107 protein-coding genes, 1 tRNA gene and 1 pseudogene (2 of these 109 cut by a window edge) are annotated in these 115,343 nt (G+C 45.9%); 66 read left to right on the plus strand and 43 right to left on the minus strand.

What is annotated here, in order from left to right:
- The 3 genes and pseudogenes from nirB to Q0882_RS06560 all read right to left on the minus strand — a co-directional run.
- Window positions 1–1,275, minus strand: partial view of a nitrite reductase large subunit NirB gene (nirB, locus tag Q0882_RS06550; protein ID WP_299179627.1) — the 5' portion only. Its footprint begins 1,233 nt before the window's first position; 1,275 of the gene's 2,508 nt are visible here — the first part of the coding sequence; its start codon is at window positions 1,273–1,275; its stop codon lies off the left edge, out of view.
- Window positions 1,276–1,392: 117 nt separating this feature from the next.
- Window positions 1,393–2,511, minus strand: a pseudogene (locus Q0882_RS06555) (FAD-dependent oxidoreductase); the annotation flags it as partial.
- A gap of 618 nt (window positions 2,512–3,129) precedes the next feature.
- Window positions 3,130–3,504, minus strand: coding sequence for a nuclear transport factor 2 family protein (locus Q0882_RS06560; protein WP_299179260.1), 375 nt, complete (start codon window positions 3,502–3,504; stop codon window positions 3,130–3,132).
- 108 nt (window positions 3,505–3,612) lie between these two features.
- Between Q0882_RS06560 and Q0882_RS06565 the strand changes: the two genes are divergently transcribed.
- Window positions 3,613–4,488, plus strand: a complete 876-nt coding sequence (locus Q0882_RS06565; protein ID WP_299179261.1) for a LysR family transcriptional regulator — start codon at window positions 3,613–3,615, stop codon at window positions 4,486–4,488.
- A 214-nt stretch (window positions 4,489–4,702) separates the two neighbouring features.
- Here the strand turns inward: Q0882_RS06565 and Q0882_RS06570 are convergent, their stop codons facing one another.
- The 6 genes from Q0882_RS06570 to Q0882_RS06595 form a co-directional block, all read right to left on the minus strand.
- Complete coding sequence (locus Q0882_RS06570) at window positions 4,703–5,596, minus strand: ABC transporter ATP-binding protein (protein WP_299179262.1); 894 nt, start codon at window positions 5,594–5,596, stop codon at window positions 4,703–4,705.
- Between the two features lie 31 nt (window positions 5,597–5,627).
- On the minus strand, window positions 5,628–6,614 hold the full coding sequence (locus Q0882_RS06575) for an ABC transporter permease (RefSeq protein ID WP_299179263.1): 987 nt from the start codon (window positions 6,612–6,614) through the stop codon (window positions 5,628–5,630).
- Between the two features lie 64 nt (window positions 6,615–6,678).
- On the minus strand, window positions 6,679–8,058 hold the full coding sequence (locus Q0882_RS06580) for a CmpA/NrtA family ABC transporter substrate-binding protein (protein ID WP_299179264.1): 1,380 nt from the start codon (window positions 8,056–8,058) through the stop codon (window positions 6,679–6,681).
- 387 nt (window positions 8,059–8,445) lie between these two features.
- Window positions 8,446–10,893: a diguanylate cyclase gene (locus tag Q0882_RS06585; RefSeq protein ID WP_299179265.1), complete on the minus strand. Its 2,448-nt coding sequence runs from the start codon at window positions 10,891–10,893 to the stop codon at window positions 8,446–8,448.
- A gap of 255 nt (window positions 10,894–11,148) precedes the next feature.
- Window positions 11,149–12,174, minus strand: a complete 1,026-nt coding sequence (locus tag Q0882_RS06590) for a CmpA/NrtA family ABC transporter substrate-binding protein (protein ID WP_299179266.1) — start codon at window positions 12,172–12,174, stop codon at window positions 11,149–11,151.
- A gap of 15 nt (window positions 12,175–12,189) precedes the next feature.
- On the minus strand, window positions 12,190–12,798 hold the full coding sequence (locus Q0882_RS06595; protein WP_299179267.1) for an ANTAR domain-containing response regulator: 609 nt from the start codon (window positions 12,796–12,798) through the stop codon (window positions 12,190–12,192).
- Window positions 12,799–13,027: 229 nt separating this feature from the next.
- On the opposite strand from Q0882_RS06595, the gene Q0882_RS06600 reads away from it, so the two are divergent.
- From Q0882_RS06600 to Q0882_RS06620, 5 genes are all read left to right on the plus strand, one after another.
- Entirely contained in the window at window positions 13,028–15,664 is a 2,637-nt protein-coding gene (locus Q0882_RS06600) for a nitrate reductase (RefSeq protein ID WP_299179268.1), read from the plus strand.
- Window positions 15,665–15,812: 148 nt separating this feature from the next.
- On the plus strand, window positions 15,813–16,217 hold the full coding sequence (locus tag Q0882_RS06605; RefSeq protein ID WP_299179269.1) for a YbaN family protein: 405 nt from the start codon (window positions 15,813–15,815) through the stop codon (window positions 16,215–16,217).
- A gap of 287 nt (window positions 16,218–16,504) precedes the next feature.
- Window positions 16,505–17,752 (plus strand): HDOD domain-containing protein, encoded by a 1,248-nt coding sequence (locus tag Q0882_RS06610; RefSeq protein ID WP_299179270.1) that lies wholly within the window; start codon window positions 16,505–16,507, stop codon window positions 17,750–17,752.
- A gap of 180 nt (window positions 17,753–17,932) precedes the next feature.
- Window positions 17,933–18,916: a 23S rRNA (adenine(1618)-N(6))-methyltransferase RlmF gene (rlmF, locus tag Q0882_RS06615; protein WP_299179271.1), complete on the plus strand. Its 984-nt coding sequence runs from the start codon at window positions 17,933–17,935 to the stop codon at window positions 18,914–18,916.
- Window positions 18,917–18,978: 62 nt separating this feature from the next.
- Entirely contained in the window at window positions 18,979–19,887 is a 909-nt protein-coding gene (locus Q0882_RS06620; RefSeq protein WP_299179272.1) for an MBL fold metallo-hydrolase, read from the plus strand.
- A gap of 44 nt (window positions 19,888–19,931) precedes the next feature.
- Here Q0882_RS06620 and Q0882_RS06625 read toward each other — a convergent pair whose 3' ends face one another.
- Together Q0882_RS06625 and Q0882_RS06630 are read right to left on the minus strand one after the other, a co-directional pair.
- A complete protein-coding gene (locus tag Q0882_RS06625; RefSeq protein ID WP_299179273.1) occupies window positions 19,932–20,525 on the minus strand; it encodes an indolepyruvate oxidoreductase subunit beta in 594 nt (197 codons plus the stop codon).
- Entirely contained in the window at window positions 20,522–22,396 is a 1,875-nt protein-coding gene (locus tag Q0882_RS06630; RefSeq protein ID WP_299179274.1) for a thiamine pyrophosphate-dependent enzyme, read from the minus strand. Before Q0882_RS06630 ends, Q0882_RS06625 begins: the two co-directional genes overlap by 4 nt.
- A 348-nt stretch (window positions 22,397–22,744) precedes the next feature.
- Between Q0882_RS06630 and Q0882_RS06635 the strand changes: the two genes are divergently transcribed.
- Window positions 22,745–23,062 carry a hypothetical protein gene (locus Q0882_RS06635; RefSeq protein ID WP_299179276.1) on the plus strand — a complete coding sequence of 106 codons (318 nt, stop codon included), beginning with the start codon at window positions 22,745–22,747 and terminating at the stop codon, window positions 23,060–23,062.
- A gap of 327 nt (window positions 23,063–23,389) precedes the next feature.
- The gene (locus tag Q0882_RS06640) at window positions 23,390–24,580 is read left to right on the plus strand and encodes a diaminopropionate ammonia-lyase (RefSeq protein WP_299179277.1); all 1,191 of its coding nucleotides are present in this window, start codon (window positions 23,390–23,392) and stop codon (window positions 24,578–24,580) included.
- 60 nt (window positions 24,581–24,640) lie between these two features.
- On the opposite strand, the gene Q0882_RS06645 is transcribed toward Q0882_RS06640, so the two are convergent.
- Window positions 24,641–25,132 carry an Lrp/AsnC family transcriptional regulator gene (locus Q0882_RS06645; RefSeq protein ID WP_299179278.1) on the minus strand — a complete coding sequence of 164 codons (492 nt, stop codon included), beginning with the start codon at window positions 25,130–25,132 and terminating at the stop codon, window positions 24,641–24,643.
- A gap of 224 nt (window positions 25,133–25,356) precedes the next feature.
- On the opposite strand from Q0882_RS06645, the gene Q0882_RS06650 reads away from it, so the two are divergent.
- The 7 genes from Q0882_RS06650 (at window position 25,357) to Q0882_RS06680 (ending at window position 32,659) form a co-directional block, all read left to right on the plus strand.
- A complete protein-coding gene (locus Q0882_RS06650; RefSeq protein WP_299179279.1) occupies window positions 25,357–26,154 on the plus strand; it encodes an aspartate/glutamate racemase family protein in 798 nt (265 codons plus the stop codon).
- A gap of 17 nt (window positions 26,155–26,171) precedes the next feature.
- Entirely contained in the window at window positions 26,172–27,335 is a 1,164-nt protein-coding gene (locus Q0882_RS06655; RefSeq protein ID WP_299179280.1) for a M20 aminoacylase family protein, read from the plus strand.
- A gap of 47 nt (window positions 27,336–27,382) precedes the next feature.
- Window positions 27,383–28,417 (plus strand): TRAP transporter substrate-binding protein DctP, encoded by a 1,035-nt coding sequence (gene dctP / locus Q0882_RS06660; protein WP_299179281.1) that lies wholly within the window; start codon window positions 27,383–27,385, stop codon window positions 28,415–28,417.
- A 104-nt stretch (window positions 28,418–28,521) separates the two neighbouring features.
- Complete coding sequence (locus tag Q0882_RS06665) at window positions 28,522–29,037, plus strand: TRAP transporter small permease (RefSeq protein ID WP_299179282.1); 516 nt, start codon at window positions 28,522–28,524, stop codon at window positions 29,035–29,037.
- 25 nt (window positions 29,038–29,062) lie between these two features.
- Window positions 29,063–30,409 (plus strand): TRAP transporter large permease, encoded by a 1,347-nt coding sequence (locus tag Q0882_RS06670; RefSeq protein WP_299179283.1) that lies wholly within the window; start codon window positions 29,063–29,065, stop codon window positions 30,407–30,409.
- A 49-nt stretch (window positions 30,410–30,458) separates the two neighbouring features.
- A complete protein-coding gene (locus tag Q0882_RS06675) occupies window positions 30,459–31,640 on the plus strand; it encodes a Xaa-Pro peptidase family protein (RefSeq protein ID WP_299179284.1) in 1,182 nt (393 codons plus the stop codon).
- A gap of 101 nt (window positions 31,641–31,741) precedes the next feature.
- Window positions 31,742–32,659, plus strand: coding sequence for a DMT family transporter (locus Q0882_RS06680; protein WP_299179285.1), 918 nt, complete (start codon window positions 31,742–31,744; stop codon window positions 32,657–32,659).
- A gap of 48 nt (window positions 32,660–32,707) precedes the next feature.
- Here Q0882_RS06680 and Q0882_RS06685 read toward each other — a convergent pair whose 3' ends face one another.
- The gene (locus Q0882_RS06685) at window positions 32,708–33,199 is read right to left on the minus strand and encodes a MarR family transcriptional regulator (protein WP_366915916.1); all 492 of its coding nucleotides are present in this window, start codon (window positions 33,197–33,199) and stop codon (window positions 32,708–32,710) included.
- Window positions 33,200–33,434: 235 nt separating this feature from the next.
- Between Q0882_RS06685 and ectA the strand changes: the two genes are divergently transcribed.
- The 8 genes from ectA to Q0882_RS06725 all read left to right on the plus strand — a co-directional run bounded on the left by ectA (window position 33,435) and on the right by Q0882_RS06725 (window position 39,952).
- Window positions 33,435–33,935, plus strand: a complete 501-nt coding sequence (gene ectA, locus Q0882_RS06690) for a diaminobutyrate acetyltransferase (protein WP_299179287.1) — start codon at window positions 33,435–33,437, stop codon at window positions 33,933–33,935.
- A gap of 55 nt (window positions 33,936–33,990) precedes the next feature.
- Window positions 33,991–35,301: a diaminobutyrate--2-oxoglutarate transaminase gene (ectB, locus tag Q0882_RS06695; protein ID WP_299179289.1), complete on the plus strand. Its 1,311-nt coding sequence runs from the start codon at window positions 33,991–33,993 to the stop codon at window positions 35,299–35,301.
- A 13-nt stretch (window positions 35,302–35,314) separates the two neighbouring features.
- Window positions 35,315–35,707, plus strand: coding sequence for an ectoine synthase (locus Q0882_RS06700; protein WP_299179290.1), 393 nt, complete (start codon window positions 35,315–35,317; stop codon window positions 35,705–35,707).
- Between the two features lie 1,076 nt (window positions 35,708–36,783).
- Complete coding sequence (locus Q0882_RS06705; protein ID WP_299179292.1) at window positions 36,784–37,293, plus strand: hypothetical protein; 510 nt, start codon at window positions 36,784–36,786, stop codon at window positions 37,291–37,293.
- 15 nt (window positions 37,294–37,308) lie between these two features.
- Window positions 37,309–37,818 carry a hypothetical protein gene (locus Q0882_RS06710; protein WP_299179293.1) on the plus strand — a complete coding sequence of 170 codons (510 nt, stop codon included), beginning with the start codon at window positions 37,309–37,311 and terminating at the stop codon, window positions 37,816–37,818.
- The gene (locus Q0882_RS06715; protein WP_299179294.1) at window positions 37,815–38,585 is read left to right on the plus strand and encodes a metallophosphoesterase; all 771 of its coding nucleotides are present in this window, start codon (window positions 37,815–37,817) and stop codon (window positions 38,583–38,585) included. Before Q0882_RS06710 ends, Q0882_RS06715 begins: the two co-directional genes overlap by 4 nt.
- Before the next feature lie 60 nt (window positions 38,586–38,645).
- A complete protein-coding gene (locus tag Q0882_RS06720) occupies window positions 38,646–38,966 on the plus strand; it encodes a HipA N-terminal domain-containing protein (protein ID WP_299179295.1) in 321 nt (106 codons plus the stop codon).
- Window positions 38,963–39,952, plus strand: coding sequence for a type II toxin-antitoxin system HipA family toxin (locus tag Q0882_RS06725; protein ID WP_299179296.1), 990 nt, complete (start codon window positions 38,963–38,965; stop codon window positions 39,950–39,952). Before Q0882_RS06720 ends, Q0882_RS06725 begins: the two co-directional genes overlap by 4 nt.
- Before the next feature lie 224 nt (window positions 39,953–40,176).
- On the opposite strand, the gene Q0882_RS06730 is transcribed toward Q0882_RS06725, so the two are convergent.
- Window positions 40,177–41,070, minus strand: coding sequence for a hypothetical protein (locus Q0882_RS06730; protein ID WP_299179297.1), 894 nt, complete (start codon window positions 41,068–41,070; stop codon window positions 40,177–40,179).
- A complete protein-coding gene (locus Q0882_RS06735) occupies window positions 41,058–41,285 on the minus strand; it encodes a hypothetical protein (protein WP_299179298.1) in 228 nt (75 codons plus the stop codon). The genes Q0882_RS06730 and Q0882_RS06735 overlap by 13 nt, the downstream gene beginning before the upstream one ends.
- A gap of 494 nt (window positions 41,286–41,779) precedes the next feature.
- On the opposite strand from Q0882_RS06735, the gene Q0882_RS06740 reads away from it, so the two are divergent.
- Complete coding sequence (locus Q0882_RS06740) at window positions 41,780–42,076, plus strand: hypothetical protein (RefSeq protein ID WP_299179299.1); 297 nt, start codon at window positions 41,780–41,782, stop codon at window positions 42,074–42,076.
- A gap of 234 nt (window positions 42,077–42,310) precedes the next feature.
- Here the strand turns inward: Q0882_RS06740 and Q0882_RS06745 are convergent, their stop codons facing one another.
- A complete protein-coding gene (locus Q0882_RS06745; RefSeq protein ID WP_299179300.1) occupies window positions 42,311–42,913 on the minus strand; it encodes a 3'-5' exonuclease in 603 nt (200 codons plus the stop codon).
- A gap of 428 nt (window positions 42,914–43,341) precedes the next feature.
- Here Q0882_RS06745 and Q0882_RS06750 point away from each other — a divergent pair, with 428 nt between their 5' ends.
- The 16 genes from Q0882_RS06750 to Q0882_RS06825 all read left to right on the plus strand — a co-directional run bounded on the left by Q0882_RS06750 (window position 43,342) and on the right by Q0882_RS06825 (window position 60,558).
- Window positions 43,342–44,079 (plus strand): hypothetical protein, encoded by a 738-nt coding sequence (locus tag Q0882_RS06750; protein ID WP_299179301.1) that lies wholly within the window; start codon window positions 43,342–43,344, stop codon window positions 44,077–44,079.
- Window positions 44,080–44,911: 832 nt separating this feature from the next.
- Window positions 44,912–47,158, plus strand: coding sequence for a heavy metal translocating P-type ATPase (locus tag Q0882_RS06755; protein ID WP_299179302.1), 2,247 nt, complete (start codon window positions 44,912–44,914; stop codon window positions 47,156–47,158).
- Between the two features lie 17 nt (window positions 47,159–47,175).
- Window positions 47,176–47,544 carry a cupredoxin domain-containing protein gene (locus Q0882_RS06760; RefSeq protein ID WP_299179303.1) on the plus strand — a complete coding sequence of 123 codons (369 nt, stop codon included), beginning with the start codon at window positions 47,176–47,178 and terminating at the stop codon, window positions 47,542–47,544.
- Window positions 47,537–47,893 (plus strand): DUF2933 domain-containing protein, encoded by a 357-nt coding sequence (locus Q0882_RS06765; protein WP_299179304.1) that lies wholly within the window; start codon window positions 47,537–47,539, stop codon window positions 47,891–47,893. Before Q0882_RS06760 ends, Q0882_RS06765 begins: the two co-directional genes overlap by 8 nt.
- A complete protein-coding gene (locus Q0882_RS06770) occupies window positions 47,883–48,518 on the plus strand; it encodes an isoprenylcysteine carboxylmethyltransferase family protein (RefSeq protein WP_299179305.1) in 636 nt (211 codons plus the stop codon). The genes Q0882_RS06765 and Q0882_RS06770 overlap by 11 nt, the downstream gene beginning before the upstream one ends.
- Window positions 48,515–48,856: a cation transporter gene (locus tag Q0882_RS06775; RefSeq protein ID WP_299179306.1), complete on the plus strand. Its 342-nt coding sequence runs from the start codon at window positions 48,515–48,517 to the stop codon at window positions 48,854–48,856. Before Q0882_RS06770 ends, Q0882_RS06775 begins: the two co-directional genes overlap by 4 nt.
- A gap of 14 nt (window positions 48,857–48,870) precedes the next feature.
- Window positions 48,871–49,425: a carboxymuconolactone decarboxylase family protein gene (locus Q0882_RS06780; protein ID WP_299179307.1), complete on the plus strand. Its 555-nt coding sequence runs from the start codon at window positions 48,871–48,873 to the stop codon at window positions 49,423–49,425.
- A 165-nt stretch (window positions 49,426–49,590) separates the two neighbouring features.
- Window positions 49,591–50,004: a hypothetical protein gene (locus Q0882_RS06785; protein ID WP_299179308.1), complete on the plus strand. Its 414-nt coding sequence runs from the start codon at window positions 49,591–49,593 to the stop codon at window positions 50,002–50,004.
- Window positions 50,005–50,069: 65 nt separating this feature from the next.
- Window positions 50,070–50,417 carry a P-II family nitrogen regulator gene (locus Q0882_RS06790; protein ID WP_299179309.1) on the plus strand — a complete coding sequence of 116 codons (348 nt, stop codon included), beginning with the start codon at window positions 50,070–50,072 and terminating at the stop codon, window positions 50,415–50,417.
- A gap of 378 nt (window positions 50,418–50,795) precedes the next feature.
- A complete protein-coding gene (locus Q0882_RS06795; RefSeq protein ID WP_299179310.1) occupies window positions 50,796–51,383 on the plus strand; it encodes a cytochrome c in 588 nt (195 codons plus the stop codon).
- Window positions 51,383–52,267 carry a cytochrome c gene (locus Q0882_RS06800; RefSeq protein ID WP_299179311.1) on the plus strand — a complete coding sequence of 295 codons (885 nt, stop codon included), beginning with the start codon at window positions 51,383–51,385 and terminating at the stop codon, window positions 52,265–52,267. Before Q0882_RS06795 ends, Q0882_RS06800 begins: the two co-directional genes overlap by 1 nt.
- A gap of 353 nt (window positions 52,268–52,620) precedes the next feature.
- Entirely contained in the window at window positions 52,621–53,835 is a 1,215-nt protein-coding gene (locus tag Q0882_RS06805) for a TolC family protein (protein WP_299179312.1), read from the plus strand.
- 30 nt (window positions 53,836–53,865) lie between these two features.
- Entirely contained in the window at window positions 53,866–55,332 is a 1,467-nt protein-coding gene (locus Q0882_RS06810; protein ID WP_299179313.1) for an efflux RND transporter periplasmic adaptor subunit, read from the plus strand.
- 9 nt (window positions 55,333–55,341) lie between these two features.
- Window positions 55,342–58,527: a CusA/CzcA family heavy metal efflux RND transporter gene (locus tag Q0882_RS06815; protein ID WP_299179314.1), complete on the plus strand. Its 3,186-nt coding sequence runs from the start codon at window positions 55,342–55,344 to the stop codon at window positions 58,525–58,527.
- Window positions 58,528–58,588: 61 nt separating this feature from the next.
- Complete coding sequence (locus Q0882_RS06820; RefSeq protein ID WP_299179315.1) at window positions 58,589–59,257, plus strand: response regulator transcription factor; 669 nt, start codon at window positions 58,589–58,591, stop codon at window positions 59,255–59,257.
- Complete coding sequence (locus Q0882_RS06825) at window positions 59,254–60,558, plus strand: sensor histidine kinase (protein WP_299179316.1); 1,305 nt, start codon at window positions 59,254–59,256, stop codon at window positions 60,556–60,558. Before Q0882_RS06820 ends, Q0882_RS06825 begins: the two co-directional genes overlap by 4 nt.
- Window positions 60,559–60,720: 162 nt before the next feature.
- Here Q0882_RS06825 and Q0882_RS06830 read toward each other — a convergent pair whose 3' ends face one another.
- Window positions 60,721–61,335, minus strand: a complete 615-nt coding sequence (locus Q0882_RS06830) for a cation transporter (protein WP_299179317.1) — start codon at window positions 61,333–61,335, stop codon at window positions 60,721–60,723.
- Between the two features lie 82 nt (window positions 61,336–61,417).
- Here Q0882_RS06830 and Q0882_RS06835 point away from each other — a divergent pair, with 82 nt between their 5' ends.
- The gene (locus tag Q0882_RS06835) at window positions 61,418–61,852 is read left to right on the plus strand and encodes a helix-turn-helix domain-containing protein (RefSeq protein ID WP_299179318.1); all 435 of its coding nucleotides are present in this window, start codon (window positions 61,418–61,420) and stop codon (window positions 61,850–61,852) included.
- Window positions 61,853–62,052: 200 nt separating this feature from the next.
- Here Q0882_RS06835 and Q0882_RS06840 read toward each other — a convergent pair whose 3' ends face one another.
- The 6 genes from Q0882_RS06840 to Q0882_RS06865 all read right to left on the minus strand — a co-directional run bounded on the left by Q0882_RS06840 (window position 62,053) and on the right by Q0882_RS06865 (window position 67,128).
- Complete coding sequence (locus Q0882_RS06840) at window positions 62,053–63,018, minus strand: IS5 family transposase (protein ID WP_299179319.1); 966 nt, start codon at window positions 63,016–63,018, stop codon at window positions 62,053–62,055.
- Between the two features lie 207 nt (window positions 63,019–63,225).
- Complete coding sequence (locus tag Q0882_RS06845; RefSeq protein ID WP_299179320.1) at window positions 63,226–63,933, minus strand: copper resistance protein B; 708 nt, start codon at window positions 63,931–63,933, stop codon at window positions 63,226–63,228.
- A gap of 13 nt (window positions 63,934–63,946) precedes the next feature.
- Window positions 63,947–65,830, minus strand: a complete 1,884-nt coding sequence (locus Q0882_RS06850) for a copper resistance system multicopper oxidase (RefSeq protein ID WP_299179321.1) — start codon at window positions 65,828–65,830, stop codon at window positions 63,947–63,949.
- A 10-nt stretch (window positions 65,831–65,840) separates the two neighbouring features.
- Entirely contained in the window at window positions 65,841–66,347 is a 507-nt protein-coding gene (locus Q0882_RS06855; protein ID WP_299179323.1) for a cupredoxin family protein, read from the minus strand.
- 96 nt (window positions 66,348–66,443) lie between these two features.
- Window positions 66,444–66,788, minus strand: a complete 345-nt coding sequence (locus Q0882_RS06860; protein ID WP_299179324.1) for a hypothetical protein — start codon at window positions 66,786–66,788, stop codon at window positions 66,444–66,446.
- Window positions 66,789–66,816: 28 nt separating this feature from the next.
- Window positions 66,817–67,128, minus strand: a complete 312-nt coding sequence (locus Q0882_RS06865) for a hypothetical protein (RefSeq protein ID WP_299179325.1) — start codon at window positions 67,126–67,128, stop codon at window positions 66,817–66,819.
- 140 nt (window positions 67,129–67,268) lie between these two features.
- Between Q0882_RS06865 and Q0882_RS06870 the strand changes: the two genes are divergently transcribed.
- From Q0882_RS06870 to Q0882_RS06890, 5 genes are all read left to right on the plus strand, one after another.
- The gene (locus Q0882_RS06870; RefSeq protein ID WP_299179326.1) at window positions 67,269–67,601 is read left to right on the plus strand and encodes a hypothetical protein; all 333 of its coding nucleotides are present in this window, start codon (window positions 67,269–67,271) and stop codon (window positions 67,599–67,601) included.
- 90 nt (window positions 67,602–67,691) lie between these two features.
- Window positions 67,692–68,102 carry a Cu(I)-responsive transcriptional regulator gene (gene cueR / locus Q0882_RS06875; RefSeq protein WP_299179327.1) on the plus strand — a complete coding sequence of 137 codons (411 nt, stop codon included), beginning with the start codon at window positions 67,692–67,694 and terminating at the stop codon, window positions 68,100–68,102.
- Window positions 68,102–68,593 (plus strand): DUF411 domain-containing protein, encoded by a 492-nt coding sequence (locus Q0882_RS06880; RefSeq protein WP_299179328.1) that lies wholly within the window; start codon window positions 68,102–68,104, stop codon window positions 68,591–68,593. Before cueR ends, Q0882_RS06880 begins: the two co-directional genes overlap by 1 nt.
- Window positions 68,594–68,607: 14 nt before the next feature.
- Window positions 68,608–68,826: an SHOCT domain-containing protein gene (locus Q0882_RS06885; protein ID WP_299179329.1), complete on the plus strand. Its 219-nt coding sequence runs from the start codon at window positions 68,608–68,610 to the stop codon at window positions 68,824–68,826.
- Window positions 68,823–69,248, plus strand: a complete 426-nt coding sequence (locus tag Q0882_RS06890; RefSeq protein ID WP_299179330.1) for a cytochrome c — start codon at window positions 68,823–68,825, stop codon at window positions 69,246–69,248. The genes Q0882_RS06885 and Q0882_RS06890 overlap by 4 nt, the downstream gene beginning before the upstream one ends.
- A gap of 192 nt (window positions 69,249–69,440) precedes the next feature.
- Here Q0882_RS06890 and Q0882_RS06895 read toward each other — a convergent pair whose 3' ends face one another.
- From Q0882_RS06895 to Q0882_RS06915, 5 genes are all read right to left on the minus strand, one after another.
- The gene (locus Q0882_RS06895; protein WP_299179331.1) at window positions 69,441–70,946 is read right to left on the minus strand and encodes a TnsD family Tn7-like transposition protein; all 1,506 of its coding nucleotides are present in this window, start codon (window positions 70,944–70,946) and stop codon (window positions 69,441–69,443) included.
- Between the two features lie 9 nt (window positions 70,947–70,955).
- A complete protein-coding gene (locus Q0882_RS06900; protein WP_299179332.1) occupies window positions 70,956–71,948 on the minus strand; it encodes a hypothetical protein in 993 nt (330 codons plus the stop codon).
- Window positions 71,945–73,375 (minus strand): AAA family ATPase, encoded by a 1,431-nt coding sequence (locus Q0882_RS06905; RefSeq protein WP_299179333.1) that lies wholly within the window; start codon window positions 73,373–73,375, stop codon window positions 71,945–71,947. The genes Q0882_RS06900 and Q0882_RS06905 overlap by 4 nt, the downstream gene beginning before the upstream one ends.
- Window positions 73,376–73,395: 20 nt before the next feature.
- Window positions 73,396–75,600, minus strand: coding sequence for a hypothetical protein (locus Q0882_RS06910; protein ID WP_299179334.1), 2,205 nt, complete (start codon window positions 75,598–75,600; stop codon window positions 73,396–73,398).
- Window positions 75,601–75,789: 189 nt separating this feature from the next.
- Entirely contained in the window at window positions 75,790–76,713 is a 924-nt protein-coding gene (locus tag Q0882_RS06915) for a hypothetical protein (RefSeq protein ID WP_299179335.1), read from the minus strand.
- A 502-nt stretch (window positions 76,714–77,215) separates the two neighbouring features.
- Here Q0882_RS06915 and Q0882_RS06920 point away from each other — a divergent pair.
- The 3 genes from Q0882_RS06920 to dsr1 all read left to right on the plus strand — a co-directional run bounded on the left by Q0882_RS06920 (window position 77,216) and on the right by dsr1 (window position 81,951).
- Window positions 77,216–77,644, plus strand: coding sequence for a recombinase family protein (locus Q0882_RS06920; RefSeq protein ID WP_299179336.1), 429 nt, complete (start codon window positions 77,216–77,218; stop codon window positions 77,642–77,644).
- A complete protein-coding gene (locus Q0882_RS16745) occupies window positions 77,559–77,903 on the plus strand; it encodes a recombinase family protein (protein WP_366915917.1) in 345 nt (114 codons plus the stop codon). Before Q0882_RS06920 ends, Q0882_RS16745 begins: the two co-directional genes overlap by 86 nt.
- 229 nt (window positions 77,904–78,132) lie before the next feature.
- Window positions 78,133–81,951, plus strand: a complete 3,819-nt coding sequence (dsr1, locus tag Q0882_RS06925; RefSeq protein WP_299179337.1) for an anti-phage defense-associated sirtuin Dsr1 — start codon at window positions 78,133–78,135, stop codon at window positions 81,949–81,951.
- Between the two features lie 217 nt (window positions 81,952–82,168).
- On the opposite strand, the gene gcvP is transcribed toward dsr1, so the two are convergent.
- A complete protein-coding gene (gcvP, locus tag Q0882_RS06930) occupies window positions 82,169–85,069 on the minus strand; it encodes an aminomethyl-transferring glycine dehydrogenase (RefSeq protein ID WP_299179338.1) in 2,901 nt (966 codons plus the stop codon).
- A gap of 260 nt (window positions 85,070–85,329) precedes the next feature.
- On the opposite strand from gcvP, the gene Q0882_RS06935 reads away from it, so the two are divergent.
- The 3 genes from Q0882_RS06935 (at window position 85,330) to Q0882_RS06945 (ending at window position 88,633) form a co-directional block, all read left to right on the plus strand.
- Complete coding sequence (locus Q0882_RS06935; protein WP_299179339.1) at window positions 85,330–85,929, plus strand: 2-hydroxychromene-2-carboxylate isomerase; 600 nt, start codon at window positions 85,330–85,332, stop codon at window positions 85,927–85,929.
- 1 nt (window position 85,930) lies between these two features.
- Window positions 85,931–86,530 carry a glutathione S-transferase family protein gene (locus Q0882_RS06940; protein ID WP_299179341.1) on the plus strand — a complete coding sequence of 200 codons (600 nt, stop codon included), beginning with the start codon at window positions 85,931–85,933 and terminating at the stop codon, window positions 86,528–86,530.
- A gap of 102 nt (window positions 86,531–86,632) precedes the next feature.
- Complete coding sequence (locus tag Q0882_RS06945) at window positions 86,633–88,633, plus strand: TonB-dependent copper receptor (RefSeq protein ID WP_299179342.1); 2,001 nt, start codon at window positions 86,633–86,635, stop codon at window positions 88,631–88,633.
- A gap of 28 nt (window positions 88,634–88,661) precedes the next feature.
- Here Q0882_RS06945 and Q0882_RS06950 read toward each other — a convergent pair whose 3' ends face one another.
- The 10 genes from Q0882_RS06950 to Q0882_RS06995 form a co-directional block, all read right to left on the minus strand.
- Window positions 88,662–90,320, minus strand: a complete 1,659-nt coding sequence (locus Q0882_RS06950) for a diguanylate cyclase (RefSeq protein ID WP_299179343.1) — start codon at window positions 90,318–90,320, stop codon at window positions 88,662–88,664.
- Window positions 90,321–90,429: 109 nt separating this feature from the next.
- Window positions 90,430–91,485 carry a lipid A deacylase LpxR family protein gene (locus Q0882_RS06955; protein ID WP_366915918.1) on the minus strand — a complete coding sequence of 352 codons (1,056 nt, stop codon included), beginning with the start codon at window positions 91,483–91,485 and terminating at the stop codon, window positions 90,430–90,432.
- On the minus strand, window positions 91,482–92,012 hold the full coding sequence (locus Q0882_RS06960) for a hypothetical protein (RefSeq protein WP_299179344.1): 531 nt from the start codon (window positions 92,010–92,012) through the stop codon (window positions 91,482–91,484). The genes Q0882_RS06955 and Q0882_RS06960 overlap by 4 nt, the downstream gene beginning before the upstream one ends.
- Window positions 92,013–92,039: 27 nt before the next feature.
- Window positions 92,040–92,378 (minus strand): YdbL family protein, encoded by a 339-nt coding sequence (locus Q0882_RS06965; RefSeq protein ID WP_299179345.1) that lies wholly within the window; start codon window positions 92,376–92,378, stop codon window positions 92,040–92,042.
- A 12-nt stretch (window positions 92,379–92,390) separates the two neighbouring features.
- The gene (locus tag Q0882_RS06970; protein ID WP_366915919.1) at window positions 92,391–92,591 is read right to left on the minus strand and encodes a YnbE family lipoprotein; all 201 of its coding nucleotides are present in this window, start codon (window positions 92,589–92,591) and stop codon (window positions 92,391–92,393) included.
- 33 nt (window positions 92,592–92,624) lie between these two features.
- Window positions 92,625–94,958 carry a YdbH domain-containing protein gene (locus Q0882_RS06975; protein ID WP_299179346.1) on the minus strand — a complete coding sequence of 778 codons (2,334 nt, stop codon included), beginning with the start codon at window positions 94,956–94,958 and terminating at the stop codon, window positions 92,625–92,627.
- Between the two features lie 29 nt (window positions 94,959–94,987).
- Window positions 94,988–95,389, minus strand: coding sequence for a hypothetical protein (locus tag Q0882_RS06980; RefSeq protein ID WP_299179347.1), 402 nt, complete (start codon window positions 95,387–95,389; stop codon window positions 94,988–94,990).
- Window positions 95,389–96,027, minus strand: coding sequence for an O-methyltransferase (locus tag Q0882_RS06985; protein ID WP_299179348.1), 639 nt, complete (start codon window positions 96,025–96,027; stop codon window positions 95,389–95,391). The genes Q0882_RS06980 and Q0882_RS06985 overlap by 1 nt, the downstream gene beginning before the upstream one ends.
- A gap of 36 nt (window positions 96,028–96,063) precedes the next feature.
- The gene (locus Q0882_RS06990; protein WP_299179349.1) at window positions 96,064–96,393 is read right to left on the minus strand and encodes a hypothetical protein; all 330 of its coding nucleotides are present in this window, start codon (window positions 96,391–96,393) and stop codon (window positions 96,064–96,066) included.
- 114 nt (window positions 96,394–96,507) lie between these two features.
- The gene (locus Q0882_RS06995; RefSeq protein WP_299179351.1) at window positions 96,508–97,554 is read right to left on the minus strand and encodes a potassium channel protein; all 1,047 of its coding nucleotides are present in this window, start codon (window positions 97,552–97,554) and stop codon (window positions 96,508–96,510) included.
- 355 nt (window positions 97,555–97,909) lie between these two features.
- On the opposite strand from Q0882_RS06995, the gene Q0882_RS07000 reads away from it, so the two are divergent.
- The 5 genes from Q0882_RS07000 to ftsZ all read left to right on the plus strand — a co-directional run bounded on the left by Q0882_RS07000 (window position 97,910) and on the right by ftsZ (window position 103,402).
- On the plus strand, window positions 97,910–98,269 hold the full coding sequence (locus Q0882_RS07000; RefSeq protein WP_299179353.1) for a hypothetical protein: 360 nt from the start codon (window positions 97,910–97,912) through the stop codon (window positions 98,267–98,269).
- 6 nt (window positions 98,270–98,275) lie between these two features.
- Complete coding sequence (gene rmuC / locus Q0882_RS07005; RefSeq protein ID WP_299179355.1) at window positions 98,276–99,730, plus strand: DNA recombination protein RmuC; 1,455 nt, start codon at window positions 98,276–98,278, stop codon at window positions 99,728–99,730.
- The gene (locus Q0882_RS07010; protein WP_299179356.1) at window positions 99,730–100,365 is read left to right on the plus strand and encodes a gamma-glutamylcyclotransferase; all 636 of its coding nucleotides are present in this window, start codon (window positions 99,730–99,732) and stop codon (window positions 100,363–100,365) included. The genes rmuC and Q0882_RS07010 overlap by 1 nt, the downstream gene beginning before the upstream one ends.
- A 498-nt stretch (window positions 100,366–100,863) precedes the next feature.
- Complete coding sequence (ftsA, locus tag Q0882_RS07015; RefSeq protein WP_299179357.1) at window positions 100,864–102,102, plus strand: cell division protein FtsA; 1,239 nt, start codon at window positions 100,864–100,866, stop codon at window positions 102,100–102,102.
- Between the two features lie 79 nt (window positions 102,103–102,181).
- Window positions 102,182–103,402 carry a cell division protein FtsZ gene (gene ftsZ / locus Q0882_RS07020; protein WP_299179359.1) on the plus strand — a complete coding sequence of 407 codons (1,221 nt, stop codon included), beginning with the start codon at window positions 102,182–102,184 and terminating at the stop codon, window positions 103,400–103,402.
- Between the two features lie 59 nt (window positions 103,403–103,461).
- Here ftsZ and Q0882_RS07025 read toward each other — a convergent pair whose 3' ends face one another.
- Window positions 103,462–104,718 (minus strand): GGDEF domain-containing protein, encoded by a 1,257-nt coding sequence (locus tag Q0882_RS07025; RefSeq protein WP_299179361.1) that lies wholly within the window; start codon window positions 104,716–104,718, stop codon window positions 103,462–103,464.
- Window positions 104,719–104,945: 227 nt separating this feature from the next.
- On the opposite strand from Q0882_RS07025, the gene Q0882_RS07030 reads away from it, so the two are divergent.
- The 4 genes from Q0882_RS07030 to Q0882_RS07045 all read left to right on the plus strand — a co-directional run bounded on the left by Q0882_RS07030 (window position 104,946) and on the right by Q0882_RS07045 (window position 107,623).
- Window positions 104,946–105,033, plus strand: a tRNA-Ser gene (locus Q0882_RS07030).
- Window positions 105,034–105,182: 149 nt separating this feature from the next.
- A complete protein-coding gene (locus Q0882_RS07035) occupies window positions 105,183–105,758 on the plus strand; it encodes a phosphoribosyltransferase (RefSeq protein ID WP_299179362.1) in 576 nt (191 codons plus the stop codon).
- 117 nt (window positions 105,759–105,875) lie between these two features.
- Window positions 105,876–106,463 carry a DNA-3-methyladenine glycosylase I gene (locus Q0882_RS07040; RefSeq protein ID WP_299179363.1) on the plus strand — a complete coding sequence of 196 codons (588 nt, stop codon included), beginning with the start codon at window positions 105,876–105,878 and terminating at the stop codon, window positions 106,461–106,463.
- 155 nt (window positions 106,464–106,618) lie between these two features.
- A complete protein-coding gene (locus Q0882_RS07045) occupies window positions 106,619–107,623 on the plus strand; it encodes a class I SAM-dependent methyltransferase (protein ID WP_299179364.1) in 1,005 nt (334 codons plus the stop codon).
- On the opposite strand, the gene Q0882_RS07050 is transcribed toward Q0882_RS07045, so the two are convergent.
- A complete protein-coding gene (locus Q0882_RS07050) occupies window positions 107,620–107,931 on the minus strand; it encodes an MGMT family protein (protein ID WP_299179366.1) in 312 nt (103 codons plus the stop codon). The two genes, Q0882_RS07045 and Q0882_RS07050, sit on opposite strands and share 4 nt — an antisense overlap.
- Window positions 107,932–108,035: 104 nt before the next feature.
- Between Q0882_RS07050 and Q0882_RS07055 the strand changes: the two genes are divergently transcribed.
- From Q0882_RS07055 to Q0882_RS07065, 3 genes are all read left to right on the plus strand, one after another.
- Window positions 108,036–109,502: a YdiU family protein gene (locus Q0882_RS07055; protein WP_299179368.1), complete on the plus strand. Its 1,467-nt coding sequence runs from the start codon at window positions 108,036–108,038 to the stop codon at window positions 109,500–109,502.
- A 223-nt stretch (window positions 109,503–109,725) separates the two neighbouring features.
- Window positions 109,726–109,929 (plus strand): cold-shock protein, encoded by a 204-nt coding sequence (locus Q0882_RS07060; protein WP_299179370.1) that lies wholly within the window; start codon window positions 109,726–109,728, stop codon window positions 109,927–109,929.
- A gap of 292 nt (window positions 109,930–110,221) precedes the next feature.
- Window positions 110,222–110,566: a hypothetical protein gene (locus tag Q0882_RS07065; protein WP_299179372.1), complete on the plus strand. Its 345-nt coding sequence runs from the start codon at window positions 110,222–110,224 to the stop codon at window positions 110,564–110,566.
- 32 nt (window positions 110,567–110,598) lie between these two features.
- On the opposite strand, the gene Q0882_RS07070 is transcribed toward Q0882_RS07065, so the two are convergent.
- Window positions 110,599–110,919 carry a DUF3301 domain-containing protein gene (locus Q0882_RS07070; protein ID WP_299179374.1) on the minus strand — a complete coding sequence of 107 codons (321 nt, stop codon included), beginning with the start codon at window positions 110,917–110,919 and terminating at the stop codon, window positions 110,599–110,601.
- Window positions 110,920–111,011: 92 nt separating this feature from the next.
- Here Q0882_RS07070 and Q0882_RS07075 point away from each other — a divergent pair, with 92 nt between their 5' ends.
- On the plus strand, window positions 111,012–111,725 hold the full coding sequence (locus Q0882_RS07075) for a DUF599 family protein (protein WP_299179376.1): 714 nt from the start codon (window positions 111,012–111,014) through the stop codon (window positions 111,723–111,725).
- Between the two features lie 137 nt (window positions 111,726–111,862).
- A complete protein-coding gene (gene htpG / locus Q0882_RS07080; RefSeq protein ID WP_299179378.1) occupies window positions 111,863–113,785 on the plus strand; it encodes a molecular chaperone HtpG in 1,923 nt (640 codons plus the stop codon).
- 43 nt (window positions 113,786–113,828) lie between these two features.
- Here htpG and Q0882_RS07085 read toward each other — a convergent pair whose 3' ends face one another.
- On the minus strand, window positions 113,829–115,343 hold the 3' portion of the coding sequence (locus Q0882_RS07085; protein ID WP_299179637.1) for an EAL domain-containing protein. Its footprint extends 102 nt past the window's final position; 1,515 of the gene's 1,617 nt are visible here — the last part of the coding sequence; the start codon falls outside the window, past its right edge; the stop codon is at window positions 113,829–113,831.

The raw sequence follows: 115,343 nt of genomic DNA on the forward strand, positions 1-115,343 counted from the left end.
GGTGGCTTCGTCCGGGAGGGCATCTGGTCCGAGTGCAGGTGCTGCCGCCCCATCCAGCGAGGGCAATATCAGGCTTTGAGGTTTATCCGGTAGTTCGATGCCGTTGAGTGCATATTGCAGCAGGGTGTCATATTTGCTGTTATCGCCCACCAACACTGCGCCGAGTAATGTGCTACGGTCTTCAGAGACCACAATGCGGTAATAAACCTGCTCATCCTCATCCAGATAGCGGTAACTAATACTGCCGGGGGTTTTACCGTGCGCATCACCGATAGAGCCGACATCAACACCCAGCAGTTTCAGTTTGGTACTCATATCGGCACCCGTGAAGGCTTGCTCTGTACCCCCAATGGCAGCGGCTGCAGTTTTGGCCATGGTGTACCCAGGAGCCACCAAACCAAAAATCTGATTGTTCCAAAGAGCGCATTCACCAATCGCATAGATATTCTTGTCAGAAGTTCGGCACTGATCATCTACTGTGATGCCACCCCGCTCACCGACAGCCAGATCACAACCCCGGGCCAGAGTATCCTGAGGACGAATTCCTGCGGAGAAGAGGATGAGATCGGTTTCCAGATAAGAACCATCACTAAAATTCATCCGATAGCGGTGAGTCTCACCGGCAACGATCTCTGTCGTGGCTTTATTGCAGTGCACATCAACGTCAAGTGATTCGATCTTAGATTTAAGCAGAGCCCCACCATCCTGATCGAGCTGAACCGGCATAAGACGCGGTGCAAATTCCACGACATGAGCTTTTAGCCCTAAGGATTTCAGTGCGTTTGCCGCTTCAAGCCCGAGCAGACCGCCGCCGATAACCACGCCCACGTCTGAGCTCTCTGCGCAGATCTGAATTTTATCCAGATCTTCAAGGGTGCGATAAACAAAGCAGGCCTCACCGTCATTTCCCGGAATGGGGGGGACAAATGGGTATGATCCGGTCGCGAGCACAAGTGTATCGTAGGGGTATACTCCTTGCTCGGTGATGACCTGCTTTGTATCGCGATCGATCTGCGTGGCACCTTCACTCAGGTGAAGTTGCACGCCATGTTGTTCATAAAAGTTGTCTTCAATCAGGCACAGATCTTGATAGCTTGATCCACCAAAGTACTCAGATAGATGTACCCGATCGTATGCACCGCGAGATTCCTCAGCTAATACATGGATTTCATAGTCGCCAGCAGCTTCGCTGGCGACGAAGTTTTCAATAAAGTGGTGGCCCACCATGCCGTTCCCGACAACAACTAACTGACGTTTGCTGGAATTAGTAGTCATAGATGCTATACCCATATTTTGTGTCTGAATGTGCTGAGCGCAGAACGGGCTGCCAAACAACAGCTGTTGTCTGCAGGCACTCAAATCGTTATGTGCTTTAAGTTGTTCGAAATACCACTGGCCTTCACGGACATCACCGTAGAGCACTGCACCGACTAGGCGGTTATCCTTTAACCAGAGTTTTCTGTATTCGTTGAGTTTGATATCGCGATAAATCAGGGTGTCTGTTTCTTCGGTATCGCGTAGATCTCCACAGGAGAAGAGCTCAATTCCGCTGATTTTTAGCTGTGTTGCAACGGCTTCTTCCTGATAACGAAGGGGATGGCCGAGCAGGTTGGAGATCAAAGTCTCAGCCTGCTGCCAGATCGGTGCAACCAGACCGTAGGTGAAGGCGTCAAACTGACAGCACTCACCGAATGCGAAGATATCTGGATCTGACGTTTGCATCCGGTCATTGACCAGAATTCCACGTTCTACTGCCAGTCCGGCCTCTTGCGCCAATGCGGTATTGGGCAGAACACCGATGGCTGTGATCACAATATCTGCTGGTAATGTTTCGCCGGATCTCAGCAAAACTGAGGCTACACGCTGTTGGCCCTCAATAGCTTCCGTCTCTGCGTTCAGACGGAACTGTATGCCCCTGGATTTCAGGGAACCGAGCAGGAGATCTGCTGCAGACTGATCCAACTGCTTATTCAGCAGGAATTCACCCCGGTGAACGACGGTGACATCCATCCCCAGTAGCCGTAGACCTTCTGCGGCTTCTAGGCCTAAAAAGCCCCCTCCGATCACAACCGCGTGCGAGTGTTTAGCTGCCAACTGCTGCATCTGTTCGACATCTCTGAGCGTACGGAAACTCATCACGCCCGTTAGGGTTCTACCCGGAACAGGGATCGGAAGAGGATGGGAGCCGGTCGCAATAATCAGCGTGTCGTAATAAATATGTTTATGTTGCTGGCTGATCACCTGCTTATGCGTACGGTCAATCTGGATGACTGGATCGTTACAGTAGAGAGCAATCCCCTGTTCGGCGTACCATTCAGGTCTCAGGGTGACCACTTTATCCCGCTTGAGCTCATTCCCAAGCAGGGGAGATAGAAGAACCCGGTTGTAACTACCCCCTGGCTCTTCACCAAACACCGTTATGTCAAACAGATCTGGAGCACGCTCGGTGAGCTGCTGTAACAGGCGACCTGTTGCCATACCGTTTCCAATGATGACCAGACGATGTTTCATGTTGATCCCAATATCCCAAAAATAAAAAAGGCGTTCTCATCTCGCACCTAGGGTGCTGATGTAGAACGCCTTTGTTCTCAGAGCTTGCTGTCATCAGGTACCACAACTGGACACCAGATACTTTCAATAAAGCACAGCCTGTGCCATTTAGAATAAATCTTTTTATTTCAGTTGGTTATCGTATTTTCGCTGGTGGGGGTACATTAATTATTGTGAAACTGGGCTTGATTTAGATGCACTGCACAAATCAGTGATCCATTATGGTGCTTATTAATGAGGAATCGGCGAGGCGTGATCAGTCCTAATGCTCTGAAGTCAGGTAGCAAACCGATTGCGAATCAATGTTTATATTGCAATAAATAGTCGTTGATACGTTTCGAAAAATTTTCGGGACTTTATATGAGTAACGGATTGAGTCGCTCTGTTGTGTATTAGATTGTGTTGGTGATTCAGGATCGCATTTTTATCAGGGCCAACAGGCAGAAATGAAGACTTTCCTTTAGGGGAAATATTGGGTAGTGAGAGCCTTTCCAGGCCGAATAGTATGAATGCAATGGCTTGTGTTGGGGCAGGTATAATCAATCACTGACCTGAGATCATCATTCCTGCCCTCCGTAGTTATCTTTCACCCAGCACTTCAAATATATCATTGACTAAACGAGCTTTACCGTCGCTATCTATAATCCAGTGCTCACTATGAACAACACCAAATGCGGTATTCATCGTCCACTTAGACGTAAGTAAATAACCACCATTTTCAGCTTTTTCCCAATGGACATCTGAATAGGCTACATCGGAAAATCCTTTATCAATTATATCCTGCCAGAAATTTTGGATCTCTTCTCGGCCTTTGAATATGCCGAATGGACGGGCTTCCATGACTGCGTCTATTGTATATTGCGCTGCACAGCCAGCGGCATCTTGGTTGTTAAATGCCTTTTTCCAAGCATTGATTCCATCTTTGCATAGCTCAAGTTCAATATTCTTAGTCACGTTTCACCCTCTTCTTAGTGGAATATATTGGGCAAGACTAACAGGGCGTATTGATCTTAAAAAACAGTTATATTGGAATTCTTTGTTTGGTTTTTACGGACAATTTTTATGAATAATTTACGCCATATGTCTGTTTTTGCCCATATTGTTGAACAGGGTTCAATTACGGCAGCAGCTGAACACCTTCAACTATCTAAGTCAGTTGTTAGTCAACACCTCAAGGGACTTGAAGCGGAGTTGGGGGTTGCGCTTTTAATAAGGACGACACGCAAACAATCGCTTACTGTTGCAGGTAAATCTTTCTATAAGCATTGTCGAGATATTAATAATTTAGTTAATACTGCGTGCCAGCAAGTAAGGGATACTCTAGAAGAGCCTCAGGGAAGAGTCAGAATTACAGCCCCGGATGCGCTTATGGGGACGCTAATAGTGCCTGCAATAGCCAGGGTTATTAAACAGTATCCCAAACTGATAATTGAGTTAATCAGTACAGATAAGCAGCTATCAATAGTTTCGGATGATATCGATTTGGCGATTAGGGTCGGGGAATCAGAAATCAGCTCCCTAAAGCAGAGACGAATCGGTGAATTCCGAGATCTATTATGTGCGGAAAGCGAAGTTGTGACCCGCGGAGTTGATGAGAATACTCTTTATATCGCCAACACCTGGCAGGGTATGGTATTCCAGCACCTATTAAGCGATAAGAAAACAGGCCAGACATTAGAGTTTGTACCTGGCCGCCTGTGTCATGTGGATTCTTTCAATACGGCTATTGCATTAATCACTGAAGGTGCAGGTATTGGTTTAATTCCGGAATTTTTAGTAGGGCAGATACAACCGACTGTACGTGAAGTCTTTCCAGAATATCAATTGCCCCCCACCCCTGTTTATGCATTACACCCCTATAGTCAGCTCATGCCGTTAAGCGTCTTTGAGTGCTTGGCAGCTATAGAGGAACAATTTCAAACAGTGATGCAAAAATGAGTCAATAGTTACAAGATACCTTCAGTGGCCTGCTCAATTAATATCTGCCTGAAAATGGCAGATATCCTGCTTATCCGGTAGTTAGTCAAAGCATATAAATATGGCATGTTAAAAGGTAAAACTCACTTTGAGCAGTAGAGCATAAAAAACTCAACCTTCTGAACCCCAGTGTTTGGGTAGAAGGTTGAGCAGTGAGGTGTCAGTACTGAGTGGGTCAGGCGGCTTTAACTTTTTGTTCCGGCTTGGGTTCAGGTTGGGTTGTATCCGGAGCGACTTTCAGCTCTGCCGTAGTCTGTTTAACCTCCGGGCTGGCTTCCGTTTTACGCTGTTTCTCATAGAGGAAGGTCAACACCTGATGGCGGTAGTGGTTGTACTGTGGGTTATCTGCCAGAGCCAGTCGATCCCTTGGGCGAGGTAGGTCGATATGGAGTATATCTCCGACCGTAGCGGCGGGTCCGTTGGTCATCATCACGATGCGATCGGAAAGCAGGACCGCTTCATCTACATCATGGGTGATCATGATGACGGTATTGTTCAGATCCTTCTGGATCTCCATTAGTGAGTCCTGAAGGTGTGCGCGGGTGAGAGCATCCAGAGCACCGAAGGGTTCATCCATCAGCATCACCGTAGGCTCCATGGCAAGCGCGCGGGCGATACCAACCCGCTGCTTCATACCCCCGGATATCTCATCGGGGCGTTTATCCATCGCATGATCCATGTGAACCAAAGATAGGTTATGCTCTATCCATTCCCGCATTTCGGCCCTGCTTTTAGAGCGACCAAAAACCTGTTTTACCGCCAGCTCCACATTTTCATAGGCGGTCAGCCAGGGAAGCAGTGAGTGGTTCTGAAAGACGACAGCGCGCTCAGGGCCGGGTTCATTGACCTCTTTACCATCCAGTAAACAGCCCCCTTTAGTAGCTTGATAGAGCCCCGCCACAATGTTTAATACAGTGGATTTACCACAGCCGGAGTGGCCGATGAGGGAGACAAACTCACCCTTATTGAATGTTAAATTAACATCCTGCAGTGCTTTGAACGGCCCATTAGGGGTGGGGAAGTCGATATCAACTTGTGTGAGTTCCAGATGCTTAGGTGGCTGTGACATAGTGCTTACTCCTAAATGATTGGGGCCTTGATTAACGCAGGACTGCCGATTTATCCCATGATACTTTTCGCTGTAAAAACAGCATGCAGCGATCCAGCAAGAAACCGATCAAACCGATCACCAAGACAGCAACCATGATGCGACCTAATGAGCTGGAACTGCCATTCTGGAACTCATCCCAGACAAACTTACCTAAGCCTGGATTCTGGGCCAGCATCTCTGCGGCGATGAGGACCATCCATGCGATCCCCAGAGAGAGACGTAACCCGGTAAAGATCATAGGAATAGCGGAAGGCAGGACGATCTTGATGACGTGGGTAAACCAGTTAAGACGCAGCACTTGAGAAACATTCTGCAGATCTTTACTGATACCTGAGACGCCTACGGCCGTGTTGAGCAGTGTTGGCCACAGGCTGCACAGAGACACGGTGATCAGTGATGTGACGAAAGATTTTGCAAACATCGGATCTTTGCTGACATAAACAGCGCTGACCACCATTGTTACTAAGGGCAACCAGGCGAGAGGCGAAACCGGTTTAAAGAGCTGGATCAGTGGGTTAAATGCAGCATAAAGGGTACTGTTCAGACCGATCACAATGCCCGCCGGTATCGCAATCATCGAGGCCAGAATAAACCCAGTCATGACGGTGATCAGGCTGGTTCCGATCTGATCAAAGAAGGTAGGTTTACCCGTGTAGGGGCGGACCTTAATAACAGCATCAGGGGTCTTTTCCAGCTTTTTAGCATTTCGTTTCTCCTGGCGTTCGTAAAACGCCAGCTCTTTATCCCGCTCTCGATTGTGTTCATCGACCAGATTCAGGCTCTGCTCATAGACAGCGGCAGGGCCCGGAAAAACGCCCAGTGAGGTGTGGATACTTTTTGCTCCGATCTCCCAGATCAGGAGAAAGGCCAGAAGCCCTATCAGTGGGATTAGCAATGATTTTAACAGCCGTGACAGATGGCCGAATGGATTTTCAAAAAAGGCACTCAGGCCGTTGTTGATCGATATGTTACTCATGGTGTTTCTCTCCTGGTCTGAAATTAACCCCCTCCCATGGGCGGGAGGGGAGGGTTCTCTCAGATCAGATCTGTTGCTCTGGTTTCAGGCCGATCGAGAATTTTTTCAGATACTCGTTCGGTTGTTTTCCGTCGTAGGTAATCCCATCGATGAAGTGGGTTTGTGGAGCACGGAAGCCATCTTCGTTAGAGAAATCCGGGAACATCTCTGCCGTCATCTTGCCCTCTTCGATCAGCTCCTGAGCGGCTACAGCGTAGATATCCGGGCGGTAAACTTTTTTTGCAATGTCCATAAACCACTGATCTGATTTAGGCTCTGCAATCTGGCCCCAACGACGCATCTGTGTCAGGTACCAGATCGCATCAGAGTAGTAGGGATAGGTAGCGTTGTAGCGGAAAAAGACATTGAAATCCGGTACTTCACGTTTATCACCTTTCTCGTACTCAAAGGTTCCGGTCATTGAGTTGGCGATAACATCATAATCGGCACCTACATATTCAGATCGAGAGAGGATCTCAACCGCTTCAGGCCGATTGGCATTCTGGTTATCGTCCAGCCACTTGGCAGCGCGGATCATCGCTTTGACCACTTTAAGGTGAGTGTTGGGATTCTCATCAGCCCAACTCTTTGAAACACCAAAAACTTTCTCGGGATTGTTTTTCCAGATCTCATAATCTGTTACAACCGGAACACCTATCCCTTTAAAGACCGCCTGCTGGTTCCAGGGCTCGCCTACGCAGTAACCGTAGATCGTGCCTGCTTCCATAGTGGCTGGCATCTGAGGTGGAGGGGTCACTGAGAGTAGTGCATCCGCTTCGATGGTACCGGAGGTATCACCTTTATGTGGTGCATAGTATCCTGGGTTAATTCCTCCGGCAGCGAGCCAGTAACGAAGCTCGTAGTTATGGGTTGATACTGGGAACACCATGCCCATGTTGAACGGTTTTCCCTCATCTTTATACTTTTCTACCACAGGCTTCAGCGCATCTGCCTTAATTGGGTGGAGCGGTTTGCCATCACTGCCTTTGGGAACATATGGTTTCATCTGTTCCCAGATATCGTTGGATACGGTAATTGCATTACCGTTCAGATCCATGCTGAATGCCGTGATAATGTGAGACTGAGTACCAAAGCCAATGGTTGCGCCAAGCGGTTGGCCCGCCAGCATGTGTGCGCCATCCAGTTCACCATCGATCACCCGATCCAAAAGGACCTTCCAGTTTGCCTGTGCTTCTAAAGTAACGTAGAGCCCTTCGTCCTCGAAAAAACCTTTTTCATAGGCGATCGCCAGGGGAGCCATATCGGTCAGTTTAATAAATCCAAACTTGAGATCTTCCTTTTCAGGCTCTCCAATCGCGGCCCATGTTGGGGCTGTGATGAGGGATGCCGTTAAAACTGCACCGCTAATAACTTTGCTAAGTAGAGTCTTTTTCTTCTTAAGCATGGAATGCTCCTCCAGATCTAAAAAACAAAAAGGCGCCGAACGTGTTTGCTAGCTGCAAACAGTCAGGGCGCCTTTGCCGGAAACTAAGGTTGTAGATGACAACCCGTAAGCTTTTTACTGACCCTTAAAAGGTCAGTTTGATGACTTGGCTTTTGCAGAGCTTATGCCAGTTTTTAAAAACTAAGTTAAATCAATAGGTTGGTTGTTTTTGAACTAGGGCGTAATTGAATTGTTGTTTTTGTGCGCTGCAAAATAGTGCAGTTTATCTTGGGGGCTGCTCGATTTTGGTGTGAATGCTGTATGACCAGTCTCTGCTGTTATATGCGAGTTGACTTGGAGGAGGTGGGGGCGAAAAACGCCTGTGGTAATGAAAGTAAAGTCAAAACCTTATGGGCTGATCTCCAATTCAAGTGGGGTGTTGCTGACCTGGTTGCGTCCACTTTGTTTGGCGTAGTAAAGACAGCGATCTGCTCTTGAGAGGAGCTCACTGGCACGGGTGATCTCCGAACCGAGTTTAAGGCTGGTAATCCCTATGGAGACAGTGACCTGAATGGGGCTATTTTGATCGGTGATTTTTAGCGATTCAATGGTTGCGCGAAGACGTTCTGTCATTCTCATTGCTTCAACTTCCAAAGTATCCGGTAATAGGATACCGAACTCCTCTCCGCCTAACCGGCCTACCATGTCGCTTTCTCTGATCATGGAGTCCATGACAGAGGCGATTTGTCTTAAAACTGAGTCGCCCGCATGATGTCCATATTGATCGTTAATTTTTTTAAAATGATCGAGGTCCAGCATACAGATAGATAACTGGCGGTTATAACGTTTAGCCCTGGAAAATTCTGCCTCCAGTGTAGATAGGAACATGCGCCTATTTGGCAGCGAGGTTAGTTCATCGGTCGTCGCCATGCGCTTTAGCTCAGCCTCTGTTTGCTGTTCCTCGATAAGTAGGCTGATAAAATCTGCAGTTCTGGATATTAGGCTGAGATCTCTATCGATCGGAGTACAGGCTTGAGCATGATAGATGGCAAAGGTTCCTAAAATACGACCTTTCTTACCAAAAATAGGCTCTGACCAGCAACTTCCGAGGTCGTACTGTGCCGCCAGTTCTTTAAACGCAGCCCAATATGGGTGCTGCTGGATATCTTCGACAATCACTCTCTCTCCACGGAAGGCGGCAGTACCACATGAACCGATCCCCTCTCCGATCTCAATGCCGTCAATGGTTTGGTTATACTCATCCGGAAGTGAGGGAGCGGAGCAGCCAAGGAGATGTTTGCCTGACTTATCCAATAGCAAAATGGAACATTTTGCACCAGGGTTCAGGGATTCTACCCCTAGCAGAACCTCATCCAGAGTCTCATTGAGTGAAGTGCCCTCAAGGTTTGACTGCATCGCTTTGGTTCTGATTTTCTCCAGCGAAGAGAAGTAGTGTTTCTGAGTGATATCCTCCCCGGAACTGAGCATGCCGGAGGGGATACCATTGCTATCGAACTGGATTCTATTATGCCAGGCGATCAGAAGCCTATTGCCCTGCTTGTCCAAAACCGGGTTTTCGCTATAAAGCATCTCTTCACTGACCTGTCCTGAGTCGATACAGTCTAAGTATTTTGCATAGCGGTCGGTGGGGTCTGGCATAAAGTTCGGGCTATACCATAAGCTGTTGATAACCTCCTCTTCGGTATAACCCAGTATTTCACATCCTTTACGGTTGAGCATTGTGAGACGGCCCTGCTGATCAAGTACCATCATGATGGTCTCTACAGTATCAAGATAGCTCTGGGCTCTGTCCCTTTCCTTGGTGATTTGATGATGTGCTTGAGATAGACGAAACAGAAATCCCGCTAGGAAAAAGGTAAAGCTTAAGCCTGCAATCAAAACCCAGATTGCCCTGTTGGAGATATTTAACAATAACGGGTGGTCAGGGGCGATTGATAGATCAAGCTGCCACTCCCTACCTAGAGAGTCAAAACGAACCTGCTCGGTCAGCCAGTCTGTCTGGATCTCATCCTGGTGGCTGCTACTTATATCGAAAACCTGTCCAGACGTTACATCCCGCAACCTTGTGGCGATACCTTTGTCGCCCAGAGCAAGATTGTCGAGAATGGTCTGAGGTTTAACTAATGCAAAAATATAGCCGCGGATCTGTTGTTTTCTCTCGATCAGATCGGTCGGGATCGGACTGATGTTGAATACCGGCCGGAAAAAGATAACAGAAGTGCTACCTGTGTTGTCCTGAATTAATTTAAAAGGGGCTGATGAGAGAAAATTTATATTTTCATTAAGGGTCCGGTTGATTACATCGCTATTCATCTGCCGGGAATTAGCGTCAAACCCGATAATTGAACGGTTCTGCGACATCGGTTCCGTCAGCTGGACTGGATAGTACTCCTGTTTGACAGAGGAGCGGGTAATTGAGTTAGTTGCTGGTTCAAGCTCCGTTATACCCGTCATGATCCCCCGAGCTGCAATCTCGTTCTCAAATGCAGAACGTTGTCCATGAGGGACTCTTGGCACCCAGTGTAATGCCCAGAACTCAGGGTGACGTTTCAGTATGGGGTGGGTGAAGGAGGCGTATGCTTCGGGGGAGGGGGATGCGGTATTCGATATAAAGCTCCCCAGCGCATCCAGGATCTCTACGGTTGTAGCTATTCGGGTTTCCAGCAGGGACTGACGCTCCGTAATCAGCTTACTGACGGAGGTCTGCTGATGTTGAGCTTCCAGTTTCGCACTGTATAAGTATCCAAATACACTGAGTAGGGAACCGATCACACCAATGATGAGGATATTTAAATACTTTCTTATCAGTGAGAACCGACCTACAAAGTTAACCATTGTGTACCAAAGCCAAAATATCGGAGAGGATTATTTATATCTGATGGCCTTAGAACTGCTATCCCTCATTAGCTTTAGTATTACATTATTTAGCTAATGCCGATCCCCCTTTTTACGGATAGCCCCACTTCCTGTTCCCTGTTTGTGGTTACTATTGGCTGATTAATAGTCTCTTAGATAAGATCAACTTTTACAAGCGATGACGTAGTTTTAAATCACTCAAGACCGGTAAGAACAGATTAGCTTCAGACTGATTTAGCCACACCAGCGCTGAAATAGATCTTTTCGGAAAACTTGTTCGCTGACCTGCTCATAGTCGAGCTTTGAGGGATCCTCTATCTGTTGGCAGGCTTCCATCTGTTCTAGAAGGAAAATCCCCTGTTGCCGGTCTGGGTGGTTCAAGTCACCACCTGCATAGTGTTGTTCCATTGAATAGGGGGAGGTGAACCCCTTGAGTGCTTCAGCCGCTTTATCCAGATAAGGTGGCAGGGAGAGTAGGTTAAGCAGCTCATCATGGTTTTCTGGGTCTTCGGACCACTGGCAGGCGGAATAAACAGCTTTGATCAGTGCTTTATGGGTATGAGGATAAGCCTTCGCCCAGGCTTGGGTTACACCAAGAACTTTCTCCATATGGGATCCCCATATCTGATGCCCGGTGGTTAGGAGTCCGCCACTCTGTTGAATCAGAGCGAGGCTGTTCCAGGGCTCACCAACACAATATCCATCGATCACACCGTTTGAAAGGTTATCGAGCATTTTGCTGGGTGGAACTGCGACCAGTTGAATATCTTCCAAAGTGTCAATCTTCAGCTGCTGAAGCCAGTAACGTAGCAGGTAGTGGTGATTTGAATAGGGATAAACGGTGGCGATGATCGGTTTATAGTTCAACTCGTGTAAGAGTGCTTTAAAACTCTCTCCGATCTGATTCAGGTCACTCCAGTCATCGACTCTCTCAGACAGGCCGAAATAAAGCTCTTGTGACAGAGTAATAGCGGTTCCGTTTTGGCTCAGGGTGAGTGCCGTGACCATGGGGGTCGTCTTACCATTTAGGCCTAACGTCGCAGCCAGAGGCATAGGGGCCAGCATATGAGCACCGTCATACAACCCGTAGCTGACTTTATCAAGAATGGAAGCCCAGGATGATTCCTTTTGCAGGATTACATTGAGTCCGTACTGTTTAAAAAAACCTTTCTCTCTGGCCACTATCAATGGAGCACAATCTAGCAAAGGCATGAATCCCAGTTTCAGCGTTTTCTTTTCGATGGAGGGTAAGCGTGGCATGACTGCTCCTTATTTCTACTGTCGTTTGAGGCCGTTAGTCAGGTTAAGAACTTCTACGACGCTAGTGGCAACGTCGGGTAGCTTCTGTCCCCGATCCATCGCAAGCTTTCGTAGGGTTTGATAAGCCTGGTTCTCATCGCATCCCTGATGTGACATCAACATCCCTTTTGCTTTTTCAATGATCTTCCGATCAGATAGCTGAGTTTTGGTCTTCTCCAGCTCCTCTCTGAGGGAGGCGTGGGCTTCAAAGTGGGCTACAGCAGTGGCCATGATTGCCTTAACCCGGTCGGCCTGGAGTCCATCAGCGATATAAGCGCTAACACCTGCGTTGATTGCATCCACCATTGTGCGCTGGTCATTCTGCTGTTCCGCAAAAAATACGATTGGGCGAGGATTGTTCTGGCTCATTGTCGCCATACTTTCCAGGGTATCCCTGTCGGGGGAGTCCATATCTATAATGACAATGTCAGGGTGCGTCTCTGCTACATGTTGATTCAGTTCTGAGGTGTCTGGAAGGTGGCAGATCACATGGTGTCCCAGTTTATGCAGCGCTTCTTTGAGCGCTTTAATACGATCAGGCTCGTCATCAATTAACAGGACGTTCAAACTGTTTGTATAACTCATCAATCATTTCCGATATTTGGTGGCCTGCTGGTTGAACAGCAATAAGTGTTCCAATCATCGGATTTTATTAACTGGCATACAGTTTGCTGAAAAGCGCTCTATAGTGAGATTAAAATCTGATTACGGGCGCAACGAGGCGTATTTATCTGGTTTGAAGGATAATGGCTTTGGAGTGCCTGATAACCAACTAGATACAGCCCAAGCCTGTAATCCTGGTGTGGAGTTGAGGATGCATATAAAGACAACCTGTCCTTACTGTGGTGTGGGCTGTGGAGTTGAGGCTGATGTTGAGTGTCAGCGTGTCAGAAAGGTCTGTGGAGACAAAAATCATCCCTCAAATTATGGACGACTTTGTGTCAAAGGCGCTTCACTGGATGAGGTGTTGGGGGTGGGAGGACGTCTTCTCTACCCGAGTATCAAAGGGGAAAAGGCCAGTTGGGAATGTGCACTGGATCAGGTCGCTACAGGCATCAGTCGCACAATTTATGAACATGGTCCTGAATCTGTCGCTTTCTATCTTTCGGGGCAGTTGTTGACGGAAGATTACTATGTGGCAAACAAATTAATGAAGGGGTTTATCGGCAGTGCCAATGTCGATACGAATTCTCGACTCTGTATGGCTTCGGCTGTCGCCGGATACAAGCGAGCATTTGGAACTGATTCTGTTCCCTGCTGTTATGACGATCTTGAGTGTGCAGAACTGCTGATTCTGGTAGGTAGTAATGCAGCTTGGAATCATCCTGTGCTTTTCCAGCGGATGCAATCGGCTAAGAAAAAGAACCCAGCCCTTAAAGTGGTCGTGATAGATCCTCGCGAAACAGCAACCTGCGATCTGGCAGATCTGCATCTGAAGCTGAAACCGGGCACCGATAGTGAGCTTTTTTCCGGACTTCTGGCCTATATTAGTGCATCAGGCGCGGCAGATGCTGCCTATATTGAGCAATATACAGAGGGTTTTGAAGCAGCGCTGACAGAGGCGGAGTCTCAATTTAAAAGTTTTAACGATATCGCTGCCTATTGTGATCTGGATGCCGAACTCCTCAAGCGTTTTTATCGCCTTTTCTGTGATCTTAAGCGAGTGGTGACCTTCTACTCACAGGGAGTGAATCAGTCATATAGTGGGACAGATAACTCTAATGCGATCATTAACTGTCATCTGGCAACAGGAAAAATGGGTTATGAGGGGGCGGGACCATTCTCAATTACGGGTCAACCTAATGCGATGGGAGGACGTGAGGTGGGAGGGCTGGCAAATCAGCTTGCTGCCCATATGGATTTTACGTCGCCTGAATCGATCGAGTGTGTCGAGCGGTTCTGGGACGCTCCGAATATAGCCAGATCAGAGGGGCTAAAAGCGGTAGAGCTGTTTCAGGCGGTCGAGGCGGGTAAGGTCAAAGCGATCTGGATCATGGGGACAAATCCCGCGGTTAGTTTGCCCGACTGTGATCAGGTGATTCGGGCATTGGAAAGCTGTCCTCTTGTCATTGTTTCTGATTGTATGGCTCAGACCGAAACGCTTAAGTATGCGGATATCGCTTTACCAGCAACTGGCTGGAGTGAGAAAAACGGCACTGTGACAAATGCGGAACGGAGAATCTCCAGACAGCGTGGACTGCTTCCTCCTTCCGGTGAGGCGCAACATGATTGGTGGATTATCAGTGAGGTCGCTAAGCGGCTAGGGTATGAGGACGCATTTGATTATCAGCATCCGGCTGATATTTTTTCTGAACATGCAGCGCTCTCTGGCTTCGAAAACAACTGTTCTCGGGCGTTTGATATAAGCCTTTTTGCAGGGATAGAACAGGCATCCTATGATGCATTGAAGCCTGTCCAGTGGCCTGTGAATGAAGACTTCCCCTACGGGACGGCCCGTATGTTTACAGATAACCTGTTTTATACCCCCTCTAAAAAGGCCCGTTTTGTACCGCTTAAATCGCAAAAGCCGATTCAGCAGGTCAATATTGATCTGCCTTTTATTCTCAATACCGGACGGATAAGAGACCAGTGGCATACGATGGCGATGACCGGGCGTGCTGCGCGACTTTTTCAACACCGTGATGAGCCATTTGTAGAGATCAATCCAAAGGATGCCAGAGAATATGAACTTCAGATGGGGGATCTGGTTAAGTTGACCCACCCTCAGGGGGAGTATATTGGACGAGCTCGAGTGACCGAGACGGTTCGCTCTGGAGAGCTGTTTGTTCCGATGCATTGGAGCAGTGTCTTCACGACTAAGGGGCGGATGGGGGTCTTACTGGAAGCTGTGACTGATCCTCTCTCCGGGCAGCCCGAATCTAAGCATGGCCGGGTCGCACTGAACCCTCTAAAACCGTTATGGCAGGGTTGGTTACTCTGTGACGGTGACTTTCAGCCAACCCTCCCTGTGGAGTATTGGGCCAAAGTGCCTAAAAACGATCTGGATTTCTTTTATATGGCTGATGAACAGGAGATTGATGACTTTCGCCTATGGTGCCGTCAATACCTGGGGGAAGTGGATATCTGGTTGGAAGATCGTCACAGTGCCGCCTTCAGAGCAGCGGGCCTTGAGGGCGAACAGTTAAAGTGGGCGTTCTTTGTGATGCCATATGGTCAGATCCCATCGACACGCTGGCTGGAAGAGATGTTTGCACAGACAGAGCTTTCCATAGAGCAGCGACGATTTATTCTGAGTGTTACGGGTTGTGAAATTGAAGATCCGGGTGAGATGATCTGCAGCTGTTATCAGGTTGGGCGTAATGCGATTGAAGATGCTGTATCTCAGGGATGCCATAGTGCGGAATCGTTAGGCAGCAAACTTAAGTGTGGAACCAACTGTGGTTCGTGTATTCCTGAGCTTAATGCAGTGTTATCAGCTATGCTGAAATAATCAAAACCAGAAAAAGGCCCGCAGCAGTGCAGAGCCTTTCAGAGTAGAGAAGATTATAGGCATCGTGTGATGCCTTTTTTTTTCCTGCTATCTTATAGGGTATGATGTAACTGAGATCGCAAAAGACTCTGATCCTAAGGAGCCCTTCTTGAGAAAGACCGTTGTCAGAACTCTCTATCTTATCTCCGGTATGTTCTGCGTGGTATTGGGCGCAATTGGTGTTATTTTGCCTTTGCTTCCAACGACCCCTTTTCTGCTGGTGGCCGCGTTCTGTTTCTCACGCAGTTCTGAGAGGTTACATCAGGCGCTATTGCATAATCGCTATTTTGGCAAAATTATCCAGGATTGGGAGCGTGAGGGAGTGATCCCTTTTAAAGCGAAGTTGCTCTCTACCATAATGATGTTGCTGATGGTCAGTTATCCACTCCTTTATAAATCCTTCCATCTGGGCTTGAAGCTTTTGGTGGTTGCTACCATAATTTTTGCGATGGTTTATGTTTGGTCAAGGCCATCCCAGGTGACGTTGAAGACCCCTGAATCCAGCCGTTCCTAACCATTTTCCCCCTTCCTTACTATCTTTTTTAGATGAAAGTTTCTAATGATGATTTTCTTAAAATTTTATGAAAAACAGTCGTTATGGGCGTTAAGCCTTTAAAAAGAGGGGGGGAGACGGTTTTTTAAACAGGTAATAGGATGATTAATGTCAAACTAATTAAAATTTTACTAAAAACGGTCTTTTAAAAAATGAGTTAAAAGCTACGATTCAACCATAAGTATATGCTAATGAATGAAGTCACGTATTGATTAGCGATGATTAATCCAACCACAGGTAGTAAGGTCATGAGCACCGTTACAAAAAACTCAGCGCATAACTTCAGGGTCGCAATGCTCGATCAGCAGGGAAGCTATGCTCATTGGAGTAATGATGCGCGTGCTTCAGGTCTGAATTGGGACTTTGTGCGTTATGACACATTGGAACACCTGAAAAATCAACTCGAAGAGCAGGTGTTTGATGCAGTTATCGTCCCCTGTTCAATGAGAGCGATGGTTGATATCGACCTCATGAGTAAAGTGGCAAAGGTACAACCGGGTGCAGTTCGTATCTTTTTAGGTACGGAATACTGGAATGCCAGTATGAAGGCGCGCGCTGCTGAAGTCGCACACAGAATATTTCCAGGTGATACACAAATCCAGGAACTGAAAGATACGCTGGAATATCAGATCAAGCTGATCAGATTACTGAACCGCTCCTCTTTGCAAAGCTATATTACTAACGTGGGATGTTTGCCCTCTCCACCGCGCATCTATCGTATGCTCACAGATGCACTTACCTCAGAAGTAGCTGATATGTCAGCTGTAAGCGAAATTGTCGAGCAGGATCCCGCAATCGTTGCACAGGTGATGAAGCAGGTTAACTCTTCGTTTTTTGGATTTGAACGTGAGATTTCTAATCTGAAAGAAGCGGTATCCATATTAGGGTTGCGTAATATCCGCAGTATGGCGCTCAGCAATCAGCTCAATAAACAGTTCAGTGAAGATAAGCACTGGGATATGTTCTCTTTTGAAAAAATTCATCAGAGGTCATTATCCGTCGGTCGTTTGGCTCAGGCTATTGCTCGTCGTGCTGGAGCCAGCAAAGCTGTGCAGGATCAGTCTTTTCTGGCTGGACTGCTACATGATATCGGTATCCTGATTATGGCTTCTCATGATCCGGTGCAGTATAAAAAATTGCTGAACTATTCAGCGAAGAAGCAAAAGCCAATCTACTTGGTAGAGAAAGCTGCTTTTGGATTCTTCCATGGGGAAGTGGCCGGCGCCATGTTAGCCCTGTGGAATCTGCCGCCACAGGTGGTGGAAGCGGTGATGTTGCATCATGTTCCACATCTTTCTGTGAGTACAGAGTTTACTCCACTGACAGCTGTTCATGTCGCTGATGCAATGTTGCCATCTATTGATGTACAAGGTGAATGCGATCTCGCAAGCAGCTTGTCATTAAGATATCTGGATCAAGTGGGGGTCATGGAAGAGGTCCCACAATGGCGTTTAGTCGCTAACGAATACCGTGTACGTATGGTATCGAATATATAAATAGAGAGGATCTCTGCATAATCGCTGGAAAGTTTGCCGGGCCCTACTAGGGAGCATACGTTTGGGGTCTGTGATCTATTGGGCCCGGCCACCTTTTTCTCACGATGACGAACCTTCTGTTCATACGCCATCTCCTATTTCTTGTTACAATCCCGCATTTAATCGGCTGCCGGAACTGCTTTGGATACTAAACTGCCTCGCCACAGTGGCAAGAAAGGGACGCTACATCCGCGAAACCCTCATTCACAATCGTACGATTTTGAACAACTATGTACCGCGCTTCCTGAGCTTGAGATATATGTGCACCTGTCAAAATCTGGGCGGAAGTCGATCGATTTTTCAAACCCTGATGCGGTCAAAGCTCTGAATCAGGCTCTCCTCAAAGCGTTTTATCAGGTGCGTTACTGGGATATACCACAAGGGTATCTCTGTCCGCCGATACCCGGTCGAGCCGATTACATTCACTATATTGCAGACCTGCTCTCATCTTCCAATAGTGGCAGTGTACCTGTGGGGAAAAAAATTACCGGGCTTGATATAGGCACGGGAGCTAACTGTATCTATCCCATCTTGGGTAGCCAGAGCTATGGTTGGAGATTTATAGGCAGTGATGTTGATCCTGTCTCTATTGCCAGCGCAGAACAGATAGTTAAAGCAAACCCCGTATTAAAGGGCGCCCTGAACTGCCGTCAGCAAAACAACGCGAAGCACGTTTTTAATGGGATTATCAGGCCAGAAGAACGGTTTGATTTTACCCTTTGCAATCCTCCCTTTCATTCCTCTCAGCAGGAAGCAAATAAAGGGAGCAGGCGAAAAGTTAGAAATTTGAGCCGTGCCAAAAACGTGAATGAGCCTGAAAAGCTAAGTCTGAATTTTGCTGGTCAGGGCGCTGAACTCTGGTGTGAAGGGGGCGAACGCGCCTTTGTCAGGATGATGATTATGGAAAGTCAGAATTTTGCGGATCAGTGTTTATGGTTTACCTGCCTGGTCTCAAAAAAAGAGAATCTGGCACCTATCTATAAAACGCTAAAGCAGGTCAGGGCGAAAAAGGTGAAAACCATTGAGATGTCGCAGGGTCAGAAAGTCAGTCGCTTTGTGGCCTGGACGTTTCACAATGAAGCCGAGCGCCTGCAATGGATTCAGCAATATTGGAACAGGCCCTAACGTCCTTGCCGGTTTGATTATTGAAGACTACATTGGATACTAGCTTAATAAAGGAGTTGAAGATGTCGGATCTCATTAATAGATCTGTAGGTTTTCTGTGTAGTTTACTGTTGTTGATACCCATATCAGGGTACTCAGAAAACCATCACCAGGCAGATAAAGAGTTTAAGGTTACCCAACTGACAGACCGCATTTCGATGCTGCAGGGGCGTGGGGGTAACATCGGCGTTCTATCAGGTGAGCAGGGCATCCTGATGATTGACGATGACTATAAGGTGATGTCATCAGCGCTGCAAAAAGCACTCTCCCCATTTGGAGGTGAAGAGAAACTGACCTATATCGTCAATACCCATTGGCACGGTGATCATACTCAGGGCAACCTTCATTTTGGTCATTCAACACCGATTATCGCTCATGATAATGTCAGGGCCCGGCTGCTGACTGCTCAGGAGATAAAACTCTTCAATATGAAAAGTGAGCCCTATCCTGAATATGCCTTACCTTCCATCACCTATGAAAAATCACTGACTCTGCATATTAATGCTGAAGAGGTAGAGATACTTCATCTTGCCAATGGGCATACGGATGGTGATTCCGTCGTATTTTTTAAAAAAGCTAATGTGGTGCATTTAGGGGATCACTTCTTTAATGGATTTTTCCCATTTATAGATGTTGATCATGGTGGTGATGTACTTCAGATGGCCAAAAATATTGACCATGTATTGATGCGGATCGATGAGAAAACGGTCATCATTCCCGGACATGGTCCTTTAGGGGATAAGCAAGATCTGCTGGCCTTTAAACAGATGCTGGAAGGCACGGCTGCGGAAGTTAAAAAGATGCGTGTCGCAGGTATGAGCGTAGAGCAGATGCAGGCACAGGGCTTAACGGCGCAGTGGGATGAATGGGCAGACGGGTTCCTTTCACCACAGGTCTGGATTGGGATTATCAACAGCAGCTTGGATAAGTAGTTCATCAAAAAATAAGGGCTCCCGTTGGAGCCCTTATTGTGACATTAGTTAAATGCACGTCTTCCTATAGCGAAGGCTTCCCGATTTAATTCCACAATGGATTCCCCTTTTACTTTAAATCGTGCCAGGAGGTGCTGCTCAAGCGTCTCAGCCGGGAAGGGGAGGTGATCAGCGATTGCACCAAGCATAATGCTGTTAATAAGTCGCCGGTCGCCGAGATCGATAGCAGCATGCCCCGCATCATACTGATGAGCATCTATCCCTTTCTCCAGTAACTGGGCAAAGGGTTCTTCGGGATAATCGAACAACCCAATCGATACAACCGGAGGGAGTTGAGCGTAGCTGTTCACCATCATCAGACCCTCTGATCTCAGATAGGTGCTCCAGCGGAGTGCCTCTGCCGGTTCAAATGCCAGTATCAGATCGGCTTCTCCGGGAACGATAGAGGGTGATAAAACCTTGGGGCCAAAACGTACATGGGAGGTGACTACTCCGCCTCGCTGAGCCATACCGGCCACTTCGGTTTTTTTTACGTCATATCCGAGGTCAAGGGCTGTGGTAGCGAGAATATCTGCAGCTGTCATTACACCCTGACCACCGATTCCGCAAACCAGAATATTGGTTACATCTTGCTTCACTTTACTTCCACCGCGTTAGTTAGCTGATCACAACTGATATTGCGTGCTGGGATAATGGCATCCGGGGCGCAAGGCTTAGTACAGAGATCGCATCCGGTGCATGCGGCTGTGTCGATCTGTACAAAGGCCAGCTCCTTCTCTTTTCCGTTTGGCTTAATGACTGTTTCCCGACGAGTCACTGTGATTGCAGGGCAGCCGACATCAAGGCAGTTACCGCATCCGGTGCATTTATCATCATCTACTTTTAGAGGGGGAAGTTTGCTATAGCGTTCTGTTAGTACGCAGGGCTGATTGGTAATGATGACTGAGGGTTCTTTTATTTTGACCTCTTCACGTAACGCTTTGAACAGGGTAGGCATCTCGTAGGGATTCACTTCGCGAATGCGCTCAGGTTTGACTCCCAGCGCTTCACAGAGTTTACGGAAATCCACCTGTGAGGTTTCCTGACCCTGGAGGTTTATCCCGGATGATGGCGCATTTTGCCCGCCCGTCATACCAACTGCACGGTTGTCCAGAAGCAGAATGGTGACGTTACCTTTGTTATAGGTGATATCCAGTAGCCCTTGCATGCCCATGTGGAGGAAGGTTGAGTCGCCAATGACTGCCAGGACATTTTTATTCTGATCGGATTCACCGCGGCCTTTATCGATACCCTGAGCAACACTGAGGCTGGCCCCCATGCTGATACAGGTATCAAGCGCGTTCCAAGGGTGTCCCGCACCCAGTGTGTAGCAGCCTATGTCGCCAGCGATGATGGTGTTTTTGATATGTGATAGACAGTAGTAGATGCCCAGGTGAGGGCAGGCGACACACATAGTGGGTGGTCGTGGGAAGATATTTTGTGCAGGGATGATGTTGTTATATTCCCCTGCCTTGCCCAGCAGATTGTTGATCGCAGGTTGAATAACCGGAGGTGAGAGTTCGCCGATTTTGGGAACAATATCTTTACCGTAAACTTCGATATTAGCGGCGCGTAGTTCGGTTTCGAGTAACGGCTCAACCTCTTCAATTACCACCAATTTTTCAACAGTTTGACTAAACGCGCGAATCTTCTCGATCGGGGCTGGGTGGCTAAATCCGAGTTTAAGAACCGGGGCATCCGGGAATGCTTCTTTTACATGGAAGTAAGCGGCCCCTGATGTGATGAAACCCACTTCAGTATCGGTACCACTTTCGATGATGTTCAGATCGTTCTCTTCACTACACGCTTTGAGCGCAAGGTCCCGAGCCATCATCTTGGGAATTCGGCCCTTGGCGTTGCCGGGGACCATTACCAGACGGGAAGGGTCTTTAACGAAACCGCGGGTCTCATGAGATTCCGCCTCTTTATTAACCACAACCCCTTTTACATGGCAGATTCGCGTGGTCAATCTGACTATCACTGGAACTTCATACTGTTCAGAGAGGGCAAAGGCTGCCCGGGTAAAATCGTAGGCTTCCTGAGCATCACTGGGTTCAAGGACCGGCAGATGAGCAAAGCGTCCCCAGTAGCGAGAGTCCTGCTCGTTTTGAGACGAGGAGAGGCCCACATCGTCAGCAACAACGATCACCAGTCCACCGACTGCACCGATGAGTGTCTGAGTCATGAACGCATCTGAGGCGACATTCATACCCACATGCTTCATCGCGCAGAGGGCTCGACTACCTGCCATTGAGGCACCAATAGCCACCTCAAGAGAGACTTTCTCATTGATGGACCATTCAGAATAGATCTCCGGGAATCCCGCAACGTACTCAAGAATTTCAGTAGATGGTGTGCCGGGGTATGCCGCAGCAACTTTTACATTAGCGTCACGTGCGGCTTGTGCGACCGCCATGTTGCCCGAGATAAACTGCCGGGTTTCGGGCAGCACAGACTCTGCAATACTCAATTTAGAACCCTCTCTGCGCATTGTGATAAATAAAATGCGCTATTTATTGTATTTATGAATCACTTTGTAAGAATTCTATAGATGGCTCTTAAAGCTTACGCCGACATAGATCAAGTTTTGCCAAGGGACTGAGAGTCATTGGTTAAGAACGTGCTGAACTTTGGTCGTATATGCGGATATTTTGGTGAGAATATGCTGTTTCTTATTACCTGCTACTCTAAGGAAAGGTAGATGGGGAGGGTATTTGGATCCCTGACTTCGCAAAATTGGAGAGTGTGAGTACACGCTAAAGCTCATCTTTGACGGGATAGATAAGTGAATGGTTATGGGAAATAGAGTAACTCGTATATGAAAACTTGCCCGTACTGTCATTGTGAAATTCGGGTAAATGAGCTTCCTCACCAGGGGTGGACGAGCAGTCATAGGCTCTGTCCTGAATGTGGAGGCGCATTTACTGTTGATCGTAAAACTAAACAGCGACAATCTGTGTGCCTGGTTGTGGCATCGTTCTCGCTGGTATTTACCCTGTTGCTCTACTTCGGAGACCTGTACTGGTTAATTCCGTCTGTTTTCACCTATCTGGTTTTGGCATGGCAAATTTATCAGGGAAACCGAAAGTTGATCTTTGTGCCATACCGTCCTGACCCTTCTCGAAACAAAGAGTGAGGTTCGTATATACAGAAGAAACACTCAGGATTGAGGTCAGTGGGCTATATGACGATAAACCCTCATTAAAGTAACGAATAAGCGTAAATCCCTTATCGCCTGATAAAAATTGGAGGAAATACCGCAAGCCGTTCTCGTAAACTTTTCATAATCAAAACCTCGGATGTTGATCACGATTACTGATCTCTGAGGTGACTGACTTTGCGATCTGGTTTTCCAGAAAATGATAAAAGCAACAAAGGTAAGCTTTATATAGCGTACATAAGAATGAGTTTTATGAAGATGTGCAGTAAGCAGACTTTGTTATAACCAAAGGCAACGATGATTATGATTAAACTGAGTGGCAACCTAACCCATTTCTCCAACCCGAAGGCGAGCCGTAAGAATGAATATTCAGCGCTTCAGCGGGGTGTGATCAGCGTTGCGAAAGCGGAAGAAGCTATTACGGATATCAAAACCTGGCCAGCCTATGCGGTAACGCCGCTGCACTCACTATCTGATATGGCGAAAGACGCAGGCTTAGGAGCGATCTGGTACAAGGATGAGTCTATCCGTTTCGGCCTGAAAAGTTTCAAGGCGCTGGGAGGTGCCTATGCGGTTGCTCGTCAGTTGCAGAATGTTTTAGAAGCTCGCCTCGGCAGACGCCCTGCTATTGAAGAGTTACTTAACGGTGACCTGAAAGGTGAGGTGTCAGAGATAGTGGTTAGCTGTGCGACCGATGGCAATCATGGTCGATCTGTTGCCTGGGGTGCCCAGATGTTTGGGTGTGGTTGCGTTATCTATATTCATCGCGATGTCTCTGAAGGGCGTAAGCTGGCGATGGAAGCTTTTGGTGCAGAAGTCGTTCGTATTACGGGTAACTATGATGAGTCAGTTCGGTTAGCTGATACGGAAGCAAAAGCGAAAGGTAGGATTATCGTTTCGGATACCAGTTATGAAGGGTATATGGAGGTGCCAAAAGATGTGGCATTAGGCTATACCGTAATGTTATCCGAGATTGTAGAGCAGTTGAACGGTGAGATTCCAACCCATGTATTTGTTCAAGGTGGTGTTGGAGGACTTGCCTCTGCCGTTGCGGGATATTTCTGGGACCTCTGGGGTGAGAAGCGTCCCCGCTTTGTAATTGTTGAGCCGGAGCAGGCGAACTGTCTGCAGCTAAGTGCCAAGGCGGGTGAGCCTGTTGTTGTGACCGGTGATCTGGATACGTTGATGGCAGGTTTAGCTTGTGGTGAGGTATCGGTTTTAGGATGGCAGATTCTCTCAAATGGCGCGGATGATTTTATGACACTGAGTGAAGATGCTGTTGCTGCAACCATGCAACTACTGGCGAAAGGTTATGAGTCTGATCCAGCGATTGAAGCGGGTGAATCGGCAGTACCAGGGCTCGCGAGTGCAGTAATCGCTAGGCAGACCCCCGAGTTTGCTGAGGTATTAAACCTCAATGAGCAGAGTAAGGTGCTTGTTATCGGGACTGAGGGAGCGACGGATCCTGAACTTTATCAACAGCTTGTTGGCTAGATAAAGCTCTATAAAAACCTCGCTTCTGCGAGGTTTTTTTATTTTAAAAGGCTGCGTTGGTTATTCATCGGTTAGTAACAATGGCACGGATAATCCTGTTTTTACCGAATCCATCACCACATTGGTTTGAAAATTTCGGACATTCAGGTTGTCGAAGAAAACATCCCGGGTAAAGCGCTCATAGTCATCCATATCCCGTGCGGTTACGATAAGAATAAAATCAGCACTGCCAGTCACGTAGTAGCACTGCTGTACGGATGGATTGTTCTTCATCTCTTTTTTAAACGTATCGAGCAGATCCAGTCTTTCCCTTTCCAGTGTGACTTGAAGGATCAGCGTTACCCCAAGACCCACGGCCTTGGGGTTTACAACGGCAACGTCAGCCTTGATGACGTTATTTTCACGCAGACGTTTCATTCGCCTTTGCACGGCAGCAGGGGAAAGCCCTACCTGTTCAGCGATGTAATCAGAGGTGGCTCGGTTAGATTCCTGGATTATCGCTAAAATGTTGCGATCGAAGCTATCCAACTGTACAGCTTGCCCGTTACTCATAGGGTTCCTACCTTCTATCGATCAGTGGTTGTTCTAAGCATAGAGAGTTTTATTCATCTGTGGTGTATGAAATCACGCCACGATGCATATTTTGTGCATTTTCCTTCTGAATTTGCGGCAAACCCTCATTCTCAGGTTTGTATTTCATGAATGGCTGCAGAGCAAACCCTTAATATGGATCTATACCGAATCAGTATCGACACAATAAAAAAGGCTCAGCATGAATGATTGAGCTGAGAGATATGATGATGAAAGTTTTGACCGTAAAACATGCATACCCGCTTGAACACCTGGCCAAAGGTGGTTGCGTTGGGGTTATCTCACTGGGAACAGATTTCAATATTGAGACAGACCTAAACCGCCTGTTTCCAGAGGATGTCCAGTTCTTCACCAGTCGAGTTAAGAATGTAAACCCCCTGACCATTGAAAATCTGCGCACTATGGCGCCGGGTATCAGTGTGGCAGCAGATTCTATTCTGCCAGGCACTCAGCTGGATGCGATGATCTATGCCTGCACTTCGGGCACGGTCGCAATCGGTGTTGATCGTGTCACAGAGCTTGTACAGGAGGTACGCCCAGGTGTTCCGGTAACAAATCCGGTAACCGCTGCATTAACGGCATTTGATCGGTTTGGTGCCAAGCGGGTCTCTATCCTGACCCCCTATACCGAACAGGTAAACCATCAGGTGGCAGAGTTCTTTGAATCACATGGGTACGAAGTTCTAAGTATTGCTGGGTTTGGTTTCGAAGATGATACCGCCATGACCTATATCACTCCTCAGGATATTGCCGAACAGGCAGTGGCTGTTTGTGATCCTGAATCCGATTTGATGTTTATCTCATGCACAGCGCTGAGGGCTTCAACTATTCTTGAAGTAGTTGAGCAAAAACTCAATATTCCCGTCGTCAGCAGTAATCAATTGCTTGTCTGGCATAGCCTGCAGTTGATGAACTACCCCGAAGATATCCCCGGTTTTGGTTCACTGATGCGTAATGCGTTCACATTTGGCCGCTTAGCTTAACGATTTATTGGAGATTTATGATGTCTATCGACCCGCAACTCATTTCTCAGATGACCGAATGGCGACAGCATATGCATCGCTTTCCTGAATGCGGATTTGATCTACCGCTAACGGCTGATTTTATCGCAGAAAAGCTGGAGAGCTTCGGGATTGAAGTCACAAGGAATGTAGGTGAAAAAGGGGTAGTCGGTGTCCTACGGTGTGGAGATGGAAGTGCAAGTATCGGCCTGAGGGCTGATATGGATGCACTCTTTATTCACGAAGAGAACCAGTTTGAACACCGCTCTCAGCATGATGGGAAGATGCACGCCTGCGGTCATGATGGTCACTCTGCCATGCTGTTGGGGGCTGCGAGCCACCTGGCACAAGCGCGAAACTTCAATGGCACGGTCCATTTTATCTTTCAGCCGGATGAGGAGCATGGCAAAGGTGCTCAGGCGATGATTGATGATGGCTTGTTTGAGCGCTTCCAGATGGATGCTGTATATGGCTTACACAATATGCCTGGCTTGCCTGAAGGCAGTTTTACGGTGCGCCCCGGTTCGCTGATGGCCAGCGAAAGCAGCTTTGAGATTGTGGTTGAGGGTATTGGTGGTCATGCAGCGATGCCTCATCGAGGCGTAGATCCGATTGTTGTCGGTTCACAGATTGTCCTGGCACTGCAGACAATTGTCTCGCGAAATCTTAGTGCTATAGAGGAAACCGCTGTGGTTTCTGCTACTGAGTTTGTTACCAATGGCACGGTAAATGTAATCCCCTCTCAAGTTGTCATTAAGGGGGATTGCCGCTGCTTTACAGAGGATAGTCTGAGCAAAATTTCTGAGAGTATGGAGCGAATTGTCGCTGGAATCTGCCAGTCAGCCGGTGCGAAATACCAGTTTGTTTTTGAAAACACTTTCTACCCAACCGTCAACAGTCCTGAGCAGACAAAGCATGCGATCAGGGCAGCTGAAGCGGTGTTGGGGACTGAAAATGTAGAGGGGGATTGTTTACCTCTGACAATTTCAGAAGATTTTTCCAGCATGTTACGTGTTAAACCCGGTTGCTATGCGCTGTTAGGTAACGGTGTGGAGTCCGTTGGTGGCTGTGCTTTACATAATCCAGAGTACGATTTCAACGACCGCATTCTTGAGTACGGTGCACGCTACTGGGTGCAGTTGGTGTGTAACCAGTTGAAATAGATAAACCAAAAACCTTGATTCTAAAAATAAAACCTGAGGAAACAAAAATGAATAAATTATTAGCCGCTCTTCTGGCTGTGGGCATCAGTTTTGGTGCACATGCTGAAACCTGGAAGTTCGCTTCAGAAGAGGACAAGAAAGACGTACAGGATATTTTTGCACAGGCTTTCGCTAAAAAGATAAAAGAGGAGTCTGATGGAGATATCAGGGTCAAAATTTACTATTACGGTCAACTCGGTACAGAGAATGACATCGTAGAGCTGACATCAAAAGGGACTGTGCAGTTCGTATCGGTGGGTACCGGTCATCTGGGATCTTATGTTCCAGAAGTACAGGCGATCAGCGTCCCCTATGTTTTGGGTACCGATACTGATGTAGTGCGCAAGGTTTTGACCAGTAGTAAGACCATCTACGGTGATCTGGCTGATCGTTTTGAAAGCGTCAATCTTAAATTGCTTACGATGATCTCGGAAGGTGAAATGGTTTGGGGCGCGAATAAAGCGATCAGGAGTCCTGAAGATTTTGCCGGACAGAAGATCCGCACTTTTACCTCTACGATTCCAGTGGAAACCTACAAGGCCTTTGGCGCAACGCCGACACCTCTGTCATGGGGTGAAGTGTATGGTTCCCTCCAGCTAAAAACGGTTGACGGTATGGTTAACCCGATCTATTTCATCTACAACGCAAAATGGCATGAAGTTCAGGATTACCTTATGTTCCCTGGGCAACAGCCTTATGTGGGAACCGTTTCCACAAACAGCAAATGGTTCAACGACCTATCTGCTGAAAAACAGGAGATGGTGCGTGCTGCGATTGCCACTGCAGAGCAGGCTGCTCATGACTACCAGCTGAAGATCAATCAGGAAAATATGGACAAAATTATGGCCGAACGTCCTGATATGAAAGTGGTGAAATTAAATGAGCAGGAGCGTAGTCGCTTCAAAGAGCTAAGTAGCTCCCTGCATGAAACCTACTATGATGTGGTAGAGAACGCGTACGAGGACGACAAAAAAAGTAGCGCTCGTAAGAACGCTAAGATGATCCTTGAAAACCTAATTCAGGAAGTCAAAGACGCTTCTTAAACCTATCCCTCCCTCAGTTGCGCGGGGGTGTACCCAACCCTTCCGCGCAACCGAACTGAACGTTGATAAAGCCATATAACCTTGTGGTTTTCAGGAAGGCTCTTATGAAAAAGTTATTCCATAACATCAGTGCTATTACCGAGGCAGTAGAAAAATTCATTATCTGTTTTTCAATCTTGTTGATGATGGCAAATTCAACCGCTAATGCAATTGGAAGGTACTTTTTTGGTAAGAGTTTATTCTTTTCCGAAGAGCTGAATCAGTTCCTGATTGTTGCGGTTACCTTTATCGGATTTGCCTATGCGGTCCGTCAGGGGCGAAACATTCGTATGACGGCTTTGTATGATTCTTTGGGATTTAAAGCAAAAAAAATACTGACAACTGTCATCTCAATCATCACCGGACTTTTGATGTTCTACCTCACTTATAAAGCAGTGTTTTATGTGCTGGAACTTAAGGATATCAATCGGTTAAGCCCGGCGCTGCAGTTTCCGGTCTATATCATCTATTCCATTATCCCGGTCGGTTTAGGGATCGCTGGTATTCAATATCTGATCGCATTCTTTATGAACCTTACCCATAAAGAGATCTACCTGTCGTACGAAGTGACAGACAGCTGAGAAGAAACCTAAAGGGTGAAATATTATGAGTTCAATTTTAGATTTCTTTGCAGATGTCATCGCAGGTGAACTAGACGTTTACGTTGTCACTTTTACGCTTGTAGCCGCGATGGTCATCCTGCTGTTTCTTAGTTTCCCGATGGTTGTCCCGCTGGCCGTAGGTGCTTTGATCGGGCTGGTGCATTTTTCCGGTATCGACCCCGGAGTCATCGTTCAGCAGATGGTGACCGGGATCTCACCCAATGCACTGATTGCAGTGCCGATGTTTATTCTGGCCGCCGACATCATGACCCGAGGGCATACCGCGCATAACTTACTCGGCCTGATAGAAGCGTTTGTGGGGCACATGCGTGGAGGCTTACCGATCACAACCTGTATTAGTTGTACGCTGTTCGGTTCTGTTTCCGGTTCAACTCAGGCGACAGTGGTATCCGTAGGTCAGATTATGAGGCCGAAACTGCTTCAGGCAGGATATAAGGATAGCTTCATTATGGCGCTGATTATCAATGCCAGTGATATCGCATTTCTGATACCTCCAAGTATTGGTCTTATCCTCTATGGAACGTTGGCGAATACCAGTGTAGGTGAGCTGTTCATTGCAGGGATCGGTCCCGGTGTTGTGCTGGCGATTATGTTCTCTATTTACTGCTTTATCTACAGCGTTTATCAGGGTGATAGCGTTACCGTCGTTGAAAAAACAACGCTAAAGCAGAAAGTTGAAGCGATTAAAAAAGCGATTTTACCTCTGGGTTTTCCTGTGTTGATTGTGGGTGGGATCTATTCCGGTGCGGTAACACCTACAGAGGCTGCCTCTTTTTCAGTGTTGTACGCCATTATTGTTGAGTGCGTGATCTACCGGGAACTCAGTTACAAAGATGTAGCGGATGCAGCGCTCAGTACCGGTCTTATTACCGCGGTGGTGTTCATTCTGGTTGGCATGGGGCAGGCGTTCTCTTGGTATATCTCATTTGAACAGATTCCACAGGATCTTCTGGCTCCTCTCAATCTGGAAGATGCCTCCAAGGAATATATTCTGTTCGTGATCGCATTGGCATTTTTTGTTGGTTGTATGTTTGTAGATTCATTGGTTGTGTTGGTCATTCTGACTCCGATATTTGTACCGATTGTGGCAGATGTGGGTCTTGATCCCGTGCTGGTGGGCGTGATGATTACGCTTCAAATGGCCATAGGTTCAGCTACACCACCATTTGGGTGTGACATTTTCACAGCGATTGCGATTTTTAATAAGCCCTATATGGAGGTGATAAAAGGGACGCTGCCATTCATTCTGATTCTTTTCATGATGTCAGCGATGCTGATCTTTGTGCCTGATATCGCTTTGTTATTACGTGATCTGGCTTTTGGAAAATGACGTTGAAATAACGTTAAGAGAATAGGCAATATTCATTAGGGTAGCTCTTATGACAATGCTAGGTAAAACGCCCCCCCGTGGCTTTGCACAATCAGAATTTGAAGCGCGTACTGAGAAACTTCAGGGTTTAATGACAGCCAGTGGAATTGATGCAGCGTTTTTTACAACTGAACCTGAATTCCGTTATTTCAGTGGGTTTAAATCGCAGTTTTGGGAGAGTCCAACCCGGCCGTGGTTTTTAGTTGTTCCTGCTACAGGCCGGCCGATAGCAGTAGTTCCTGAAATTGGTGTCGCCGGTTTTGAAGAGACCTGGATAGAGGATGTTCGTAGCTGGCCATCCCCCAGACCTGAAGATGATGGGATCTCTCTGTTGGGGCAGACCCTGGCAGAGGTTTCCAAAGGGTCGTTTAAGTTGGGGGGGATGCTTGGTCCTGAAACCCACCTACGGATGCCAGCGAGTAACTTTGAGAAATTGAAACATGCATTAAGCCAGCATGAACTGGTTGATGTCAGTGAGTTGGTGCGTAAGCTCCGGAGCGTTAAATCAGCCGCAGAGGTTGCCAAAATCAGGTTTGCCTGTGAGGTGACCAGTGCAGGTTTTAATTATCTTAAGGATAACCTCAAAGTGGGGATGACTGAACGAGAGGCGTGTAAGGCGATGCACCTTGAGATGCTGCGTTTGGGCGCTGATAGCTGCCCATACCTTATCTCTGCATCAGGTCCGGATGGATATGACAATATCATTATGGGACCCACCGATCGCAGACTCAATGAGGGCGATGTGCTGATCATCGATACCGGGGCTAATTTCGATGGTTATTTCAGTGATTTTGACCGTAATTTTGCATTTGGCGACGTACCTCCTGCCACTCATACCGCTTACGATGCCGTGTACAGATCTACCGAAGCCGGGTTAGGGGTAGCGGCTCCCGGCAGGAGCACCGGTGATGTTTGGCGTGCCATGTGGGATGTACTCGAAGCTGCGGGCGCACTGGGGAACGATGTTGGTCGCATGGGGCATGGTCTGGGAATGCAGTTAACCGAATGGCCCTCACATGTAGAGGGGGGAGATGTCGTGCTGGAACCTGGGATGGTATTGACCCTGGAGCCGGGTATGACCTATGCGCCCGGAAAAATGATGGTGCATGAAGAGAATATACTCATCACAGACAATGGATGCGAGATGTTACATCAACGCGCCTGGCCACGTTTACCCGTGATCACATCTTAGACAGCGTCAGAACTCTCTGACCTGAAACCTTTTTACTCTTTCTGATAAAAGCGGCCTGCTCACTGAGTGAGGGGGCTGCTTTTGCCTGCCGTAGGTTAATCATGATCCATATACAGGAGCGCGCCCTGCGTAAAAAGGGTGTGCTGTTCAGTCTTGTGGGGGCTTTGTTACTGACCCCTGATGCAGTTGTTATTCGTTGGATGGAGATCGGTCATACAGAGGTCCTGTTCTGGCGCGGGCTGTTTTTTGGGCTGGGGTTCTTTTTGATCGCACTGCTCCGAAATCGCAGCAAAGTGTTCCGGGCAATCCGCAATGCGGGCTGGCCAGGAATTCTAAGTGGTGTCTTCTTCGCGATGAATACGTATTTTTATACTAAGTCGTTACAGCAGACCAGTGCCGCCGCAGCCTTGATGATTATCAGCACCGCACCGATCTTCGCAGCAGGGATAGGTTGGATCTGGTTACGAGAGCGGATCAGCCTGACTGTCTGGCTGACGATTCTTATCACCCTATTGGGTATGGCAATTATTGTCAGCGATGAGGCGGGTGGAAACAGTTTGGCAGGCAACCTCATGGCAGTGGGTTGTGCTGTTTTTATGGCGCTGAATTTTAACTGGTCACGTATGCATGCGCCTAGGGATATCACGCCGGGTTTGATCTTTGGAGGGATCATTATTTTTCTGATCGGTTTTTCCGAAACTGATGTGCTGATAGCAAAGCAGGGGGAGATCGGAGCGATGTTCCTTTCTGTCGCGATTGCGATGCCCATTGGGTTCGTTCTGCTACAAATTGCGCCGCGTTATATCAGTGCGACCGAGGTCAGTCTATTTCTATTACTGGAGTCGGTGATAGCACCTGTTTGGGTATGGATTGTTCTGGGCGAAGCCCCTGGAGTGACCACTCTATTGGGTAGTATGGTCATCGTCATGGCTCTGTTGTTATACAGTTATCTGTCTGGAAAGGAGTCTCAGCTAAGGAGAAAGCAGCTCTGTAATGGTGCAATTTTGAATAACAAATGAGCTGCTTCGGTAAAAATATTTAGGAACCCTAAATACCCTGTTAATAACTCACTGTTTATCGGTTTCAGGTCGGTCAATCTGACCGATATCCAGCATAGGTGCAGCATCCAGATGTTGGGCATCAAGCATAAATGAAACCCTTTCCAATGCTGTAATCACCATCGATTGCTCCCAGGGCAGCATATCGTCAAAACGGCGTACAAACATATCCTGCTGGGTCGTCGGCGCGCCTTTCATCAGATCGAGCCCTTTAGGGCTCAGGGTGATCCAGACCTTTCGCTTATCGTCTTTGCCGCGCTCCCGGAGAATGAGCTCTTTCTTCTCCAAACGGTCAAGAATACTGGTAACTGTGGCCTGGGTCAGGGTTACCTCTTTAGCCAGTTCCCCCGTGGTAACAGGGGATACCAGGCGTAATGCCTGCATTGTCATCAATTGGGGGAGGGTCAGGCCTGTTCGGCGGCTAATCTCTTTCTCTTGCATATCAGTGGATCTGATAATCTGGCGCAAAAGTACCAAGGCTTCCTGGCTCTTATCCATCATCGTAAACCTAGCTAATTTTCAGGCAAAGAATTCTACCCTAGTCGGTAGAGCTCTGTCATATCGAAGTAATATTTAGTATTGCAATGTTATTTTTGTGCACTTGCTTACAATAAAGTTACTATTTTAGTGCACTTTTTGTCCATTCTATCGGTTTTTCTCTTGTAATAGGGCAGGAATGATGTTTTAAAATATATAGGAATGCTAAACAATAGATTTGCGATATATTTGTATTACTATGGAAATTCATTTTAGAAAGCCAGAACCTATGGATGGGGCTCAGGTTCACTCACTTATTAGTCGGTGCCCCCCTCTAGATACCAACTCCCTCTATTGCAACCTGCTGCAATGTCAGGATTTCGCTGCTACATCGATTGTTGCGGAATCTGAGCAGGGTGAGATTATCGGGTTTATCTCGGGCTATGTTCCGCCTCAGCGCACCAATACGCTGTTTATCTGGCAAGTTGCACTGGATTCAAATTTTCGTGGCAGAGGTCTCGCTTTTGAGATGCTGGAGCGCCTTTTTAGTCGTAATTCAGCGTTATGTTTTATGGAGACGACCATCTCTCCAAGCAATGAAGCGTCGAAAAAGCTTTTCACGGGCTTCTTCTCAAAGCATCACATGAATTATGAGGCCCAGACTCTGTTTCAAAGCGGTACGCATTTTCACGATGGCCATGAAGATGAAGTGCTCTATCGTGCAGGACCTGCAAAGCAGTTTGCGCCCATTCGGGCATAGAGATGCACCTGTCCCCCATTTTTGATTAATAGATCAGCCTTTTGGAGGCTAATAAATGAAAATTTTTGAAGAGATTGAATCCGAGGTTCAGTCATACGCCCGCTCATTCCCACGCGTGTTCAATCGCGCTAAAGGGGAGTTTCTCTATGATGAGGAGGGGAATCAGTATCTGGATTTCTTAGCCGGTGCGGGGACGCTGAATTACGGGCATAACAACGAGATCTTCAAGCCTGCGCTGATCGAGTATATCCAGGCCGATGGTATTACCCATGGTCTGGATATGCATACAAAAGCTAAAGGTGAGTTTATGGAATCTTTTAATGAAAAGATTCTTAAGCCGCGACAGCTGGACTATGTAATGCAGTTTACAGGGCCAACCGGAACCAATGCGGTAGAGGCCGCTATGAAGCTGGCTCGTAACGTGACCGGGCGTGAAAATATCATCGCATTCACTAATGGTTTTCACGGGGTCAGTTTGGGCTCTCTGGCTGCAACCGGGAACTCACACCATCGTGGTGCAGCGGGCGTAAGCCTCGGCGGTGTCAGTCGTATCCCCTATGATGGTTATCTCGGAGATGAAGTCGATACGACAGAGTATCTCGATAAGGTGCTCTCTGATACCAGCAGTGGTATCGACCATCCTGCGGCTGTGATCGTGGAAACGGTTCAGGGTGAAGGCGGGATTAATGCGGCCAGCTTTGAGTGGTTGCAGAGTCTGGAACAGGTGTGTCGTAAACATGGGATTCTACTCATCATTGATGATATCCAGGCGGGGTGTGGTCGTACCGGAACCTACTTCAGCTTCGAGGAAGCCGGAATTAAACCGGATATCGTGACCCTCTCAAAATCCCTGGGCGGATATGGTCTGCCATTTGCTGTGGTGCTGTTTAAACCTGAGATCGACCAGTGGAAGCCGGGTGAGCATAACGGCACATTCCGTGGCAATAACTTCGCCTTTGTGACCGCAAAAGCTGCGATCGACCACTACTGGTCGGATGATAAATTTACAGCCGAGATCAAAAAGAAAGGCGACTATATCTCTCAGCGTCTCAATAAAATTGTTGATCAATACGGAGAGGGTAATTTCACCACCCGAGGTCGCGGCATGTTTCAGGGGATCAATTGTGTCAGTGGTGAGCTGGCCTCCAAAATTACTAAACAGTGTTTCCAGAACAACCTCATCATTGAGACCAGTGGGGCCGATGATCAGGTGGTTAAATTCCTCTGCCCGCTGGTAATTAGCGAAGAGAATCTGGCGAAGGGGATCGATATTGTTGAGCAGGCGATTAAAGATGTGTGCGCATCGGAATCTGAAATCCCAGAAGACAATGACTATTTCGATACTGTTTATCAGCAGACAGCTTAAGAGAGTTTAAACAATGATCGTCCGTACACTGCAAGAAGCTGAGAATTCAGAACGACGTGTGGTATCACCCGATGGCCACTGGGAGAGTACCCGGCTACTACTGAAAGAAGATAAGATGGGATTCTCATTCCATATCACCACCATCTACGCAGGCACCGAGACCCATATCTGGTATCAGAACCATTTGGAATCGGTCTACTGCATCAGCGGAGAGGGTGAGGTCGAAACTTTAGATGATGCCGCGATTCATCCGATTAAACCCGGCTCTATCTATATTCTGGATCAGAATGATGAACACCTGCTGCGTGCCCACACAGAGCTAAAGTTGGCGTGTGTATTCAATCCTGCCCTGAATGGTAAAGAGGTGCACGATGAACATGGCGTCTATCCATTAGAGGAGAGTTAAAGGCGCAGCCTTTCGGAGCTAAAAAAAACGGGCTTCAGGGCCCGTTTTTTGTTCATGATGAAATGTCGATTTCGAATAAAGATTGTGAAAACGAGGGGTGAAAACAGGGCTTATACGTCGAATAAAGTTTGTGAAAGTGGTTCCTGACAACATTAACTCTCCCCTTAAAAATTCGAATAAAGATTGTGAATTTGTAATTGATTGATTTTAAAAGGATTTTGTTGAGTTTTTGGTGGTGGGCTTCTCTCGTTATTTTAGCTCTGTTTAGTGTACTAAGTATTGCTTAAATCAAGCAGAGCGTCCATATGCTACACACTGCCGCACTTGAGTCTAGATCTTGGATCTATGCTTACTTGGATTGTAGCAAAGTTCTCTGGTTTTACGTTGTAATAGCAAAACAATTAGCCTCTTGAACAGAGAGTTTTTATGGGTTGAGCTTGAGTCACCTCCTTGCCGCCCGGATCATATCTAACTACGAACTGTATGATGGCTTTCCCGTTTCAAGTTATCTAAATCTATGAGAATTAGTGGTTATCCCCAGAAAAAATATTTGGGGTTAACTTTTATATTTCTTGGGTTGGTGCACAATTTATAACGATATACGTAATAAATTGTGCACCTAAATGATACGTACTCATCCTTACTAGGTTGCGAGATATCTAAGCTAGTCATCTCTATGTCCCGCGAGATTGGTTACAAAGTTGCCCCTTCAATGATCTTCCTACCTTATACAACCCATCTTTTCGAAAAATCGAAAACGAAAAAATTGGGTGCTTTAGGCTCAAATATTTTCAGAGAATTGTTCAAAAATAGCGTCAAAAAATGGATTTTTAATGGCTGTTTTCAAACAATGATTAGATTTTTCTTAACCATATATTTTTGAAAGAAAAATGGACGTTTAGATGGTCGTTTTTTTGAAAGAAATCATGAAAAAAATTGAAAGAATTAAGGCATCTTTAGAAACAGTTAAATACTATAACGATTAATAATTCCCTTTAAAAACAGTTGGTTGCGAGGTTGTTTGTGTTGTGCTGTACTGTGAATGTTCTCTCATAAATCGATAGGTTAGGTGCAACATGAAAAAGAAAAATCATCAAAATAAGGAAGAAGTTGAAAGCTCAGAGTTCGAACAAAAGTTAGAAGGTGATAAGGGCGTTTTTAAAGAACAAAGTACACCTGCCGGAACAGGGCTATCGATAAGCTTTGAAGAGGTCTTCGATCCAGGGGAATTGTTTGATGCAGGTTATATAGGTAAGTCTGTCAAAGAGATTGTTCAGATCGCAAATGAGATTGCTCCGTTCAAGCCTGTTCGGGTAGTTAAGTACTGGACATGGTTTGATCTTCGCTGTGACCAAAAGGCCATCGAACGATATGCAGCAGAAGGTCTAAAGCCCGTAATGCTAATGGCGGATCAGATTATTTACGACTCCACCCAGCCAGAATCTGTCGGCAATTGGGTTCGTACGTCTCTTCTCCTAAAGTTTCACTCACCAGGTGCTTTTGAGACACGAAATCGGATTTACATGATGATTGATGCTGGGCGGCGTAAGCCAGTAAGCCCTGCATTTATTGCATCTCTACATTAAAGGGAGAACATTGTCATGACTCAGTTTTTCTTTTATTCCCGCTTCCGAAGGAATCTGAATAGCATACTAAGACAGATCTCAAATCCATCTGGAGCTGAAGCCGTTTTCGTTGAGAAGAGGAACGGTGAGGATAGCTTTGTTTTGCTGTCAGCCAAGCTCTATGAGGAGCTAATGGAGATTAAGGCAGATGCCTCTTACTTGAATACGTCAGCACAAATTGAGGAGCTGCAAAAGAAAGTACCTATTTTTGCCAACCATCAAACCCCGTACGTACGGCTGATTGATATTCCCAATCCATGGCGGAGTGAGTTTTTCTCTGACTCCCTTGGAACTGGATGCCCAATCATCCCGGGTGAAGGTTCGTGTCACTATGCCTGGGATTGGAATAAATGGTTGGATTTCCGTTCGAAATCTCATCGGAGGACTCGTTTCGGCGGGCCTGTGTATTTTATATCAGATGATGAGGCTTCCAAGCCCGTAAAAGCTGAAAACCATGGCTCATCTGAGGAGGATCGTGAGTCATGAAAATTTTGGTTTATTCAGATCTTCATGTTGAAATCACTCCACTGTCACTACCTCAAAAAGTGTGGGAACAAGTTGATGTAGTGGTGTTGGCAGGGGATATAGGAACTGCAAAGAAAGCTCTACCTTGGATCCAAGAAAACGTGCCTGAGGATATTCCTGCATACTGGGTTTACGGTAATCACGAATACTATGGTGGCCATCTCGCATCTTCACGTATTAAATCGGTTCGAACTTTAGGTGAAGAATCACCTATAAAAATCCTTGAGAACAGGTCTATTGAATTCAACGGGGTTCGGTTTCTGGGTTGTACCCTATGGACGGATTGTCGGATTCATGAGGATAAAATCAGTACATCGTTAGTCACTCAAGAAATTGCAGAGCGTATGAATGACTATCGTCGAATCCGTACTGGGGGAAGTTATAGAAAATTACGGGTATCTGAGACCATCTGTGAACACCTTAATTCTGTAAGATGGCTTAGGTCTGAGCTGTCCAAAGAATACCCTGGACCAACAGTGGTAATAACTCATCATGCACCTCTGCGTGAGTGCCTTAATGATGTGGGCGATCCTTATCTAGATGGAACTTATGCATCGGATCTTAGTGAACTCATTGAAGAATACCAACCTGATATATGGATATATGGGCATACCCATGAAAAACGAGATTTTATGGTGGGTAACACTCGCCTTATTTCGAATCCTCTAGGGTATGTTGAGTATGGAGAAAAGACCGGATTTGATCCCGCCTGTGTTATTGAAATCTGATGCTAGTTTCGTACTTCTGTTGGTAAGAGTAAACCAAAACACACATATCGAGGGCATGTAATGAGCAGGATTGCACAAGTGCTATATGACGGCCGGTACGCAGGTGAATTAAGAGAACTGGATCAAGGTGGGTTCGAGTATATTTATGACTCTGATTATCTAGTCAGCGGTACACCACTATCTTATCGACTGCCGTTACAAAAAGAGCCGTTTGTGGCGACGGAGCTATTTGCTTTCTTCGAAAATCTCGTTGCTGAAGGCTGGATGAGAGAAGCTCAGTTGGTAGCTGAAAACCTGGATAAGAACGATGCCTTTGAACTGTTATTACGAAACGGTAAGGACCTAGTAGGAGCTGTAACGGTGAGAGCATTAAATCCATGAATCGCTGCTTCATTACTCTCGAGCAGTTGCCCGAATCTAATACCAATCCATTGATGAAAGATTCAGCGGCACAAGAACTGTATGGCTGCAGTTTTGTTTCAGCTCAGTTGGGAATGACCCGAAAAGAACTGTTAGTCGAAGGAAGAAGGTTTGTAAAAGGTATCTCTATACCCGGGGTTCAGCCAAAGTTACCAATGAAAGTGGATAACATATCAAAGCAGCTAACCTTGGCTGGCAGTGACGGCGAATATATTCTCAAACCTACTCGTGATGGTTTTCATAATTATGCTGAGATGGAACACCTCTGTATGGAGATCAGTCGGGCACTAGGTATTGATACTGCCTTGTGTGGTCTGGTGCAGTATGCAGACGGAGAGTTGGCATATATCACTAAACGTTTCGATCGAACACCTCTAGGGAAACTGCACCAAGAGGACCTTTGTTCTTTATCCGATAAACCGACATCAGAGAAATATAACAGCACCTATGAAGAAGCAGGTCGAGAATTGTTGCTGGCAACAGGGGCGAAAGTATCCGTGCAGTGTGATTATTTTCAGCGAGTTCTAGCTGCGTACCTGGTCGGTAATGATGATTTTCATTTGAAGAATTTCAGTGTGCAACGATTAGCAGGCAACAGAGGGTTAACTTATGACTCATTAACTCCAAACTACGACTGCCTGTGTACTGAGTTCTATGAATTAAGCGTTTTTGGGCTGCTTGCAATGCCGCTATTAGATCAGGAGTTGAATGGTGAATACTCAGAAGCTTACGAGCACTATGGCTACTATACCAAAACAGACTTTCTGAGTTTGGCTGATGCGATTGGGATAGGCGAGCAACAGGCCATAGAGGTGTTGGAACGGTTGGGTGAAACGCAGCAAAAGGTTTTGTCCCTGATTGAGGTTTCCTTTATCAGCGATAAGCTCAAAGCAGAGTTTAAAGCTTTGGTTGAAGGTCGTTATAGAGCGATTTGTGCTGAGTATTGATTAGTCACACTTCCCAAGAAAAAGAAAAGTCCTGCGGGAAATTTGGAAAATATCACAAAAGTCGTGGGTAAAAGTTGGGGGGGGGGCAAAAAAGTCCTATGAAAAAGTGGGAAATTTGCAAGAAAGTCCTATGAGAAAGTGGGAAATCTATAATGACCAATTCGGAAATTCAGAGACAACCTAACCTTTCTTGCCTGATTTAAAGGCTTTGATTTGGGCGCTTTTTACGGTCTGAATAGACCCACAAGCCGGCTGCTTAACTGCTCTAATACATCATCAATAAGCGCCAGATCTAGCAAAGGCAGGGTGTCTGTGATGTCTAGGTTGATGATTGTGCCGTTATGATTATCTTCATAATCAAATAATGCTGAACCTTTCAAACATTCATGCCCAAAAACAACGACAAGTTGTGCATCTTCAAGTGATGTATCCGTTAGCAACCGACTGGACTTCTTTACGCATTCCAGCTCGGTTGTATTGATTCCAAAGGAAAGAGTGTTAAAGCTCTCAGCTTGGCAATCTAACAATGTTTTAAGGCTGTGGGCAGGTCGGAAAGGCGGTTCACTTATACAGTGGATTTTGTGAATTCCATGTGCTGATAGCGAATCGACAATGTTATTAGCTTTTCTGAGAAGGTTTATTGCATCGGCCATGCGTTTAGCATCAGGGACAGCTCGATGTGGAGGTGGATTAGCTTTCAGTATCTTGAAGAATGTAGCGAACTGATCAGTAGGAAGTCGATCAAGCAGTTCTCGAATATCTCTAAGAGTAAAGCTCGGTTTAATTCCAGCCGCATTGAATAGTGTCTTCAGCCACTCACCATCATAGACTGCTGCGTCAGAATAGATATCCTCTGCGCCGAGTTGTTTATTCAGAGCTAAACAAGCCTGATGAATAGTGATTCCTTGATCTAAGAGTACAGAGCGAGGGATAGCATGGATTTGCTGTGCTTTGAGATCCCAGTGAGTCCATTCTGGAATCGGTTTAATTAGGAAGGAGCTTTCGTTACCTTCCGTATCAACCCATCCGACTTCTATTGGGTAGCTATCTTCATGGATGCCACTGGCTTCAATATCTAAAAATGTAAGAAGCTCTTGTGAGGTCATCAGTGCAGCCACACTTCTCTCATAAGGTATGACTCAAGGTCTTCAGGTTCGGTGGCTGATTGTAATGCTGCATCAATCACATCAGAGGGAACTTCCTGAGCATAGGCAGCAGCAATAATAGGGATGATTCTATCTAGCCTTCCTAGATCAATGAAGTGGACATCTTGTGGAAATTTTTTGATGGAATGGATGGCTTGGGTATAAGCAACTATGTCTAGTGAGGCCATGGTTAATTCTCTCGATATGTATATATATACAGTATAGCCTCGTTATATGTATTGGCAAATATCCTGAGTAATAAACATAGCTACAGCAGTTATAATTACGGATACGCAAGCAAACTCAAATCGATACTAGAAATACAATGAACGACAATTTATCCGAATGGCTTCAGGGATTATCCCCCCAGCAGCTTGAACTTGTTAAAAACAGGCTAGATGAACTAATCGCAGAAAAGAAATCGCGTGTAGCAAATCCAGGAGCTGCTTCATTGGATGATCTTGCTTCATCTCTTGGGTTGGACTTAAGAGGTTTATCTCGAGACGTTAATCGTAAACTACGTTGATTGGTTGGCTTAAATTACCGTAATTACTGCAACATGGTCAGTTCCCATACTTTCCGGAAGTCTGGTAACTGACAAAAGAGGTACAAGATCTCTGTCGGAACCGGGGTGTTAATGTTGGCCGCTAAATTATAGTTTTTGTTTAGAAGGGGGATTCTTATGGAAATTAAAGGACTCCAACAAGTTGAAACCACTATAGATTTCCGTTGTGACCTTTGCGGTGACAGCTGTAAGCAAGAAACCGGCGTCACTCAAAGCTTGGAATTTGGTACGCTAAACGCAAACTGGGGCTATGCCTCAAAGCATGATGGGGAAAGCTATAACATCCATTTTTGCGAAGACTGCTTTTTCCAAACGTTAGCCAATTTGAGAGAAGCCCGTAGGGGCATTCGAATGTTTGATCAGGACTTTGACCCACTTGCAGGTACTGAAACAGACCCTTTAGCTGAAAAATAAAGAACAGATAGTGCCTCTACTTTTTAGAAGCCTCGTATAGCTAAGTTATAACTTTTCATCGCGCCCAAGGCTGTTAGGCAATATTTTACGGCAGTGAAGAGAGATACTGTTTCAATCCTGATTCAATCTTCTTAATATTTGTAGCTTCCATGCTCAGAAAGGCTCTGTTGAACATATGCACAACAGGGCCTTTTCTTGGTACGGCATTTCTGATGTAAACAGTGTGATTGACGATTACTGTTTTTCAGTCTGAAGAAAGATGTACGGTAGTAGCTTAACGATATTTTGAACATCAGCCAGACTTCGGTGATGCTTGCCAGCAAGTTCAAGCCCCTTTAGTTCAAATGCTTTTCTCATACCTACTTGAGGTTTAATCCTCTGACTTTTCGCAAATCCTTTTTTTAAATTCAGTTTCATTGTTGGGCTAAATTCATCTAGGTTGTGATGGTTACAATCAATATTTATTTGGTCAAGATCGTATGCGCCCCAAGAGCAAAAAACATAATCTGTTGTGGACGAGGGTAACCAAGCGATGAATCTTTCGAAAACAGCACTGAAGGGCTGTGCTTGACTGATCTGCTCTTGATTAATGCCTGTAAGTTCAATACAAAAATCACTCAAAATAGGATGGATAATTGGGCTTACCAGGCTGTTAAACTCGCTAATAACGTCAAAGCTTTTAGCGCAAACTAGGACTGCACCCAACTCGATAATTTCTCTCATGTCTGGCGGAATAGATCCATCTTCAGTGCAGGTGTGTTCAACATCTACGATCAGAAGATACTTCTTAGTATCTAAAATGTGTTTCATACCATCTGTTGTGTATTCAACATGCATCAGTTAATCCACGCTGGTTTTGAATAGGGTATACATTTTCACATCTCAGAGGTTTTAACTCGTTATTTTCTTTGTAGCACATCAAGGGGCTCCAGGTGGTCTTGAAAAATGCCTTGATTGCTGAGAAGACCTGTAACCATATGATTTTTATAAGTTAACCCTAATAGAATATTTCAAGGTTAGCCCATCTACAAACAGATACGCTGGACGTTTGGATTATGTTGTAGATCGCCTTGCGGTTTCTCAAATCATGTACTATGTTTATTGCTACGGCGCAGAGCCAACGCAGCATCAGCGTAAAAACTGTGAAATAACAACGTCCGGCCCAACATTAAAAATTTTATTGTTGTAGCCCTCTCGTTACGAAAGATGCCGATGTCTATAGGTTAGATGTTAGAGGTGCTACCAACAGCAATAGGATTTTTATTATGGACATTCATGCCCACGATACTGCTCGAATTATATCTGCAGGTTTATTCAAAATAGCTTCCCTTCTTTTTCACCGGAAATGTCGCTCAGAGCTAAGCCTATCATTATCTCAATTACGGGAAAGCCTTGCCCGGGCACTGGGATTTAGTGATTACCACGGGTTGAAAAATAATGATTCAATCGTAATAGAGTTCGACAGAATGGTAGAGGTGTCAGGGATTCCGGATTGTGCGAAAGAGGCTTTATTCGAGTTTTTCTTCCGCAGCCCTTTCATAAATACTGGTACCGAAAACACTCTATGCCTTGCTGTGAGAGGGCTAGGGGAGGAAGAGCATTTTATTTCTACCCATCCTTATATCGATCATGGCCAAGGTCTTTATCGTGAAGATTTTGACTTTATACCCCTAGGTAAAGAAGTGGCACTGCCGTTGGACGATTGGAAGGCTTTCGTTCTTAAAGTGGAGGCGGAGCTTAAACAATCGACAGACACTAATCCCTCCGACTTATGTGAATCAATCGTTCATCTTTTCAATCAAATCGATAGTGTTCAGCCTTATTACGGCCCTTATTTGTTTGTGGATGATTACCCTGAATTGCAGAAGTCCATTGAGGAAAGCCAAAGTAAAGCAGACACCAGAAAAGTCCTTGCCGAGTGGTATTCGCTCGAAGATGATTTTGCTACCCCTTTGAGTGATTTGATCTCCTTTTGTGAGGAAAGCTTAGACCTGCCTTCCTGACTTTTTGAACTTTCAGAGCAACCCCGTGTTGCTCTGAGCCACCTAGACCAATGGGAAGCTCTTTTAATCAAGAAGCCTTACCTAAGCCTATAATCAAGTGATTATGATTACGAAAAATTACTATTTAGTTGTTCTAAATAAACCTTGTGTTTCGATGTTCAGTGATATTAAAAAAATAGGCCAGCAGGTCTCGCCTGCTTCTAGATCTATTTTCCTTTCTACTAAGAAGCAACGATCCAATGGGAATCCCCGATTTGCCAGGCACATACTTAGAAGTAGCTGCGTGCCTATCACTGCTTGAGAGAACATCCAGGTGTAGAGAACAGATTACTCGGTTTAAGACATGTTAATATCAGCTTAGGGCTGACATGTTTTGTGAAGAACTGTTTTATTCAGTACGGGGAAGTAAGCATTAAGTGGAAGGGCTGTAACAAACAGTTCCACTTATGCAAAGTGCCATTTTCAGGCATGATTCTTACGTCAGTACAACTAATGATTGGACTAGCTGATTATCAGAACGTCTCGCCCCGTCAAACCTACCGCAGTTCTTGCGGACTATAAGTAATGATTCAAACAGACCTTACCAGATTCGGTATCAGTAGTTTTTTAAAGTGATGTAGTGGAGTAGGTGGATCTGAATAAAGATGAGTTGGTACCACTTTGACCATCGTATCGCCAAAGACGTGTAATTTACTTTTTAGTTTTATAAGTAACTGAATCTAGAAGCTCAAGCCCCCTTGACCTTACATCAACAGGAAGGTCTATCCTGATCACAGAAATGCTCTTTTTAAATTTCTATTGAGCGATTTACAGTGCCTTATAGGTGATCAGGATGAGTTCCAACAGCCCAAACATAGAGAAAACCCTGCTAATAGATGGTGCCGGTTGTGCCAGCTGTGTAGGAAAGATAGAAGGTGCGTTGTTAGAAGTAACTGGCGTACAGAAAGCATCGATGAACTTTGCTCAACGAACGGTGCTTGTGACGGGTGATGTGGTTGATCATGATTTGATCCGCGCTGTTGAAAATGTGGGTTATCAAGCCAGTTTCGTTGATCAAACCGATCAAGATTTACTGGTTGAGAAAGAAAAGTCTGAAGCGGCCTACTATCACCGCTTGATGAGAGAGATGACAATTGCCCTCTCTTTGGGCGTTCCCCTAATGATCTATGGGATGTTTATCGGTGAGATGACTGTATCCACCAATATGGAACGAATTGCTTGGGCCATTGTTGGCCTTCTCACATTAGGAATCATGTATTTTTCAGGACGCCATTTTTATATAGGTGCCTGGAAGTCTTTTCAAAATCACAGTGCCAATATGGATACCCTCATCGCATTAGGTACTGGTACCGCTTGGATCTATTCCATGGTGGTTGTATTTGCCCCGGATGCAGTCCCTCTGATGGCAAGACATGTCTACTTTGAAGCCACTGCAATGATTATTGGTTTAATCGATCTAGGTTTAGCCCTTGAGATAAAGGCGCGTGGCAGGACTTCAGAAGCGATCAAGCGCTTGATAGGCCTGCAGCCAAAGAATGCACGAGTCATTAGAGATGGTGAAGAGATTGATATTCCCATTGAGGATGTTGTCCTGGATGACCAATTAAGAATCCGCCCTGGAGAAAAAATCCCTGTTGACGGTATTGTTATTGAGGGTAGTACCTCTGTGGATGAATCCATGTTGACGGGTGAACCAATGCCTGTTGAGAAAGCAGCTGGAGATGAAGTTGTTGCAGGTACCATCAATAAATCTGGAACAGTGATATTCAAAGCAACACGTGTTGGTAAAGATACTGCACTGGCACAAATTATTGAGATGGTTAAACGGGCGCAAAACTCTAAACCATCTATAGGACGTTTAGCGGATGTGATATCGGGCTATTTCGTTCCGGTTGTGATGATCATAGCTATTCTCAGTGCATTGGCCTGGTTAAATTTTGGCCCGGCTCCTGCCGTGGCCTTCGCTATTGTGTCAGCAACAACTGTTTTGATTATTGCATGTCCCTGTGCGTTGGGATTGGCAACACCCATGTCGGTAATGGTGGGTGTGGGTAAAGCGGCTGAAGCAGGCGTGTTGATCCGCAACGGCGAGGCCTTACAGACGGCCTCTAAAATCAGCGCCATGATTCTGGATAAAACCGGCACCATAACTGAAGGTAGCCCTCAGGTTACAGAGATCCAGTTGACCGGCGATCATAAAGAGGAAGACATTCTTCGCTTAGCGGCAAGTTTGGAATCCGGTTCGGAACATCCCTTAGCGCTTTCTATAGTGGAGTCAGCCAAAGCCCAAGGATTTACCCTTTCTAAAGTGACGAACTTTAACGCGATTGCTGGACATGGCGTGGAAGGTGAAGTGGATGGAAGCACCCTGTTATTTGGTAATGAAAAGTTGATGGAAGAACGGTCAATTTCTATCAACCATCACATCGCTGATGCGCAGCGTATGGCATCAGAAGCACAGACCCCTATGTACTTGGCTATCAATGGACAGCTTGCTGCGATTATTGCAGTTTCGGATCCGATCAAAAAAGACTCAGTAGAGGCAGTCAAACGGCTACAAGCAAATGGCATACGTGTCGTAATGCTTACCGGTGATAACCGAGCAACAGCTAAGGCAGTTGCAGAAAAAGTAGGTATTACAGAGTTTGTTGCAGAAGTCTTGCCTGAGGATAAATCCAACAAGGTTGAAGAGCTTCAGGCACAAGGTGAGATCGTAGGTATGACTGGAGACGGCATCAATGATGCGCCTGCCTTGGCTCAAGCTAATGTCGGGTTTGCCATTGGTACAGGCACTGATGTGGCGATTGAAAGTGCTGACATAACTCTGATGCGCGGTTCATTACATGGATTGGCTGATGCTATAGCTATCAGTAAAGCGACATTACGCAATATTAAGCAAAATTTGTTTGGTGCTTTTATTTACAACGTTGCAGGTATCCCGTTTGCAGCAGGTGTTTTGTATCCGTTCTTTGGACTACTGCTGAGTCCAGTTATTGCCGGGGCGGCAATGGCTTTCTCTTCGCTCACGGTGGTGAGTAATGCCAACCGTTTACGTTTGTTTAAAGCATCAGAGCATTAATCAGGGAGGCTAGCATCATGTTGATAATTAATTTATTAGGTTTCGTATTAATCGGCTTAATCATCTGGTGGTTTTGGCTTTATAAACCAGACACTACAGCAGTAACCAAAGGCACGGTCCCTATAACGGTTGAGAACGGGGTATACAGCCCAGCACAGGTTCATGTACAGGCAGGCGAACCCATTATTCTCAGTTTTGTTCGTAAAGACAGCTCGCCTTGCTCGGCCATTGTACAGTTTGATGACTTAGGACTAAGTGAAGAGCTCCCCTTAAACAAAGCGCGAGAGATAAAGTTTGACGCTTTAACACCCGGTAAATATCCATTTTCATGTCAGATGCAGATGTACCGGGGCGAATTGATTGTGGAGGGACCGAACAATGAGTAAGAAGTCTTCATTCTGGTGCTCTAAAAGTGGATTCGCGGCATTACTGATGATTGCCGTTGCAGGCTATTTCCTGTTAGTTGAGCATGCAGAGCATGTTTTTCCTTTTCTGCCCTATCTGTTTTTACTGATGTGTCCATTGATGCACTTGTTTATGCATGGCAATCATAATCACGGTGGCCATAAGCACGATGCTAAGCAGGAGGAAGAGTTTAGTCCTTCTCCAGAGCATAGGCATGAGAACTTTGTCGAACAGGGTGAGCAAAACGATGCTTATCGGGAAGGTTACATTGAGGGTTTAAAAGCGGCGAGAGAAGAAGCAAATCAAAAGGAGCACAAACATGAGCAATGATTATGGATTGTGGTCTTTGGTTGTTATTAACTCGGCTGTTTTTATCTTTTTCGCGTTTAGTTTTATTAAACCTAAAAGCAAAATGGATTGGCGCAGTCTGGGGGCATTCTCAGCTTTCATCATTGCGCTCTTTACAGAGATGTATGGATTCCCCTTAACGATCTATTTCCTTTCGGGATGGCTGAGTGAAATCTATCCACAAATCGATTTCTATGCCCATGAAAATGGTCACCTTCTGCATACGTTACTGGGATTCGAAGGTGACCCCCATTTCGACCCACTTCATTTGGCGAGCAATGCACTGATTGTTATTGGCTTCTTTATTTTAGCTTCGGCTTGGAATGTATTGTTTCAAGCACAGAAGCAGCATCGTTTAGCGAAAGACGGATGGTATGCACGGTGTAGACATCCGCAGTATTTGGCATTTGTACTGATCATGTTTGGCTTCTTACTGCAATGGCCAACGATTCCAACCTTGGTGATGTTCCCTATCTTGGTCTTTATCTATGTGCGGTTAGCAAAGTATGAGGAAGGCATCGCTTTAGCCGAATTTGGTGGCGAATATGAAGTATACAAAGAGACTACACCGAGGTTTCTTCCGCAAATTGGGAGAGTTGTATCATGAAAAAAGAGCATCGTTTAGGGGTATCGGAAACTAATCTGGTAGAGAGACATCTGAAGGTTGAGAAAGCTTCGGATGAACAGGTTTGTGCAGCGGTTGAGGAGATCGATCAGCTTTACGGCATTGATGAGGTGAGTTTTGATCCGGAGCAAAAGGTATTCATTCTGGAGTATGACGCAACACGCCTTTGTATTGATAGTTTGGAAGAGGTGATCACGAAGCATGGAATAGAAATCTGTCATGATTGGTGGTCAAACTTTAAAGAAGGCTATTACCGGTTTGTGGATAAAAATGTACATGATAACTACACCCATAAACCCTGGAGTTGCCATAAAAAATGATAGTGGAGGGCAAGATGCGTATCAGTGCTAAAAAGCTTCAGGATTATCCATTGTATCTTCGGCCATTCTTTTGGAATCAAAACCGCAAATACGGCATGGTACTCAAGCCTGCACTTCTCTGGGCGCGTATCCCCCGATTGTTTACAACCGTTGCTCTACTGTTTGGTGCTTTGGATTCCAGGAAATCGGTTATCACGCCTTCACTTCGATCAATGATTACGGTGAGGGTTTCTCAAATTAACTGGTGTGAGTTCTGTGTTGATGTCAATTCCTACATATACGCTAAACGTGCTGGAGAAGAATCTAAATTAGAGGCCTTATCGGAGTGGCGAGAAAGTCCTTTATTTGATGAACATGAGAAAGTTGTCTTGGAATATGTTGACGCGATAACTTTTAGTGACAGGCAAGTAACCGATGCTGAAATGGAAGAACTTCGTAAATATTACGATGAAGATGGAATTGTTGAGTTAACCGGACTAATCGCTTTTCAGAATATGTCGAGTAAATTCAACAGTGCATTAGATGTGCCGTCTCAAGGCTTCTGCCGTATATCTTCAAAGAAAACCTGATTCATCTCAAAAAATTACTGTAAACCCATTCACCACAACTATTCCTATTGACCTTCCAGTTACTGGAAGGTCTAGATTTTAAGACAAAGGTTACGGGCACAATTCTGAAAAAGTTGTTCAGAATTGTGGAAGCTAGCTTTAGAAATTGCAATCAAGGAGCGTGTGATGAAACGTTTAATGATAGGAATACTCAGTGTTGCTTTGATGGGCGCAGGTCTATCTGTAAATGCCCATCAGCAGGAGATGGGGATGCAGGGCGGTTCGAATAACGAACGATCTCAGATGATGAATATGCATGAGCATATGGGAAAAACTGAAAGTTTGATGAATGAGATCCAGAGTAACAAACAGCCTGAAAAGCGTCGGGAAATGATGCATGAGCATATGAAACAGATGCGAATGGGTATGGATATGATGCATGACGGAGGGATGATGGGAGACAAAAAGGCGGACGGTGAGCCTTGCCCACATATGGATTCACGTATGGGAATGATGGAACAGAGAATGAAAATGATGCAGAGAATGATGCGACAAATGATGGAACATCAATCTCAGCAAGATATGCCAATGCATCGATAACATTTGATGCCAGATAAGAAATGAGGGAGGTTATCCCTCATTTCTATTTCTACGGAGGTTGTGCAATGAGTTTGAAGAAAGTCAGCGCTATCTTTAATGAAATGGAGAAAAGCAAGCTAGAAGCTGCTTTCAGGAAAGCAGGGATCTGCGGATACACTATTCATGATGTTCGTGGGCATGGCGTATATAATCAAGAGTATGGTCAAGAGAATTTGGTAGACCATCTGCAAGTAGATATTTATACCTCGGCGGAATATGCACACGCTGTAGCAGAACTGATAGTGGAGACTGTATCGGTCAATGCGGACAGTGAAGGGTTGGTTGCTATTCTTCCCGTCGATGATCTCTATTGGATTCATACTAAAGAAAAAGCTGTAGTCAGCGAATTTGTTTATAGAGCTGACAGAGATTAAGTTCGGGATGAGACAATATTCATAATCGCAATGACGCTATTCTTTAAGTATCTGCTGTTGATAGTAGTCTTACTGGTGCAGCCTGTTCAGGCTAAACTTTTTGAAAAAAGTGACTTATCAACAAAGCTTCATAGTAGTGAGGTGCAGCATGTCCATGATCATGCAGATGGGCATGTATTTGAGTGCCATTCAGGGCATTTTATAGCCATTCTGGAAAATTTCCCTATTACCCGAATTCACTTCACTCAAGTGGCTTGCGAACTGAAAAGCATTGGTGCTTATTCATTCATAATTATTGAAGATCCTCCACCTCCTAAGTCATAACATGCGCTTAGTTTTAAGTGGCAGTGACTTATTAATTTATTAGAGACCAAAATAATGTTTAAGAAATCAGCGAAGTATTTAATTGCGGTTAGCCTTACAGTTTCTACTGCAGTTGTTATGGCTCACGGTGGTGCTAAAGGGATAGTAAAAGAGCGAATGGATGCAATGGGGGATATGAAAGACTCTATGAAAGAAGTATCTGACATGTTCAAAGGCAAAGCCCCTTATGATGCAAATAAGGTCAGAACTGCAGCCGAGGTGATTAAAGGCCATTCAGGTAATGCTTTAACAAAATTGTTTCCAGAGGGCAGCTTGCAGCATCCTACAGAAGCAAAAGCGGTTATTTGGGATGAATGGGATCGCTTTTCTAAGTTGGCGGATCATTTAGAGACTTTAAGTGAAGGTTTAGCGAACGCAGCAGAGAATAAAGACACCCCGACTGAACAGAAAGGGATGATGGGTATGATGGGTGGCGGCAATATGATGGGTAGTGACCATATGATGGGTAATTCATCCATGATGGGTGGGCACATGGTCCATACCGCAGAAGAATACGGAAAAATGCCGGTTGAAATGGTTTTTAAAATGGTGACTGATAACTGTTCATCGTGTCACACTCGATTTAGAAAAGAGAAAGAGTAATGAAACGAGCACTTATTATTCTTTCAGGACTTAGTGTTGTTTTAGCTATGGGTTGGAACAGCCTGAACAGTGAAGCCACTGTTGCAAGTTCGCTTAAAGAGTTGAAAGGTGATGTTAACCGAGGAGCATACTTAGCAAGAGCTTCTGGGTGCATCGCTTGTCATACGGATGTGGTTAACGGTGGTGCTCCTCTGGCAGGAGGACCTCCATTGAAAACGCCTTTCGGGACATTTTATGCACCTAATCTGACAACCGATACGGTACATGGTATCGGTGGATGGGATGTCGATGATTTTGCTTTGGCTTTGCGTTATGGCCAAAGCCCAAAAGGCGATAGCTATTATCCGGCCTTTCCCTATACCTTTTACACGAAACTGAGTGATCAGGATATTGCTGATCTTTGGGCAGCATTTCAGACAGTCCAAGCGGTAGGACTGTCAGCCGAAGAGCATCAGCTAGGATTCCCTTTCAACCAGAGAGCGGGTCTGCCAGTTTGGCAAGCATTGTTCTTTTCTGAGGAAAGGTTCCAACCTGATACAACAAAAAGTGAGAAATATAACAGAGGAGCTTATTTGGTTGAGGCTGCTACCCATTGTGCGGCGTGCCATAGTGAGCGAAATCTATTCGGTGCATTAGATCAAGATAATCCTTTCACGGGTTCAAAGTCTATGCTCGAGGGGGAAGGGAAAACCCCTGCTATTACTAAGCAAGCGTTGCTGGATAAAGGCTGGACCGAATTAGATTTAGCTTACGCGTTGAAATCAGGCCTAAAGCATGATGGTGACGCCTTCGGAGGAAGTATGGGGGAAGTTGTTAGAGATGGTACTTCCTTTATGCAAAAAAAAGACCTAGAAGCAATAGCCCATTATCTAATGAACCAATAATCCCAAGCCCTCAGTGATGAGGGCTTTTATCGGAAGCGAGATAAGAACTTGTTGTTATGAAATGTTAGAAAGAGCAACTCTAATTTGGGTAAAATTAGACACAAAACACTATTAATTGCCCCGTTACAGCCATAAAACATTCAGCTCAATAAATTACTTTAACTTAGATGAACTTACTCAACAGGTGCTTTTTACCTGTTGCAGTGCCTGTTAAACAGCTGTTATTCCGCTGTTCCCCTCCTGAAGCTTTGTCATCTCGAGAATGATTTATTCAGTTTCGAATCATTTTCAGCCTTTAAAGTACTTGGCATTATTGATTGAACTCAAAAAGAGCTAAGTGCTCAGGACCCTATATGAAGCTAAAACTAATTACTCGATCCATAGGTATTGGACTGATGGTTGCGAGCTCATCTTATATTTTTGCAGATACGCCTAGGAACTGGAGCCAGCAGCTACAACTGCGCTTAGCAGAATCGCCGCAATGGCAACAACTCGGCAGCCAAGTTATCGCTGCAGAAGCCGAACTTACCGCTGCGCAGCAACCTGTATATAACCCTGAAATAGAGTTTAGTTACGAAGATAAGAACGAACGTGCCTATCAGGCAACACTAAGTCAAACTATTGATCTGTTTGATAAGCGAGATACCCGCAGTCAAATAGCCGCGCTACAAAAGCAAATTACTAAGCTGGAACAACAGCAAAGTGAAAATCAGATTACAGCCAGTGCTCTTACTCTTTTGCTGGAAACTCGTCGTGCTAAAGCCCTGCTGTCTCTCGCAGATGATCAGCTCAAAATCAGCCAACGCCTGATAAAACTAACTCAACAGAGGCTGTATGCAGGCGATGCCACCCAAATCGATCTGGATATAGTAAAACTATCCTCATCCGAGGCATTGCAGACTAAAGCAGCAGCGCAACAGGCTTTACAAAACTATCAGGCAGAGCAAACGGTTTTGTTGGGTGATCTGATCCCAACCTTGCCACAGCCTCTACCTTATACCTTATCCCAAACGCCGGACTTTATACGCTTAAGCCAACAACACTTAGCTGTGAAAACCCTTGGAGTAAGAGCTCAGCAAGCACAGTTAAGAGTTCAGGAATCGGTCAACGAAAGCAAAGCAGAGCCAACCTTAGGGCTGGGGTTTGGACAAGATGGTGATGACGATGTCATAGCACTTTCTATCAGCTTTCCACTGAATATTCGCAATAGCTATAGCGCTGAAGTCGATGCCGCAAATGCCCGTGCTAAAACCTCAGATTTGGCGTTAGCCCAAGTGCGAGTCGAGATAGAAACTGCACTACAACGCAGTTGGTCTAGTTTGAAGCAGCAACAGTCACTACAGCAAATCTGGCAAAAGCCTGGACAACACAGTCTTGTGCAATTGAATAGCCAACTGGAAAAGCTGTGGAAGCTTGGCGAACTGACAACTACGAATTACCTGCAGAACTTACAGCAACTAAACCAAGCTCTGGCTGCAGACATCAATTTGAACACCGAATCCGATATCCGACTGATTGACTGGCTCCATACCAGCAACCAACTCCAAGACTGGTTAGATCAGCAATAATTATTGGCCTTCATCACTGAGATACTCGTTATGCAAAAGAAAACTCTACCTTTACTCGCCAGCAATTTGTTATTGGCAGCTGCAGTTGGCAGCGCTTACGCAGGTGAGAACCATCCTATACCGACACAAAAGAATGTAGCCACAGAGGTTCATAGCAACATAGGTCATAGCGGCCATACTGAGGATGCAGATCATAATCATGCAGAAGAAGCAGCGCACAAGCATGAAGAAGGCCATGACCATGCAGAAGACGCTGAGCAGCATCATGATAATGAAGAAGCGGAGCACCATCACGATGAAGACCATGACCATGACCATGACCATGTCGAAGCAGCGGAGCACAAGCACGATGAAGACCATGACCATGTAGAAGAAGCTGGACATCAGCACGAAGAAAGTCATGAGGATGCTTCTGCAGAGGAACACAGTGATAACGACGGGCATGCTCATGGCAGCAAAGATGAGCATGGACATGAAGAAGAGGAAGGTACGGTTCACCTAAATGCCAAACAGCAAGCGATGATCGACCTGAAAACCACCAAGCTCAAGCCAGTATTACTAGCAGATAGCCGAATAGTCCCTGGCGAAGTCGTAATTAACCGCTATAACAGCAGCATTGTTTCCCCCCAAGCAGATGTCCGTGTAATTCAGCGCCATGTCATGTTAGGTGATCATGTCGTTAAAGGACAGCCGTTGGTTACTCTGTTTTCCGATGAACTTGCAGACCGTTTCTCTGACCTTAAAAATGATGCAAAAGAATGGGAGATCGTGCGTAAACTGGGCAAGAGCCTTGCGGGTAAAAACCGCTATAGTCAGGCCCAAACTAATTTCCAACAAAGTCTGACTAAGGTTAGCGCGTTTGGACTTTCTAACAGCGAGATCCAAAACCAGCTGATCCAGCCCAGTAAAAATCCTTTAGGTCAGTTTGTACTGAAAGCACCGCATGCAGGTGTAGTACAACAAGATGATTTTCTGATTGGCCAACAAATCAGCAGCAGCGACCCTTTATTTACGCTGGTCGATGAAACAACGGTCTGGGTGGAAGCACAACTACCACCTAACCTGCCTTTAAACCTGAGCAAGGGCACACCGATCTCTCTCACTGTCGGGGCTGAAGCGTATCAGGGGGAGTTGCTGCAATTCGCACATAGCCTGGATGAAGTAACTCGTACCCGTATGGCGCGAATCAGTGTCAATAATCAGGAGCATCGCCTCCACCCGGGACAATTTGCTCAGGTGGTTATGCCACTGGATAAACACACTTGGCAGTTATATCTACCGGAAGCCGCTTTCACCCGCACCCCTGATGGTGACTGGGGTGTTTTTATCGAGCAATCCCCCGGTGAGTATAAATTAGAGGAAATAGAAGTCATTCGTGAGACTGGTGAGGGGCGTGTTATTAAGGGGTTGCCACTAGGTTCTACGGTCGTCACATCGGGTACTTTTTTCCTCGCTTCAGAGCAAGCCAAAGCTGGCTTTGATATCCACAACCACTAGGATTTCGAGATGTTAAACAGACTAATAACCTGGTCAGTTACCAACCGACTTCTGGTGGTAATAGCCGTGTTCACTGCGTTAATTGGCAGCGTATTTTTAATCCCCAGGCTTAATCTTGATGCCTTTCCTGATGTAACTAATATCCAAGTTGCAGTAAATGCTGAAGCTCCAGGGCTAGCCGCTGAAGAGGTCGAACAGCTCATAACCTTCCCAATTGAGTCGGTTATGTATGCGATGCCTGATGTTGAAGAGGTACGTTCTATCTCTAAAACGGGCCTTGCTGGAATTACGGTTGTGTTTAAGGAAGGCACTGATATTTACTTTGCCCGCCAACAGGTATTTGAACAGCTTCAAGTGGCTAAAGAGATGATCCCAGCCGGAGTCGGCATCCCAGAGATGGGACCAAACACTTCAGGTCTAGGGCAGATCTACCAGTATCTGTTAAAAGCAGAACCTGGCAGTGAATATGATGTGATGCAACTGCGTAGCCTCAACGACTGGGTAGTAAAACTGTTATTGATGCCGGTTGATGGCGTTACCGATGTGCTCTCGTTTGGCGGTGAAGTTCGCCAGTATCAGGTCAATCTGGATGCCGAACGCTTACTCGCCTACAAGATCAACAGCGATGACTTAATCACAGCGATTGAAGCAAACAACCGTAATGCCGGCGGCTGGTACTTAGACCGTGGCGGTGAACAGTTGGTTGTACGTGGGGTTGGTTGGTTGCGTAGCGACCGTCAGGGCTTGCAAGATATTGCTGCAATTCCTCTACAAGAGGTCGATGGTGCTCTGGTCCGTGTGGGGGATGTTGCCACGGTTGAGTTTGGCAGTGAGATCCGCCAAGGGGCTGTAACTATGTCACGTAAAAATAGTGACGGTGACATAGAAAATCTTGGTGAAGTGGTATCTGGAATTGTCCTTAAACGTATGGGTAGCAATACCAATACAACTATCCAAGCGATTGAAGAAAGGATCGATCTGATCAATCGAGCTCTGCCAGATGGCGTTACTTTTGAAGTTTACTATGATCAATCTGATCTGGTACAAAAAGCGATCAGCACGGTGGTAACGGCTCTAGTTCAGGCATTTATCTTTATCGTGATTATACTGGCGTTATTTCTATTAAACCTGCGCGCAACCTCGTTGGTACTTCTCTCTATTCCACTGTCGGTTGGTTTAGCGCTTGCGTTTATGTCATTTAATGGGATGTCCGCGAATCTGATGTCTTTAGGCGGGCTCGCTATCGCCATCGGCATGATGGTTGATGGTGCCGTGGTAATGATGGAAAACATCTTTAAACACTTAAGCCACCCAGACCATCGCCACGAAGGCCATACAGCTCCAGGTGCTGAAGACCCATTCGCAGCAAGTAAAGATGACCACGGTATTTCGATACGGATTATCATGGCGGCGAAAGAGGTTGCTCGCCCAGTCTTCTTCGCTGTGATGATTATTATTGTCGTGTTTGCACCTCTGTTCAGTTTACAAGGGGTGGAAGGCAAGTTGTTCCAGCCCATGGCGATCACAATAATTATCGCCATGCTGGCAGCCCTGCTCGTGGCATTGATTGTTGTTCCTGCACTGGCTAGTCTGCTGTTCCGTAAGGGTATTCGAGAAAAAGAAAGCCCATTGCTAAAGCCAATTGACCGGGCTTACCGTAAACTCCTAAACAGCGTACTAAAACAACGAAAATGGTTGCTCTCTGCTGCAGGTTTGGCTGTGGTTGGTACCCTGTTATTACTTCCGCGTTTAGGTACTGAGTTTGTACCAGAGCTGGAAGAAGGCACCATCAACTTGCGTGTTACTTTAGCGCCTTCAGCCAACCTGCAAACAGCTCTCTCGGTAGCACCTAAGTTAGAGCAGGAGATTTTGGCATTCCCCGAAGTGACTTATGCCTTGAGCCGGATTGGCCGAGCAGAAGTAGGCGGAGACCCCGAGCCAGTATCTAATATCGAGATCTATATTGGTCTCAAACCAGTAAATGAATGGACTAGCGCCAGCAATCGCCGTGAATTACAGGAATTAATGCAAGAACGCCTAGAAGTGCATCCCGGCTTGTTATTCACTTTCTCACAACCTATAGCGACCCGTGTAGATGAATTGCTTTCCGGTGTTAAAGCTCAGTTGGCGATTAAACTGTTTGGCAGCGAGCTGGATACCCTTGCGAATAAAGCCCGCGAGATCGAACGAGTGGTACAACAGATCCCCGGCACCACTGATGTAGCAATGGAACAAGTAGAAGGTGAAGCCCAGTTAGTAATCCGCCCTAACCGTGAACAACTGTTTCGTTATGGTTTGGCTGTAGCTGATGTGATTCAACTGGTGGAAACAGGTATCGGCGGTCAAAGCGCGGGTCAAGTCATCAACGGTAACGAACGTTATGATATCTATGTTCGTCTGAAGAAAGATCAACGTAAATCTGCTGCAGATTTAAGGCAGTTGCGCCTACAAGCCAGCAATGGCGCTATCGTTCGCTTGGGTGATATAGCGACAGTGGCGATTGAAGAAGGTCCGCCGCAAATCCGCAGGGATGATGTCCAACGCCGCGTGGTGATTCAAGCTAATGTCCAAGACCGTGATATGGGCAGCGTGGTAGCCGATATCTATGCCGCGATTGAACAAGATGTCGATCTCCCAGCAGGCTATACCGTAGATATTGGTGGCCAATTCGAAAACCAGCAGCGCGCACAGGCACGTTTGATGATAGTTGTGCCCTTATCCATTGTTTTGATTGGTTTGCTGCTGTATTTCTCGTTTGGCTCCTTAGGGCAGGCTGCTTTGGTATTACTCAATCTGCCATTGGCGCTGATTGGGGGTGTCGCTGCGTTGTTTATTTCCGGTCAGTATCTTTCCGTACCTAGCTCGGTTGGATTTATAACCCTGTTTGGTGTGGCCGTACTTAATGGTGTTGTCATGGTGGAAAGTATCAATCTGAGAATACAGGATGGTCAGCGTATGGCTGAAGCAGTGTATGAAGGTGCTTGTTCCCGATTGCGTCCGGTCTTAATGACGGCGCTGACATCAGCTTTAGGCCTTATTCCTATTCTTCTGTCGACTGATATAGGTTCGGAAATCCAAAAGCCTTTAGCCACAGTTGTAGTCGGTGGATTAATTTCATCAACCTTGCTCACGATGCTGGTGATACCATCACTCTATGACGTATTCTCAAAATATAAGTACCAGACTGAGGAGTAAAACTCAGGTGGAGACTGCAAGCCTGTTGCAGTCTCCTACAGGTAGGTAGTAGGAGATCAACATGCGTCTTTTGCTGATTGAAGATGATCTTAATTTAGCGCACCAACTACAACATAACTTAGAGGCTTCTGGCTATATAGTTGATGTCAGCGGTACGCTGAGTGACGCCCGCTATATGACGAATGAAATCAGCTACGACATTATCGTTATGGATTTAGGATTGCCTGATGGTAGTGGCTTGTCTCTGCTTACAGAGTGGAGGCAGAGTCATAAGCATACGCCGGTATTAGTGCTGACTGCTCGGGATAATTGGGAAGAGAAGGTTATCACTTTTCAAGCGGGGGCTGATGATTACGTCTGTAAGCCTTTCCGTCAGGAAGAACTATTGGTGCGTTTAGAAGCTCTACTTCGTCGAAGTAAACCACACCAATGCCCGAACCTTTCAGCCGGTGGCATTGGCTTAGATGAAAGTACCCAAGATGCAATCATTCTGGAAAGCGGCGAGCGTATCTCTCTGACGTCTACCGAATATCGTCTGTTACAACATTTTTTACGCAATCCGGGGCGGCTCTATAGCAAACAGCAACTGCTCGATACTCTCTATCAATTTGATGCCGAACGGGAAAGTAATATTGTCGAAAGCTATATCCGTCGTTTACGCACTAAATTGGGGAAAAAGGTAATAGAAAATCGACGATTTCAAGGTTATCGCTACAAAGGCTTATTATGATTTCGATTGAGAAGATTCTGCTTAAGCGCTTTATCCTTATTGCATTAGCCTTGATTGCGGCGTTGACCTTTTTCCACTCATGGTGGGCTGACAGCCTTTACCTGAAGATGCAAAAACAGCAGCTGCAACATGAAGGATCGGCGCTGGCGCAACATTTACAACATACCACGCCCGAACAGCGTACCTCGTTAACGCTTAACCTGCCGCAGCACAGTAGCCATATTTATGTTATCCGTAGCCAAACAAGTAGTTGGAGTTCAGCGCCAGAACTTGTCAGCGAGTATCCTTTAGACGGCTGGTTTAACGCGTCCGGGTTCCATGAGTTTCAGGATAACAACGACCGTAGTTTCTTAATCCTAAGCCAAACCTTTTCTGATTCTATGCAGTTCATAGTTATTCAGGAAACTACAGCGGCGCTGGCTGAACTCGATAAAAGTCATAGCTATATGCTATTCGCCATTATTTTAGCCTTAGCAATTGTTCTAATACTGCAGCGAAAAGTTATCCGCGAAACCTTCTCCAAATTAGACCCGATTAAAAGTCAGATCGATGCACTACAACGGGGTGAAAAACCCACGCTACCCAACAGTGACATCAGTGAGATATCCCCTTTAGTCAGCGCTATAAACCAACTACTAGGGTATCTGCATAGCCGAAACGAGCGCAGTAAAAATGCTGTCGGAAATATATCTCATGCCATGAAAACACCGATTGCAGTAATCACACAAATTGCCGAAACCAAGGATAACGGCCTTACTCCTAAGATTCGAGAGCAACTGATCGAGCAGGCTGAACAACTCAATCTGATAATCTCAAGTGAATTAAAGAGAGCCCGCATCTCTGGTAGAGGGCATCAGTCCGAGAGCTTTTCTATTGTTACCGCGGTTGAAAGCCTAGCGGCGACAATTCAATTAATCTACCCCGATAAACTGCTGAAATTTGATATCAACATCGACCCGCAATCTCATTTTCCAGGTGAACAATCCGATTTTAATGAGTTAATGGGCAACCTCATGGACAACGCAGCAAAATGGTGTGACGGAGTGATCAGTGTGGATATAAACGGCGGATTAGACCAGTTTGAGGTAGTAGTGAACGATGACGGGCCCGGGTGCTCAAAAAGCCAAGTTGAACGCTTAACTAAGCGAGGTATACGATTGGATGAACAGGCCAAAGGGCATGGCCTTGGGCTTAATATAGTCCAAACTATTGTTGAGCAATATCAAGGGCATATTTTATTTACTAACAGAGAACCCAAGGGATTCTCTGTTAGTGTGCAATTACCTTTGAGCGTAATCTAATCGCTCTGTGGTTAGAAGATGTCAAGGCCCAGCTCAGCGCCGAATGAGCAGGTAATATCAGGAAAGGCAGTCTCGTTGTATAGAGCCAGACTTCAGCCTAGAATTTAATGACCTTCTAGTTTTTCTGATGAATCTAACAGCCTGATATTCAGATACTTTCACCTATTCCTGACGAAGTTCAGCGATGGCTTGACGCAAGATTAACGATGCTGAATGCAGAAAAAGTAACGCCATCGCAAAAGCGACAATCAAATCGGGCCAAGGGCTCTGGGTAGCAAAAACCGCACCTGCAGCCAGTAATGCAGCCAGATTGCCGATAGCATCATTTCTGCTACAGAGCCAAACCGAACGCACGTTGCTGTCCCCATTTCGATACTTTAATAACAACAGTGCACTGATAAGATTGGCAGTGAATGCCAACATAGCCACCGATCCCATGATCATTTCATTTGGAATCTCTAAGACGAGGGTACGGTAGAGAGTAGATCCCAATACCCATAGTCCCATAAGCGCGAGAGTTATGCCTTTAAATAACGCTGCTGAGGCCCTCCAACGGAGAGAGTGTCCAATCGCTAACAGGGTAATGGTGTAGGTCAAGCTGTCCCCTAGAAAATCTAGAGCATCAGCTCTAAGAGCCATTGATTGTGATGCGATACTGGCTCCGGTTTCAACCACAAACATAACTACATTGATCGCTATCACGATCCATAGGATTCGTTTGTACTCGGCAGAAACACCATCAAATTGAACATTGCTATTACAACCACAACCAGCCATACCAGCCCCTTAATCTGAATTGATCTTCATTCTAGTATAAGCTTAATACCTAAAGTAACTTTAGGTTCAAGGACTAATTTACGTGAGTAAAAAATATTCGATTGGAGAGGTTGCCATCGCAGGCAATTGTCAGGTACAGACCATTCGATACTACGAACAGATAGGTCTTATACCTGCTCCAGAGCGGACGGTTGGAAATCAGCGTATCTATCGCCAGGCGCATTGTGACAGACTTGCTTTTATCCGCCATAGCCGGGAGCTTGGTTTTTCGTTGGAGCAGATTCGAGAGATACTGACACTGAATGACAGCCCAAACCATTCCTGTGGTGATGTAGATGCTATCGCCCGAAGTCATTTGGCGGATGTTGAATCAAAGATTAAACGATTACAGGGAATGAAAAAGGAGTTGAAACGCATGATAGAGCAATGTGCTGGGGGGACAGTGGCTGATTGCCGAATCATTGAAGTGCTTTCAAACCATAATCTATGTCTTCAGGCGAAACATGTTGCTAAATAGCGATGCTGATAATAATTCTAATATGATGTCTATTATTATCTATAAAGAAGAAGTAATTAGATCAGTTTAAGGAACCTGCGATTAAGTCCCACTTTTTAGCTCACTCTCCCAAGAAAGCTGTATTTGCGGCGTAATCGCACGATTGCAGGTCATTTCTTACTGCCTGCATGCCGATTTCTCAGCATGTAGGCGGATTTATCCTACGCCCGTAGCATCTGATCCACGCGAGCAATGTTTGCCAGAGCAAACAGTATGGCTAACTTACTGTCGTTCTTCATCAGCCCACGATAGCGAGCCTTGGTAAAACCAAACTGGCACTTGATGACCCGGAACGGATGTTCAACCTTAGCCCGGATACTGGCTTTAAGGTACTCGGTTTTTAATAGAACTTTATTGATGCGTGGATGTTTCTTCAGCTCTTTGACCTTGCTGGGTATTTCAGCAACATGCCAGTCCGCTTTTACATCTTCGAGCTCTTTACGGTTCTCAGCGCCACGATAACCACTGTCGGCGAAGATAAACTCTTCTTTGCCATGAAGAAGGTGTTCGGCCTGGTTGAGGTCATGCTCATTAGCGGCGGTAGTTGTGAAACTATGCGTCAGACCGGTTCTGGCATCAACGCCGATATGGGCTTTCATTCCGAAGTGCCATTGATTGCTTTTCTTGGTTTGGTGCATTTCAGGGTCACGTTCACCAGTTTTGTTCTTGGTAGAACTTGGTGCTTCGATGATCGTTGCGTCCAGCAAAGTACCTTCTTTGACTAGCACGCCGGCATCACTTAACCAGGTATTAACCTCTTCAAATATTTTGCGAGCTAAACCATGCCGTTCCAGTAGATGACGGAAGTTCATGATTGTGGTGTGATCGGGTATAGCTCCATCCAAGGAGAGACCAGCAAATAAACGCATGGAGGCGATTTCATAAAGCGCATCCTCCATGGCCGGATCGCTCATGCTATACCACTGCTGCATGCAGTGGATACGCAGCATGGTTGATAACGGATAAGGCCTACGACCGTTACCGGCCTTTGGGTAGTAAGGGGCAATCACTGATTCCAACCGCTGCCAAGGAATCAGTTTTTCCATGCGACCTAGAAATTTCTCTTTACGGGTTTGGCGGCGCTTGTTGTTGAATTCGCTGTCAGCGAAGGAGAGTTGGTGATCCATGGATAGCCCTCAGCACATCAGAGCATGGATTGTCTCATGCTGAGGGACTTAATCGCATGTTCCTTAGGGGTTTAAGCTTGTTTCTGATATGTGAAGTTATTTCAGAATAATGTTTATGGCTTCGGTTATATAATTATTTCTGATGGTGATGGATATAAAAAAGAAGCCTTGTAGGCTTCTTTTTGTTCGGAACAAAGGTTTTATTGATTAAAACCAAGCCCTAATTCCAATTACAAATTTAGCATCACTGGTGTCTTCACCTTCCTCTCGTGCATAATCGGCGGTTTTACCGAATTTTTTCTCCCAATGAATGCCAATATAGGGGGCAAATTCCCGTTTCACTTCGTAACGAAGGCGAAGGCCTGCTTCAATGTTTGAGAGGCCGGAGCCAATCTCTCGCTCCTCATCATTTTTACCATGAATGTTCAGCTCAATTTCAGGCGATAGTACCCATTGCTGAGTAAGCATCATTTCATACTCGGATTCTAATCGCAGAGCAGTTTGGCCATCTTCACCAATAAACAGACTTGCATCAGTTTCAAAATAGTAGGGAGCTACACCTTGCAAGGCAATGACGGCCCAGTCCTGGGTCGGCTTGGGGTGGAAATCATGCCTTATGCCAAATTGAATGTCCCAATAGGGATCTATAGCTTTGCTATACAGCAATTGTAACTCGGCTTTCTCTGTTTCCCCGTCTGCTCGTTCACCTTCGGTTTTAAAAACAAATTTATCAAGATCGTATCCGGCCCAGCCCTGTACTTCCCAAGCAAATGGTTTGCCTGAGCTGGCATCCCTTTTTTCTAACTGATCAATTGTGATCATGGTTAAAAATGGGTCATCTTTGCCTCCGGCCTCTGCCTGGAACGGAAGGGCGAACATGGCTAAAACTAGTGTTTTCTTAACAGTATTATTCATCTCACTCTCCCTCTTAACTAACGTGTACTTCGCGGAACATGCCAAGCATGTGATAGATCAAGTGGCAGTGGTATGCCCATTTACCTTTAGCATCTGCAGTTACTCGGTAACTGATTTTAGCTCCTGGTTGTACAACGACAGTGTGTTTACGGGGGATGTACCGGTCATCACCTGTTTCGAGGTCACTCCACATGCCATGTAGATGCATAGGATGGTTCATCATGGTGTCGTTAACAAAATTGATGCGTACTCGTTCTCCGTATTTCAGCTGAATAGGATCAGCATCACTGTACTTAACTCCATTGATTGACCACATGTAACGACTCATGTTACCTGTAAGGTGCAGATCAATTTCACGAGTTGGGTCACGCGGATCAGGTGTTGGGTTGAGGTTTTTCAGGTCTGCGTAAGTCAAAACGCGTCGTCCGTTGTTTCTTAAACCTACCCCAGGGTCATCTAATCGGTATTGCGGATTATCGGCCCGCATATCCACATGAGGACCATACTCGGTGTCTGCATGCTTAATTCCCTGGCTACTATTGGAATGCATGGAGTGGTCCATGTTCCCAGAATTTGCCATGTTATGCTGCGAGTGATCCATTTGCCCCGAGCTGTTCATGTTGTGCTGGGAGTGGTCCATTTTTCCAGAGTTATGCATATTGTGCTGCGAGTGATCCATTTGCCCTGAGCTATTCATGTTGTGTTGGGAGTGGTCCATCTGGGAAGAGTTACCCATGTTGTGCATGCTGTGGTCCATGCCCATACCCATATCGGTGTGGGTTAGTAGTGGTACTGGATCAAGAGCAGGAACTTCACCAGTTAAAGCGTAATCTGGTGTGAGCGTACCTCTGGCATAGCCTGATCGATCAATGGCTTGTGCAAATACTGTGTAAGCCATGTCATGCTCAGGTTCTACAATCACATCATAGGTTTCAGCGACACCAATTCTGAATTCGTCAACAGAAACGGGTTGAACATATTGACCATCCGCTGCAACAACTGTCATCTTCAGACCGGGGATGCGAACGTCAAAGAATGTCATTGCTGCACTGTTAATGAAGCGCAGTAATACTTTTTCACCTTTTTTAAATAATCCCTTCCAACCCTCTGCAGGTGTAATACCGTTCATCAGAAAGCTATAGGTATAGCCGGTCACATCCGAGATATCTGTTTGGCTCATGCGCATGACATTCCACATCTCACGCTCCTGAAATGTCGCTTCAACACCTTTTTCCTTAATATCGCGCCAAGTATCATTGAGTGTTCGCTCGTTGAAGTTGTAATAGTGACTCATCTTCTTGAGCTTGGCATAGACGTCATTTGGATCTTCATCAGTCCAATCCGATAGCATAACGACATAATCGCGATCATAGGTATACGGTGGTGGTTCTTTGGGTTCAATTACGATGGCTCCATAAAGACCCGTTTGTTCCTGAAACCCTGAATGGCTGTGATACCAGTAGGTGCCAGACTGCGTGACTTTAAACTGGTAGTTATAGGATTCGCCGGGTTTGATTCCAGCAAAGGATAAGCCGGGTACACCATCCATTTCCGGAGGGAGAATCAATCCATGCCAATGAATTGAACTGTCTTCAGCTAAAGTATTGGTAACACGTAGCGTTACAGTTTCACCCTCTTTGAAGCGCAGCACAGGGGCGGGTAAGGAACCGTTAACGGTTGTAGCAAAACGTGGAGCACCTGTGAAATTAACCGCTTGCTTACCTATTGTGAGCTCAAAGTTATTGCCCCTCAGTTCAGGGGTGCCGGTTTGTGAGGCAGCGGCAAATAAAGATTGGGATTTAAAGCCGAATCCCGCCAAAACTCCACCCATTGCTAAGCCGGTAACAAAGCGGCGTCTGCTGGAGTTTATATGTTTTGGTAGTGATTGTTTTTTCATAGGGTTCCCCTTATTGACTCTTACCGACGTTTATTTTTGTAATCATTCCTGCCTCGTAATGCCCGGGTAAGGTGCATGCGGCTAAGAAGTCACCAACGGAAGTAAATTTCCATATCAGAGTTTTTGTCTCGCCTGGTTTTAAAGATAGTGTGTTGTTGTCGGAATGCTTCATATCAGGCATATCCCTCATTTCTTGGCGGTGCATCTCGATCTGTTCACGTGTGCCAAGAACAAATTCGTGGGGAAGTTGCCCGGTATTTGTTACGACAAACTCAATGGTTTGCCCTGCCTTAAGCTCGATGCTGCTCAGGCTGAAATTCATTTGATCGCTGGCGTTAATCGATAGGGTTTTGGTGATTTCAGAGTATTTGCCAGGTTGCCCAATACTCATGTGATGCTTATTCATCATCTCGTTGTGGTGTTGCATTCCATGGGCATTGTGCTCTTTTCCCCCTGCGATAACTTCCGGGGTAATAAAAACTATTGATAGTAGTGTTGTGGTAATTAACTTTTTCATGTGAACCTCTACTTAAAAAGGAACTGGTCGGCCGCGTATAAAAATTGTGACAGTAGCGGAGGGTGAAACCCGACCAGTTCAGTACTCCATTTCAGCTTACGCCGAGTTAACTTGTTGATTTGGAGTGAAGGGAAAGCGAGGGGGTTTCTTTTCACGTAGATAGAGATGGAACTGATAGAGGTCATCAATATCATCCTGGGGTGAAGCAGCGATAAATTCCGCTGAAACACTCTGTGGTGGAGAGATTGCTGAAATTGAAGGGGGACAGTGGCCAAAATCGGAATTGGGTAGATTGCTTTCAGATATCCCGAGGCACTCAGCAGCTGTGGCATGGTGAGAGGGTGCCGTATCTGGATGATTATTAGCGAAAGATAGACTATTCCAGGAAACTAGAGCAGCTATCAAAATATAATGCCAGTTTTTAGGAATGAGATATTTCATTTTTCTCGCCGTTGCTTCCGTTTCAGTACTATTTCGGTGGTTTGTTACAGCAATGGGGTTTGTGGTTGAAATTGTCCCTGACATTTACATCAGAATATTGGTACCAACTACGTTTCCATTTGCTAAGTAGGTCGGATTTCAATTCAAAATGGTTGTTAGTGATTACCTGTTCAATCCCTTTCCACTGAATTTGTGCTGCATCGTATGAAACCTCTAACCAATCTTCAGCTATGAGTAACCCGATTACTCCATCAAGGTTGGATAACTCTTTTGTCAGTTTCTCACTGTCTCCTACACGTGAGAATTTAATGCTTCGAGTCTCTTCTGTAGCTTCGGACATGGTTGTATTTCCCTTACGATTTAGTTCAGCTTAAGCCTTCCAGTTAGAGTAAGGTCAAGAAAAGCGGTAAAAAATAAAAAACTATTTTTAGACTCTATTGTCACAGTGGGTAGTGTGGAGCTATATTAAAAGGCATGAACATGAAACGGTTTTTCACCATCTTTGCACTTTTAATGACGTTGTTTGGAACAACTCAGATGAGTGTGGCTGCAGCTTTGCCAATGGAGCATATGTCTTCTGATATGCACTCTATGGTAGAGATGGGAGGTGATATGCATTCAGCCGTTGATTGTGCTGATCAGCCAGGGTGCGAGTTACAGAGTTCATGTGGAGGACATCTTTGTTCTGCCATTTCCAGTGTTACATCATTGGACATAGCTTATCCACCCTTTACCAAGCCTATTTATAAGGCGACTTTGATGTCGCTGTATCTCACCCAGAAAGATAGACCCCCTCAAGTCCTGATGAGCTAATCATCAGGAGCGTAATGCTTCCTGCTTATCCAAAGTAATACCCATCAGCTCTAGGCGTGGGTGCATTTAACTTATGCAGGGAATATCAGAATGAATATCTCACAAGCAGCAAAGTTTACTGGCCTGACCAGTAAGACAATCCGTTTTTACGAAGAAAAGGGGATCATCCCTAAGGCTCGCCGGTCCGATAACGGTTATCGCTTTTACACAGAGGACCAGTTAGAAACACTGGGATTTATAAAGCGGGCCAGAGGGCTGGGCTTCTCCCTTGATGAATGCAAGCAGCTTTTGGATCTTCAGCATGATCCTGACCGTGCATCCGCTGAGGTGAAAGAGAAAGTGCAGCATAACCTAGAGCGTGTACAGAGTCAGATTAAGCACCTCGAAGATATCAAGCTAGCTTTGATTAAAATGTCAAAATCATGTCCGGGTAATGCGGATCATGATTGCCCAATTTTAGAAGAATTGTGTACTGAGGGTCACGGAGAGGTTTTACAGTAATGAATGAAGTAACTGCAAGCATTAAAAAAATTGCCGTTGTGCTTTTCTTAGCTATTTCCCTACCTGCTTATGCTGGCGATCCCTACTGGTTGGAAGGGCGAGACGATACTAAATATGAAATTGATGTATACCGCAGCGAAAGCTGTGGTTGTTGCAAAACCTGGATAACGCACCTGAAGGAACATAATTTTGTTGTCAGGGACCATGTGCTTTCTGATGTGACCCCATTGAAAGAGCAACTGGGAGTGCCAAAACAGGGGTATTCATGTCATACGGCTAAGATCAACGGCAAGGTTATCGAAGGGCATGTACCTGCACAGGATATTAAAAAGGTTCTATCTAATGCAGATATAAAGCTTCTAACGGTACCCGGGATGGTATCAGGAAGTCCAGGCATGGATATGCCGGGGGCTCCAAAACATGATTTCAAAGTTTACTCCGTCGATTCTAAGGGCGAGGTAGGAGTGTTCTCAGAATACGCTAACTATTAAGTGGGAGGCTAATCATGTGGCATGCAGATGGAATGTTTTCATCAGGATGGCATGGGTTCGGGATGATAATTTGGTTATTGATTATCGCTGTGGTGATTGTGTTAATCGTAAAAGCCTTGTCCGGAAGGGATGAGGCTTCATCAACAGCCATTGATATTCTTGATGAGCGTTATGCCAAAGGTGAAATTTCTGAAGAAGAGTATTTGAAGATGAAGGCAGAATTAGATAGATGATTATACGAACAGGAATTGTTCTGGCTCTGGTGACTGGGCTTTCAGGCTGTTTTGAATCTGAACCTAAGGTTGAAGGCCGCTGGTATACCCAATCTCAAGTAGATCTTGGTGAGACTGTATTTCAGAATAATTGTGCAACCTGTCATGGTGCAGGAGCACAGGGAACTAAAGAATGGAGAAAGCCTCTGCCTAATGGGAAATACCCACCACCACCCCTGAATGGTTCGGCTCATGCGTGGCATCACCCGTTGAAAGGTCTGAAAACTTCTGTGCAAGAAGGTGGAGCTAAATTTGGTGGAACAATGCCTGGGTTTGGTGATGTACTCAGCGACAAAGAGCAGGACGCAGCTATTGCCTATTTCCAGAATAAGTGGACCCCAGAAATTTATCAGATGTGGTTGGATCGAGGAGGGCTTCAATAAGTTGAGGAGATATAAAATTTATCATCCCACTTGCTGATTGGGATATCAGCTACTGGCACTTAACAGAAGTGGCAGGTTGCACTGAATTACTCGGTTTAAGGTATCTTAAACTGAGTAATTTCATCCCTCGACTTTCCCGTATCTGCGGACACTCAGTTGGTTAATGCCATTTGCTCCTCATAGGCTACATGGCTATATTTCCCTAGTTTTTTTCCTTCTTGATTTGAGATGCATGGCGGTTGGCGGCCTTTTAGCTCTTGGGATCTCAGGAGGAAGGTTTCCATATAGCCACTTTTTATCATGCTTAAAAAGCCAAGTGTAAGAACTAGGAATTGCTTTCTTAATCTCATTTCTGCAATAAGTTGGATTGGCAGCCAATGTGTTAGTTAGAGTAGATCTGTGCTTTCGAACTGAGTTAAAGAATCGTATTTTATGTCTAAGAGGGATAAGCTCAGGGTGAGATCTAAGAATCAGCTCAATAGCCCCAATTGATACTCGAAATTTTTTCGCTAAAGATCGAGTTGAAGCTCCGATCATCAGCTTTCTTATAATTGCCCTTCGTTCGACTTCATAAATTTTTTTCGGTCGAATAGCTATGTCGATGTCCTTGCTTTCAGCTAAACATCTAACTGTGGTTACAGACAGGCCTGATTCCTCTGCAGCAGAGGTAAGGCTTTTTCCTTTTCTAAGAGCATTGTGAGCTACTCGTTTCTTATCTCTTAGAGGATCGATAGCCATTGTTAGAGTATATTCACGTTGCGATTCTAATTGCGGCTGTTGGCTAAAGGCTCCTATAAAGTTTGACCATGACCCCGAAAGAAAACCTATTAGAAGTAGATGTTTCATTGGATGGTGGTGCGCACTTTCGGAATGAAATAGACACTCAGGAAATCTGCTTTCTTTACCAAGTGGATTAAGCCGTTCAAAAGACTGCCTACTAAACAAGCCCCCCCAATATTTTGACAGCGCTTTCTTTAAAGCTTGTTCTCTAATGCGTCCAGCTTCTGTCAGTAGGTTCTTTTTTTCCAGCAGATAAAGGTAAGTTTGGTATAGCTGTTTATGTTCTAGAGCGTGGGAACTAGCAAAGCAATCTGTGGCGAGAACCGCATAGAGATACTCAGCTGAATTCAAAGAAACTGGCACTGAGTGGTATATCTCTTTAGGTGATATAAGTTTATTCCTGCATTTATTCGTTTCGATGAGCCTTACAGCATGCTTTGGGCAACAAGAAATCCCCGGTAACTGATGGATACAGTGCCAATATGGGATGCCATATTCTTCTTTATCTTCTTCCATACATGATGGGCAAGATTTGAAGTTCGGATCTGAAATATCCAACCTATTAGCTAGTAGTGATAGTTCAGCTATAGCCTTTGAACTTTGACCTTGCTCTAGAGTACCTAATAATTGTTGGTATTCGCTGGATGATAAAAAAGGCTCAAAAAATGGAATGATGCTATGAGATCGAACAAATTCAATAAACGACAAACCACACGCTTTACTCAGCTCTGGCATGATTGATAAGAAATCAGACGAGACTTGCATAGAGTGCCTGCCAAATAGCAAATCAAGCGTTGAACATATTGAGAACATTCCTGACCGCTCATAGAAGCGATTGACCAGCGAGTAGGCGGTTTCGTCTGGTAGAGGTGATGGGAAAAAGGTTAATCGTGAGTTACTTGCATTACTTTTTCCCATGATAATCTCCTACTGGATAAGGTAGCTATCCAGAGTTCTGTTCTTTGATAGAATAATCCAACTAATGATCAGCCAGCTCAGTGGGTGGACGAAACTGGATGTGTCGTAAAGTAGTTTCAGATCAAGTGGAGAAATGTTGTCTCCAGCTTTAAATGAACCGCGCTCTTCCGTTTGGAAAAACCAGTTAATGACATCTAACGGAAGCTCGTCCCTAATCATTTTCCTTGCGATGCTTGTACGCTTAATACCTGCAGCAGTTTTCGTTTTTGGGTCTATACCAAGTGCTTCAAAAAGATCTTTCCTCAATAGCTGAACATCTAACTCAGACCCTGATTGCAGTTGCCTTGAAATCTCAGTTACCCAGTCAATGATGGGATGATTGGGAGTACTCTCATAGTTATCAAACGGGGTATGGCAGACAGGGCACCGATTCTCAGGAAACAGCCGTACTGATTTTTCTCTTATATCTGTCACTTGTGAACCACAGGAATTACATGCGCCTCGGAGTTGTGATTCAGGGTGATGTTGGCAATGCGATATTCCTGGTAACTGATGCTCTACATGCCAATAGCTGAAGCCATATGTGTCATAGTCTTGCTGAGCACATTCGAGGCACCATCTCCATTGTTTTGTCTGCCTATAACGGACCAGCTTTAACGGATGGAGGTTTTGTTTGTGGTTATAAATAGTGGACCAGTTTTCTCTACTTGGGATCTCCCTATGATCTCCTGGGATAAAAGAGCGGAAGTAATGCCATAAGCTATGGTTTCTCAATATTACATCTTGAGTGGTTCCATGGTATTGAGAACAAACAGACGCGTATAAAGGGCGGAGTACATGCCCGCTACAGAATTCAGAACCATCTGATTTAGGATCATTCAAGAAATCTCGCCAATGATTAACAGTACCTAGTTTGATTCCTCTACAAACGGCACTTAGGAGATGTTCATTAGGCATAAGTACAGGCATGAAACTTATGCGTTGTGCTTTTGTAGCCATCATCGTCCCCCCGTATGGGATGATAGAAGAGTAGCGTCTGTGGCGTTGTTCTCGTTATTTATATCAGATTCAGGTGATTCATCTTCTGGTTCACCCGCCTGATTATTTTCATCCCAATCTTCAAGACACCAAGCGATGCTCCCATCTTTATTTCTAAAGGCTTTCTGTTCATATGAATCTAAGTCTCCAATCCTCAGGGCTGCCAGAGAATCTTCCATGTACTGGAATTGACTTTCAAATACACTTTTTAGAAGGTCTGTATCAAATGCTGAGCGTCCGCTTTGGACTGCGTAAAAAAGGTGTAAACGAGCCAATCTAGTCATCACTGCAGGTAAGCCAGCTGAATGATAGTGGAACTTTTGGATAAACTCCGGTTGGTTTATGAGAGTATCAGTTTCACCCCACACCTCGGGTAGGAATAAAGCTTCAATGAATCGAGCGAATTCTTTGGATTTTGGTTTAAGTAGTCCTAGCTTAAAATGTTGCTCACTGAGAATTCTTCTTTTGGTCTGTTCATTCATATTTATAACTGGAAGCCCTTTGTCTGTTGTTGATATGACCATAGGGATGCCTAGCTTATTGAACATGGCCTCAAGTGTTTGGAGATTAGGTGCATCTTTTGTTTCGCTGTAATTGAGGAAAAATTGCATCTCGTCGAGGTGAACTAGGCCTATATAGTGATTAGCTGCAATTGCTTGGACAGCAGAAATAAATTGATCTACTGATAGGTTTTTAGTTCTGGGGAAATATTCAGGGTAGTAGCGTTCTATGCCTAATGCTTCATCTACAGACTTCATGAAATTAAGGCAAAGGGCTTTAGTACTAGGGGTGGTTGGTGCATCAAAGCTTACCCAGACAATTTGATCTTGTTGAAAAGACTCGTGTTCTTTGTAGCCTGAATGAGTGATTACTTGCGGGATTAACCCCAGTACTGCGCGAATGATACTGGTTTTTCCTGAGCCAGAGGGGCCTGAGACGATAGAACCTGGAGCAGTTGTCATTCCCGGAGGGATGATTTTGTGCATTAGAGCAGGTTTTTCTTTGGTGCCTGCTTTAGTGTTAGCTTTAACGTTTCCCGAGTTATCCTCTTCATCATGAATTAGAAGATCACGTTCAGATAGCTCATGGAGGAATTTTGTCATTGTTTTTGAGAATGGATTTCTGAAACGATATCCATCCAGAATAAACTCCATGAATTTGTCATACAGAAGAGGGGTGATCTGTGGGGCTACAAATACTTCTGAAAGTCTACGGATATTCATGTTCTGGTAGAACCGAGGTTGTGTATGAAAATCCTCAACAAACTCTGGGGTGTAGTTGATTAAAGCCCTGACCTTATCTGAGCATAAAATGACTTGAATGGCTTCTGTTAGTGGGTTTCCATTAAGCTCTGGATCTGGGTGTTCTTGGTAGATTGGTTTGACTCGCATATTAAGCTCCTGAAATTTTTTTAGTAATTGGCGGCAAGTTCTTCGTCTATGTCGGAAAAGGATGTTGGCTCTGGAGATGGGGACTTATTTGTTCCGTAATCCTCCCGGATTAACTGCACAATTTTGCTATGATTGAAGGCTGCCATGACCTCTTTAGATTCCTTAACATCACTTGGAATGCCTTTACGGTAGGGGTGATCTAGGATTTGAGCTGAATTAATTCTACGGGCCTGCGCTTCTTCGAATCTTAATTGCGCATCTTCTCGCATTGCTGCTTGCTCTAGTTCGTAGAGTTCATCTGCGAATTCTTCCATCTTATCCATCACCGCTTCTCGCAGCTGATTCTGAGCCCAATGATCTGCGTCTTTCAGTTTTAGCTCGACGATGTTCCCGTCGTCATCTCGGTGCCAGATATAGCTTGTCGTTGCATTAGTTATTCGAACTGGGATTTTGTAGCTCTCATCAAATTTGGCTTTACCATAAACTCCCTTCTCGTAGCCCTCAGGGTAGTCATATTCAAGTCCAGCATGCTTAACGCAATCACCTGTAACGGTTGCTTCCTCTTCACGCATAAAAGCAAAACGTAGCTTGGCCTTATCTTTAATGATGCGCCCACCACCCATTTCTCTCTCCATGCCCATGTTGAAAATTGCTTGAGGAGTGATCCCCGAGCAATTTTTAGCCATAGTGAAGTTCAGCCTCTTTAACCTGTTTGCATGATTGTTGTGCTTGATAATACGTTTACCTAGAGCTATCACGAGTGAGCGATAGTCCCAAACAGCGTCATTTGCTGGATGGGGTAGGTCTCTTAGCTGTTGTTTATGAACATACCCTGGTTGGAAGTGGGTAAAGTCTTCGTTTAAAAAACCAAAGCCTCGCTCGACGACTGATTTAGCATCACCTCTGAAGATAGGTGCGTAATCAATCATGTCGATTCCTAATTCATCTAGGAGCATCGATTTAATATTGAATTCGGATATGACTTCGGATCCATTGTCACCAAAGACCTTCCGTGGGGTATGGTGACAGGGCCATTTATCTTCAGCTAATGTCCAACCAATCGATTTTGCCCACTCTGACTTATTGATACATGCGTGATAGAGGGCTTCAGAAGCGCCGACCCAATCCGGGCCATGAAATCCGAGATAGTAGCCAACGATGCAGGTGCTCCATACATCTACAACTAAATAGAGAACGGGTCTGCCGCAAGTTTTGATTTTGGGGTTATAGGGATAGCGGACATACAGATCCAGAATGGTAGCATCGATTGCATAACAGTAGCCGGGACCGATGATTCCATCCCGAGCAAGGCCTGTTTTAACTGCTTTGTCTTTTTTGAAATTCAGTTCGCCAACCTGGAGCTTTAATTTATCTTCATCCTTAAGTAGATAATTTAAATGTTCCCTGAACATCCCAAATGAAATGCGATCTTCTTCATCATGAAGCCAGTTATAGAAGTCTTCTCCGTTTGGCGTAGTCCGAATAATGACGTGGCATTCATAGCGCAATTGATACTCTTCAAATAGCCGTTTGTAACTAAATTTTCTAAATTGCTCACGGTTTGAAATTTGGAGTTTTTTAAGTAAATCAAGTATGTTCAGTTTGTCCTGAGCGGTCATAGGTCGCGCTTTTGAACGCACAGGTACTTTTTGTCCATGCCTATTTACCCGAGTTTTTCGGCCCCTCTTTGATTGGCCTTCTTCTGGTTTGTCATAAACAGTACGATTTCCACATTTTTTATAGGAGATGGGAAGGAGGGCGTTAGTGGCACCACCAAACGTCAAAAAACGGTTGAGTAACCGCCGCATTTGGCCAGCGTTTACAGATTTTTTTTTAGAGATCTTAAGTATTTTTTTAGAGATGCTTTCGCCAAAGATGTACTTAAGCCAAAGTTTTTTATTTTCTACAATTGGTTTGATAATTCGATAGTTTTTATCTCGAATGTCGAGCCATTTGTGAAATCCGCCATATTCCAACCATTTATCAGGCTTCAACATCATGGCTGGTAGAGAAAGGCAACCGTTCTGAATTAACGTACCTGCATTCAATTCAGATTCGATCTGATCAAAAGTTTTTACGATGGATTTTTTATATTGATACTTTTTCTGAAACCAGTCGCCGCGTTTCACTAGAGCAAGTTTCCGTCTCTCATGACATACTTCAAGTACGAAGTATTCTTCGCCACTACTTGCTCTCAATAAAAGATCGAACTTACCAAGATTCATGTAGATTCCTCTTGGTTTAACTTCAACGCAATTTCATTAAATGAGACCATTAATGGTTTGGGGTACTGATTATTTAGACCTTCAGGTCGTTTAAGCTTGAGCTCCATAACGCTATGAGGGGCGGGGGCAGTAATAAGAAGCTCCGCAACGTGATTATTTGTTGTAGAAATATCTTTATGCAATTTCATCTCAGAGCATCTCAATAGTTGACGAAAGGGTGATTCGTTTTGAAACATCCAGTGGTAGGTAGTGATGTGTGCCACAGAAACGAAACAAGTTAAGGCATTCAGAAAAAGAGATTCTGAGTCTTTGAGCGGTTAGTTCTAGTAAGTCGTCAAGAATATGGACGGGGTGCTTCCTAAAGACCCTAAGGAAGATAGTGATGAATCTGATGAGTTGTTCTTCTGTGTAGTCTTTTGGCTGGAATTCTTTCAACCAGTTGATGCTATATTCAGTTGATTTAGATAGTTCTCGATCAGTTAGAATTTCGAATTCCTGGCCAAGATGCTTTGTGTGATATTCCTCAGCAATATCAATTTTTTGCCATTCGCGTGTTATTGGCTTTTCTTCACCGTTCTCATCGACCTTGTAGAGTCCATCGTAGTAACGAACAAACACAGCAATTTCTTTTCGCTCCTTTGTTTGTCTATCTGTGCCTTCCATAACAATGTCCGTAGACATAGTTTTAGCAGCGTGCTCTGTCCAATCTCGAGGATGAATTACGTGAAGCGAGTTTGCGATGTCTATTGTTTTCTTGAGTGGAAGAAGAGGGACCTGAGTTTTAAAAGTGGCATCCTTATACACAAAGCGCAGGTAGGTCATTGCCCTAAGTTCAAGGTCACTTGCGTATACATTTAGAATGTTGGTGTCTGGCTCAGCGTGAAGATGCCGCCTTCCAACCTTCCATGTATTTCTCAACGTTACGAATGAACCATGATGGCCTTTGCTTTCTGTTTTTCTCTCCCAAGTTGCGATCTTTTTCTGTTCTGTTTCTGTGACAATCGCTTGGTAAAGCTTATTACGTTGGCCTTCCTCAGGGAGTGATGGTCTCTCACGATTACGCTGGTGGAAGATGGGTTTGTTATAAGCCTGTAGATGTTGGATTGTGGTCATGGTGAGCCTAATCAAAATGTTAGCTCATAAGAGCCTAATCTAAGAATATTGATTACGCAAAAATAAAATCCTTATAAAACAATAATTTACGTTATAATAATTATAATGAACGATGTGATAGGAAAAAGTAAATAAGGGCCTAAGAAATCAAAAAATCTCTTGTTTTTCATATATCTAAAAGTTATATCTATTATAATTAAAAGCATTATAATAATTATAACGTTTGTTTTTTGTACAATTTTCGCTTCAAAATATGCCAAAAATCTTTTTTATATCAATGTGATATATGGTTATTCCTTTTTCTATTTTCTTGGCTGCCAGGAGGCTGGAGGCTACGTAGTTAGAGGCTTTGACGTATTTTGATAGACATTTATCGGGCATGTGATCTTTACCTTGGCCGTTACTAGATTATTTCCCAAAAAGTCTGTTTTTTCGGTACTGGTGTTGTATCGTTTTGTGAAATGTTCGTTTAACGGTTTGATACACGCTCCGGAGGCGAGATATGAGAAACGACAAACTGATTGCGTATTACAGGGTTTCCACGTTCAGGCAGGGTAAGAGTGGTCTGGGTCTTGAAGCTCAGCGTCATGACGTTGAAGCGTACGCTGCAATGACCGGTCAGATTGTTAGCGCTGAATACACCGAAGTTGAGTCGGGCGGTAATAGTAAGCGTCCTGAGCTGCAGTTAGCTATTAAGCGTTGCCAGTTGATCCGTGGAACATTAGTAATCGCTAAGTTGGATCGTCTGTCTCGATCTGTTGGTTTTATTGCACAGCTTCAAGATTCCGGAGTGCCATTCACAGCTTGTGATATGCCAGAGGCGAATGAAACAATTGATGTCTGTGATGGCGCAGGCAGAGCGAAAAGCAATCTCAGTTCGTACCAAGGCTGCGCTACAGGCAGCAAAGGCAAAAGGAGTGAAGCTGGGTAATCCTCGTTTGGCAGAGGCTAGAGAAGCCCGGCAGGGGGATGTTACAGCTAAGGCACGTGCAGCACGATCAGATAGAGCAAACAAACATGCCTTATTAGTTCTGGGTGAAATTCAAAGAGCCAAGGCTGAAGGGAATTCTACCCTGGGTGACCTCGCTGACTGGTTGAATGAGCAGGAGATCACCACAGCAAGGGGCTGTAAATGGACTAGAACTGCAGTTAGTAGGGTTTTAAAACGTCTTCAGGATCTTAATTCCTAGAGAAGTTATAAAGGCGTTTGTTGGTCATTCCATAGGTGATGATGTACAGGAAATATATGAAGGGGAATATGCCCTTCCTACTCTGCATGTGCATTTTACCAAGTTAAACTACCCTTAACTTGATTTTACAGAGATATCTTGGGTTGATTTTAGAAAAGACTCAATGAGTGGCGTGGTCAAAGAGCAGTTAAGCTTTTGGCATAGGAACCCAGTAATCAAAGGATAGATAATGCAATTTATTGCCAATGGACCTGAAATACCCGAAGAGCTTTTACAAGCGCATGAGGATGGACAAGTTATTTTTTTCTGTGGGGCCGGTATTTCATACCCTGCAGGATTGCCAGGCTTTGGTGGGCTTGTAAAGAAAATCTATGAGGAAATTGGCGATCAGCCCACAAGGGTTGAACAGGAAGCCATAGCCCAAGAGAAATATGATGCAGCTCTAGATTTACTTGAGAGGCGGGTTCCGGGACAACGAATCTCTGTACGTGAAGCCTTATCGAAGGTATTGAAGCCTAAATGGAGACGTAAAGGAGCCACTGAAACACATGAGGCGCTTCTTCAGCTTGCGAGAAATAACGATGGCACAATTCGGCTGGTAACCACCAACTTTGACCGGATTTTTGAACGCGCGGCAAAAAAGCTAAAACGGTCATTTTCTTCATTAACCGCACCGACATTACCAGTACCCAAAAAAAGTCGTTGGGATGGGCTTGTTTATCTTCATGGTCAGTTGCCGGAAAAGGAAAACCCTAGTGCATTAAACCGATTAGTGCTGACTAGTGGGGATTTTGGCCTTGCATACCTAACCGAAAGGTGGGCATCTCGCTTTGTTAGTGAGCTGTTCCAGAACTATGTTGTGTGTTTTGTTGGGTATAGCATTAATGATCCAGTAATGCGGTACATGATGGATGCTTTAGCAGCCGATCGTATGTTAGGCGAAGTTACGCCTCCAGCTTATGCTTTTGGCAGTTATTATGCAGGTGAAGAGCCGGACGCCATTATTGATTGGGAAGGTAAAGGAGTTGTTCCCATCTTATATGAAGTGCCAACTGGCACACATGACCATTCAGCTCTTCATAACACTTTAAAAGCTTGGGCTGAAACTCATCGTGATGGTGTGCTGGGTAAGGAAAGCATAGTAACCGAGTATGCCTTATCGAAACCTGCGGCAAGTACTAAGAAAGATGACTATGTTGGTAGGATGCTTTGGGCTTTATCGGATGAATCGGGCCTTCCGGCTAAAGCTTTTGCTGATCATAATCCGGTTCCATCTCTAGATTGGCTAGATGCCTTCGAGGATAACAGGTTTGGTCATCATGATTTAATACGTTTTGGGGTTCAGCCTGACGTCAATTTTGATAAAAAATTGAGTTTCAGTATTGCTAGACGCCCTGCGCCATATTCTAAATCTGCGCGGATGTCTTTATGGCGTGAAGGGTTTGGTTGCAGTGATTGGGATAAAGTGATGCACCAAATCGCTCGGTGGTTGGTGCGTCACTTAAATAACCCTGATTTGATTCTCTGGATATCTAAGGCTGGTGGAAGGCTTAATAGTAATTTGGAGCGGCTAGTTGAAAGTCATCTGTCAGATATCCAGAAATTAAAAGAACCTGATGGGAATTCTGAGCTAAAAGAGTTACTAGACCACTCTCCAGACGCTGTCCCATCTCCTCGCCAAGAAATACTTTGGGATATTCTGCTTACTGGAAGAATCAAATCCACATGGAGTTCGTTAAGTTTATATGAATGGAAAAGTAGGCTTTCTAGAAGAGGTTTAACCGGCCCATTAAGATCTGAACTCAGAGAATTACTATCCCCGAGAGTAAAGCTCAAAAAGCCAATACGCTGGGGTGAGCAAGAGGCTGACGGTGAAACTTCAAGGGTTAAAGATCTTTTAGATTGGGATTTGGTTCTTGCTTCTGATTATGTTGATTCAACCCTTCTGGATTGTAAAAAGAAATATTGGCTAGATGCTTTGCCGTTGTTGATTATGGATTTTCAGCAGTTGTTACATGAAGCGCTAGATTTACTTAAAGAGCTTGGAGAAGCAGACAGTGTTAGTGATCGCTCGTATTGGGATATGCCATCTATATCACCGCATAGTCAAAATCGGAGGTTCAGCGAATGGGTATCATTGATTGAGTTGCTTCGTGAGTCCTGGCTTAGCGTGTGTGAAAACGATGAAAAGAAAGCTGGCAGAGTTGCTCGTGAATGGTTTTACATTCCTTATCCTACTTTTAAGCGTTTAGCACTGTTTGCTGCTAGTCAGACATCTGATCTGGAACCTGAAGAATGGCTTGGTTGGTTATTAGATAATAATAGTGAATGGTTATGGTCTTTAGAAACCCAGAGAGAAACGATGAGGCTTATCGTTCTTCAAGGACAGAAGTTGCGAAAGCCGCAACAGGAATTGCTGGAGCATGCAATTTTAGCAGGCCCAAATAGGGAGCCTTATAGGGCTGATTTAACTGACGAAGAATGGGGGAAAATCGTTGATAGGTCGGTGTGGCTTCATGTAGCTAAACTAAATCAAAGTGGCGCTGTGTTAGGTGCGGAGGCGAGAAGGGAATTTGAACGGCTGTCTGTAGAAAACCCCCATTGGGTGCTATCCAATTATCAGAGAGAAGAATTCTCTCACTGGATGAGTGGTAGTGGGGATCCTGATTTTGAAGATCAGAGAGTGGTTGAGGAAGTACCTAACAGACTATCTGCATTAGTTGCTTGGCTGAAAAAACCAGTTAAGGAAAAGCAGTTCTTTTATGAGGACACGTGGAGGGTTCAATGTAGTTCCCGCTTCTTTCTTTGTTTGGCCGCACTAAGTTTAATTGCGAAAGATGATCAATGGCCTGAAAAACGCTGGAGAGAAGCACTGCAAGCATGGAGTGATGAAAATTCAAAACGTTCGTGGGAATATGCTTCAGGATTGATTAGCTTAATGCCGGATGAGCAGTTGAAAGGTCTGCTACATAGTTTTACATGGTGGTTGGAAAAAGCATCAAATAGCGTTGTAACGCATCAAGTGCGTTTTATCGATTTATGTCAAAGAGTATTGCATTTAGATATACCTTCTGACACCGGCATTCTTAAAAATGGAGAGCCAATCAATCAGCCTGTCTCTGAGGCAATTAACCATCCTGTAGGTCATGTAGTAAAAGCGTTGATCAATTATTGGTTTATAAGCCAGCCAGAAGATAATGAAGGGCTACCAACAGACCTTCGACCAATTCTTACAGAGGTCTGTGTTAATAGGTCTTCGCAATATCGTCATGGACGTGTGATCTTAGCTTCTCGGCTAATAACTCTATATCGAGTTGACAGGCAGTGGACAGAGACACATCTGTTACCACTTTTTGATTGGGATAATGTTTTCTCTGAAACAGCTGCTGTGTGGGAGGGCTTCTTGTGGTCACCTCGCATCTACCGCCCTCTTATTACTTCCTTCAAACGCCATCTGTTAAAAGCTGCTACACATTATGAAAAATTGGGGGAGCATCGATCCCAATATGCTGCGTTTCTCACTTATCTAGCTTTAGATCCTGGCGATCTTTTCACACTAGATGAGTTAAAAGGAGCGATACGTAGTTTACCTGAAGATGGACTTGAAGAGGTTGCACAAGCTTTGCTACAAGCTCTGCAAGGTGCAGGTAAAAGTAAAGAAGATTACTGGAATAATAGGGTTAGTCCATTCTGGCATAACCTATGGCCCAAAAGACTTGCATTAGCCACTGACGAGATTTCTACCAACCTGGCCAGATTATGCATCGCTGCGGATAGTGAGTTCCCGCAGGCGCTGTCTACAGTGATTAATTGGCTTCAACCGTTAGAGCATGCGAATTTTGTTGTCTATGCTCTTCATCAATCAAAGCTTTGCACGCAATATCCTAATGATGCTCTAAAGCTGCTTATTTCTATAATTAATACTGATACTTGGGTGCCTTCGGAATTGAAAGCTTGCCTTGAAGATATTGGAAGTTCAATGCCTAGCTTGAAAGAGGATCCATTATTTATTCGGTTAGAGCTTTATGTGCGCAATCGGACGTTGTAATTGGTTCAAGGCCTAACCTACGGATCATTCTTGACGTAATTTTCTCGTAGTTGATTAAGGAAAAACGGGCCGATTGGCCCGTTTTTAACTATTGATCAGTAAAGATGTATGAGTAATCTCCCTTTTGACAGGGTTCTATCGTTTTCACAATCTTTATTCAAATTCACAATCTTTAAAATCGATTCACAATCTTTATTCGAAATCGACATGAAAACACTTACTCCGCGTAATCCTCAACCGGAATACAGGAGCAGAACAGGTTGCGGTCGCCGTACACGTTATCGATGCGGTTCACGGTTGGCCATACCTTGCTATCTTTCAGGCGCTCAACCGGGAAGGCACCCTGTGCCACGCTGTATGGGCGATCCCATGCTGGATCGATCAGGTCTGCAATGGTGTGTGGTGCGTTTTTCAGCGGGTTGTTTTCCGCATCAATATCACCATCTTCCACCTGGCCGATCTCTTCACGGATCTGAACCATCGCTTCGATAAAGCGATCCAGTTCCGCTTTTGATTCGGATTCGGTCGGTTCGATCATCAGCGTGCCGGCCACTGGGAATGACATTGTGGGTGCATGGAAACCAAAGTCCATCAGGCGTTTTGCAACATCCTCTTCGGTTATACCGGAGTTCTCTTTAAGGGGACGTATATCGATGATGCACTCGTGTGCAACGCGATCATTACGGCCGGTGTAGAGAACCGGATAATGTTCTGCAAGCTTCTTCGCCAGATAGTTTGCATTCAATATCGCATTTTCTGTGGCAGCTCTTAAGCCCGTACCGCCCATCAGTGCGATATAAACCCATGAGATTGGCAGAATGGATGCGCTTCCCCAAGGGGCAGCGGAGACCGCTCCATTTTCTGGGTTAGGGCCATCAATGGTCTGAACCGGATGGTTAGCAACAAAAGGTGCCAGGTGTGCAGCAACACCGATCGGGCCCATACCAGGACCACCACCGCCGTGAGGGATACAGAATGTTTTGTGCAGGTTCATATGGGAAACATCTGCGCCGATCTCAGCAGGCTGACTGATAGCTACCTGTGCGTTGAGGTTGGCACCATCCATATAAACCTGGCCGCCGTTGTCATGCACGATCTGGCAGATCTCACGAATCCCTTCCTCATACACCCCGTGGGTGGAGGGGTAGGTGATCATCAGGCAGGAAAGATCGTCTGCATGCTGTTCTGCTTTACGGCGCAGATCTTCAACATCGACGTTGCCTTTCTCATCGCAGGCCACCAGAACTACTTTCATATCCGCCAGTGCCGCAGAGGCTGGGTTGGTTCCATGTGCTGATGTAGGGATCAGGCAGATGTTACGGTGGGCATCACCGCGGGACTGGTGGTATTTACGGATCGCCAGCAGGCCTGCGTATTCGCCCTGTGCACCGGAGTTAGGTTGCATGCAGATAGCGTCAAAACCGGTGATCGCACGCAGCTGTTCTTCAAGCTCGTCGATCAGTTGTTTATAGCCCTGAGCCTGATCCATCGGTGCAAACGGGTGCAGCTGACCAAATTCAGGCCAGGTTACAGGGATCATCTCTGCGGTTGCGTTCAGCTTCATGGTGCATGAACCCAGCGCGATCATGCTGTGGGTTAGAGAGATATCCTTGTTCTCCAACTGCTTGAGGTAACGCAGCATCTCCGTTTCGCTGTGATAGCTGTTGAAGACCGGGTGCTGCAGAATCGCGGATTCCCGTACCAAATTGGCTGGGAACGAGTGTTCATCTGAAGCGGTGATCTCAGTATCAATCGCTTCCAGATCCAGATTGTGGTCGTCACCTAGAATGCAGTTCCACAAGGTATTTATGGTATCGCGGCTGGTGCATTCGTCACAGGTCATACCCAACTGATCATCAGAAACTTTACGCAGGTTGATGCCTGCGTCCAGTGCTGCCTGATAAACCTGAGCAGCATTGTCGAGTTTAATCGTCAGGGTGTCGAACCAGTGGTTATTGATCAGTTCAACGCCTTTGCTCTGTAAGCCTTTTGCCAGAATAGTTGTCAGACGGTTGATGCGGCTAGCGATGTTTTTCAGGCCGTCAGGTCCATGATAGACCGCATAGAAGCCCGCCATGTTTGCCAGCAGTACCTGTGCAGTACAGATATTAGAGGTCGCTTTTTCACGGCGGATATGTTGTTCACGGGTTTGCATCGCCATTCGCAGTGCTTTATTGCCGCGGCTGTCCACGGAGACTCCGATGATACGGCCGGGTACGGAGCGTTTGTAGGCATCACGTGTCGCAAAGAATGCCGCGTGTGGGCCACCATAGCCCATCGGTACACCGAAGCGCTGTGCAGATCCAAAGACCACATCGGCACCCAGTTCACCCGGTGATTTCAAGGTGACCAGGCTCATAATATCAGCGGCGGCACAGAACAGTGCTTTCTTGTCATGAGTTTTTTCGATCAGGGCGGAATAGTCGGTTACATCACCGAAAGTGGCTGGGTACTGAACCAGTACACCGAAACATTCATGCTGATCGATCAGCTCTGACACATCACCGACAATGACTTCGTAACCCAGTGGCTCTGCACGGGTCTGAATGACGCTGATATTTTGAGGATGAACATGCTGATCTACCAGGAAAGTGTTTGCCTTCTTGGCTTTAGACATCCGTTTACACAGTGTCATCGCCTCTGCTGCGGCGGTTGCTTCATCAAGCAGAGACGCGTTCGCAAGATCCAGTCCGGTCAGGTCTAGGATCATGGTTTGGAAATTGAGTATCGCTTCCAGTCGGCCCTGGGATACTTCCGGTTGATAAGGGGTATAAGCGGTGTACCAGCCTGGGTTCTCCAGTACATTGCGGAGAATAACGTTGGGTACGACGGTGTCGGTATAGCCCATGCCGATCATGGATTGGTTGATCACGTTTTTCTGCGCGACCGATTTGAGGTAAGCGAGCGTCTCATCTTCACTGCGGCTTGCAGGTAGATCGATCGGTGCTTTGACCTGAATGCTTTCCGGAACGGTCTGGCTGATCAGCTGATCCAGGTCAGCTACGCCAAGCTCATCCAGCATCGCCTGCTGTTCGGTTGCAGAAGGGCCAATGTGACGTGCGATGAACGCATCTTTTTGCTCCAGAGTGGAAAGTGGAGCCTGATTCTGTGACGGCATCTTAATGTTACCTGTGATCAGTTGGTTATGGTGTGCTCAAAAGGAGGCTAATAATACCGTTTTTTGGCCAGGTTTGTGATAGAAAATAGTCAAAAGTTTATTTTAGGAAACAGGAGAAACCTGATCTGTTGTCGCTCGTGTGGGGTGATGATTACTACTATTTGTGAATTTATGTCATAAGTGGTGTGCGTATTAGACGGTTTATCCGAGATTTTAGGGATCTAGAATAAAAGGTACCCCATTTTGAATAGGATTGACCTATGAGCCACCCCATCGATGTGACCCTGTTTTTCAATTTTCGCAGCCCATACTGCTATCTGGCGAGCAAAACACTCTGGCCTGTTGTGGATGATTACAACGTAAATCTGATCTGGAAACCTGTGGGAGGGTGGGATCTGCGATCAAGCCCCGATCGGGTACAGAAGAAGCTGCCTATCGCGCGGCAGGATCTTGCTCGCTTTGCGCGACGCCTTCAGATTCCGGTAACGCCTCCCCCGAAAACCACTGATCCAACGTTAGCAGGCGCTGTCTCCCTCCTTGCTGAAGAGAGAGGGCTGCTGCGTGAATACATTATCTCGGTGATGGATGCGGAGTGGGCGGCAGGTCGTGATATTGGCCAGCCAGATCTGCTCTTAGAGGCAGCAACCAGTGTGGGTCTGGATGCTTCGGAGGTGAAGTCAGCCATGCAGAATCCACAATATCTGCAGCAGCTTGAGCAAAATGCACGTGATGCAGATGAGGGCGGTGTGATTGGTGTACCTACTTTTGTTGTTGGTGATCAGATTTTCTGGGGGCAGGATCGAATCGATTTCGTACTTGAGGAGCTGGCGATGTTAAGCGAGCAGAGAGAGGCGGATTAAGATGAGTATGACCCTTTATGATAAACCGGAGTGCCCGTTTTGCTGGAAGATCCGATTACTGCTTGCGGAGTTGGATCTTAATACCGAGATTATGCATTACCATGCGGTTGGGCAGGAGGCGATCTGGCAGCGTTTGACTCCTAATCGTACCGTACCTGTGTTGACGACGCCGGATGGGGCAATCTACGAATCAGATGTGATTGTTGAATATCTGGAGGAGCTCACCGGAAGGTTGTTACCCAAAGCCAGGTCTGAGCGTATCAAAGCTCGCCATCTCAACAAATATAGTGATACAAAGATTGGAGCCGGGCTGCGTGAGGTGATTTTTGAAAAACGTGATAAACCTGAAGCAAAGTGGGATCAGGGGCGAATCAACAAAGGGATTGCTCTGTTTAATCAGGCGTTACCTTTTCTGGAGGAGCAGTTGGGGGATAACACTTTCTTTACCCATGATTACTCCCTTCCAGAAACGGCATTAACCGCTCGCTTTGCTCTGGGGGAGCGTTATGGGGTGACAATTCCGGCAGAGTTTCCACGATTAAGAGAGTGGTTTGCGCGTATGAAGGCACGACCCAGTTTTGGCCTGACTAAGCCCTGGTGAAGGGTGCGGCAAATGGTCGCGCGACACTGTGTCACATCCCGTAAAAGGCTCAACCTGAATAGAATTTGCTGCAATTTTAGCAGGTTCTAATAAAGGTGAGTTGTGAAAAAGCAGATTCTATCGGTAGCAATAACTGCATTAGTCGCAGAGGCTGCAATGGCGGGGCACGATACGGACAATAACCTGGTCATCGAAATCAACCGGGGTTTACCTTATCTGGAAACCGCTGTGCGTGAAACAACAGCTGGCGTTAAGGCTTCACCGGTATCCGATGGTGGTGAGTTGCTCCAGAGTCTGACCGGTGTGTCTGCGATAAGAATGGGTGGGCGTGCTCTGGACCCTGTGATTCGGGGGCAGAAGGAAACCCAGCTAAACATTCTACTGGATGGTGGTTATCTCCATGGAGGATGCCCCAACCGGATGGATCCACCCACCGCGTATACCTCGGTAGAGGGCTATGATCGTGTTACTGTGATCAAAGGAAACCGAACCGTGGTCTATGGCGGTGGTGGTTCAGGTGGGACCGTGCTGTTTGAGCGGGACTGGCCTCTGATTGATGAGAAGGGATATAACGCTGAGTTCTCAGGTAGCTTTCGTGAGAACGGTGAACAGTGGGAGCTGGGTGCGGATCTGGTAGCGGGTAATGATGATGGCTACATTCGGTTTATTGCGCATGAGGGTGAGTCCGAAAACTATGATGATGGTGCCGGCAATGAGGTCAGCTCCAAATATGACAGTCAGTCGAATGCTCTGCTTGCCGGAATGCGTCTGGGGGAAAATACAACCTTAGAAGCCAGCTTTGAAAAGGTGGATGAGGAAGATGTGCTGTTTCCAGGAGCCATGATGGACAGCCCTTATGCCGAAGCTGAAAATACACGGGTTAAGTTGAATCATCAGTTTACTGAGGGAGCGCTGAGACAGGTAAAAGCGGAGCTTTATCAGTCACGGGTTGTGCACTTGATGGAGAACAGCATGTTCACCTCGCCCTCGTCATCGGATACTGAGGGCTTTCGTCTGACGTTTGATGCCCAGTTGGCTGACATCGACTGGACCTTTGGTGCAGACCTTCAAAATAATGAACGTACGGCCGTGGCTTTTAAGGTTATGAATGGCATGTCGGCGTTCAGTCAGTGGCCAGGGGTTGAGATCGACCAAAAAGGTCTTTTTGTTGAGGGAACGAAAGCGTTAGGACAGGATGATCTGCTCAAAGCGGGGCTGCGTTATGATCGGGTTAAAGCCAGTGCTCAGCGAGCTACTGAATCTTTTGGCATGTCGACACCGGCAGCGCAATATCTGTTGGTGAATGGTACATCAGAAACCTCTGGCAATGAGAATAATTGGGGCGGTTTTGCTTCATGGACTCATCGGATCAATGATCAGTATACGCTTGAATCGACCTTTTCCCGGAGTGTCAGAACTGCCGATGCAACCGAACGTTATGTGGCGAAAACAGTTGGGATGGTGCCCTGGATCGGTAATCCTCAACTGGAGCCTGAGAAGCATCATCAATTAGAACTGGTGCTGGCCAGTGAGCAGGAGAAGCTGAACTGGTCTCTGACGGGGTGGTATAACTACGTGGACGATTACATCCTGCGACACCGAACCGCGGGTATGATGCCGAAAGAGGTCTATTCCAATGTGGATGCACACCTGTACGGTATTGAGGCGGAGTTGAACTACCCGATCAGCAGTACGTTGACGTTAGGCGCTGCGCTGGCATGGTTGGAGGGTGAGAACCGTGATGATAATACAAACCTGTCACGCATATCCCCGTTAGAGCTGAGTACTTCGCTTGATTATCAGAAGCAGGAGTGGAAAGCCGGCATCGAATGGAAGCTGGTCGCTTCGCAAAATGATGTGTGCCTGAGTTCAGACCCTAATTGCGGTGGACAGGATGTTCGTCAGACGCCGGGATATGGCTTGGTTAATCTTTATGGAGAGTATGCGTCTAAGTCAGGCTATGTGGTGGCAGCAGGTGTAGATAATCTGTTTGATAAAGATTACACCCTGCATGAAAGCCGTGATTATGTGTTAGATTCGGACCCGGTTCAGGTGGCAGAGCCGGGGCAGAACCTCTGGATACGATTCAGTAGCCGCTTTTAATAGATCAACCGCCTGAAAGGGCGGTTTTTTATTGCCAGCAAATCTGCTCAGGCGTTGCCAGGTTGGTCACTAGCGTTAGCTTCTTCTCCTTAATCCAGCGATACATCGCTTCGCCATCTAGCGGGTATTCAGAAAGAGGGGCAGTGATAGCATCTTCAATCCCCACCCAGGTGTTTCGGCCACTGTTTTTCGCAGCGTATAGGGCAATATCAGACATTTTTATCAACTGTTGCCAATGCAGAGAAGTATCTTGTTTATCGCTAATCTGAAGAGCGAAAAAACCGGTTGAGCAGGTGAGACTTAATTTCAGTTCCCAGGCAAAAGAGTAGATTGAAACCTGTTTTTGAATACGCTCAGCAATTTTGATTGCGGTTGAGAGATCTGTTGATCGGCAGATGACCATAAACTCCTCACCCCCACTTCTGACAAGGATGTCATTCTCACGGCAACTGTCACTCAGTAAGGTTGCAAACTCTTTCAGGACAAGATCGCCTGTATCATGACCATAAGTGTCGTTGATTAACTTGAAATGATCGATGTCGATGGTGAAAAAAGCCCAATTAGAAGGTGCTTTCCAGATCGGCTCAGTGGTAAGGAAATCTTCAAGGAAGCGGCGGTTATGTAGTAGAGTCAGAGGGTCTGTAGTGCTGGCTTTTTGCAGATCCCTTTTCTCCTCCTGAAGTACTCCCCAATCTTTCTTTAATGCTGCTGCCAGTGAGAAGAATGAAGCGGTAAGTTTACCTATCTCATCTTGTCTTCGGCCCTTGTTAATCTGAGGGAGGGGATGCTGGGGATTAAATTGGTCGAGCTGTATTTGAAGCTTAAGAAGCGGTTTGATCAGGAGGTGACGAAGAAAGAGGTAGGTACCCAGGCAGCCGATTGCTCCGATCAGGAGAATAGATATAACAGAGAGTTGAGCGGCTTTGAGAATCTGTTGATAGAAAGGTCTGTCTTGTTCGATTCTCAGCTCAAGAAGAGAGTCTTGGTGATTGAGCACCGCTAGATAGCCGAGGGATTCCGCTCGGTTAGCTGAATGAAAGCTGACACTAGGCGGCTGTTTGTTATTTCTAACTTTAGACAGGGCGAAATTGATTTTAAGCTGTTTCTGTATCTCTGTGACTTCGTTGGTTGAGAGCAGTTTTGCAAAATAGATATATCCTTCTGAGGGGCCCTCAGCGCGGCTGGATAAAATAGGGTGTCGCGCAATTAATAGAGGACCTGCCCGAGTCTGAAGGATGCCTCTGTCGGTTTCGATAAAACTACTGAGTAAGGGGTTAGAACGTTCAAGACGTTGATCATCTTTCAGATGGAGGTTTTTCGCATCAGCTAAACGATCTGTGTTCATCTGCCAGATCACACGTTTTTCTTTATTGATGATCAGCAGGAAGTCTGTATTGAGGTCCGTTAGGGTCTCGAGGGGGAGGTTGGATGTTTGAAAATCATGATTTTTTGTTTGAACGTAGCGATAGGTATCATCCCACTCGCCCCAGTCAACTGTAATCGTTTTTATACGAGAAAGCTCATTCCCTATCCAGTTTTCAATCCGTGAAATATCTTCGATAAGTTCGTTTCTTTCGATCTTCTCAACTTCAGGAAGGGCTATAACTGCAATAGATACAGTGACTCCAAGCATTAATGCTAGAAAGAAGGAAATTTCCACCAATAATAGTTTTCTGGTGAGATTCATGAATCAGAGCCTTAGATGCCACGCTAGATTTTTTATTATTAGAATAGATAATAAACAATATAGAGCATGGGGTCTCTAATCAAGTTTTGTTTGAATATGTTTGAATTTGTTAGAGGTTATATGAGTAACTGAGGCTGACCGAACCAAAGTTATGACCCTCTGTCTGCCCTTCAAATTCTCTGCTTCGATGAACACGTGCAAAGGATAGCTTCCAACCGTGATAGAGTGCAGCTACTCCAAAAGCGGTTTCCCCCACCAAGGCTTCCTTATCAATGGAATGGCTGCTTCGGAAGGTATTCCCGTCCAGAAAGATATCTCTGAGTACCCAGCGACCATCCATTGAGATAAATGCATGAACGCCCAGATTATGATCGCGGCTACCTCTCTGATAGCGCCCGTCACCTATGCCCGGTGCACTGTTGTCGCCTCCGCTTCTGAGGGCGGAGGTGCCAAAATCTTGCGGAAGATTCCAGCCAAAACGGAACTCTGCACCCCCGTTAAGATAGGTGGCTATGTTGCCCAGGCTTCCGCCAGCATGCAGGATCGTATCGTACTCCAGAAAGGGGGAGATACGTCCCCGAGCGACTCGATTTTTGTGTTCGTATACCAGTTGGAAACCGGGTTCATTGTGAAGTTGATTATCCCAGCCATTAAACTTGTCAAAGCCGCGAACATCATGGATGAAATCCTGAGCCTCCTCACCGAGAGCCCAGGGCCCGATGATGCCCAGATTCAGCTCGGCTGTGTTCATTTTGTTCCGGGTACGGCTGTGATAGGCGATTCCACCGTAAAGCCATGCCGCATAGGGGCGGTCATTAGGGTCGACTGTTGTACGTTCAATATCTTCAGGGGTGTAGATCTGCTGACCCAGGCTAATGACGACATTCCTCTGAACCGCTGGGTCATCGGATGGATCAAAAAGAGGGAGATAAGGGGTGATCTCTCGTACCCAAACCGGTAATCGTTCATCTTCCAGATAATCATCGACGTTGGGTGAAACCCAGGAGGCACGAACGCCGTTGGTGTAATTCTGGTCAGTCTCCGAAAACAGGTCATTTTCAAAATAGAGGTTCAGGGTCCAGGGTGGATCATCTTCAGCCGCTATCGATACTGTGCTGGTCAAAGAACAAATTAGCAGTGTGGCCAATGTGTGGGTGATATTCACTGGAATAAACTCTCTGTCCGTGGACGATATATCACTATTTTCCAGCTAATCAGTAACAGAGGCAATACAAAGAGCAAGCCGATCATAGGTAAGTTAACCTGTACCACGGGAATGATCTCTCCTGGACAACTGACTGCAGTGTGGAAGAGTGCACTCAATTTATCGGTTAAAGCGGCATGGTGGGTTAACGTGACCTCAGCAAGCTGCTTACAAAGATCGCTCTCTGGGTTGTTGCTTGCGTATGCCTGTGAGAGTTGAAGAGCTACTACTGTGATATAGATGGAGAAAACCGCGGTAGTCACCAGAGCGTAGAGTCGTTGGCCGGTTGTAGCTGGATTATGTAACAGTGCGGCTAGAAATACAGAGCCGCAGCTGAGCAGAGTGAGTATTAACAGTAGGCCTGCATGGCTTTGGAATGTGGTTATACCGGTAAGGTGTTGAATACTAAAAATGCTAAGCAGGGATGCGAGGCTGAGAAGAAAGCCGAGGGCATTGAGTCGTCTGAAAAAAAGATTTTGACTCCCCATGCTGCCCTCAGTCTCTGGAATGGATGGTTATTTTTTGCGCCACTTGCCATTGGGTAGCTGTATATATTGCCCCTTAGGGGTTCTATCCTGAAGTCGTTGTCCCATTCGGATCTCAAATACGGAGCGCTCAACGCCCGCCTTTTGAGCACCTTGGGTGTAGACCGATTGACGTTTCTTATTGATCTTAGCAACCAGAGCCGTGAGATCATTGCTTGGTTGCGAGACCACAACCCCAAGATAACCATTAGTGCGCTCGCCAATCAACCCTTTGGCTTTGGCGTCATCTTTTGAGATAGCCCAGGCTGGTGCAGCGATGAAGGTGATAAATAGGGCAAAAACAGTGAATATTTTTTGCAGCTTTGACATTGTTGGTACCCCTTAAAATAGATCGCTGTTTTCAGTAAGAAGTTCATCGATCTCCCGGTCAACCTTTACCAGAATCTCGTGTTCTATTTTTACATTGAGGTTGATCGTGATCGGCTCACTAGGAACAGCTACTTCAACGCGCGGTGAACAACCGCTGACACCGATCAGCGCTACAAGCAGCGCAAAAGGTGGAAGGACCTGTTGTATTTTCATGATTGTTCCTCAATCAGTAGTATTTTAGCTTGCTTAACGGTAACGCTTCTCGATTGTTCTCGTCAATTTATCAGCAAACTGTAATGTTTTTATTAGCTTCGGAATGTTCTCTTCCACATTGATTTTAAAATCAATGGGGTGTCCCTGATTCCAGTCCGGATTATTCCCTTTAAGGCGGGTTTTCATTAAAGCGGTACCATCTTCCAGATAATCCAGCTGAATCTCCAGCAACTCATAATGGAAGTTTGAGAGTGCTTCGATCGCCATATTCAACCCCATATTGGTGGCTGCGTAGGCTTGCACCGTGGGTGTTGGTTCAAATTTAATGGTTCCACCCGGCGGCCGTCCTTTAAGTTGACCATCTTTAACCGTCAGTGCTTCCTTGCGATAAACCAGAGGAAAGTGACCAGATAGTTTTCCAGTACCCGATAAGCCTTGCTGCTGTTCAAGTTTAAGGATCTCACCCAGATCCAGGTTATTAATTGAAACCGCTGTGCTGATATCTGGCTGAACAGGGTTAAACTTCATATCGGAAAAGCTGATCAGACCCTGCAATACTTTTGCCCGGGTGTCTGTCAGCGATACTTCTGCCTTTTTACCTTTACGTGAAAAACGGTATCGTGTTTCGATATCAGTGGCTTCAATACCTGTTTTAACCTGTTTCAGCTTAATGCTGCCTGTATCTGTGATGTTGCTGTTGGGGCGGATTCGCGTTTGTGAATCAAGACTCAGGCCCCGGACACGGGTTTCATTCCAATTCAGATCCCCCCCACGGATGCTGTTGTCCAGTCGAAGGTCGTAATGACCTTTATTGACTGTCGCTCGTCCCCGATGATAAAGCTGACCTTTGAGCAAACTCAGTTCAGGAGGAAGCTTCAGATAGGTCTGTAGTCGGGTATCCATCTTAGCCAGTGGAATCGGATTAACTGCCCACTGAGTATGAGTGATGCTCGTTATAAGGTCGGTCTTGGCCTCACCGTTTAGTTTGAATGGAAGATCAGGGGTCTTTAGCCCGTAACGTTGTTTAACGCTCGCTGGGCTTAATTCAAATGTTGATGTCAGATCGATTAAGGGTAGTTTCTGTTGCGGTAAGGCGATATTAAGTGCGCTGAGGTTGATCTGGCCTGTTAGCGTTTTCTGCGGCAGATCGATTGAGGTCAGATCGATAGATCCACTGAAAGGGGAGATTGTCAGATCTCCGGCAGTGATCGGGCTGCCTTCGAAATATACTCCTACAGGGGGAATTAGGGGCGAAATCGGTTTTTCAGACAAAAGCGGTTTAAGATCAGTCTGTACCAGAAAGGGGGTAGTCAGGCTGATAGCCAGGTTCTCAATTGGGCTTGAGAGTGCTGGATGGTTAATCTTGCTCAGTGTCAGCCGGCTTTCCGGTTCAAGTGTGAAACCCAATGATTGCAGCGAGAAGTTGATATCCCCCGCAAACTGAAAACTAACTGAGCCGATCTCCTGGATTGGGTGAATGGATCTGATCTGCCCACTAATCGTCTGTTGTGCCTGAATGCTTTGCAGCAGTGCATCGGGTGTCAGATGGGTTTTTAACGGGAAATGGCTGGTTCCTGTTAGGTAAATCTCTCCCTCAACATCTGGGAGCGAGGGAAGGGAGGTCCATTTACTGGTCCAGTGCTTTAAGCCCGAGAGGCTGATGTTCTGTTGTGAGTCCAGGCTAAGCGCTTGATCATAGGTTAACCGCCCCTGGAGCGAGAAAAAAACATTATCCTGATCGAGCATCCGCAGGGTGATGCCGTTTTGAGCTGATAACTGGATATCCCCCCAGCCCAGATCATATCCGGCGCGGTTAAAATGGACGCGACTGTAGAGTGCTTTATCTTCAAACAGTAGTGCACCCCGGAACTGCCAGTCGGGTGTTGCATCAGGGTATCTCAATGACAGGCTGAGCTCGCCGATTCTGATCGTATCGATCGGTATCTTATCGAACCACTGATCAGGCAGTAGCTGTTTCAGATTAAGTTCTTCTGAGGGCGTGCTCTCTGCTTCAGGCTGAGTCAGGTATTCGATCTGGATATCTGCTTCTGTCAGAAGGATCTGTTTAAAGCGTTGTTGGTTGAAAATCTCGTAGGGGTTATAGCTGATGCTGACATGTCCGGTTTCAAGGGAAATTCGTTTGTCTGAATCCTCTCTCTTCAGGGCCAGTCGCTCAATGCGCAGCTCATTCCATGAGGGGGGCTGCATCTCGAGTTTGATGTCAGAAAACTGCTGAGATTCCAGCCAATGTTCAAGGCTGCGATGCGCAATAATAGGGGAGAGGAAATAGAGAGCGACCGGTATCAGAACAAGTATTAAGAGTGATAGAGACAGTAGCCACCAGAGTAGCTTGGTTCGTCTGTGCATCCTGCCTCCCTTATTCTGTATTTAAGAGCTTATTCGAGTTCCAGGTCGTATAAGCGTTCAACTGCATCTTTTAGATGGAAGATCAGATCACCATATTTGTCACTGTCGTTTTCAATATCTATATCACCCAATCGATCAGCTGTTTCTTCCAGTGATTCGCCTCGGTTGTCGACTCCCTGATCGGCCATCAGCCAATACATCAGACCATAGATCTCTGCTACGGTTTCAACTTTATCCAGATCCTCGATCAGATGGTCACGTATCTGTCGCAGTGCCGTCATCAGAGGATCCTGGTCATCAGTTTCCAGATAAAGCTTCAGCAGGGCGGCTGGCGTTGCTACCAAAAGGTTATTATTCGGTAACGTAGCCGGGGAGGTTTCAACCCACTCCCCATTGGGAGGAGTGGTATCTCTGTTGATCAGATATGGCATTAACGTATTTTCCGTACCACATTCATTCCATCCCGGACGGTCAGGAATAGGTTTTCAACATCTGGATCAGCGGCGATCTCTTTGTTCAGATCAACAAGGACATCATCGATATCGGATTCGGGTTGTAAGACCTTGCCGGACCACAGCATGTTATCCAGAATGATCAGACCACCAGGGCGAGTCATCTCAAGTACCTTGTGGTAGTAGTTAAGGTAGTTGCGTTTGTCAGCATCGATAAAGGTGAGATCAAGCTCCATATCAAGGGTTTCAAGCGTTTCGATCGCTTTGCCAAAGATCACTTCGATCTTGTGACCATGAGGGCTACGATCAAAGAAAGTTTTTGCAAAATCGATAGCTCGGGGGTTAGTTTCACAGCAGATGATTTTCCCCTCATCGGGCATCCCTTCAGCGATGGAGAGAGCTGAGTAACCAGTGAACATTCCGATCTCCAGCACGTTTTTAGGCTGATGAAGCTGAGTGATCAGTTTCAGAGTGCGACCAACAAGGCGTCCGGACAGTTTCTGCGGCCAGCCCATATTTTTGTTGGTTTCGTCTATCAGCTCCTGAAGTAGCTCAGGCTCTGGGGTTGTGCTTTGAAAGGCGTAATCTTCGACTGCTTCGTTTACCAGGAATTCCACTTGATCGTTCTCTAATCGGGGCCGGTTTACTGGGCGTTATTCACTGCTAACCGGCTTGAGCATGACTTTACTGGCCCAGACTTTCAGGGGTGTTTTACCCTGCTCGGGGCTTAATTCAAATTGGCAGATCATGATATCACTTTCCGGGCACTGGCGGATAATCGCTTTTGCGTTGGCCGGTGCTGGAAAACAACCCTCTTTTGGCGGGGAGCCCACACCATAAAGAGACCAAGTAAGCAGCTGTTGGTAAGCCTCGCGGGTTTCACAAACAGTGTAGCTGTTGTCGATCACACGATAGGTGGATTCGGGGTCTGCCAGCAAACTGCTTGCGTAAAGCAGGGGCGCTGCCAGGGCTAGCTTATTCATGCTCTATCTCCTGCTTGTATCCTGCGCTCTTATTGATCCTCAAACTGGAATGGATCGGTTTGCTAGATGATGTCAGGGGCACCGATCTGTAAGAATGTCGGTGCAGGCAATGTATCAGCGTTGTGTGAGACCTGCCCAGTCAAGGTCTTTCAAACGTTTCTCGGCGATATAGTAGAGGGTGCAACCGGGTTTGACCCGCTTATCAAGAGCGGGGTTTACCTCAGGCTTACCGTCGCTGTCGAGATCTACGGCTATCAGAGTCGCTCCATAGTGTTCCTTCATCGGGATGTAGAGGTCTCGTACCGAGATTTCAGGCAGTTTTTCTGGCATGACGGTTGAGTACTGTGTCATACCTGTATCAGCGCTAAGGAGCTCATGATGTAAAATGCTGGATCCTGGGTCCATTGCCGATTTCACCATCATCTCCGTTGAAACTGAGGGGGTGCACTCGATATTTGGGCAGTGTTGTTTCAGCAGTTTGCTTAAATTTTCATCGCGGAAATAAGCAATAATATGCGCGGTTTGATTCAGATTGGAGATGTTCAGGGCAGCGCTGAGCGTTTGGTCATCCTGAGCGCAATCGACAATGATTGTTGAGGCGTCCTCTATATCAGCCCTTTTTAGGTCGCTGTCATCATTCAGTGATCGTGCGCGTACAAATTCGATCGTACCCGGCATGGGATTTTCCATCTCTTCAGCTACACAGAGGCAGATATCGCGATTGAGGTGTTGCTTCGCTTCTGTTTTTAGGAGTTTAAGCAGGGGGAGGGTGCGCTGTTCATTCCATCCGACAACGACGATGTGTTTATCTAAGTTAAGTTCTTTCAGGCCCATGACACCTTTTCTCCACTGAAACGCACTAAATGCTGCAAATTTACCGGCGGTCAGAGCAAATATGCCCAGACCAAAGGGGATTATATAAAATGCGGCAATCATTTTGCCTACGGGGGTTTCGGGCGACAGGTCACCATAACCAACGGTCGAAGCGGTAACGATCAGCCAGTAGATAAAATCCTGTCCAGTAATGTTTTGTTCCTTAGCCAAATAAAGGAACAACCAGCTACTACTACCATATAAAAGCACTAGGGCAAGAACCGCCTGCCATCGCATATTTTTAAAATGACGGTAGATCAGTTTCCGTAAGCTTTTGAAAACCAGCATGAAAAACTCGCAACTGTTCTGTGTGGCAGGGATTCTAACCTGTGGGGCGGGTGGCTAGCAAAACCCAGATAGCAAAAAAAAAGCGTCACCTGTGAAAGGAAACGCCTGAAAATGGATGGTAACCCTCAAGGGGCTGAGCGGGTGTGAGCCCAGTTAAACTCTCTCGGGTCGAGCCATTAATTTGGTGAATACCGGGTAAGTATATAAGCATTACCTTAAATATCAATATGGAATAACTATATGTAGTAAAGTTTGCTTGTTGGGCTGGCCTATCGTACCACTCAGGTTAACAGGGTGATTGAAAAGCCTTACAATGCAGGCTCTTAACTGATTTTAACTGACCGGAGAGCATGTTGTGCCGCATATTGAACCACTGATTATTTTTCTGGTAACGGGCATGGTTTCTATGTCAGCAGCACTCAGTGCAGGTGCCCTTAATAAACTACCGGATGAAGATAAGCCGGCATTTGCCTCCGGTCGTAATGGCATGGTAACCATCATTATGGCGGGCAATCTCGCCGCGATCACACTGCTTTTCTCAATGGCATATGGGTTCTCAAATCTAGATTGGTGGATCCCTCTGTTGTGCATGTTTATTACGTTCCCTGTGGCCCACGTTGTTGTTATCCAGCAGGTGCTTGGCGATGTGAAAACGTTGTTACTGGCGTCTCCTCTGGTTATCGGCTCTATGGTTGCCCTTTACCTCTATTGGTAACATTTTATGCAAACTGCGCTGACTGTATCTGATTGGCAGCCTCTTCTGTTGGGGATCGGGATCGGTGGCGTATCAATCCTGATTATCTACGCCTTTATATTTAGCCGGACTAAGCGATCCTGGCAGGATGCTTTATCTGGCTCTGAGCTGCAGTTGGAGCGGGTGCAGAGTGAGAACAGCGTGATCAGGCAGCAGCTTGATCTGCAGCAAAATGAAGTTCATCAGTGCCAGCTGAAAGTAACCCGGCTTGAAGAACGGCTGTTGAACCTTAATCAACAGCATGAGCATCTTGTCTCTGATAAACATCAGCTCGAACGAAAGCTAGAACAGGCGCTTTTCCAGCTCGCTGACCGCAATGAGGTGATAGCTGAGACCGAGGCCCGTTTGGAATCAGAACGTGTCGCACACAGCGACAAATTGAAGATGCTTGAAGAGGCGCGCAGCCAGCTAAAGCAAGAGTTCCAAAATCTGGCTAATCGTATATTTGATGAGAAAGCTCAGCGTTTTACTCAATCCAACACCGAAAATATGGGGCATCTCCTAAATCCGCTCAAAGAGCAGATCGGTGAGTTTAAGCGCCGGGTTGAAGATGCTTACGATAAAGAAGCGAAAGATCGTCGCGCCCTGTATGAGCAGATCGGGCATTTAAAACAGCTTAATCAGCAGATGAGTGCTGATGCGATTAACCTGACCAACGCCCTGAAGGGGGAGAACAAGACTCAAGGCAACTGGGGAGAGGTTGTCCTTGAAAGGGCGCTGGAGGAATCCGGGTTGCGTAAAGGGTACGAATTTGAGTTGCAGGTCTCTGTGACGCAGGAAAACAGGCGCTACCAGCCAGATGCCATCATCCGTCTTCCTGACGGTAAAGATGTTATTGTAGATGCCAAAGTCTCCCTTACAGCATACGAACAATACTGTTCTGTTGAACCAGTAGAGGAAAAGACACGTTTGCTGAAGGAACATCTGCTATCCATTCGGGGGCATATAAAAGGCCTCGGGGATAAAGCCTACCAGTCACTGGACGGGGTTCGTTCACTCGATTTTGTGCTGCTCTTCATTCCTGTGGAGGGGGCATTTTTACTCGCTCTGGAGAAAGAGCCCGGTTTATTCAAAGACGCTTTTGACCGTAACATCATGCTGGTCAGCCCCTCTACGCTGATGGTGACACTCAGGACAATCCACAATATCTGGCGTTATGAACACCAGAATCAGAATGCTAAAGAGATCGCACGCCGTGGGGGGGAGCTGCATGATAAATTTGTCGGTTTTGTAGAATCTGTTGATGAGATCGGCAGGAACCTCAACCGGACCCAGCAAGCCTTCGATACCGCACACAAACGGCTAAGCAGTGGGCGTGGAAACCTGATTAATCAGGTGGCTATGCTAAAAGAACTGGGGGCTGACGGTAAAAAGGCACTATCAGCGGATCTGATCGAAAAGGCCTCTCAAGAGGATTGCTGATGATCTCTGTAATCGGTTATGGATCATTGCTCTCTGAAGCCTCTGCTCGGGAGACTGTTCCCGGTCTGAAAAATTTCCGGATTGTCGAAGTGCCGGGGTATAAGCGTATTTTCAACAAGGTGGGGATTGTGTTCCTGAGCCGCTATCAGGCGGACCCTGCATCGAAAACGCTTGCCTCCTGTTCAACGCTGGCAGATGAGCATTCTTCTATCATCTGTAGCCAGTTTGAATGTACATCGGATGATTATGCTGCTCTGGAGGAGAGGGAGCATCGCTTTAACTGGATTCAGGTTGATACGCGCTCCAGCAGTGGAGATATCTCCAAAGGGTATATGTGCACAACCTCCTCAGATCAATACTACCGTACCCGTAAATGCCGCACTGCTGAAGAGTATCAGAGCCGTGTGGGGCAGTTCTATGATGGCCTTATCTGGCGGAATGATATTCTGCCATATCCACGTTACCTCTCATTCTGTCTACAAGCAGCTGAGGCTTTAGGAGAGGACGTGCTGGATAATTTTCTGGATCACAGCTACCTGGCAGATGGAAAAACCTCTATACGCACCTATCTCGACACTAGTGAATTAATGAAGGGTTGGCGACAGTTTGATTGTGGGTATCGCTACTCGAAGTAGGGTGTTTGAATAATATTCATACAGTTTTAGGGCTGATTCAGGCCCTTATTTCGTTATATTTTCCATTTAAAATAAAATCAATAGCCGGTTATGATTTTTTCTGATTAATCAAAATTAATATTTGAAATTTATTTAAATTGTCAATATTAAATATTGATTGTTTCGTAATTAGTCAATATTAAGTTTTGATTTGTACTATTTTCTTCAAAAGTAAATTTTGATTTTTATTTATTTTTTAACCTGTTGAAACAAATGGGTATATTCTTTTTAAGCCAGATGTTTTAATATTTTACTCTCTGTAGCTGTTTGAAATTTATGAAGATTTTTTTCTAAACCTTGAGACAAACTGGCCGATAGAATAATAAGACGGTTTTTTTGATGATGTTTTTATCTGACTAAAAAGTAGCCAAAAGATAAAAAATTTCATCGAAAAAAGGTTGGTTTGTTTATAGCAATAAGTAAAATTAGGGTTGTATAGAAAAATACTCGGCAAAAACCATGACAGTTCACTCAAAAATGATCGTTGCGCTTGATATTGGTACCTCTAAGGTTGTTTGCCTTGTAGGGGAGATCAATCTTGATAGCTCAATTGATATTGTCGGTATCGGATCTCATCCATCGAGTGGGCTTAAAAAAGGCGTAGTAGTAAACATCGAATCAACCGTTAGCTCTATTCAGCGTGCGGTAGAAGAAGCTGAGCTGATGGCGGGTTGTAAAATTCACTCGGTAACCGTTGGAATCGCCGGTAATCACATCAGTAGCCTGAATTCACATGGGATTGTTGCAGTACGTGATCGTGAAGTAACCGAATACGATCTGGAGCGGGTCATCGATGCTGCGAGAGCCGTAGCGATCCCGGCGGATCAGAAGATTTTACATATCCTGCCTCAGGAATATGAGATTGATAATTCTGAGGGGATAAGGGAACCGTTAGGTATGTCGGGTGTTCGCCTGGAGGCGAAAGTGCATCTTGTAACGGGTTCCGTTAATGCAGCACAAAACATTGATAAGTGTGTCCGCCGTTGCGGTCTTGACGTTGACAATCTGGTGCTTGAACAACTGGCGTCGAGTTATTCTGTCTTAACAGAGGATGAGAAAGAGCTGGGTGTTTGTATGGTAGATATCGGAGGGGGAACCTCAGATATATCTATCTTCACTGGGGGAGCTATCCGTCATACGGCAGTAATTCCGATCGCAGGTGATCAGGTCACAAACGATATCGCGATGGCCCTGAGAACTCCTATGCAGCATGCTGAGGAGATCAAAATTAAATATGCCTGTGCTTTGGCGCAGCTTGCCGGGCCGGGTGAAACCATTATGGTGCCGGGGGTTGGGGATCGTCCTTCGAGAACATTATCACGTCAGGCATTGGCTGAGGTGGTCGAACCACGTTATGAGGAGCTGTTCAAGCTGGTACAGAAAGAGCTGCGCCGTAGTGGTTTTGAAGAACTGGTAGCAGCAGGCATCGTATTGACCGGCGGTACTTCCAAGATGGAAGGGGCCGTTGAGTTAGCTGAAGAGATATTCCATATGCCAGTTCGGCTGGCAACACCTTACGGTGTAAGGGGATTAGAAGATATTTTACAAAATCCGATCTTTGCAACAGGGATCGGGTTGTTGCAATACGCGCATGAAGATCAGGGGGGTGAGCCGGCTGAAGAGGTCGTGGAAGCTGAGTTGATTGAACGTGCAAGTGTTTTGAATAGGATGAAAACCTGGTTTCAGGGTAATTTCTGAAACGATTGGGTTAACAGTAAGAACATAATTAAGCGCTGATCTAATAACAAAGCGCAAAAAAAACTGGAAGGAGATCGGTATGTTTGAGTTAGCGGATAGCATTCCTCAAAGCGCCGTAATTAAAGTAGTTGGTGTTGGCGGCGGCGGTGGTAACGCTGTGCAGCATATGGTGACCTGCGATGTAGATGGTGTCGAGTTTATCTGTGCGAATACAGATGCTCAGGCGCTGGATAATATGCATTCACGCACTGTGATCCAGATCGGCGGTGAACTGACCAAAGGGCTTGGAGCGGGTGCAAACCCAGAAGTTGGTCGGCAGGCGGCTCTGGAAGATCGGGAGCGCCTGGCTGAGATGCTTGAGGGTGCTGATATGGTATTCATCACTGCAGGAATGGGTGGTGGTACAGGTACCGGTGCAGCACCAATTGTGGCTGAAGTCGCAAAAGATCTGGGTATATTGACAGTCGCGGTTGTGACGAAACCCTTTACGTTTGAAGGGCGAAAGCGCCTGAAAGTAGCTGATGAAGGGATTAAAGAACTTAAAGAGAATGTTGACTCACTGATCATCATTCCTAACGAAAAGCTGTTACCGGTATTAGGCAAGAACACCAGCCTGATCAATGCATTCAATACAGCTAATGATGTTTTAAAAGGCGCTGTTCAGGGTATCGCTGATCTGATTATCCGTCCGGGTATGATCAACGTTGACTTTGCAGATGTCCGAACCGTCATGTCCGAAATGGGTATGGCGATGATGGGTAGCGGTAGTGGCCGTGGCGAAGAGCGAGCAACAGAAGCGACAGAAGCTGCGATTAATAGCCCATTGCTTGAAGATGTGGACCTGAAGGGGGCGAGTGGCATTCTTGTGAATATCACCGCTGGTCTGGATCTCAGCTTGGGTGAGTTCTCAGAAGTAGGCAACATTGTTGAAGAGTATGCTTCTGAGAACGCCACTATCGTCGTTGGTACCGTGATCGATCCGGAATTAACCGACGAACTTACAGTGACAGTTGTTGCTACAGGTCTGGGACGTGCTGAAGAGCAGCATGTTGATGTAGTTAACACTGGCACGGGGCGTGCCTCTGCAGTTGCGACCGCTGCGGGAGCTGCGACTGATTTTGATCAGCTTGAATTACCTGCTGTGATGCGTTCCGGCCGGAGTGAGGCGCCCAAAGAGCGTGCTCAACCGGTTGAGATTCATCGTGAGATCGAGCATGAACAGCCTGTTATGCAGAAAACTGGCACTGATGATCTGGAGTTCCTGGATATTCCAGCCTTCCTGCGCCGTCAGGCAGACTAAAAAGTTCTATACCTTCCAGGTATTACTTGGCCCGGTTGTTACAACCGGGCCTTTTTTTATCATTTAACGTTGCGTGTTTTTTTGCGCTGCTTCTCTTTGTACATGCGCTCATCTGCGGTTTGGATCAGATCAAACCCATTTTCTGAGTCCGCTTCATGTGGGAATTCAGCTATGCCGGTGCTGAACTGAGTAAACAGTACCTGTCCTTTATAGTGATAAGGTTCTGCCGTGGTAATTCTCTCAATACGTTGAAACAGCTGTTCAGCTTCATCACGCTTGCAATCAGGTAGCAGTACAATAAACTCGTCGCCGCCGTAGCGGATCACTTTATCAGTAATGCGCAGGTTTTTTGTAAGAACGCTACAGAAGTGAATCAGTATTTCATCCCCTGCCTGATGGCCGTGAGTGTCATTGATCTGTTTGAAACCATTGAGGTCAATCATTGCAATGGTCATCGGTTTTTGCTGACGCATCGCGCGTACTGTCTCTTCAGTGAACAGGTGATCTAGCTGGTGGCGATTGTATGTTGAGGTGAGCTTGTCATAGATCGATACCTCTTCGACCTTTTGAAACGCTTGATGGAGCAGCTCCTGCTGTGCATTAAATGAGTGCTCAATACTCAGGATCTCCTTGAGGTTCGACCCCAGTTCAAGCTTCTCATCCAGATCATGATGCCCCTCGGTTTCTTTCAGCTTTCTCTCAAGTCTTTGCAGCGGAGTAATCATATGGGAGAGAAGGTCTGTGGATAGCGCCAGGTAGGAGGAGATAATCGTCACTGAGAAGACGAGAAATAAGCCCATTAATACTTCTGTAATCGGTATTCTGACACGGCTGGCTGGAAAACTGACATCCAGTACTCCAGCGATATCTCCTGTTGAGACACCTGTGTGGCATTGCAGGCACTCCTGTTTAAACTGAATTGCCCTGAAATAATGAATTTTGTCCAGGGACTCGATATGGGTTGCATCGTTCTGGCCGTTGAGGTGCTGGCTGATCTCTTCTGTCAGGTTGCGGCCCAAACCAAATTGTGACTGAACGCCTTCGCCCCTATACATCGAATAGGAGACATCCGGTGCACTCCTATTCAGATCATCAATGAGCTGATTTACTTCATCATAACTCGCTCCACGGTTCATCGCCTGACGCAGTTCCTTGAAAACTAACTGCCCCAGATATTTCCCCTCCTCTCTGAGATCCTTTTCGATGGAGAGAAAGACCAGTATGCAGACAATAATAGTTGCGAATGCAGTACTGATAATGGATGAACGGTAGAGGGAATTAAAAAGGGCGTTTTTGAGGCTGTTAAGCGGCCGCATAGTGTCGAAAACTCATTACTACATTTAAAGGTTATCCTCTCTATTCTACTTTGGCGGGTATATTTGACCAACCTATATTCAACAACCTAATCGAACTGTTGATATAGGTTGGTTAGTGTCTGAAATTACTTTTGTTTTTTTGACTAAAGTCCTTGCGGATCAGTTGGGCTATGATACAATTCGCGCCGCGTTGGTGAGGAGCTTTATGTTCCCGCCTACGAAGCGCAGGTCAGGTGTCCGAGTGGCCGAAGGAGCACGCCTGGAAAGTGTGTATACGGAAACGTATCGAGGGTTCGAATCCCTCCCTGACCGCCATCAATTCAAACAGAAAAGCCTCGATAATCATTTCAGATTTCGGGGCTTTTTTGTTTTCAAAATTCACTCATATTGATACTACAATGAGTGTTATCGAGCGGGTTAGTTGAGCTGATTCGTTAATATATCTACATATCGGAATAAACTTGATGGAAAAAGTGTATATCAGTGCGCAACAGCTGCTAGAAGATTCCTCACAGATGGCGTTGCAAATTTTTGACAGTGGTTTTCGTCCAGATTACATCGTAGGTGTTTGGCGTGGTGGAGCGCCTGTAGGGATTGCAGTACAGGAAGTTTTGGATTGTCTCGGAGTGAAATCAGATCATATCGCAATCCGAACATCATCCTACACAGGCATTGGTGAACGTAGTCGCCATATTAAAGTTCACGGGTTGACCTATCTGATCAAACGGTTGGAATCAGAGAACTCTCTGTTGATAGTTGATGATGTACACGATTCAGGCTTAAGCGTGGCTGAGGTCGTGCTAGAGCTGAAGAAGGCGTGTAAGAAAAATACACCTGAGATCCGCATTGCGACGCCATACTTTAAGCCTGCACATAATAAAACAGAGAACACGCCTGATTATTATGTACATAAAACAGATGACTGGTTGGTTTTCCCGCATGAGCTTGAAGGGCTGACGCAGGAGGAGATCCTCAAAAACAAACCTGAATTTGCTGCGGTTGCTGAGAGAATGGCTGAACTGGGCCAGTTTGATAGCTAATCCTTCCTCTTTGATGAACCTCTGTGCTTTGCAGGGGTTGATCTCTCCTATTGCTACGCTTCTGAATTTCCACTATTTTCATCTGCTGAACTTAAAACGCCTTAAGGATTGGAAGCTATGCGTGTTTCAGAAACAGATGGTAAAAAGCGCTGTTTTGGAAATAAGCCAGGTCAGGAGTTTTATGCCGAGTATCATGATACTGAATGGGCTGTTCCTGAGTTTGATGACCAGAAACTATTTGAGATGCTGATTCTGGAAGGGGCTCAGGCAGGTTTAAGCTGGGAGACGGTTTTACGCAAGCGTGATGGATATCGGGATGCCTTTCATAGCTTTGAGCTGGAGAAGGTGATGAGTATGAGTGACGATGAGCTGGAGGCGCTGCGCGAGAACCCAGGTATCATTCGTAATAAGCTCAAGATCTATTCTACGCGTAAAAATGCAGCTGTTTTTGTATCGATACAGAAGGAGTTCGGATCCTTCTCGGACTACCTTTGGGCGCATGTGGATCATAAACCGATCATCAATTATTGGCAGGAATTTTCAGATGTTCCGGTAACAACTGAGCTCAGTGATGCTATCTCCAAAGACCTCAAAAAGAGAGGAATGTCCTTTGTCGGTTCCACGATCATCTATGCTTATATGCAGGCCGTTGGCATGGTGGATGATCATCTTATGGGTTGCTGGTGTTACCCTAAAAATCGCTAGATCAATATTCCTCCTCAAGGGGCTACTCTGTTCGTTGGTGTTTTCTCGTCTGCAAAAGAGATCGAAGCCACAATCATATTCTTATGCTAATCCTGTCGTCATGGTGAGAGCTTGAGGGTACAATCTGGTCCCCTGTTATCATTGGAACTTCCCTCATGTCTGATCTGGTCCCACTCCTGAATAAAGCGGCTGAGATCCGTACTGACCTTATGCTCAAACTGCATGAGGAACAAACCAACTGTTACCGTCTTTTTCATGGTACCAATGAGGGGGTATCCGGGCTTACTGTTGACCGTTATGGAGATCAGTTGCTCATTCAGACCTTTCACGAATCCCTATCGACACAGCAGTTGGACCTGATTTCTAACCACTATGCATCGTTATTTGATCCGAAGGAGGTTGTTTATAATGACCGCAGTGCGAAAAATTCCAGGCGTCAGGATGAGCATAATAGACGGAGTGAAGATCTGGTGGGTCAGGAGATCGGTGTTAATTACCGTGTACGGGGCAAACATGCTGGCCAGGATCCATTGCTGTTCCTGGATATGAGAGTGGGACGCCGCTATGTGCTTGATCATGCCCAGAATAAAAGTGTACTGAATCTGTTCTCTTATACCTGCGGTGTTGGCGTCTGTGCAGCTGTTGCGGGTGCCAATCAGGTTGTAAATGTTGATTTTGCTGAGCGTAACCTGGATGTTGGTAAAGAAAATGCTGAGCTGAATGGGTTGGATAACACTCAGATTGAGTTTATTCAGAGTGATTTTTTTACTGCAGCGAAGCAGTTCGCAGGTATACCCGTTAAGCAGCGTGTTCGCCGTGGACAGAAACCGCGCTCCTTTCCGCGGTTAGATGAACAGGCTTTTGATCTGGTTTATCTGGATCCGCCGCGTTGGGCGAAAAGTCATTTCGGAACAGTGGATCTGATCAGGGATTATCCCAGTGTTTTAAAACCTGCGCTGTTGGCCACCCGCGAGGGAGGGATGCTTATCTGTACCAACAACGTGGCAAAAGTCGAGATTTCAGAGTGGCTCGATATCGTGAAACGGTGTGGAGATAAAGCGGGTCGACCTGTCAAAGATATAGAACTATTGCAGCCTGAAGCGGACTTTCCAACCAGTGATGGGCAGTCACCGCTCAAAATCGCGGTGCTCCATCTTTAAGGGTTCCAGCGGTATTGTTTAAAATTTACTCGTCCGTCGCTCATTACAATTCCTTCCTGAACTAACCTGTTGCGTTGCTCTTTATAAGCGTCACTGTCGATGGGAAAGGATATACGTCCCTGAGCGTTGACAACCCGATGCCAGGGAAGCTGAGTTTCTTCTGGTAGTTTACTTAACGCGCGGCCTACTGCACGTGCCATGCGGGGCTTTCCGGCCAGCGTCGCAACTTGTCCATAGGTTGCGACCTTTCCTCTCGGAATCTGAGCAATGATCTGCCAAAAGCGTTGTGCGTCTGTAAGTTCCAGCATGAATAAACTCTCGACCTGAAATGTCCCTATAAGTTATGGGATGATAATACCTGACTGAAATGCTAGGGTAAAAGTAATAAAGCAGCAGCCAGAAATTTAACACTATGATTCAGTTAGAATCTCTTACATTTGATAACAGTTACAGTCAGCTACCGGATCATTTTTTCCAGAGGATTAATCCGACCCCCCTGGCTAATCCGTTTTTGATCGGGTTTAACCCGGATGTTGCCGGAGTACTCGGTCTTGATCCCTGCAAGGTGGATCCCAAAGCGCTGGCACATTATTTTGGTGGTGCCGGTCAGTTACCTGGGGCCGAGCCGCTTGCGATGAAGTATACAGGGCATCAGTTTGGTGTTTATAACCCTGATCTGGGTGACGGTAGAGGGGTATTACTTGGGGAGGTAGTTAATTCTCAGGGTGAACGATGGGACCTCCATCTCAAAGGTGCCGGTAAAACGGCCTTTTCCCGTTTCGGTGACGGGCGAGCTGTGCTTCGTTCCAGCATCCGTGAATACCTTGTCAGTGAAGCGATGCATGGTTTGGGAATCCCTACAACACGCGCTTTATCTCTGGTTGGCAGTGAAGAGATGGTGATGCGGGATGGAATGATGGAGCCCTGTGCTGCGTTGCTTAGAGTATCTCAGTGCCATATTCGGTTCGGGCATTTTGAGTATTTTTACTATTCACGGCAGCATGAATCTCTAAAGCAGTTGGCTGATTACTGCGTGGCTCGATACTTCCCGCAATATGAACGAGAAGAGCAGCCCTATTTGGCAATGTTTGAAGAGGTGGTAAATAGAAGTGCGAATCTGGTTGCTCACTGGCAGGGATACGGCTTTGTCCATGCCGTGCTAAACACTGATAATATGTCACTTATCGGAGAGTCCTTTGATTATGGCCCCTACAGCTTTCTTGATCGTTATAAGCCAAATCTGATCAGTAATCACAATGATCATCAGGGGCGATATGCTTTTTCTCAGCAACCGGCCATTATCCACTGGAATCTATCCTGTTTAGCGCAGGCGTTGTTACCTCTGATCGAAAAAGAATCGCTAATCAAAGTACTTGATCAGTATCCCGAAATATACACAGGCGCTGAGCTGATGGTGTTTCGGAAACGGTTAGGCCTGCAGATCCAAAGAGAAGAGGATAGCTTACTCATCAGCACGCTGTTGTCACTATTTACGCAACAGGAGGTTGATATGAATCGATTCTTCAGAGCTCTTGCCAGTTTTGATGGTAGTGAGTCATCTATCAGCGGCCTTGCTGAGTTGCTATTGTACCCGGAGCAGCTTAAACCCTGGATCGATCAATATGCAGAAAGGTTAACCTACGAGGTTGCGAGTGCGCCTATAAGGAGGGCGCAGATGCTTGCGGTTAATCCTGCTTATATCCTGAGAAATTATATGGCCGAAGAGGCGATAAGGGATGCCACGGATGGAGATTTCTCAACGGTACATGATCTGCTGATGTTGCTTCGAAAACCGATGGAACTACGCCCCGATTTTGCCCGATATACTGAAGAGCCTCCTGAATGGGCAGGCGGAATTTGCCTGACTTGTTCCTCATAAATGCAAAAGTCTTCAATTTGTCATTGAAAAGTAGGAATTTTTCGTTGACCGCGGATTAAAAAGCTCTATAAAATGGAAACCGCTTGAAAGTAAGCCGTATATTTATGCACACCATTACGATAACTGTTAGTTGTCGTCCTGTTTTTCATAAGTAATCACAGCACTTCCAGCACAACCGCCTTTTTAAGGCAAACAATTACTCTGAAAGAATAGGACTACAAATATGTCTACTACTGGTACAGTTAAATGGTTTAACGAAGAGAAAGGTTTTGGTTTCATCGAGCAGGAAAACGGCCCAGACGTTTTCGCTCACTTCTCTGCTATCCAGGGCGACGGCTTCAAAACTCTGGCTGAAGGCCAGAAAGTTGAGTTCACTGTAACTCAGGGTCAGAAAGGTCCACAGGCTGAGAACATCGTTAAGGTATAATCTCCTTAATTGATAGTTAGCTTGAAAAGAAGCAAGGCTTAGGCCTTGCTTTTTTTATGCATTTTTTTACTACTTTAGAACTATTTTTCCACCCATTCAGCTCATTCGTGCTGGATACACTGAATTCATTTATTCTCCTGCAGTCCAAAGAACACCCAGCATAGTAATTTAAAGGTCTAAGGATTGATCTCATGTAATTAGGTTTTACATGCCCGTCGTATATGTAATCGTTTTGTGGGGCACTGGAAAGGAATCTGTTACTGGGGTGTATTAATCTACGAAGGAGTATTCAATGATGAAATATATACTCGCAACGACATGTGTAATGGCGCTGTTAACTCCACCGGCTGTGCATGCCATCGATCAATCTGAGGTGATGATCAACCAGTTGCTAAACCCTGATAGTTCAACCGCTCAATGGGAGAGAGGGCTGTCAGAAGCAGGCGCTATGGACCAAAGCCAAGTTATGATATCCCGATGGCTTGACCCCGGCTTGACCTCTGAGGGTCTAATGGAGATTACCTCTGTTGAAGGTATTAATGAAACACTTGCCAATCAACCGACCGCTGCAACACTCCCAGAACGTACAGTGGAATCTGATGGCATGATAGGACGCCTGAAAGACCCTTCTCTATAGTAACCCGCGAGTAGTGACTGCCTTAGCAGTCACTACACTAAACGATGGGGTTCCAGGTGAAGGTCAGTGATCTTGTGACCCAGTGTAATTACCCGACCGCTATAACGCTCATCACCTGTTGATGAGAATTCAAAGTTATAAGCCCGCCAGATTCTCAATTGACCTTTATCATCCCGTTTCAGCCAGAATCCACGCAGATTAATGTTGTCATCAAGCAGTTGCAGCTCAAGCTCTTTACAATGTTTACGGGTATGGCGTAATGCTACCTCTTTGACTTTCTGAGACTGCCACCAATGGTAGAGTAGGAAGGCAATAAGGGTGAGCCAGAAAAGGGATTCTAGATCTATATGCATCAGGATCTGTTTCCAGAGACAAGAGTTATTAGCTTGTTTTACAATGAGTTGTCGAACATTGCACGTTTAATTTAGCCTTGGAGTTACAGTAGATGTCCTCTTTCATTCCATTCCTGCAGGACAATTGGTTGAACCTGCTAGCGCTCGTCTGGTTTCTGCTCTGCTTTAAAGGCTATATGTATTATTCCCGTAAACGCAGCTATGACACTGCATGCCTTGCCAGTATGTTGCATATGTATCGCAAAGAGTGGATGTTGAGAATGCTGACTCGTGACGTGCGTATTGCTGATACAACAGCGATAGCTAATCTCGAGAGAGGGGTCTCATTTTTTGCGTCAACCACCATGCTGATTCTGGCGGGCCTGATGACAATATTAGGTTCTACACAGCAGGCGATCGATGTAGTTGCTGATATCCCCTTTGCATTTCCTGCAACACGCGGTGAGTGGGAGCTTAAAATTCTGCTTATGATCTCACTTTTTGTTTATGCATTTTTTAAGTTCACCTGGAGTCTGCGACAGTACGGTTTCGTCTCTATCATGATCGGAGGAGCTCCCTTGCCAGAGGAGCATGTTTCGCAACAACAGGCGGATGCTCATGCAAATCGGGTGGCGAAAATGACCTCCATGGCAGCTAATAATTTTAACCTGGGGTTGCGGACCTATTATTTCTGTATGGCTATTCTCGGATGGTTTATTAATCCGTGGATCTTTATGATCCTGACAGCAGGGGTGGTCTACATTCTCTATCGTCGTGAATTTAAATCCTCTACATTGAAAACACTGATGATGAGCGCTGGAGAATGAACAGAGGAAAAATCTTATCCTGAGGTTGAAATGATCTGACCTGTCCCAATATTGCTCTTATTGGTAGATGCATGCAGCGCTTCAGATAGCGGTGTATGCAGTTTCACAGTAAAACAGACAATATTGGGAAAGTGTTGATGACTACTGAAACTCGTACAGAAACTCATGGCTTCCAGACTGAAGTAAAGCAACTACTTCATTTGATGATCCACTCTCTCTACTCCAACAAAGACATCTTTCTGAGAGAGTTGATTTCAAACGCGTCTGATGCAGCAGAAAAGCTGCGCTTTGAAGCGTTGTCCAATGGAGCTCTGTATGAAAACGATGGTGATCTGAAGATCAACATCAGTTTTGATAAAGATGCGAAAACACTGACAATCGAAGATAATGGCATTGGTATGAGCCGTGATGATGTGATTGAGCATCTGGGTACCATTGCTAAATCAGGTACAGCTCAGTTCCTGTCTCAGCTGACAGGTGATCAGAATAAAGATTCTCAGCTTATCGGTCAGTTTGGTGTTGGTTTCTACTCCTCATTTATCGTCGCTGATAAAGTTGAAGTGTTTACCCGTAAAGCAGGACTGCCTGTGGGTGAGGGCGTGCACTGGTCATCGGAAGGCGAAGGCGAGTTTACAATCGGTGATGTTGAGAAAGCCGGACGTGGTACCCGTATCGTACTTCACCTGAAAGAGGGTGAAGAGAGCTTTGCTGATGGGTTTGCCCTAAGAGGACTGGTTCGTAAGTATTCAGACCATATATCTATCCCGGTAATCATGCAGAAGGAAGCAACACCGGAATTTGATGACGAGGGCAACGAGAAAGAGAGTCCCGCTGAGCTGGAAGATGAAACGGTAAACAGCGCAACAGCCCTGTGGACACGTAACAAGTCTGAGATCTCCGATGAAGAGTATCAGGAGTTCTACAAACATATCTCACATGATTTTAGTGATTCCCTGACCTGGGCGCATAACCGCGTTGAGGGTAATCTGGAATACACCTCCCTGTTATACGTGCCAGAAAAAGCACCTTACGATCTGTGGAACCGTGAAGCGCCACGTGGTTTGAAACTATATGTGCAGCGTGTATTTATCATGGATCAGGCAGAAGAGTTCCTGCCACTCTACCTTCGCTTTATGAAAGGTATCGTAGATACAAAAGATCTGTCCCTGAATGTTTCTCGTGAAATCCTTCAGAAGGATGAGAGTGTAACCAAACTGCGTTCCGCTTTGACTAAGCGAGTTTTGGATATGCTGATTAAACTTGGCAAAAATAAACCTGAACAGTATGCGAAATTCTGGGCGGAGTTTGGTCAGGTGCTGAAAGAGGGGCCAGCGGAAGATTACGCAAACCGCGAGAAGATTCTGAAGCTGATGCGTTTCTCATCGACACATAACGACAATGATGATCAAAGTGTGTCTTTGGATGAGTATATCGAGCGCATGCAGGAAGGTCAGGATAAGATCTACTACGTTGTTGCTGATAACTACAACACAGCCAAGAATAGCCCGCATCTCGAGATTTTCCGTAAGAAGGGAATTGAGGTTCTGTTGCTGACCGACCGCATTGATGACTGGATGATGAGTCAGCTGTTTAATTACAGCGAAAAAGCATTTCAGGATGTAGCGAAAGGTGAGTTGGATCTGGATGATACCGCCTCTGAAGAAGAGAAAAAGGAGCAGGAAGAAGCTGCAAAAGAGCTTGAAGGTCTGGTGGAACGGCTGCAGAAGAGCCTGGCTGAGAAAGTCTCTGAAGTACGTATCACGCACCGTCTGACTGACTCCCCTGCTTGTGTTGTGCTGGGTGCAAATGATATGGGTATGCAGATGCGCCAGATTATGGAAGCAGCAGGTCAGGCTGTGCCAGATACTAAACCCGCTTTTGAGATTAACCCTGAACATCCACTGATCGTGAAGCTGGATAAAGAAGCGGATGAAGATCGTTTCGCAGATCTGGCTCTGGTACTGTTTGATCAGGCGGGTCTGGCAGCGGGTGCGCAGTTAGAAGATCCGGCAACCTACGTTGCCCGCTTGAATAAGTTGTTGTTGGAATTGAGTGCCTAATCTCCTTGTTTAGAAAAAGCGGCTGAATCAGCCGCTTTTTTTTTTACTGAAATATCACATCATTATTTTCAACTTGCTCGATGAGCAGTTCAGCAGAAATCGCTTTGCTGTAGAGCCAGCCCTGATGCATCTCAACCTGGAGTTCATCCAGCAGATTGCGTTGTTCGATCGTCTCCACCCCTTCTGCGATCACTTTAAGTTTCAGCTTTTTCGCGAGCTTCACGATCATCTCCAGTACACGTGCGTTCGTCGCATCAGTACCCAGTGATGCCACAAAGCTTTTATCTGCTTTGAGATAGTTCACAGGGAGCTGGCTAAGGTAGCTTAAGCCGCAATAACCGGTGCCAAAATCATCGATAGCCAGCTTCACACCCGCGGAGCTGAGTGTTAACAGAGAGTCCCGGATTCGATCATCGCTTTGATCGATCAGCACATCTTCTGTCACTTCAAGCACCAGAGTGGGGATCAGTTGGTGGTATCTGAGCAGCTCATTCACCATGGTTCGGCTTTTTAGGTGGCAGTATGAGATGTTTACAGTGATGAAAAAATCTGGATAACGTTTAAAAAGCGGTTTGAGTTGCCGGTAGCAGTTTTCAAGTTGCTGAGTTGTCATCGCGTTCAGTAAGCGTTTTTCCTGAGCTTCAGGAATAAATGTGATTGGACTTTTTAATCCCTCTGTCGGATGTTGCCAGCGCATCAGTACCTCGGCACCAATAATCGCGTTATCTGCTGCAGATATTATGGGTTGATAGTGATTGATAAACTGTTTTTTTCGGATCGCTTTTTTGAGCTGGTGGCTACTGTCGGTGAGAAAGGTCTGGAACTGGTAGATCAGAAAGGTCAGTAGACTCCAGCAAACAATGGCGATCATGATTTTTACAATGGGAAAAGCGTATGCTTGCTGATTTAGTATCGATTGCTCTTCACTGATAACGACGCTTAAGGAAGGGAGGGTTGTTAAAGGGCTGTATGCTGCCAGTTGCTCCCGCCCATTTTGAAAAACCGCATGTATGACCTTTTCCTGATCCAGAGGGATGATATCAGTCGAATTTGGCAGGCTATAGTAGCCATCTACAACAATCGGGTCGCCTGAGTCACTTTTGATCAGGGCGGAGAATCCGAGTTCACTGGTGTAGCTCTGCAGCAGATTTTCCAGCCAGCTGATTCTTACGAGGGCGTTGACTTCACTGCCATCTCGTAGAGTTCTGGCCAGAACAAAAGCGGGTTGCTGCATATACTCAACGGTATGAATACCGCCAAAACGCAAACCGTAAACCCTGGGTGCGGGGATCACAGAAAGCGGTTGATGATGTTTCTGCCAGCTTGTACAGATTAACTCGCCGTTGGGGCTAACAACGCCGATCTCAACCACTGGTGCCACATTGAATATCAGGCTGCGTAGGTGGTAGAGCACGTTGTTGTCACATTCACTCCTGAGTGGTTCAACATCGATAAGCACTCGGTTGATTGTGCTGAAATGGCGATCCAGTTGCTTCGATAGCTGTTCAGCCTGAAGTTGTAGGTCGCGCTGGTGTTGCTGCTGCTCTGTAAGATTCTT

Source organism: uncultured Neptuniibacter sp. (assembly GCF_947498015.1).
Classification (GTDB): Bacteria; Pseudomonadota; Gammaproteobacteria; order Pseudomonadales; family Balneatricaceae; genus Neptuniibacter.

Excerpts from the sequence above, each read along its gene's own strand:
- Q0882_RS06565 (WP_299179261.1), top strand. The coding sequence starts at position 3,613 with ATGAATAATTTACGCCATATGTCTGTTTTTGCCCATATTGTTGAACAG.
- Q0882_RS06570 (WP_299179262.1), bottom strand. The coding sequence starts at position 5,596 with ATGTCACAGCCACCTAAGCATCTGGAACTCACACAAGTTGATATCGAC.
- Q0882_RS06575 (WP_299179263.1), bottom strand. The coding sequence starts at position 6,614 with ATGAGTAACATATCGATCAACAACGGCCTGAGTGCCTTTTTTGAAAAT.
- Q0882_RS06580 (WP_299179264.1), bottom strand. The coding sequence starts at position 8,058 with ATGCTTAAGAAGAAAAAGACTCTACTTAGCAAAGTTATTAGCGGTGCA.
- Q0882_RS06585 (WP_299179265.1), bottom strand. The coding sequence starts at position 10,893 with ATGGTTAACTTTGTAGGTCGGTTCTCACTGATAAGAAAGTATTTAAAT.
- Q0882_RS06590 (WP_299179266.1), bottom strand. The coding sequence starts at position 12,174 with ATGCCACGCTTACCCTCCATCGAAAAGAAAACGCTGAAACTGGGATTC.
- Q0882_RS06595 (WP_299179267.1), bottom strand. The coding sequence starts at position 12,798 with ATGAGTTATACAAACAGTTTGAACGTCCTGTTAATTGATGACGAGCCT.
- Q0882_RS06600 (WP_299179268.1), top strand. The coding sequence starts at position 13,028 with ATGCATATAAAGACAACCTGTCCTTACTGTGGTGTGGGCTGTGGAGTT.
- Q0882_RS06610 (WP_299179270.1), top strand. The coding sequence starts at position 16,505 with ATGAGCACCGTTACAAAAAACTCAGCGCATAACTTCAGGGTCGCAATG.
- Q0882_RS06620 (WP_299179272.1), top strand. The coding sequence starts at position 18,979 with ATGTCGGATCTCATTAATAGATCTGTAGGTTTTCTGTGTAGTTTACTG.
- Q0882_RS06635 (WP_299179276.1), top strand. The coding sequence starts at position 22,745 with ATGAAAACTTGCCCGTACTGTCATTGTGAAATTCGGGTAAATGAGCTT.
- Q0882_RS06640 (WP_299179277.1), top strand. The coding sequence starts at position 23,390 with ATGATTAAACTGAGTGGCAACCTAACCCATTTCTCCAACCCGAAGGCG.
- Q0882_RS06645 (WP_299179278.1), bottom strand. The coding sequence starts at position 25,132 with ATGAGTAACGGGCAAGCTGTACAGTTGGATAGCTTCGATCGCAACATT.
- Q0882_RS06650 (WP_299179279.1), top strand. The coding sequence starts at position 25,357 with ATGATTGAGCTGAGAGATATGATGATGAAAGTTTTGACCGTAAAACAT.
- Q0882_RS06655 (WP_299179280.1), top strand. The coding sequence starts at position 26,172 with ATGATGTCTATCGACCCGCAACTCATTTCTCAGATGACCGAATGGCGA.
- dctP (WP_299179281.1), top strand. The coding sequence starts at position 27,383 with ATGAATAAATTATTAGCCGCTCTTCTGGCTGTGGGCATCAGTTTTGGT.
- Q0882_RS06665 (WP_299179282.1), top strand. The coding sequence starts at position 28,522 with ATGAAAAAGTTATTCCATAACATCAGTGCTATTACCGAGGCAGTAGAA.
- Q0882_RS06670 (WP_299179283.1), top strand. The coding sequence starts at position 29,063 with ATGAGTTCAATTTTAGATTTCTTTGCAGATGTCATCGCAGGTGAACTA.
- Q0882_RS06675 (WP_299179284.1), top strand. The coding sequence starts at position 30,459 with ATGACAATGCTAGGTAAAACGCCCCCCCGTGGCTTTGCACAATCAGAA.
- Q0882_RS06680 (WP_299179285.1), top strand. The coding sequence starts at position 31,742 with ATGATCCATATACAGGAGCGCGCCCTGCGTAAAAAGGGTGTGCTGTTC.
- Q0882_RS06685 (WP_366915916.1), bottom strand. The coding sequence starts at position 33,199 with ATGATGGATAAGAGCCAGGAAGCCTTGGTACTTTTGCGCCAGATTATC.
- ectA (WP_299179287.1), top strand. The coding sequence starts at position 33,435 with ATGGAAATTCATTTTAGAAAGCCAGAACCTATGGATGGGGCTCAGGTT.
- ectB (WP_299179289.1), top strand. The coding sequence starts at position 33,991 with ATGAAAATTTTTGAAGAGATTGAATCCGAGGTTCAGTCATACGCCCGC.
- Q0882_RS06700 (WP_299179290.1), top strand. The coding sequence starts at position 35,315 with ATGATCGTCCGTACACTGCAAGAAGCTGAGAATTCAGAACGACGTGTG.
- Q0882_RS06705 (WP_299179292.1), top strand. The coding sequence starts at position 36,784 with ATGAAAAAGAAAAATCATCAAAATAAGGAAGAAGTTGAAAGCTCAGAG.
- Q0882_RS06710 (WP_299179293.1), top strand. The coding sequence starts at position 37,309 with ATGACTCAGTTTTTCTTTTATTCCCGCTTCCGAAGGAATCTGAATAGC.
- Q0882_RS06715 (WP_299179294.1), top strand. The coding sequence starts at position 37,815 with ATGAAAATTTTGGTTTATTCAGATCTTCATGTTGAAATCACTCCACTG.
- Q0882_RS06720 (WP_299179295.1), top strand. The coding sequence starts at position 38,646 with ATGAGCAGGATTGCACAAGTGCTATATGACGGCCGGTACGCAGGTGAA.
- Q0882_RS06725 (WP_299179296.1), top strand. The coding sequence starts at position 38,963 with ATGAATCGCTGCTTCATTACTCTCGAGCAGTTGCCCGAATCTAATACC.
- Q0882_RS06735 (WP_299179298.1), bottom strand. The coding sequence starts at position 41,285 with ATGGCCTCACTAGACATAGTTGCTTATACCCAAGCCATCCATTCCATC.
- Q0882_RS06740 (WP_299179299.1), top strand. The coding sequence starts at position 41,780 with ATGGAAATTAAAGGACTCCAACAAGTTGAAACCACTATAGATTTCCGT.
- Q0882_RS06745 (WP_299179300.1), bottom strand. The coding sequence starts at position 42,913 with ATGCATGTTGAATACACAACAGATGGTATGAAACACATTTTAGATACT.
- Q0882_RS06750 (WP_299179301.1), top strand. The coding sequence starts at position 43,342 with ATGGACATTCATGCCCACGATACTGCTCGAATTATATCTGCAGGTTTA.
- Q0882_RS06755 (WP_299179302.1), top strand. The coding sequence starts at position 44,912 with ATGAGTTCCAACAGCCCAAACATAGAGAAAACCCTGCTAATAGATGGT.
- Q0882_RS06760 (WP_299179303.1), top strand. The coding sequence starts at position 47,176 with ATGTTGATAATTAATTTATTAGGTTTCGTATTAATCGGCTTAATCATC.
- Q0882_RS06765 (WP_299179304.1), top strand. The coding sequence starts at position 47,537 with ATGAGTAAGAAGTCTTCATTCTGGTGCTCTAAAAGTGGATTCGCGGCA.
- Q0882_RS06770 (WP_299179305.1), top strand. The coding sequence starts at position 47,883 with ATGAGCAATGATTATGGATTGTGGTCTTTGGTTGTTATTAACTCGGCT.
- Q0882_RS06775 (WP_299179306.1), top strand. The coding sequence starts at position 48,515 with ATGAAAAAAGAGCATCGTTTAGGGGTATCGGAAACTAATCTGGTAGAG.
- Q0882_RS06780 (WP_299179307.1), top strand. The coding sequence starts at position 48,871 with ATGCGTATCAGTGCTAAAAAGCTTCAGGATTATCCATTGTATCTTCGG.
- Q0882_RS06785 (WP_299179308.1), top strand. The coding sequence starts at position 49,591 with ATGAAACGTTTAATGATAGGAATACTCAGTGTTGCTTTGATGGGCGCA.
- Q0882_RS06790 (WP_299179309.1), top strand. The coding sequence starts at position 50,070 with ATGAGTTTGAAGAAAGTCAGCGCTATCTTTAATGAAATGGAGAAAAGC.
- Q0882_RS06795 (WP_299179310.1), top strand. The coding sequence starts at position 50,796 with ATGTTTAAGAAATCAGCGAAGTATTTAATTGCGGTTAGCCTTACAGTT.
- Q0882_RS06800 (WP_299179311.1), top strand. The coding sequence starts at position 51,383 with ATGAAACGAGCACTTATTATTCTTTCAGGACTTAGTGTTGTTTTAGCT.
- Q0882_RS06805 (WP_299179312.1), top strand. The coding sequence starts at position 52,621 with ATGAAGCTAAAACTAATTACTCGATCCATAGGTATTGGACTGATGGTT.
- Q0882_RS06810 (WP_299179313.1), top strand. The coding sequence starts at position 53,866 with ATGCAAAAGAAAACTCTACCTTTACTCGCCAGCAATTTGTTATTGGCA.
- Q0882_RS06815 (WP_299179314.1), top strand. The coding sequence starts at position 55,342 with ATGTTAAACAGACTAATAACCTGGTCAGTTACCAACCGACTTCTGGTG.
- Q0882_RS06820 (WP_299179315.1), top strand. The coding sequence starts at position 58,589 with ATGCGTCTTTTGCTGATTGAAGATGATCTTAATTTAGCGCACCAACTA.
- Q0882_RS06825 (WP_299179316.1), top strand. The coding sequence starts at position 59,254 with ATGATTTCGATTGAGAAGATTCTGCTTAAGCGCTTTATCCTTATTGCA.
- Q0882_RS06830 (WP_299179317.1), bottom strand. The coding sequence starts at position 61,335 with ATGGCTGGTTGTGGTTGTAATAGCAATGTTCAATTTGATGGTGTTTCT.
- Q0882_RS06840 (WP_299179319.1), bottom strand. The coding sequence starts at position 63,018 with ATGGATCACCAACTCTCCTTCGCTGACAGCGAATTCAACAACAAGCGC.
- Q0882_RS06845 (WP_299179320.1), bottom strand. The coding sequence starts at position 63,933 with ATGAATAATACTGTTAAGAAAACACTAGTTTTAGCCATGTTCGCCCTT.
- Q0882_RS06850 (WP_299179321.1), bottom strand. The coding sequence starts at position 65,830 with ATGAAAAAACAATCACTACCAAAACATATAAACTCCAGCAGACGCCGC.
- Q0882_RS06855 (WP_299179323.1), bottom strand. The coding sequence starts at position 66,347 with ATGAAAAAGTTAATTACCACAACACTACTATCAATAGTTTTTATTACC.
- Q0882_RS06860 (WP_299179324.1), bottom strand. The coding sequence starts at position 66,788 with ATGAAATATCTCATTCCTAAAAACTGGCATTATATTTTGATAGCTGCT.
- Q0882_RS06865 (WP_299179325.1), bottom strand. The coding sequence starts at position 67,128 with ATGTCCGAAGCTACAGAAGAGACTCGAAGCATTAAATTCTCACGTGTA.
- Q0882_RS06870 (WP_299179326.1), top strand. The coding sequence starts at position 67,269 with ATGAAACGGTTTTTCACCATCTTTGCACTTTTAATGACGTTGTTTGGA.
- cueR (WP_299179327.1), top strand. The coding sequence starts at position 67,692 with ATGAATATCTCACAAGCAGCAAAGTTTACTGGCCTGACCAGTAAGACA.
- Q0882_RS06880 (WP_299179328.1), top strand. The coding sequence starts at position 68,102 with ATGAATGAAGTAACTGCAAGCATTAAAAAAATTGCCGTTGTGCTTTTC.
- Q0882_RS06885 (WP_299179329.1), top strand. The coding sequence starts at position 68,608 with ATGTGGCATGCAGATGGAATGTTTTCATCAGGATGGCATGGGTTCGGG.
- Q0882_RS06890 (WP_299179330.1), top strand. The coding sequence starts at position 68,823 with ATGATTATACGAACAGGAATTGTTCTGGCTCTGGTGACTGGGCTTTCA.
- Q0882_RS06895 (WP_299179331.1), bottom strand. The coding sequence starts at position 70,946 with ATGGGAAAAAGTAATGCAAGTAACTCACGATTAACCTTTTTCCCATCA.
- Q0882_RS06900 (WP_299179332.1), bottom strand. The coding sequence starts at position 71,948 with ATGATGGCTACAAAAGCACAACGCATAAGTTTCATGCCTGTACTTATG.
- Q0882_RS06905 (WP_299179333.1), bottom strand. The coding sequence starts at position 73,375 with ATGCGAGTCAAACCAATCTACCAAGAACACCCAGATCCAGAGCTTAAT.
- Q0882_RS06910 (WP_299179334.1), bottom strand. The coding sequence starts at position 75,600 with ATGAATCTTGGTAAGTTCGATCTTTTATTGAGAGCAAGTAGTGGCGAA.
- Q0882_RS06915 (WP_299179335.1), bottom strand. The coding sequence starts at position 76,713 with ATGACCACAATCCAACATCTACAGGCTTATAACAAACCCATCTTCCAC.
- Q0882_RS06920 (WP_299179336.1), top strand. The coding sequence starts at position 77,216 with ATGAGAAACGACAAACTGATTGCGTATTACAGGGTTTCCACGTTCAGG.
- Q0882_RS16745 (WP_366915917.1), top strand. The coding sequence starts at position 77,559 with ATGGCGCAGGCAGAGCGAAAAGCAATCTCAGTTCGTACCAAGGCTGCG.
- dsr1 (WP_299179337.1), top strand. The coding sequence starts at position 78,133 with ATGCAATTTATTGCCAATGGACCTGAAATACCCGAAGAGCTTTTACAA.
- gcvP (WP_299179338.1), bottom strand. The coding sequence starts at position 85,069 with ATGCCGTCACAGAATCAGGCTCCACTTTCCACTCTGGAGCAAAAAGAT.
- Q0882_RS06935 (WP_299179339.1), top strand. The coding sequence starts at position 85,330 with ATGAGCCACCCCATCGATGTGACCCTGTTTTTCAATTTTCGCAGCCCA.
- Q0882_RS06940 (WP_299179341.1), top strand. The coding sequence starts at position 85,931 with ATGAGTATGACCCTTTATGATAAACCGGAGTGCCCGTTTTGCTGGAAG.
- Q0882_RS06950 (WP_299179343.1), bottom strand. The coding sequence starts at position 90,320 with ATGAATCTCACCAGAAAACTATTATTGGTGGAAATTTCCTTCTTTCTA.
- Q0882_RS06960 (WP_299179344.1), bottom strand. The coding sequence starts at position 92,012 with ATGGGGAGTCAAAATCTTTTTTTCAGACGACTCAATGCCCTCGGCTTT.
- Q0882_RS06965 (WP_299179345.1), bottom strand. The coding sequence starts at position 92,378 with ATGTCAAAGCTGCAAAAAATATTCACTGTTTTTGCCCTATTTATCACC.
- Q0882_RS06970 (WP_366915919.1), bottom strand. The coding sequence starts at position 92,591 with ATGAAAATACAACAGGTCCTTCCACCTTTTGCGCTGCTTGTAGCGCTG.
- Q0882_RS06975 (WP_299179346.1), bottom strand. The coding sequence starts at position 94,958 with ATGCACAGACGAACCAAGCTACTCTGGTGGCTACTGTCTCTATCACTC.
- Q0882_RS06980 (WP_299179347.1), bottom strand. The coding sequence starts at position 95,389 with ATGCCATATCTGATCAACAGAGATACCACTCCTCCCAATGGGGAGTGG.
- Q0882_RS06990 (WP_299179349.1), bottom strand. The coding sequence starts at position 96,393 with ATGAATAAGCTAGCCCTGGCAGCGCCCCTGCTTTACGCAAGCAGTTTG.
- Q0882_RS06995 (WP_299179351.1), bottom strand. The coding sequence starts at position 97,554 with ATGCTGGTTTTCAAAAGCTTACGGAAACTGATCTACCGTCATTTTAAA.
- rmuC (WP_299179355.1), top strand. The coding sequence starts at position 98,276 with ATGCAAACTGCGCTGACTGTATCTGATTGGCAGCCTCTTCTGTTGGGG.
- Q0882_RS07010 (WP_299179356.1), top strand. The coding sequence starts at position 99,730 with ATGATCTCTGTAATCGGTTATGGATCATTGCTCTCTGAAGCCTCTGCT.
- ftsA (WP_299179357.1), top strand. The coding sequence starts at position 100,864 with ATGACAGTTCACTCAAAAATGATCGTTGCGCTTGATATTGGTACCTCT.
- ftsZ (WP_299179359.1), top strand. The coding sequence starts at position 102,182 with ATGTTTGAGTTAGCGGATAGCATTCCTCAAAGCGCCGTAATTAAAGTA.
- Q0882_RS07025 (WP_299179361.1), bottom strand. The coding sequence starts at position 104,718 with ATGCGGCCGCTTAACAGCCTCAAAAACGCCCTTTTTAATTCCCTCTAC.
- Q0882_RS07035 (WP_299179362.1), top strand. The coding sequence starts at position 105,183 with ATGGAAAAAGTGTATATCAGTGCGCAACAGCTGCTAGAAGATTCCTCA.
- Q0882_RS07040 (WP_299179363.1), top strand. The coding sequence starts at position 105,876 with ATGCGTGTTTCAGAAACAGATGGTAAAAAGCGCTGTTTTGGAAATAAG.
- Q0882_RS07045 (WP_299179364.1), top strand. The coding sequence starts at position 106,619 with ATGTCTGATCTGGTCCCACTCCTGAATAAAGCGGCTGAGATCCGTACT.
- Q0882_RS07050 (WP_299179366.1), bottom strand. The coding sequence starts at position 107,931 with ATGCTGGAACTTACAGACGCACAACGCTTTTGGCAGATCATTGCTCAG.
- Q0882_RS07055 (WP_299179368.1), top strand. The coding sequence starts at position 108,036 with ATGATTCAGTTAGAATCTCTTACATTTGATAACAGTTACAGTCAGCTA.
- Q0882_RS07060 (WP_299179370.1), top strand. The coding sequence starts at position 109,726 with ATGTCTACTACTGGTACAGTTAAATGGTTTAACGAAGAGAAAGGTTTT.
- Q0882_RS07065 (WP_299179372.1), top strand. The coding sequence starts at position 110,222 with ATGATGAAATATATACTCGCAACGACATGTGTAATGGCGCTGTTAACT.
- Q0882_RS07070 (WP_299179374.1), bottom strand. The coding sequence starts at position 110,919 with ATGCATATAGATCTAGAATCCCTTTTCTGGCTCACCCTTATTGCCTTC.
- Q0882_RS07075 (WP_299179376.1), top strand. The coding sequence starts at position 111,012 with ATGTCCTCTTTCATTCCATTCCTGCAGGACAATTGGTTGAACCTGCTA.
- htpG (WP_299179378.1), top strand. The coding sequence starts at position 111,863 with ATGACTACTGAAACTCGTACAGAAACTCATGGCTTCCAGACTGAAGTA.